Genomic DNA, 111,230 nt, shown 5'->3' with positions numbered 1-111,230 from the left:
AGCGCGGCTTCGCCGTGGCGTTGCACCGCCATCACCCAGGATTCGAACTCGTCGTCGCTCAGCCCGTAGATCTGCAGCGCTTCCTCGCGCGCGATCAGCCCCGATGCCACCCCGCGCACCACCGCGGCCTTGCGGCTGGCCACCCAGCGCCGGGTGTCCGGCGCGGGCAGATCCGCCCGGCTCATCGTCGTACCGTCCGGCAATGTAACGGTGCGCGGACCGTCCACCTTGCGTAAGTACATCGTCAGGTCCCCTCAGATATGACGCGGCGACGTTGGCCGGATTGGCTTAATTTGCGGTGAAGGGGGGCCTTGCGAGTGTCTCGCATTTTCCTATATTCCCGGCGATCCCGAACAGGAGGGCGCGATGGCGCTGGACGGACATCTGAACTCGCTGGGCCTTGCCAAGGCACCGGCCGACACCCGTGTCGTCGTGGCGATGTCCGGCGGCGTGGATTCGTCCGTCGTCGCGGCCGAGCTGGCGCGCGAGGGCTACGACGTGGTCGGCGTGACGCTTCAGCTCTATGACCACGGCGCGGCGCTGGCCAAGAAGGGCGCCTGCTGCGCCGGGATCGACATCCACGACGCGCGGCGGGTGGCCGAGGAGATGGGCTTTCCGCATTACGTGCTGGATTACGAGAACATCTTCCGCGACGCCGTGATCGACGAGTTCGCCGACAGCTACCTGGCCGGCGCCACGCCGGTGCCCTGCATCCGCTGCAACGAGCGGGTGAAGTTCAAGGATCTGCTGGAGACGGCGAAGGATCTCGACGCCGACTGCATGGCGACGGGGCATTACATCCAGCGCAAGCTGGGCGATGCCGGGGCGGAGCTGCACCGGGCGGCCGATCCGGCGCGCGACCAGAGCTACTTTCTGTTCTCCACCACGCCGGAGCAGCTGGACTTCCTGCGCTTTCCGCTGGGGCATCTGGAGTCGAAGGAGGCGACGCGGGCGCTGGCGGCGAAGCACGGGCTGGGCGTGGCGGACAAGCCCGACAGCCAGGACATCTGCTTCGTGCCGGACGGCAACTATGCCGGCGTGATCGAGAAGCTGCGGCCCGGCGCCGCCGAGCCGGGCGAGATCGTGCATGCCGACGGCCGGGTGCTGGGCGCGCATCCGGGCGTGATCCACTACACCATCGGCCAGCGCCGGGGTCTGGGCATCGGCGGGCTGGACGAGCCGCTCTACGTGGTCCGGCTCGACGTGGAGAACCGCCGCGTGGTGGTGGGCCCGCGCGAGATGCTGGCGACGCGCACGGTGCCGGTGGCGGAAGTCAACTGGCTGGGCGACGCGCCGTTCACGAGCCGGGCGGAATGGCCGCTGGCGGTCAAGCTGCGCTCGACCCGGCCGCCGCGCGAGGCGGTCGTGCGACCGCTGTCCGAGACCGAGGCCGAAGTGGAGCTTCTGACGCCCGAGGAAGGCGTGTCGCCCGGGCAGGCCTGCGTGTTCTACGCGCCGGAAGGCTCGCGGGTCTTCGGGGGCGGATGGATTCGGAAAGGCTGAGACCCGGCCGGCTGCCGGCGGAGAACCGGACGGGCCGGAAAGGCCGGCCGGCCCCGGCCGGCCTGTTCCTCCGCCGACCCCCGGGGTTCAGACGATGCCCAGCTTGGCCTCCCGCGCCGCGCGCAGCCGCGCGAAATCGTCGCCCGCGTGATAGCTCGACCGCGTCAGCGGCGTGGCCGAGACCATCAGGAACCCCTTGCCATAGGCCGATTTCTCGTAGCCCGCGAACTCGTCGGGCGTCACGAAGCGGTCGACGCGGTGATGCTTGGGCGTCGGCTGCAGGTACTGGCCGATGGTCAGGAAATCCACATCCGCCGCGCGCATGTCGTCCATCACCTGGCGGACCTCCTCGGCCCGCTCGCCCAGGCCGACCATGATGCCGGACTTGGTGAACATCGCGGGGTCCAGCTCCTTCACCCGCTGCAGCAGGCGCAGCGAATGGAAATACCGCGCCCCCGGCCGCACGCTGGGATACAGCCCCGGCACCGTCTCCAGGTTGTGGTTGAACACGTCCGGCTTCGCCGCGACCACCACCTCCAGCACCGACGGGTCGCATTTCAGGAAATCCGGCGTCAGGATCTCGATGGTCGTCCCCGGTGCCTGCTTGCGGATCGCGCGGATGGTCATCGCGAAATGCTCCGCGCCGCCGTCCTCCACATCGTCGCGGTCGACCGAGGTGATGACCACGTGGTTCAGGCCGAGCTTCTTGACGGCGTCCGCCACGCGGCCCGGCTCGAACACGTCCAGCGCCTCGGGCCGGCCGGTCGCCACGTTGCAGAAGGTGCAGCCGCGGGTGCAGATCTCGCCCATGATCATCATGGTCGCGTGGCCCTGGGACCAGCATTCGCCCACATTCGGACAGCCCGCCTCTTCGCAGACCGTCGTCAGCTTGTGGGTCCGCATGATCTCGCGGGTCTCGGAATAGCCCTTCGACGTCGGCGCCTTCACGCGGATCCAGTCGGGTTTCCGCGGCTGATCGTTGTCGGGGCGGTGCGCCTTTTCCGGGTGGCGCTGATCGGGGATCTTCAAGTCGCGCATGTCGTCTCCTCACTCCCCGGAACCCATAGCGCATTTTTCCGGAAGATCGAATGGACTTCACGTCACTTTCAGCACTCTGCATGACGGCTATGCACTCGTATCAGCCGTATCAGTTGGGGCGGGCCTTGCACAAGACGACGGCGCCCGCGCCCGGACGGCCGCCCCTTGCTACGCCATAGCCTGCCGCCCCTAGCCGATCATGTCCGCCTCGGCGCCCAGCCCCGCGTAATGCCGCTTCAGCCGTTGCAGCGCGATCTTCAGCACGATCTTGCCCGAGCGCGCCGACCAGCCCATCCGCTTCTCCGCCTGCTCCAGGCCTTCCAGGAAACAGCAGCAGCGCAGCACCACGTCGCCCAGCCCGGGCCCCAGATCGCGCAGCGCCGCGGCCACCCGGTCGCGCGCCCCCTCCGAGCCGCGGCCGCCGCCCGCTGGGTTGAACCCGCCGCGGTCGCCGCCGGTCAGGAACCGGTCCCAGTTCTGCGCCACGCGCGGCCCCAACTGCGCCAGCTCGAAATCCTCGCGCAGCCGCTCGCCGGCGCTCACCAGGTCGGGGCTCAGGAACGGCGTGCCGTCCTTGTCCTTGCGCCGCGCCAGCGCGATCACCGGGCTTTCGTTGGCGTTGTAGCGGATGCGCCGCCCGCGCCCGCCGCCGTCGGGGGCCACCGGCCGGCTGCCGTAGTCGCGGTGCTGGTCGGTGAAGGCCTGCGGCGCCTCGGCGAAACCGGCCTGGGCGGCATCCGCCTCGGCGATCAGGCGCTTCAGCGCCGACCGGCCCGCCTGGGTCAGCCGATAGCGCGCGATCCGGCCCTTGGACTGCCCCTCGATCCAGTCCTTCAGCGCGAAGGCCTCGGCGATCTCGGCATCCATCACGGCGGTGCGCACGCTGCGCCCGTCGGCCGTCTCGCGGACCACGACCGCCTTGTCCATCCCCGGTGCCACGGCCAGCACCGCGTCGGGCTCGGCCAGCCGGCGCAGGATTCGCCTGGCCTCGGCATTGATCTTGTCGTCATCGGGCCAGTCCCGTTTCTCGATGCGCCGTTCCATCTTCATATACTGGGTCTCCTCACGTGAGCTGATCGGCGTCCGAAGCGCGGCGGCTGCCAGCCGGTCGAACGCCATGTCCACGAGCGGATCGTCGCGACGGGTCTCGTTGCGCCGGATCTGGCGCAGCACGGTCGAGGCGTGGCAGCCGGCGGCGCGCGCCAGCGCCCGAATCGACTGTCCGCATTCCGTGTGCACCAGGTAGTGGCGCACATGGTCCGGTACCCATGCGGGAAATGGGTGTCCCCCGATGTCCCCAAATTGTGCCGTCATCATGAATGATGCCCCTGACGGTTCGCTCGCTTGGTCCTGGGCCCGGCGCCTGCATCTGTCCCCCGCAAACGGCCGGGCGGCCGAAGCCTTAACAACTTGTGGTGGAATTCGTTTCCATTTCGTTAATATTGCCCACAGTCATCGAAGACTGTCCCCAAGACGTGAACATATCCCTAACGGCACGGACCGGCGGCGTTCTCGCGCAACATCGCCCCGGTCGGCTGCAGTCTCTGCTCCGTCAACACGGAAAAAGAGGCCGACCATGTCCGAACTCCTGCATCTCGTCAGCGCGCTGCGCCGCCCCCGCCTCCTGCTCGCCGCGGTGCGCCACGGGCTCACGGAATACAACCGTGAGAAGACCTTGCGCCGGCTGACCGGCGGCGGCGCGCTTCCCGCACCGCGCCGCGCGGTGCAGTCGCTGCTGCTGGCCGAAGAGATGCAGGAGGCGGCCCGCCTTGCGCGCGAGGCGACCTACAGCCCGGCCCGGCATATCGAGATTCTGGTCGCGCTGATCGCCGAGGCGCGCACCCTGTCCTCGGAGGCCGCGCGCAGCGAGCGCGCGGCGACCGCCCCGCCGCCGCTGCGCGCGGCCGGGATCAGGTGAAGCTGTCCGGCATCTGCGCCTTCTTGCGCGCGATATAGTCGTTCAGCGCCTCGGCGATGCCGGGGTCGAGGTCCGGCTGCTGGTAGTCGCCCAGAAGCTTCGTCACCCGGTCCCAGGCATAGCTGCGGGTGTCGCGCGCGCCTTCCTCGACCCAGGTCTCGTAGGGCTTGTAGTCGAAGATCTCGCTGCGCCAGAAGGCGGTCTTGAAATTGCGCTGGGTGTGGCCGCAGCCCAGATAGTGGCCGCCCGGCCCCACCTCGCGCAGCGCGTCCATCGCCTGCGATTCTTCGTCGATCGGCACCCCCTGCGCCAGCTTGTGCAGCGCGCCCAGCTGGTCGGCATCCATCACGAACTTGCGGAACGAGGCGACGAGCCCGCCCTCCATCCAGCCGCAGGCGTGCAGCATGAAGTTCACGCCCGCCAAAAGCCCCATGTTCAGCGAATTGGCGGTCTCGTAGGCCGCCTGCGCATCGGCGAGCTTCGAGCCGGTGAACGACCCGGCCGAGCGGAACGGCAGCCCCAGCCGCCGCGCCAGCTGCCCCGCGCCATAAGTGATCTGCGCGGCCTCGGGCGTGCCGAAGGTCGGCGCGCCGGAATTCATGTCGATCGAGGTGACGAAGGCGCCGAAGATCACCGGCGCCCCGGGGCGCACCAGCTGCGAATAGGCCACGCCCGCCATCACCTCGGCCAGCACCTGCGTCAGCGTCCCCGCCACCGACACCGGCGCCATCGCGCCGCCCACGATGAAGGGCGAGATGATCGCCGCCTGGTTCGCCGCGGCATAGACCTCCAGCGCGCCCATCATCGTCGCGTCGAAGGTCAAGGGCGAGTTGATGTTGATGAGCGAGGTCATCACCGTGTTGTCCTGCACGAAGTCCGGCCCGAACAGGATCTCGCACATCTCCACCGAATCGCGCGCCCGGCTGGGCTCTGTCACGGAGCCCATGAACGGCTTGTCCGACAGCGTCATATGGGCGTGCAGCATGTCGAGATGCCGCTTGTTCACGGCCACATCCGTCGGCTCGCAGACGGTGCCGCCAGAATGGTGCAGCCATTTCGACATGTAGCCGAGCTTCACGAAATTTCGGAAATCCTCGATCGTGGCATAGCGGCGCACGTTGTCCAGGTCGTTGATGAAGGGCGGCCCGTAGACCGGCGCCAGCACCAGGTTCCGGCCGCCGATCTCCACCGATTTCTCGGGGTTGCGCGCCACTTGCGTGAATTGCGACGGCGCGGTGGCGCATAGCTGTCGCGCCAGCCCGCGCGGGATGTGCACCCGCTCGCCCTGCACGTCGGCGCCGGCCTCGCGCCAGCGCTCCAGCGCGGCGGGGTTCTCGACGAAGTTCACCCCGATCTCTTCCAGCACCGTCTCGGCATTGCGCTCGATGACCGCGATCGCCTCGTCGTCCAGAATCTCGTAGTTCGGGATGTTGCGCTCGATGAACCGCGCAACCTCGATCCGGGCGGAGGTCCGCTCCGCTCGCCGCGCGGCTCCGCCGCCGCCCCGTCCCCTGCGCCGTGTCGCTGCCTCTGCCATCGCGGACCTCCGATCTCTTTCCGCGGGTCATAGCGGTTCGGTGCTGACAATTTGCTACGGTTTGCGGCGTCTGAGTCGCGAAAGCGACATCTGCGATGAATGAACCGGGGCGCCGGCCGGGCAGCCTGGGCCTTGCGCCCGCCGCAGCGCTTGCCTATTGCCCACGCATGACCCGCGACCCGATCCCCGAGCATCACCAGCGCCTGCTGATCGTCGACTTCGGCAGCCAGGTGACGCAGCTCATCGCCCGCCGCCTGCGCGAGGCGAAGGTCTATTGCGAGATCCACCCCTTCCAGGCGGTGGACAACGCCTTTCTGCAGGACTTCGCCCCGCGCGCCGTGATCCTGTCGGGCGGCCCGGCCAGCGTTCTGGACGAGGGCGCGCCCCTGCCCCCGCCCGAGGTCTACGACCTGGGCGTGCCGGTCCTCGGCATCTGCTACGGCCAGCAGGCGATGATGCACCAGCTGGGCGGCCGCGTGGAAAGCGGCCATCACCGCGAATTCGGCCGCGCCTTCGTGCTGCCCGCCGGCGGGCACAGCTCCGACCGCATCTTCCGCGGCCTGTTCGACCACGGCAAGGAAGAGGTCTGGATGAGCCACGGCGACCGGGTGACGGAACTCGCCCCCGGCTTCGAGGTCATCGGCACCTCGCAGAACGCCCCCTTCGCCATCGTCTCCGACCCCGAGCGCCAGTTCTTCGCCGTCCAGTTCCACCCCGAGGTGCACCATACGCCCAACGGCCGGCTGATCCTGCAGAACTTCACCCGGCTCGCGGGGTTCAACGGCGACTGGACGATGGCCGCCTACAAGGAAGAGGCGATCGAGAAGATCCGCGCCCAGGTCGGCGACGCTAAGGTGATCTGCGGCCTCTCGGGCGGCGTCGACAGCTCGGTCGCCGCCGTGCTGATCCACGAGGCCATCGGCGACCAGCTCACCTGCGTCTTCGTCGACCACGGCCTGATGCGCCAGGGCGAGGCCGAAGAGGTCGTCACGCTGTTCCGCGACCACTACAACATCCCGCTGATCCATGCCGACGAGGCTGAGCTGTTCCTGGGCGAGCTCGAAGGCGTCAGCGACCCCGAAGAGAAGCGCAAGACCATCGGCCGGCTGTTCATCGACGTGTTCCAGAAGCACGCGGGCGAGATCGGCGGCGCCGAGTTCCTCGCCCAGGGCACGCTTTATCCCGACGTCATCGAATCGGTCAGCTTCGCCGGCGGCCCCTCGGTCACCATCAAGTCGCATCACAACGTGGGCGGCCTGCCGGAGAAGATGGGGCTGAAGCTCGTCGAGCCGCTGCGCGAGCTGTTCAAGGACGAGGTGCGCAAGCTGGGCGAGGAGCTGGGCCTCGACGAGCGCTTCATCGGCCGCCATCCGTTCCCCGGCCCCGGCCTCGCGATCCGCTGCCCGGGCGAGATCACCCGCGACAAGCTCGACATCCTGCGCCGCGCCGACGCGGTCTATATCGACCAGATCCGCCAGCACGGGCTTTACGACGAAATCTGGCAGGCCTTCGTCGCGCTCCTGCCCGTGCGCACCGTCGGCGTGATGGGCGACGGGCGCACCTACGACTATGCCTGCGCGCTGCGCGCGGTCACCTCGGTCGACGGGATGACGGCCGACTACTACCCGTTCTCCCACGAGTTCCTGGGCGAGACGGCCAACCGCATCATCAACGAGGTGACGGGGATCAACCGCGTCACCTACGACATCACCTCGAAGCCGCCGGGCACCATCGAGTGGGAATGACCCCGCTGCGCCGCATAACCCACGCGGCGAAGCTGGCCCATGCCTATCTGACGCAGCCGCGAGGCTCCGCCCCCCTCGCGCTCCACGGCATTCAGCGCAGCGGCACGAACTATGCCGACGCCTGCCTGCGCCGCATGCGCGTGCGGCCGGTGAACCAGGTCGTCCCGCTGCCACGCGACGACCCGCGCCACAAGCACTTCCGCTGGTATGCCGACAAGTCCGCGATCCCGGCCTTCCTGCGCCGGCAATTCGACAACGACCTCGTCGTGACGGATGTCGAGCATCTGAACCGCGCCGCGCGGTACAGGCCGGACTGCGCGCATGTGGTGATGCAGAAGGACCGCACGGCCTGGCTCGCCTCCGCCTGCAACTGGGGCCTGCGCATGGGCTGGTTCCCGCCCGAGCCCGAGGCGGCGCTCGCGGAACTCGGTCCGCTGGTGCGGGACTACGAGGCCTATTACGCCTTCTGGTCCGACCTCGCCGCCCGCTTTCCGGACCGCGTCGCGGTGCTGGAGCTGGACGCGCTCGCCTCCGACCTCGGGGTGCTGACGGAGGCCCTGGATCGGCTCGGGGTCCGCTACCGCCGGCCGCCCGGGTTCGACGGCCGGATCGAAGAGGTTCCGCAGTCCCCCGCCGACCGCGCCCGCCGCATCACGCCGGAGCAGGTGCGCGCGCGGCTGGAGGCCGGCTGACGACAGCCCGCGCGCCACACGCTATACTTGTGCCGAAGAACTTTAAGAATCGGAGACAAAAGCATGAAATTCCTTGCAACTGCCGCCTTCCTGCTGGCCGCCGCCGCGGTGCAGGCCCAGCCCGCCTATTACCGCGTCACCGGCGTCGCCGCCGACGACACGCTCAACGTCCGTGCCGAACCGTCGGCCAGCAGCGCCGATATCGGCGACCTGCCGCCGAATGCCGAGGGGATCGAGGTGATCGTCACCGACGCCTCGGGCGACTGGGGCCGCATCGTCTGGCAGGAGGGCAACGCCTGGATCTCCATGCATTTCCTCGCCCCGCAGGACCTGCCCGCCATCGCCGACACGGCCCTTCCCGCCGGGCTGCAATGCGGCGGGACCGAGCCGTTCTGGGGCCTCAACCTCTCGGGCACGAGCGGCGTCTATTCCGACATCTCCGGCACCAACCTGAGCCTGAACCTCACGAACGCCCGCGTGGCCGAGGGGCTGGCGCAGTTCCCCGTGGCCCTCAGCCTCAGCACCACGGGCGCCGGCGTGCTCGCCACGATCCAGCCCGCGCTGTGCGGCGACGGGATGAGCGACCGGGACTATCCCTATTCGCTGACCCTGTTTCTGGAGACCGGCCAGGGCCGCCGCTTCCTCGCCGGCTGCTGTTCGCTGCCGCTGGAGGCCGGCAGCAACTGACCGGGCGGCAGGCCCGGCTCGACCGTACAGGATTTTCCAGAAAATCCTGCGCGGCACGATTTTCTGGAAAATCGTGCTTCGCCCCGTCGCGCGTCCCGGCGGGCCTTTTCCTCGGCCGCCCGATCCCCTAATCCGGTCCGGCAGCATGGGACATCGGGAGGAGCCGTGAAGCGCATCGTCGCCGCCTGCCTGGCGCTCGCCGCCGCGCCTGCGCTTGCGCAGGAGACCTTCGTCTGTAATGGCGACGCGCCGGGCTGGACCCTGACGCTCGGCGCCGACACGGCCGCCTTCCACCTCGCCTATGCCACCGAGATGCAGGTGAGGCACGAAACCGCCGCCGAAGGCCGCGCCTGGCCCCGCGCCTTCACCCTGATCGGCGACCGCGACACCGCCATCCTTCTGATCGAGCGGGCCCCCTGCGGCGACGCGCCCTACCGCGCCCGCGTCTTCACCCAGCGCGGGCAGACGCCGATCCTGCTCGCCGGTTGCTGCGAGGCGGCGCCGTGAGCCAGAACCACCCCCTGCGCGCCGCCGTCTGGATGATCGGCGCCATCGTCTCCTTCACCTCGATGGCGATCGCCGGGCGGGAACTGTCGGCCTATCACGACACGTTCGAGATCATGGCCTACCGCTCGCTCGTCGGCCTGTTGATCGTGCTCGCGGTGGCGGCCTCCGCCGGCACGCTGCAGCAGATCACCCGGCGGTCGCTGCACATCCACCTGATCCGCAACGTCAGCCACTTCGCTGGCCAGAACCTGTGGTTCTTCGCCCTCGCCACGGCGCCGCTGGCGCAGGTCTTCGCGCTGGAGTTCACCTCGCCGCTCTGGGTGACGCTGCTGGCGCCGCTGGTCCTGGGCGAGAAACTGACCCGCACCCGCGCCCTGGCCGCCGCGCTGGGGTTCGTCGGCATCCTCTTCGTCGCTCGCCCCTTCGGCGGCGTCGATATCGGCCCCGGCCTGATCGCGGCGGCGGGCGCGGCGGTGGGCTTCGCGGGCTCGGCGATCTTCACCCGCCTGCTGACGCGCACCGAAACGATCACCTGCATCCTGTTCTACCTCACCGTGATGCAGGCCGTCTTCGGCTTCGTCTGCGCCGGCGCCGATGCCGACATCGCGCTGCCGACGCTGGCCACCCTGCCCTGGCTGGTGCTCGTCGGCTGCGCCGGGCTGCTGGCGCATTTCTGCCTGACCACCGCGCTGTCGCTGGCCCCCGCATCGGTCGTCATGCCCATCGACTTCGCCCGCCTGCCGATCATCGCCCTGGTGGGCATGGCGCTCTATGCCGAGCCGCTGCAATGGCAGGTGCTGGCCGGCGCGGCGGTGATCTTCGGCGCCAACTGGATCAACATCCGCAGCGAAACGCGGCCCCCGCCGATCCGTCATCCGTGACACAAGGGTGACGGGAAAGTAACAGTGCCGCCGCGATGACCGCCGTGCCCCCGCGTCACGGTTTGACGCAACCATGGCGCGAAAAATACCCTCCGCGCAGACGAACGGCATGAAGTTCGAGGGAGAGGACATGAAATCACTGGCCATCGCCGGCGCGCTGTCTTGCGTCACCGCCGCGGCCGCCAGCGCCGGCGGGGTCGATCGCTCCGGCCAGCCGCTGGGGGCCATCTTCACGCCCGGCAACTATGTCGAGTTCCGCTTCGCCAGCGTGAACCCGACGGTGACCGGCACCCAGGTCGGGGGCGGCCCCGGCTCCGGCGACCAGGCGCGCAGCTTCGGGACCGCGGGCGTCACGCTGAAATTCGCGGTGAGCGAGACAATCGACGTGGCGCTGATCCACGACCAGCCCTTCGGCGCCGCCATCGCCTATCCGACGGGCACCGGCTATTACGCTGCGGGCGCGCAGGCGAACCTGACGACGAACGCCCTTACGACCGTGGGGCGCTACAAGTTCGGCAACGGCTTCAGCGCCCATGCCGGCCTGCGCCACCAGACCTATTCCTCCAGCGCGGTCGTGCCGTTCGTCGCCAACTGGACCGGCACCAGCAGCCCCGACAGCGGCTTCGGCTATCTCGCCGGCGTCGCCTATGAGCGGCCCGAGATGGCGCTGCGCGTGGCGCTGACGTATTTCTCGAAGGTCACCCACGACACGCCGACGGTCGAGACCTCGACCCTGGCGCCGGGCGGCACCAGTTCGATCATGACCGTCGAGACGCCGCAGGCGGTGAACCTCGACCTCCAGACCGCCGTCGCGCCCGGCACGCTGGTCTTCGGCGGCGTCCGCTGGGTGAACTGGAGCGATTTCGACATCACCCCGGCGCATTACGCGGCCCTGACCGGCCAGTCGCTGGTGGCCTTCGACGACGACACCTTCACCTATACGCTCGGCGTCGGGCGGCAGCTGACCGAGAACTGGGCGCTCTCGCTGACCGCGGTCCACGAGCCCCAGACCGGCGGCTTCCAGTCCAACCTTCGCCCGGTCGACGGGCGCAGCTCGGTCGGGCTCGGCGTGACCTACACGCAGGACACCTTCAAGATCGAGGCCGGGATGCAGCATATCTGGCTGGGCGACGGCACCACGACGCTCGACCAGGTCAATCCCGCGGCCCAGTTCGACGGCAACACCGCCCTGGCCTTCGGGATGCGGCTGGGCTTCAACTTCTGAACCGGCGTTCACGCGACCACCCCGGCCCCGCCGCCGCGCGGGGCCTTTTTCTTGGCGCATCTTCCGGGTCGCCGCGGCCCGCCGGCGGCGGCTAGACCGGCGCCATGACCATGCAACGCAGCCTCTCCCCCCGCGCCTGGGCCGAACTGGCGCTGCTCGCCGCGATCTGGGGCGGCATCTTCCTGGCGGTGCGGCTGGCGCTGGCCGAGACCGGCGTGGCCACCGTGGTGGCGCATCGCGTGACCTGGGGCGCGCTGATCCTGTGGGGCGCGGTGGCGGCGATGCGCCTGCCGGTTCCGCGCGATCCGCGCCTCTGGGGCGCGTTCCTCATCATGGGGCTTCTGAACAACGCCCTGCCCTATGCGCTGATCGCCTGGGGCCAGCTGCATATCGAGAGCGGGCTGACCTCGATCCTCAACGCCGCCACGGCGATCTTCGGCGTGGTGGTCGCCGCGGTCCTGTTCCGCGACGAACGCCTCACCCCGCGCCGGGCGCTGGGCGTGGCGCTGGGCTTCGGCGGCGTGGTGCTGGCCATCGGGCCGGAGAACCTGGTGCAGCTCGACCTGCGCTCGCTGGCGCAGCTCGCGGTGCTGGGCGGCGCGTTCTGTTACGCGCTGGCCGGCGCCTGGGGGCGCATCGCGCTGGCCGGTCTTGCGCCGCAGGTCGCCGCGGCGGGCATGGTGACCGGCGCAGCGCTGGTGGCGGTGCCCGCCGCGCTCTGGATCGACGGGCCGCCGCGCTTCGACCTGTCGCTCACCGGCTGGGGCGCCATCGCCTATGCCGCGGGCCCCGGCACGGCGCTGGCCTACCTGCTCTACTTCCGGGTGCTGGCGATGGCCGGCAGCGGCAACCTCCTGCTGACCACGCTCCTGATCCCGCCGGTGGCCATCGCGCTGGGCGCGCTGGTCCTTGGCGAGGCGCTGGCGCCGCGGGCGCTCATCGGCTTCGGCGTGCTGGCGGCGGGGCTCTTGATCCTCGACGGGCGGCTCTTGCGCAGGCGGCCGCTTCCGAATTGAGCGCCTGCGGCGCGCGCTTTTTCGCGTTGGGTGGGGCCTGTGGGTCGCGTCTTTCCCCGTCCCCAGCGCCTGCGCCCCGTGAGACCCGGCGCGGATGCGTATTTTTCAACGAGAAGAAGAGGCTGCTGGATTTTCCCGTTCGAGTCGCGCTAGGGGACGATTCGCGGAACGGAGGGGGGCGGCGATGATCTACGAGACGGCGCAGGACTGGCTGCAGGCCGAGCGCAAGCGCGTGCTGCTCTTCGGCATGTCGGGGCTGGGCAAGACCCATGTGTCGAGCCTCCTGCGCGAGACGCTGCAATGGTATCACTACTCGATCGACTACCGCATCGGCACCCGCTACATGGGCGAGCACATCGTCGACAACTTCAAGCGCGAGGCGATGCGCGTGCCGCTCCTGCGCGAGCTGCTGATGACCGACTCGATCTATATCGGCTCGAACATCACCTTCCACAATCTCACGCCGCTGTCGGCCTATCTCGGCAAGCCGGGCGATCCGGAGAAGGGCGGCCTGCCCTTCGGCGACTACGTGGAGCGGCAGGAACAGCACCGCGTGGCCGAGATCAGCGCGCTGCTGGACACGCCGCATTTCATCGAGCGGGCGCTGGACATCTACGGCTATACCAACTTCGTCTGCGATTCCGGCGGCTCGATCTGCGAGGTCGTCGATCCCGCCGACCCGCACGACCCGGTGCTGACGACGCTGTCGGCGCATACGCTGATGGTCTGGATCGAAGGCTCCGAGGCGCATACCGAAGAGCTGGTGCGCCGCTTCGACCGGCATCCCAAGCCGATGTATTACAACCCCGAATTCCTGCTGCGCGCCTGGTCCGACTATCTCGCCGAGACCGTCCTGCCGGAGGAGAAGGTCGACCCCGACGCCTTCATCCGCTGGACCTATGCGCGGGCGCTGGCGCACCGGCAGCCGCGCTATCGGGCGATGGCCGAGAATTGGGGGATCACGGTGTCGGCCGAGGAGGTCGCCGCCGTCGAGGAGGCTGCCGACTTCGACGCGCTGATCGCGCGTGCCCTTGAGAGGCGGTGACAAAGGGCGTATCTGACAGGCACTCATGTCAGGAGTCCTTACCCATGCCGATCACGCTGCCGTCCGACCTTCCCGCCTACGAGGTTCTGAACCGCGAAGGCGTGATGGTGATGTCGGACATCCGCGCGGCCAAGCAGGACATCCGGCCGATGAAGATCGGGCTTCTGAACCTGATGCCCAAGAAGATCCAGACCGAGATCCAGTTCGCCCGGCTGGTCGGCGCCACGCCCTTGCAGATCGACCTGCACCTGATCCGGATGACCGAGCACCAGACGCGCAACACCGCCGCCGAGCACATGGAGACCTTCTATCGCCCGTTCGAGGAGATCCGCGACGAGAAGTTCGACGGGCTGATCATCACCGGCGCGCCGATCGAGCATCTGCCCTATGACGAGGTCACCTACTGGAACGAGCTGCGCGAGGTGATGGACTGGACCCAGACCAACGTGCATTCCACCTTCGGCGTCTGCTGGGGCGGGATGGCGATGCTCTGGCATTTCTGGGGGGTCGAGAAGCACCTGCTGGACGCCAAGGCGTTCGGCTGTTTCCTGCACCGCAACATGACGCCCGCCTCGCCCTATCTGCGCGGCTTTTCCGACATGTTCCTGGTGCCGGTCAGCCGCTGGACCGAGATCCGGCAGGACGAGATCGACGCGCATCCCGAACTGATCACGCTTCTCGCCTCCGACGAGGCCGGCCCCTGCCTGGTGCAGGATCCGCGGCACCGGGCGCTCTACATCTTCAACCATCTGGAATACGACAGCGGGACGCTGAAGGAGGAGTACGACCGCGACGTCGCCGCCGGCGGCGAGATCACCGTGCCGGTCAACTACTATCCCGACGACGACCCGCGAAAGACCCCCACCAACCGCTGGCGCAGCCATGCGCATCTGCTCTACGGCAACTGGATCAACGAGATCTACCAGACCACGCCGTTCGACCAGTCGGAGATCGGGGCGGTCGGCGACGGCTAGGCGGCCCGCCGGAGTGGCCAAGCCCGGCGGCGCCGCTATGTCTCGCCGGGACCGACAGGAGCCTCCGACCCGTGCGCCATGCCTCTTACACGCTTGACCGCTAGCGTTCTCGTCCTCTCCGCCCTCGTGCTGGCGGGTTGCGGCGCGGCGGTGGACCGCGCGGCCGACCGCAACGAGGCGGCGGCGGAGCGGGCCTATCCGCCGCAGGGGCGGTTCGTCGAGGTGGACGGGCGGCGCGTCCATGTCGTGGTCGAGGGGCGCGGCCCCGATCTGGTGCTGATCCACGGCGCCTCGGGCAATGCGCGCGATTTCACCTTCCGCTTCGTCGATGCCGTGAAGGACCGCTACCGCGTGCTGGCCTTCGACCGGCCGGGCCTGGGCTATACCGACCGGGTCTCCGACCGCTACGGCGGCGCCACCAACACCCGCGGCGAGAGCCCGGCCGAACAGGCCCGGCTTCTGGCCGCGGCCGCGGCGAAGCTGGGGGCGAGCAGGCCCATCGTGCTGGGCCAGTCCTATGGCGGTGCCGTGGCGCTGGCCTGGGCGCTGGAGCGTCCCACCGCCGGGCTCGTCATCGTCTCCGGCGCGACGCAGCCCTGGCCCGGCCAGCTGGCGCCGCAATACCCGATCCTCTCCTCGGCCCTGGGCGGCGCCACCGTCGCGCCGCTGGTCACCGCCATCGCGCCGAAGGACCGCGCCACCCTGTCGCTGGCCGCCGTCTTCGCGCCGCAGGCGCCGCCCGAGGGCTACGAGGAGTATATCGGCGTGGGGCTCGCCATGCGCCGCGAGACCCTGCGCGCCAACGCCCGGCAGGTCAGCGCGCTGAAGGACCACCTGCGGCGGATGTCGCAGCGCTATGGCGAGATCACCGTACCGGTGGAGATCGTCCACGGCACCGCCGACCGGATCGTCGGCTTCGACATCCATGCCCGCCCGCTGGCCGAACAGCTGCCGAACGCCCGCCTCACGCCCCTGCGCGGCATCGGCCACATGCCGCACCACGTCGCCCAGGAGGCCGTGATCGCGGTGCTCGACCGGCTCGCCCGCCGCGCCGGATTGCGTTGACCCCCGCTTTCGCCATACTGCTCCGGCAGATGTGAAAGAGGTTGACATGCCCCTGCCCTTCGACGGCGCGATCAGCGACTATTTCGAGACCGAGGCGCCGAAGGCGGTGCGCGACGAGATCCTCGACCACGAGGGCAAGACGGTGCTGGAGCCCGGCTATCCCTATGACGACCGGATGGACAAGGACGACTACGAGGACGCGCTCGACGCGCTGCAGCTCGAACTGGTCAAGCTGCAGGCCGACGTGAAGGCCACCGGCAAGCGCGTCGTGGTGGTGTTCGAGGGACGCGACGCCGCCGGCAAGGGGGGCACGATCAAGCGCTTCCGGATGAACCTGAACCCCCGCGTGGCGCGCGTCGTCGCGCTGTCGAAGCCGTCCGACCGCGAGGCCGGGCAATGGTACTTCCAGCGCTATGTCGACCACCTGCCGACCGAGGGCGAGATCGTGTTCTTCGACCGCTCCTGGTACAATCGCGGCGTGGTCGAGAAGGTCTTCGGCTTCTGCACCGACGACCAGCGCCAGAGGTTCTTTCACCAGCTGCCGGAATTCGAGGACATGCTGGTCAACGAGGGCATTCACCTGGTGAAGCTGTGGCTCAATGTCGGACGGGCGGAGCAGCTGCGCCGCTTCCTCAAGCGCGAGGCGAACCCGCTGAAGCAATGGAAACTCTCCCGCATCGACGTCGAGGGCCTGAAGAAGTGGGACGACTACACCCGCGCCATCGCCGAGACGTTCGAGCGGTCGCATACGGCCGCCGCGCCCTGGACGGTGATCCGGTCCGACGACAAGCGCCGCGCCCGGATCGCCGCGATCCGCCGGGTGCTCTGCGACATCGACTACGACGCGAAGACGCCCGAGGTCGCCTGCCGGCCCGACCCGAAGATCTGCGGAGGCCCCGACATCTGGCATGGCTAAGCGCGGCTACCATCACGGCAACCTCAAGCGCGCGCTGATCGAGGCGGCGCTGACGCTGATCTCGGACAAGGGGCCGTCGGGCTTCACCCTGTCCGAGGCCGCGAAACAGGCCGGCGTGACGCCCGCCGCGGTCTATCGCCATTTCGACGGCCGCGAGGAGCTGATCGCCGAGGCCGCGCGCGAGGGCTACGAGATCTTCGCCGACCTGATGGAATACGCCTTCGAGACCGGCCAGCCCTCGGCGCTGGCCTCCTTCGAGGCGACGGGCCGGGCCTATCTCGCCTTCGCGCGGAAATATCCCGGCCACTACATCGCGATGTTCGAAAGCGGCATCTCGGTCAACCGCAGCCCAGAGCTGGCCCATGCCGCCGGCCGCGCCTCGGCCGTGCTGGAGCGCGCCGCGGCCGAGCTGTCCGAGCATATCCCGCCCGAGAAACGCCCGCCCGCCGCGATGTTCTCGGCGCATATCTGGGCGATGTCGCATGGCGTGGTGGAGCTTTTCGCCCGCGGCGCCGCCGGCAGCCGCTCGCCGTTCCCGCCCGAGGAGCTGCTGGAGGCCGGCATCGGCATCTACCTGCGCGGCCTGGGGCTGGTGGCGCCCGACAGCTAGCGCAACGATTGTTTCCGGTCCCGCCCCGGTGAACTGACGACACGGAAAGGAGAATTCGAACCGAATTGTGATAGGATTGTTCCATCTGCAAAAGGACATTGTCGGATGAACACCCAGCTGCCAGTCGGTCGCGACCGTGACGCACCGCCCGTCGCGGCCGTTCCGGTCCGCTGGACGCTGCCGGGCTTCGCCGCGATGACGCGGCTGTCCTGCTCCTTTGCCGAGGTCCATGCCGGCGCGCTGCGGGCGCGCGACCTCGTGCGCACGCGGCACGGAGAGTTCGTGCCGATCCTCTGGGTGAAGCGCTTTCAGCTCGACGACGACTTCCTGGCCCGCCGCCCGGACGCACAGCCGATCCGCATCCGGCCGCACGCGCTGGGCCCCGGGCTGCCCGATGCCGACATCCTGCTGTCGCCCGGCCAGCGGCTCGCCCCGGTCCCGGGGCGCTTCGCCCAGCCGGTCCGCGCCGGCGACCTGCTGGATCTGCCCGGCGTGTTCCGGCAGCCCGAGACGAGCGTGTGCTACACGCTCTTCCGCCTGGGCGCGCCGGCAGAGATCCGGGCCGCCGGGCTGTACTTCCAGGTGGGCCGCGCCGTCACCGCGCATTGACCTCCGCGCCGGGCCGGGCGACGATCCGCCCCGACGCCGGGAGGACACACGCCATGCCACAGCCGCCGACGCTGGACCACGCCTGCACGCTGACGGTCGAGCTTGCCCCGATCCGCGAGATGGGCACCGGCCGGTTCGGCCAGCGCCGGATCATCCCGATCACCGGCGGGACGGTCGCAGGCCCCCTGCTGAACGGCACGATCCTGAACCTCGGCGCCGACTGGCAGACGATCCAGGCCGACGGCGCCGCGCATCTCGACACCCGCTACGCCTTCGAGACCGACGACGGCGCGCTGATCGAGATCGTCAACATCGGCAGCCGCCACGGCCCGCCCGAGGTGATCGCCGCCCTGGCCCGGGGCGAGGAGGTCGACCCGGCCAGCTACTACATGCGCACGGTCGCGCGCCTGGAATCGGGCGACCCGCGCTATCACTGGGTGAACAACATGCTGTTCGTCGGCACCGGCCGGCGCCGCGCACAGGCGGTCGAGGTCGACCTTTTCGTGATGCGCTGATCCCCGGCATTGCGCCCCGCCCTGCCCCGTCGCGCCCCGCCGCGCGGGGACGGGAGGATGCCGCCGGCCGCCGATCCGGCGCCGTCTTCTGTGCCCCGGTCCGGAATCCCTGAATTTTCATTGAACCTTTTCGGGGGGCAAAACGTTACCCATTCAAGCGACCGATTGAGAGAGACCTCGGAGATGACCGCGCAAACGATTTTCCTGACGATGGTGGGGTTCGGCATGGCCCTCATCATTCCCCTCGCCGCGGTGGCCGGCTAACGCCACCACATGCCATTCCGGGGGCCGTCCCCTGGCCCCCGATGTCCCTGTCCCTTGCCTGACCCCCCGGCCTTTTGGCCGCGGGGGTCCTTTTTGTCCGCGCGGGCGCCCGCCCCGGCACGGCCGGAGGCCTGCACTGCGACAATCTGGGTCGGTCAGTTTGACACAGATCAAAGATCGGGCGTTGCCCCCGTATCCCCCCGCGACTAAAAACGCATTCAAACGGCCCGATCCTTTGCGACTCGGGCCGTGACAACAACGATCCAAGGGAAACCCCAGGAGGCACGCATGGCCGACGCCGCCGTTCACGGCCACGACCACGAAGACACCCGAAGCTTCTTCGTGCGCTGGTTCATGTCGACCAATCACAAGGACATCGGCATCCTCTACCTCGTCGCATCCGCGGCGTTCGGGTTCGTCTCGGTGCTCTTCACCGTCTATATGCGGATGGAGCTGATGGACCCGGGCGTGCAGTTCATGTGCCAGGAGGGGGCGCGGCTCATCCCGTCGGGGGAATGTACCCCGAACGGGCACCTCTGGAACGTGCTGATCACCGGCCATGGCATCCTGATGATGTTCTTCGTGGTGATCCCGGCGCTGTTCGGCGGCTTCGGCAACTACTTCATGCCGCTGCAGATCGGCGCGCCGGACATGGCGTTCCCGCGGATGAACAACCTCAGCTTCTGGCTGTTCGTCGCCGGCACCTCGCTGGCCATCGCCAGCGTGTTCTCGCCGGGCGGCAACGGGCAGTCGGGCTCGGGCATCGGCTGGGTGCTGTACCCGCCGTTGTCGACGACCGAGGGCGGCTATTCCACCGACCTGGCGATCTTCGCGGTCCACCTGTCGGGCGCCTCGTCGATCCTCGGCGCGATCAACATGATCACGACGTTCCTGAACATGCGCGCGCCGGGCATGACGCTGTTCAAGGTGCCGCTCTTCGCTTGGTCGATCTTCGTCACCGCCTGGCTGATCCTGCTGGCCCTGCCGGTTCTGGCCGGCGCCATCACCATGCTGCTGACCGACCGGAACTTCGGCACCACCTTCTTCGACCCCGCGGGCGGCGGCGACCCGGTGCTCTACCAGCACATCCTGTGGTTCTTCGGCCATCCCGAGGTCTACATCGTGATCGTGCCGGGCTTCGGCATCATCAGCCACGTCGTGGCCACCTTCAGCCGCAAGCCGGTCTTCGGCTACCTGCCGATGGTCTGGGCGATGATCGCCATCGGTGCGCTGGGCTTCGTCGTCTGGGCGCACCACATGTACACCGTCGGCATGTCGCTGACCCAGCAGAGCTACTTCATGCTGGCCACGATGGTCATCGCGGTGCCCACCGGCATCAAGATCTTCTCGTGGATCGCGACGATGTGGGGCGGCTCGATCGAGTTCAGGACGCCGATGCTCTTCGCCATCGGCTTCATCTTCCTGTTCACCGTGGGCGGCGTCACCGGCATCGTGCTGAGCCAGGCGCCCGTGGACCGCGCCTATCACGACACCTACTACGTCGTGGCGCATTTCCACTACGTGATGTCGATCGGTGCGGTCATGGCCATCTTCGCCGGGCTCTACTTCTACATCGGCAAGATGAGCGGGCGGCAATACCCGGAATGGGCCGGCAAGCTGCACTTCTGGACCTTCTTCATCGGGGTGAACATCACCTTCTTCCCGCAGCACTTCCTGGGCCGCCAGGGCATGCCGCGCCGCTACATCGACTATCCCGAGGCCTTCGCCTACTGGAACAAGATCTCGTCGCTGGGCGCGTTCCTGTCCTTCGCCTCGTTCCTGTTCTTCATCGGGATCATCTTCTACACCCTGACCCGCGGCAAGCGCGTGACCGAGGCCAACTACTGGAACGAGCACGCCGACACGCTGGAATGGACCCTGCCCTCGCCGCCGCCGGAGCACACCTTCGAGACGCTGCCGAAGCGCGAGGACTGGGACAAGGGCCACGCGCACTAAGGCCGGCCCACCCCGGAACACGAAAGGCCCCGCCGATGCGCGGGGCCTTTTGCTTTGGCGCCCCGGGTGCCGGACGATCGGCCCCGACCGTGACCGAACCGGACGGGCGGCCCGCCCCGGCCTCAGCGCTGGCAGGTGGCGTTCTGGATATGGCTGTGCCCGCGGAACTGCAGATAGAGGTTCCGCTGGTCGGCCGCCGTGTAGACGACCGTGTAGGGCGCCACGCTGCCATTGGCGAGCCAGTACTCGCCCTGGAAATCCGCGCTCGGCGCGCCGGACTGCGGTTGCCAGGATCCGCCGCCCTGCATCGCGGTCTGGCCGGTGACGGGGTTGTAATACATCCCGCTCATCTGCCAGCTGCCGTCCGGGGCGACGTTCATCTGGTACTCCCAGAAATGCTTGTCATAGGCATTGCCGCTATAGGGCTCCATCGAATGCTGGCAGGCCCAACTGCCGAGGAACAGGTTGGCGGTCTGGGCCGTGGCGGGAAGCGCGGCGAGACAGAATGCAATGGCGGACGCAGCGGAAAAACGCATATCGAGTACTCCTGATCGACTTCAGACCGGCCTCTCCAACTCCGCCGGCCTTACGTTAGGGTAAAGCCGGCAGCGGCGCGCGCCCAAGCGTTTTCTGCGCACCGCCCGCCGGCGCGGGCTGCGGCGCCATGCCCCTCCGTCGCCGCGGCCCGGCCCCTTCCCCCTGTCGCGCAGAGGCTTATGATCCCGGCCGATGCCCTACGAATGGATCACGCCACCCCCCGACGGCAAGGCGGCCGAGCTGCACGCCTGGCCGCACCGGTCGCTGTCGCCCGAGGGGTTCGTGACCTTCTTCGGCATCACCTTCCTGCTGGTGCTCGTGCCCCTCTCGGCCGTCGTCGGATCGCCGATCCTCTGGGGCCTCTTGCCCTTCGTCCTCGGCGCCTTCTGGGCCGCCTGGGCCTTCATGAAGCGCAGCTACGCCGACGCCCGCCTGCGCGAGGACCTGTCGCTCTGGGACGACCGGATCGAGCTGATCCGCTCCAACCCCCGCGGTCCGGCCCAGAGCTGGCAGGCCAACCCCTATTGGGTGAAGCTGAAGCTGCACGAGACCGGCGGGCCGGTGGAGCAATACGTCACGCTGGAGGGCGCCGGCCGCACCGTCGAGATCGGCGCCTTCCTGTCGCCGGAGGAACGGGTGGCACTGTATCACGACCTGCAGGACCGGCTTGCACGGCTCGGCCAGCCGTCGCAGTAAGCGGCGCATGAGCCTGTGGATTCTGCTGCCCCTGACCGTCCTGGCCCTCGCCGCGCTGGCGCTCTACCTGCACCACCTGTTCGAGGGCGAATGCCTCCCGGCCGATCTCTGGCGCGAGTGGAAGCTGGCGCGCATGGATCTCGCCACGCTCGACCGCCGCTGGGAGAAGGCGGAGCGCTCGGAGATCGTGGTGACGCTGACGACGACCCCCAGCCGCATCGCCCTGCTGGAGCCGACGCTGAAGAGCCTCCTGGACCAGACCCGCCCGCCGGCCCGCATCACGCTTAACCTGCCGCGCCACAGCACCCGCGAGAACCGGGCCTACGAGATCCCCGCGCCGCTCAACCGGCTTGCCTCGCTGCAGATCCGCCGCTGCGACGATCTCGGCCCGGGCACCAAGCTGATCCCCTCGGTCCAGGCCGAGCCGCCGGACACCCCGCTCGTGGTCGTGGACGACGACCGCATCTACCCGCCCTGGCTGCTCGCGCGCTACGAGCGGGCCGCGGCGGCGCAGCCCGACCGGGCGCTGACGATGGCCGGCTGGGTCGCGCCGCCGGACCTCGTCGACCGGATGACCACGATCCGCGCCAACCTGTTCATGCGGCCGCCGGCCCCGATCCGCGCCTCGCGCCTGCGCAAGCCGCGCCGGGTCGACATCTTCCAGGGCGTCATGTCCTACCTCGTCCGGCCCCGATTTTTCGACGAAAAATCGCTGGCGGACTTCACCGGCCAGCCGCCGGAACTGCGCTTCGTCGACGACGTCCGCTCCTCGGCGCTGTGCCGCGCGGAGATCTGGGTGATCCCGGCGCCCTCGCTCTCCTTCGTGCCGCGCGCCCAGGCGGCGCTCCTGCAGCAGACCCGCCTCGGGCTGGTCAACCGCGTCCCCGGCGAGCGCCACAACCGCAACAACACCATCGCGCTCAAGCATTTCGCCGACCGCTGGCAGGTGGGAGGGCCGCGCTAGAGCCTCGATGTCGCATGTCCGGGGAGCAAACCAGACCGGCGGACCGGGCCCCGCGCGCGCGATTGCGTATTTGGAACGAGAAGAAGCAGCAGTGCGGCGCGCCGGCCGGTCAGAGCACCTCGTCCAGCGCCGCCTCCAGCCGCGCCACCGAGGCGTCGACGTCCTTCAGCTTGTCCAGCCCGAACAGCCCCAGCCGGAACGCCCGGTAGTCCGGCCCCTCGTCGACCATCAGCGGCACGCCCGCGGCCACCTGCACGCCCGCGGCCAGGAACGCCTTGCCGGTGGCGATCTCCGGGTCTGCGGTATAGCTCACCACGACGCCGGGCGCCTGAAACCCCTCGGCCGCGACCGACCGGACCCCCCGCGTCTCCAGCGCCGCGCGCACGCGCCGGCCCTGCGCCCATTGCGCCTCCTGCAGCCGGTCATAGCCGTAGGCCCGCGTCTCGACCATCGTGTCGCGGAAGCCGCGCAGCGCATCGGTCGGCATCGTCGCGTGATAGGCGTGCCCGCCGCCCTCGTAGGTCTCCATGATCGACAGCCACTTGCCCAGGTCGATGGCGAAGGAGGTCGAGACCGTGGCCTTGCACCGCGCCACCGCGTCGTCGTTCATCATCACCAGCCCGGCCGAGGGCGAGGCCGACCAGCCCTTCTGCGGCGCCGAGATCAGCACGTCGACGCCGAGCGCCTTCATGTCCGCCCAGACGCAGCCCGAGGCGATGCAGTCCAGCACGAACAGCCCGCCCGCGTCATGCGCCGCCTGCGCCACGGCGCGGATATAGTCGTCGGGCAGGATCATCCCCGAGGACGTCTCCACATGAGGGGCGAAGACGATCTCGGGCTTCTCCTCGGCGATCTTGGCTGTCACCTCCTCGACCGGCGCCGGGGCGAAGGGCGCGTCGGGTGCGTTGCCCGTGCGCCGGGCCTTCAACACCGTCTCGGCGGCCGGGATCGCCCCCATCTCCAGGATCTGGCTCCAGCGGTAGGAAAAGAAGCCGTTGCGGATCACCAGCGCCCGCTTGCCGGTCGCGAACTGCCGCGCCACGGCCTCCATCGCGTAGGTCCCGCCGCCTGGCACCACGGCGACGGCATCGGCGTTGTAGACCTCCTTCAGCATCCCCGAGATGTCGCGCATCACCTCGCAGAAGGCGGCGGACATGTGGTTCAGCGAGCGGTCGGTGAAGACCACCGAGAATTCCAGGTGGCCGTCGGGATCGACGGTATCGAGCAGCGCGGGCATGGGCAGGGTCCTCCGATCGTGTCCGGCGCCTTCATAGGCCGGGCGCGGAGGGATGTCAGCGGCAGAGTTGCGGGGGCGGTGCGGAGCGATACGTGCGAAGGGCCGTTTCGCGGGTCTCACAGCGGTCCCGGCAGCCGCTCCTCGCTCAGCATCACGTTGGCTTCCACGCTGCCCACTCCCGGCAGCGCCATGATCCGCCGTCGCAGCACCCGCTCGAAATCCGCCAGGTCGCGCGCCACCACCCGCAGCCGGTAGTCGTAGAGCCCCAGCACATGCTCCACCCGCTGCACCTCGGGGATGGCGCCCACGATCCGCTCGAAATCCTCCAGCGACACGCGCCCGCGCGCCGCCAGCTTCACCCCGAGGAACACCGTGACGCCAAAGCCCAGCTTCTCCGGGTCCAGGTCCAGCCGCCGGCCGGCCAGCGCGCCCGAGGCCCACAGCCGCTGCACCCGCCGCCACGCGGCCGGCTGGCTGAGGCCGACGGCGCGGCCCAGCTGGCTCGCCGTCTGCGCCGCGTTCTGCGACAGCGCGCGCAGGAGCGCCCGGTCGGTCTCGTCCAGCTCCACGGTCACGACGTCCTCATACCGGCAGCCACTCCTCCGCCTTCACCGTCGCCACATGCATCAGCGCCTCGATGTCGGCGATATGCGGCAGGGTCACGATCCGGTCGCGGTAGATACGCTGGTAGTCCGCCATGTCGCGGGCGATCACGTTCAGCCGCACGTCGACGCGGCCCAGGAAGGTCTGGATCTCGATCACCTCGGGCACCTCGCGGGCGGCGGCGATGAAGGCGTCGAAGGCGCGCGGGTCGGTCTTGTCCAGCGTGAAGCGCAGGGACACGGCGACCTCCCATCCCAGCGCGCGCCAGTCGATCACCCCGCGCACGCCGCGGATGATCCCCGCCTCGCGCAGCCGGTCGAGCCGCCGCATCGCCTGGCGCACGTTGATGCCGGCATGCTCGGCCAGCTCCGGCACGGCGCGTCCGGGGTCGTCCTGCATCCGGCGCAGCAGGCGCCGGTCGATGTCGTCGAGCATGAATTCTCCGGGCCACGGCGCATTCGCGAATGATCTTGCCGAAGATACCGCAAAAAACGTGCGGCACAAGTCTCGCGCAGGCGGGCCGTCCAAGTTAGGACGCTCCGGACACAACCCGGAGGACCAAGACCATGCGCGTCTATTACGACCGTGACTGCGACATCAATCTGATCAAGGACAAGAAGGTGGCCATCCTCGGCTACGGCTCCCAGGGCCACGCCCACGCGCTGAACCTGCGCGACTCGGGCGCCAAGAACGTGGCGGTCGCCCTGCGCGAGGGCTCGTCCAGTGCCAAGAAGGCCGAGGGCGAGGGCCTGCAGGTCATGGGCCTGTCCGAGGCCGCCGCCTGGTGCGACCTTCTGATGTTCACCATGCCCGACGAGCTTCAGGCCGACACCTGGAACAGCTACATCAAGGACCACATCAAGCCCGGCTCGGCCATCGCCTTCGCCCACGGCCTGAACATCCATTTCGGCCTGATCGAGGCGCCGAAGGATATCGACGTGATCATGATGGCCCCCAAGGGCCCCGGCCACACGGTGCGCGGCGAATACGTCAAGGGCGGCGGCGTGCCCTGCCTGGTGGCGGTCCACAACGACGCCTCCGGCAAGGCGCTGGAGCTCGGCCTCAGCTATTGCTCGGCCATCGGCGGCGGCCGCTCGGGGATCATCGAGACCGACTTCCAGGAAGAATGCGAAACCGACCTCTTCGGCGAGCAGGCGGTGCTCTGCGGCGGCCTGGTGGAGCTGATCCGCATGGGCTTCGAAACGCTGGTCGAGGCGGGCTACGCCCCCGAGATGGCCTATTTCGAGTGCCTGCACGAGGTGAAGCTGATCGTCGACCTGATCTACGAGGGCGGCATCGCGAACATGAACTACTCGATCTCCAACACCGCCGAGTACGGCGAGTATGTCAGCGGGCCGCGCATCCTGCCCTACGAGGAGACGAAGAAGCGGATGAAGGCCGTTCTGGACGACATCCAGCAGGGCCGTTTCGTGCGCGACTGGATGACCGAATGCGCCGTCGGCCAGCCCTCGTTCAAGGCGATCCGCCGCAACAACGACGCCCACCAGATCGAGGAGATCGGCGAGAAGCTGCGCGGCATGATGCCGTGGATCTCGGCCGGCAAGATGGTCGACAAGGAAAAGAACTGAACCGGCGCCGCCTGCCGGCGGCCGGTCTGAATGACGACGGCGGCCCGGGCGATCCGGGCCGCCGTTTTCGGTTGGAAGAACACCTGCCGCGGTCGGTGCGTGCCTGCACCCTCCGGCTCAGGTCGGCTGCCGCGGCCCGGACCGGCCGAGCGCCCCGGTCTCCCGCGCATCCGTGCACCATTCGCGGCCATTGGGCAGCCAGACGGCATCGCTCACCTCGGCGCGGACGACGATGCGGTCGGCGGAGGTTTCCACGATCTCGGAGGGCAGCAGGCTGAGAAACAGCAGCAGGGCTTCGGTGGTCAGGCACATGGGACGGCTCCTTGAGCGGCTGGTCATGATGGCTCCGGCGCCGGGACGGCCCGCCGGACCCGCGGCCCCGCCGCAACGCAGAAAAACCTGGCGTCGCCCCCCGTGCCGGTCCGGTTTCGCGGCGTTGCGCCGGTTATTCGGTCGCCGTTACCGTAGAAATATATCGTAAACGCCCCCTGAAGCCAGCGCACGCCGCGCGATTGCCTCTTACCAAAGCGGCCGATTTGTGGCGGTATGCGTCCAGACACCGCCAACCCGTTCGAGGTCCAATGCCGACACGCCCGCTCTTCGCCCTTGTCCTTCTCGCAGCGCCGGCCGCCGCGGCGGAACCCCTGCCCGAGACGCTGATCGGCGGCTGGGGCTTTACCGAAGACGCCTGCGCCGGCGGTCCCGGCGCCGAGGGCTATCTCGAGCTGACCGCGACCGAGGCGCGGTTCTACGAATCCACCGGCACGCTGCAGGGCTGGGCGCCGGAGGAGGCCGGCATCGTGGCCGATTTCGCCTTTTCCGGCGAGGGCGAGACATGGACCCGCTCGATATATCTCGAACTGGCGGAGGACGGCGCGACGCTCTATCGGATCGACCTGGGCGAGCCGCGCGGGATTCCCCTCGCCTATATCGCCTGCACCTGACAACGAAGAGGCTCCGCATGGAATTCAAGCGCGTCACCCTGCCGCCGCAGCACTACCTGTACCTTGAGCGGGAGTGCCGCATGGCCGACATCGCCGAGCATATGGGCACCGCCTTCGGCGAACTCCTCGATTTCATGGCGCGTCACGGCATCCAGCCCAGCGGCGCGCCGATGGCCGTCTATCCGAAGATGCCCAGCGGCGAGGAGATCTTCTTCGAATGCGGCATGATCGTCTCGGCCAAGGACGCGGGCAAGGCGGAACGGCTGGTCAAGTCGGCCACGCTGCCGGAGGGTCCGGCGATGACATGCACCCATGTCGGCCCCTATTCCGAGCTGAACCGCAGCCATCACGCGCTGTGGGACCATATGCGCGCGGAAGGGCTCGACGCGGGAATGCCGATCTGGGAACTCTATGTCGACGACCCGGAGAAGACCGCGCCGGAGGAGCTGCGCACCGAAATCTACCGCCACATCGCGCGGTAGCGGGCGGCGCGGCCCCCGCTACGCCGCGCCCACCTCGCGGGTCAGCGCCTCGGTGACGATGCGGTCGGCCTCGTCGGCAAGCTCGGTCAGTTCCGCCGCCAGCCCGTCGAAGCTCTCGGCGCCGGTCTGGCGCAGCAGGAAGTCCTGCCCGCCCTCGCCCAGCTCCTCGACCTTCAGAACCGCGCCGGTCAACAGCCGCGCGGCCGCCTGCACCTGCCAGAACCGGCGGTAGGCGGTGGCAAGGCGTTCGGTCTCGCCGGTGCGGAGCCAGCCGATCCCCTGCCCCGCCGCAAGCTGCGGCAGCGTCTCGTGCGCGGCATCCCCGGCCAGCAGGGCGCCGGCCTGCGCCAACAGGTCGATGTCCTGCATGCGGCCCGGGCCGCGCTTGGCCTCCCAGACGCTTTCGGCGGGCTTGGCCTCGGCCAGCCGGCGGCGCATGTCGGCCACGTCGGCCAGCGCCTGCGCCGCATCGCGGGGGGCGGCGATGATCTCCTTGCGGAAGCTCTCGATGTCGGCGCCGAGATCCGCCGCCCCGGCGACGAAGCGCGCGCGGGTCAGCGCCAGGTGCTCCCAGGTCCAGGCCTCGTCGCGCTGATAGGCCTGGAACGAGGTCCAGGACGCCGCGACCGGCCCCTGCCGGCCGGACGGGCGCAGCCGCATGTCGACCTCGTAAAGCGTCCCCTCGGCCATCGGCGCGGTCAGCGCGGTCACGAAGGCCTGCGTCAGGCGCGCGTAGTAGGGCCGCGTGCCGAGCGGGCGGCGGCCGTCGGAGCTGTCCGCGCCCTCGGCATCGTAGATCACGATGATGTCCAGGTCGGACGTCACGGTCAGCTGCCGGGCGCCGAGCGAGCCCATGCCGAAGACGGCGGCGCCGCGGCCGGGCGGGTCGCCGTGCTTGGCGGCGAACTCCGCCACCACCGGCGGCCAGAGCGCGGCCAGCACGGCCTGTGCGAGATCGGCGTATTCCTGCCCCGCCTCGGCCGCGTCGATCAGCCCGCGCAGGTGATGCACGCCGATGCGGAAGCGCCATTCCTTCTGCCAGCGGCGGGCGGCGTCGAGCTTGCGCTCGTAATCGTCCTCGGCGGCGATGACCTGCCCCAGCCGCTCGGTCAGCGCCTCGGCCCCCGGCCAGGGATCGAAGAAGGCACCGCCGATGACCGCGTCGAACACCTGGGCGTTGCGGCCGAGATACTGCGCGAGCGCCGGCGCGGTGGCGGCGATGTCGACGATCAGGTCGATGAGCTGCGGGTTCGCCTCGAACAGCGAAAAAAGCTGCACGCCGGCGGGCAGCCCCTGAAGGAAGGCGTCGAACTGCTCCAGCGCCTCCTGCGGCCGGGCGGCCTTGTTCAGCCGGCCCAGCAGGTCGGGCTTCAGACGTTCGAAGATCTCGCGGGCGCGGGAGGACCGCAGCGCGGGATAGCTGTGCCAGCGGTCGATGACGGCCTGCGTCTCCTCGCCGATGTCGGGCTCGTCCGAGGTCTCGCCGGGCGCGAAGAAGCCTTCGGTCCGCTCGTGCACGGTGGACAGCCGGTCGAGCAGTTCGGTGCGCAGGTCGTCCTCGTCGCGGTCCATGAAGGCCGCGAGGCGGGCCCAGCCCTCGGCGTCGCCCGGCAGCTCGTGGGTCTGCGCGTCGGCGATCATCTGCACCCGGTGCTCGACCTCGCGGTGAAAGCGGTAGTGGTCGGTGAGCGTGTCGGCCAATTCCTGCGGGATCCAGTCGCGCGTGGCCAGCCGGGCGAGGCTCTCGGCGGTGCCGCGGACGCGGAGCGAACGGTCGCGGCCGCCGGCGATGATCTGGCGGGTCTGGGTGAAGAACTCGATCTCGCGGATGCCGCCGCGGCCGAGCTTCATGTCGTGCCCGTCCAGCGTGATCGGCCCGCCCAGCCCCTTGTGGGCGCGGATGCGCAGGCGCATGTCGTGGGCGTCCTGGATCGCGGCGAAGTCGAGATGCTTGCGCCAGACGAACGGCGTCAGGTGGTCGAGGAACCGCTCGCCCGCCGCGACGGCGCCGGCGCAGGGCCGCGCCTTGACATAGGCCGCGCGCTCCCAGGTGCGGCCGACGCTCTCGTAATAGCTCTCGGCGGCCTCCATCGACAGGCAGACCGGCGTGACCGAGGCGTCGGGGCGCAGGCGCAGGTCGGTGCGGAAGACATAGCCCTCCGAAGTGATCTCGGACAGAAGCGCGGCCATCTTCCGGGTGGCGCGGACCAGCGCGGCGCGCGCCTCGTGATAGTCCTCGCGGTGCCGCTCGCCGTCGAACAGCACGATCAGGTCGATGTCGGACGAGTAGTTCAACTCGTGCGCGCCCATCTTGCCCATGGCCAGCGCGAAGGTGCCGGCGGCGTCCTCGGCATCGTCCTCGGTGGCGCCGGGCAGCTTGCCGCGGCGGATTTCGTGGGCGACGGAGGTCTTCAGCGCCCGGTCGGTGGCGCGGTCGGCAAAGTCGGTCAGCGCGGCGGTGGTCTCTTCCAGCGTCCAGGCGCCGGAGAGATCGGCAAGCGCGACGAGCAGCGCGGCGCGGCGCTTCTGGCGGCGCAGGCCGGCAGAGAGATCGGACGGATCCAGCGCCTCGGTATCGGCGAGAATTGCGGCGAGGCTGTCCTCGGGCGCGCGGTCGAGCGCCCCGGCCAGCCAGTCGCGTTCCTTCTCGATGAGACCGGCGAGATAGGGGCTGCATCCGCCAGTGCCGGAGAGCAGGTCGCGCAGCTCCGAGGCTGCGTCGGGGAACAGCGCGGCGGCCTCCGCGCCCCGGTCGGGGTCGAAGGGGCGCGGGCAGCGGGTGATGCGGGCGGCAAGGCTCATGGCGCGGACCGTGCGGCGGCCCGCGGCCGGGGTCAAGACGGCACGGGCCTGTCAGACCGGCGGCGGGGCGTCGGCGGCGCTGTCCTGGCTGAAGGTATTGCGCCAGGTGCCGTCGCGCTCCTCCCAGATCGAGCTGACATACATCGCCTCGGCCACGCTCGCGCCCACACGGGTGTAATCCGCGCGATAGGCCAGCAGGACCCGGCCGGGACCGAGCGGCAGGATGCGCGCGCCCGACAGGCTGAAGGCGGCGACGGTGGGCCCCTGCGACAGCTGGCCGGTGTGCTCGTCGCGCCCCGCGAACCCGGTGGAATAGACGCCGAGGAATTCCGGGGCCAGCAGCGCCGCGTCGGCGGCCGCGTCGCCATCGGCCAGCGCCTGCCAGACGCGGGTTTCGAGGTCGAGGAAAAAGGACAGATCGGCCATGCCGCATGGTTGCACCCTCTGACGCGCCGGGTAAAGCTGCGCCGCGACGACAAAGGGAGGCTGCATGAGCAAGAGCCTGAAGCGGGTGCGCGCGGCCCTGGAGGCGGCCGGGCTGACGGCCGACATCCGCGAGGTGGGCCAGGCGCGCACCGCGGCCGAGGCGGCGGACTCGGCGGGGTGCCATGTCGACCAGATCGCCAAGTCGATCATCTATCGCGGCCTGGACAGCGGCGCGGCGCTGTTGTTCCTGACCGCGGGCGGCAACCGGGTGGACGACGACCGCGCGCAGCTCGTGGCGCGCGAGCCCCTGGGCAAGGCGGATGCGGCGCTGATCCGGGCGCAGACCGGTTTCGCCATCGGCGGCGTGGCGCCGGTGGGCCATCTCACCCCGATCCGCGCCTTCTGGGATCCGCGGCTGTCGGAGTTCGACGTGATCTGGGCCGCCGCCGGCACGCCGCGGCATATCTTCCCCGTCGCACCGGCCGACCTGCTGCGCCTGACCGGGGCCGAGGTGGCCGCATTCTGCGCCTGAGTCGGGCGCGATTCACCCGCCCCGACCGGCTCTAAGGCCCTATTTCGCTCGCCGACTGCCTCATCGCAGCCTCACCGACCGATGCGCGGGACATCCGTAACCCGCTGACAAACAACGTTTTCCAAAATAAATGTAAAAAACATTCACATGAGGGCTTGATTGCGAGGCCGGAACATCCGATCTAGGCAATGTGAAAGGAATTCACATCACGATACGAAAACCGCACGAGACGAGAAAGGAAGACCAAACATGAGTTCCGTCGCCACCTGGCCTTCCCAGGCCGAAAACTGGCTGGACGCCCGGGGCAAGGGCGCCTGGATCGCCGCGATGATCCTCGGATTCATCGTCTTCTGGCCCATCGGCCTGGCCCTGCTGGCCTACATGATCTGGAGCAAGCGCATGTTCAACGGAAACTGCAAGTCCCGCGGCCATCTCCGCACGATGCGGCACGGCCTGAAACCGACCGGCAACCAGGCGTTCGACGCCTACAAGGCGGAAACGCTGCGCCGGCTGGAAGACGAGCAGGACGCTTTCGAGAAATTCCTCCAGCGGCTGCGCGAGGCCAAGGACAAGGCCGAGTTCGACCAGTTCATGGACCAGCGCGCCAACCGCCGCGACCAGGATCCGGCCGAGGACGACGGCGGCCCGGTCACCATCTGACCGCCGCCCGCCGCGTCCCGAACCGGCCCCCCATCCCCCGGGGGCCGGTTTTTCGTGCGATCAGCCGCCTCTCCCCCGAAAAAGCGAGACGCTTTGCACTTGGCGATGCCGAAACGGCGCGCTAACCTTTTCGGTAACCACCAGTTGCCGAAGCCATGCGTCACACACTTCCTATCGCGCCACAGTTCTATGTGACGGCCCCGCAGCCCTGCCCCTATCTCGAGGGGCGGATGGAGCGGAAGCTGTTCACGGCCCTTCAGGGCGACTATGCGGAACGGCTGAACGACACGCTGTCGAAGCAGGGCTTCCGTCGGTCGCAGAACGTGCTGTACCGCCCGTCCTGCGCGGAGTGCTCCGCCTGCCTGTCGGCGCGCGTGCGCGTGGCCGATTTCGAACCGTCGAAAAGCCAGCGCCGCGCGATCAAGCGCAACCGCGACCTCAGATGCGAGGCCACCTCGCCCTGGGCGACCGAGGAGCAGTACGCGCTGTTCCGCGCCTACCTCGACAGCCGGCACTCGGATGGCGGCATGGCCGACATGGACATCTTCGAGTTCGCCGCGATGATCGAGGAGACGCCGGTGCGCAGCCGGGTGATCGAGTATAACGGCACCGACGAGAACGGGAACACCAGGCTGGCGGCCGTCTGCCTGACCGATGTGCTCGATGACGGGCTGTCGATGGTCTACAGCTTCTACGATCCGGCCCGCGCCCGGTCGAGCCTGGGCACCTACGTGATCCTCGACCACATCCGAATCGCGCGGGATGCGGGCCTGCCCTATGTCTATCTCGGCTACTGGGTGCCGGGCAGCCCGAAGATGGGGTACAAGTCGAAATTCGCGGCGCTGGAGATCTACAAGAACGGCCAGTGGCAGGACATCGGCGACCCCGAGGCGCATTCCGCCGCCACGCACCCGCTCTCCACCGACCCGATCGCCGAGCAGGTCGCCCGCATCAACCTGCCCGGCTCGCGCCCCGTCAAGGGGTGACCGCCGGTGCCGGGGCGGGCCCGGATCATCGCATGTCCGCCGTCGCGGGCCTCATCTCCGCGGCCACGCGACGACCGGCTCAGCCCGCGTCGCAGGGCCAGGCGGCGAGGTCTTGGTCGACCGCCGGATGCCGCAGCTCGTCGCCCGCGTCGATCCCGAGCATCCCGGCCAGCCCGCCGTTGATTTCCAGCACGTACTGGATGTCGTCGCCGCCGAAGATCGGGGTTTCGTCCAGCGGCACCGCGTTCTCGTGGACCTTGCGCACCACGCCGTCGGCGCCGATGAAGATCATGTCCAGCGGAATCAGCGTGTTGCGCATCCAGAAATGCGTGGTCTGCGGCTGCGGATAGATGAACAGCATGCCCGCGCTCTTCGGCATCGACTCGCGATGCATCAGCCCGCGCGCGACCTCCGCCGGGTCGTCGGCGATCTCGACGGAAAACCGCGCCCGCGCCGCCGCGGCGTCCGGGTCGCGAAATTCCGCCGTCGTCATGGAACAGTCGGCCGCCCAGGCCGCCGATCCGGCCCCAGAGCCGGCCCAAGTCCCGGCCAGCACCGCAACTGCCGCCAGCAGGGCGGCCCGAATTCCGCGCATCAGTCTTCCTCGGTCTTCAGAACCTTGTCCCAGGCCGCCACCTGCGCGGCCATGCGGCCACGATGCCCCTCGACGACCCGCAGCGCAACCGCCTCGCCCGGCTGCAGGTCGGCCAGGCCCGAGCGGCGCAGCACCTCGATATGGATGAACACGTCCTCGGGCCGGCGGAACACGTTGGCAAAGCCGAAGCCCTTGGACTTGTCGAACCACTTCACGCGGGCCGGCTCGAACGGCACGTCGGCCAGGGCCGGATCGGTCTCGGGGTCCACGAACTCCGCCAGCGCCGGCCCGCCGTCGTCGCGCGGCGGCTCGATCTTCAGCACCTCGACCGCCTGGATGCCGCGCGGCGTCTCCTGCACCGTCAGCGACATGCGGGCGCCGTCGGCCACCGAGCTCTGGCCGAAATTCCGCAACACGTTGGCGTGCAACAGAATATCCGGCCCGCCCCCGTCCGGCACGACGAAGCCGAAGCCCTTGGCGGGATCGAACCATTTCACCTGGCCGCTCACCGCCTCGAAATCGTGATTACCGTCGGTCATCCCCTTCCCATCCGGACACCGGCCGTTACCTCCCGGTCCCCCACTATCGCGCCCCCATGAATTCGCATTCTCTCATGTATCCGGTGTCGTTTACCATGCAAAAAATGCGGGAACGCCAAAGACACTTCCATACAACCCGGCCGCGCGGCCGGGCGGCTACGGGTTGAGCCTGTCGATCGCCCAGGCCGAACCGGGATCCGCGCGCCGCCAGCGGAACCGGTCGTGCAGCCGGTAATCGCCGTCGGCCCAGAACTCGATCTCCACCGGCCGGATCCGGAACCCGCCCCAGAACGGCGGCCGCGCCGGGCTGGGGCCGTGGGTCACGCCGGCCTTGGCGACCTTGGCCATCAGCGAGGCGCGGCTTTTCAGCGGGCGCGACTGCTCCGACGCCCAGGCGCCGAGCCGGCTCTGCAGCGGCCGCCCGGCATAGTAGGAATCGGCAAGCGCGCCGTCCTCCTTCTCGACCAGGCCGCGCACCCGGATCTGCCGCCGGAGCGACTTCCAGTGCAGCACGAAGGCCGCCTTGCCGTTCGCCGCAAGCTCCTGGCCCTTCGCGGACCGGTAGTTCGTGTAGAAGACGAAGGCGTCCGGCTCCAGCCCGCGCAGAAGCACCATCCGCACATTGGGCAGCCCCGTCTCGTCCGCCGTGGCCAGCGCGATGGCGTCTGGATCGGACGGCTCGGTCTCGCGCGCCTCGTCCAGCCAGCGCGCCACGATGGCGAACGGATCGTCGCCGGCAAAGATGCCGGTCCGTTCGACGTTCTGGCCCGCGTGGATCGTGCGCTCCGTTACCATGATCTTACCGCCTAATGGTTAACCCCCGGGGAAACAAGCCCCGCCGGGCCCGCCGCCCCGCCGACGTCGGGGACGCACTTGATGCGCCCCGTCCGATCGCCTAAACGAGCGGCAACCGGACTTCGAGAGGCAGCCCATGAAAACGGACATAATGGCGGGAAAACGCGGCCTGATCATGGGGCTGGCCAACGACAAGTCGATCGCCTGGGGCATCGCCCGGGCGCTGGCGAATGCGGGTGCGGAGCTGGCGTTCTCCTACCAGGGCGAGGCGCTGATGAAGCGCGTGGGCCCGCTGGCGGCAGATCTCGGCTCGGACACGGTGCTGCCCTGCGACGTGGGCGACGAGGACAGCATCGACGCGCTGTTCTCCGCCCTGAAGGACAAGTGGGGCACGCTCGACTTCGTGGTCCACGCCATCGGCTTTTCCGACAAATCGGAGCTGCGCGGCCGCTACGTCGACACCAGCCGCGAGAACTTCAAGACCACGATGGACATCTCGGTCTATTCCTTCACCGCGGTCGCGCAGCGCGCCGCGGCGATGATGCCCGAGGGCGGGTCGATGCTGACGCTCACCTATTACGGGGCCGAGCGGGTCATGCCGCATTACAACGTGATGGGCGTGGCGAAGGCGGCGCTGGAGGCGTCGGTGCGCTACCTGGCCGAGGATCTGGGCAAGGACGCGATCCGGGTGAACGCCATTTCGGCGGGGCCGATCAAGACGCTGGCGGCCAGCGGCATCGGCGACTTCCGCTACATCATGAAGTGGAACGAGTACAATTCCCCGCTGCGCCGCAACGTCACCACCGACGACGTGGGCAACTCGGCGCTCTACCTGCTGAGCGACCTGGGCGCCGGCGTCACGGGCGAGACGCACCACGTCGATGCCGGCTATCACATCGTCGGCATGAAGGCCGTCGACGCGCCGGACATCACGAAGGGCTGAGCCATGGCCGACCGCCTGCCGCACGAGAAGGGGTTCCATGTCTCCTGGGACCAGATCCACCGCGACAGCCGGGCGCTGGCCTGGCGGCTGGACGGCAAGGGGCCGGATAACGGCGCCTGGCGGTCCGTGGTGGCGATCACCCGCGGCGGCATGGCGCCGGCGATGATCGTGGCGCGCGAGCTGGACATCCGCACCGTCGACACGATCAGCGTCAAGAGCTACGACCACCAGTCGCAGAAGGACGCCGTCGTGCTGAAGGCGCCGGATGCGGAGATGATGGGCGACGGCACCGGCGTTCTGATCGTCGACGATCTGGTCGACACCGGCAAGACGCTGGAACTGGTGCGCGAGATGTACCCGCACGCGCATTTCGCGACCGTCTACGCCAAGCCGCAGGGCGAGCCGATGGTGGACACCTTCATCACCGGCGTCAGCCAGGACACCTGGATCTTCTTCCCCTGGGACATGGCGATGCAGTACGTGAAGCCCTATCGCGGCACCGACTGAGCCGCGATGGCGGGGACCGGGCGCGCGGCCCGATCCCCCAAGACCCTCTACCGGGGCGTGACGTAGAAGCTGTCGAACTCCGTTGTCGTCTGCGGCAGGTCGCCGTAATCGCGGCCCCAGGTGCCGGAGAACAGCGCCGGATCGCCCGAGGCGCGCAGCACGCTCAGCGGTTCGGTGACGAGCGGGTTGTCCTGTCCGTCGCGCGGCACCCAGCCGTGGGTCTCGACCACGGCGTAGTATTCCCGCCCCCGCTTGCGCAGGACCAGGGTTCCGCCCCGCTCCTTCAGCTGCGTCGTGACGGCGCCGATGTCGTAGTCGCGCGGGCAGCAGGCGTCGTCGGCGAACAGCGCCGTGGAGCGCGACACCTCGCCGTTCACCATGGATTTCACGCGCAGCTCGATCCGGTCGTTGGAACTGCCGTCGCCCAGCAGTTCCGCCGCGACGTAATTCTGCCGATCGTCATAGAGCGCCACCTCGATGATCGAACGCCGGGTCGTGAAATCGCTCGTGAAATCGACGGCCATGTCCCAGTCGCCCTCGGGCAGGCCGCCGGCGGTCCAGCGGAACAGGTTGGTCTGGTCCTCGTGGCCGATGTAGCTGTCGTTCGAGGTGAGCACGACAAGCGTGCCGTCATCCACGATGTAGGAATCCGGGTCCGGGTTGATGACCTCCCAGTCGGGCCCGATCTCGGTCCGCTCGAACTCGTCGCGCAGAATCGGCGCTGCCGGCTCCGGCGCGGCCGCCGCGCGCAGGGCGCCGGTCAGCGCCTCGGCGTCGTTGGCGGCCAGGTAGCGCCCGCCCGTGGCCTCGGCCAGGCAGGACAGATCGGCCTGCGCCGCGTCGTCCACGTCGAACCCGATGACATGCGCGGTAAAGGCGGTTCCGGCGCGCTCCAGCGTCTCGGCCGCCGCGCAGGGGTCGGCGTTGCAGGTCTCGCGCCCGTCCGTCACCAGGATCACCGTGGCCGGCGTGTCGGTGTGGCTCAGCGCCTCGGCCGCGCGCTGGGTGGCGGCCGTCAGCGGGGTCTTGCCGCGCGGCGTGACGTCGGCGAGCACGGCATCGAAGGCGCCGCGGTTCAGCGGGCCGGGCGGCAGGATCGTCTCGATATCGTTGCAGTTGCCTTCCTCGTTGTGGCCGTAGACGGTCAGCCCGATCTCGCGGCCCTCCGGCCAGCCGTCGAGCATGTCCGAGACGGCCTGCCGTGCGATGTCGATCTTGGGGACGCCGCCGATCTGGCCCCACATGCTGCCCGAACCGTCGAGGATCAGCATGGTGCGCGGTGCGTCCTGGGCGGCGGCGGGCTGGCTGCCGGCCCCGCCGAATCCGGCCGCGACAAGGGCGGCGGCAATCGTAACTTTTCTACCTAACATATAGTAACTCCAATGGTTTCCTTCGGTGCCTCACACCCAATCAGACCCGGCCCCGCACCGCAACCCGCCCCCGGAGAGGGCGCCGGAGCCGCCCCCGAACGGCCCCGCCGCCCGCCGGATCCGCACGCGCGCCGCCGCGCGGTCTTGCCCCCCTTCCCCGTCCCCATTAGACAGCGCTGACACGCGCGGCACGAGGGAGAGGGCAGCGAGCGATGGCAAAGAAGAATACCGCATCGAGAGCCGCGGTCTGGGTGATCCTGCTGCTGCTGATCGTCGGGCTCGCCGGCTTCGGCGCCACGAATTTCGGCGGCTCGGTCAATTCCGTCGGCGCCGTCGGCGATACCGAGATCAGCGTCGACCGCTATGCCCGCGAATTGCAGAACGAGCTGAGCCGGCTGTCCGAACAGTTCGGCACCAACATCACCTTCGCGCAGGCGCAGTCCTTCGGCATCCCCAGCGCCGTGTTGCAGCGGATCATGTCGACCGTCGCGCTGGAGAACGAGGCGGACGCGCTGGGCATTTCCGCCGGCGACGAACGGGTGCGCAACCAGCTCTTGCAGATCACGGCGTTCCAGGGCGTGGACGGCGAATTCGACCGCGAGGGCTATCGCTTCGCGCTGGAGCGCGCGGGGCTGACCGAAACCGAGTTCGAGGAAAGCCTCCGCGACGACGCCGCGCGCGGGGTGCTGCGGGCCGCGGTCTCCGGCGCCGTGACGGTGCCCGACATCTACACCGACACCCTGCTGAGCTACAGCGAGGAGACGCGGGACATCACCTGGGCCGAGCTGACGCCCGAGGATCTGGAAACGCCCATCGACGATCCGACCGAGGCGGAGCTGCGCGCCTACTGGGAGGCGAACGAGGACGCCTTCATGCTGCCCGAGACCCGCGACATCACCTATGCCTGGCTGACACCCGGCATGATCGCCGGCACCATCGAGGGCGACGACGAGGTTCTGCGCACGCTCTACGAGGAGCGCGCGGACGAGTTCAACCAGCCCGAGCGGCGGCTCGTCGAGCGGCTGGTCTTCCCGACCGAGGCCGCCGCACAGGAGGCGATGGACGCCATCGCGGCCGGCGAGACGACATTCGAGGCGCTCGTCGCCGAGCGCGACCTGGATCTGGCCGATATCGACCTGGGCGACGTGACCGAGGCCGAGCTGGGCGCCGCCGGCGACGTCGTCTTCGCGCTGGACAGCCCCGGCGTCGTGGGCCCGGTCGAGACCGATCTCGGCCCCGCCCTGATGCGGATGAACGGCATCCTGGAGGCCCAGACGGTGCCATTCGAGGAGGCGCGCGAGCAGCTGCTGGTCGAATACCGCACCGACGCGGCGCGCCGGGCCATCGGCGACAAGATCAGCGGCATCGACGACCTGCTGGCGGGCGGCGCGACGATCGAGGCGCTGGGCGAAGAGACCGAGATGGAGGTCGGGCAGATCGACTACACCGCCGAGACGCGCGACGGGATCGCGGCCTATCCGGAATTCCGCGAGGCCGCCGAGGCGACCGAGGTGGGCGATTTCCCGGAGATCCTGGAAGCGTCCGACGGCGCGATCTTCGCGCTGCGCGTCAACGAGGTGGCCGAGCCGCGGGTCGAGCCCTTCGACCAGGCGCGCGACGCGGTGGAAGCCGCCTGGCGCAGCGAGCGGACGGTCGAGGCGCTGGCCGAACGGGCCGAGACCCTGGCCGACGAGATGCCGGCCGCCGGCGAAGCGGCGCCGGAGCCGGAGGACGAAGACAGCCCCGTCACCTTCCGCACCGATACCGGGGTCGGCCGCTCCGGCTTCGTGCCCGATGTGCCCGACGGCTTCCTCGACACCGTGTTCGAGATGGAGACCGGCGACACCCGCGTGATCCGCGGCGACACCAACGCCTATATCGTCCGCCTGGACGCCGTGACTCCGCCCGACCTGTCGGACCCGGAGCTCGCCGCTCGGGCCGAGCAGATGCAGCAGCAGCTGGCGCAGCGGATGGGCCAGGACATCCTGGACGCCTATGCCAGCGCGGTCCAGCAGGCGGCGGGCATCACCATCAACCAGGCGGCGCTGAACGCGGTGCACGCCCAGTTCCCGCAGTAGGACGCATGGCACAGCTGCAACCCGCCTTCGAAGACTTCGCGCGCGGCTACGAGGCGGGCGAGAACCAGATCGTGCATGCCCGGCTGGCGGCCGACCTGGACACGCCGGTGTCGCTGATGCTGAAGCTGACCGAGGCGCGGACCGACAGCTTCATGCTGGAATCCGTCACCGGCGGCGAGGTGCGCGGGCGCTATTCGATCATCGGGATGAAGCCCGACCTGATCTGGCGCTGCAACGGCGAGGCGTCGGAGATCAACCGCGCGGCCCGTTTCGACCCGGACGCCTTCGAGCCGCTCGACGGGCCGCCGCTCGACACCCTGCGCGCGGTGATCGCCGAAAGCCGGATCGCCCTGCCCGCAGACCTGCCCGCCGCCTCGGCCGGGCTGTTCGGCTATCTGGGCTACGACATGATCCGGCTGGTGGAGCATCTGCCGGAGGTGAACCCCGACCCGCTGGGCCTGCCCGATGCGGTGATGCTGCGGCCCTCGGTCGTGGCGGTGCTGGACGGCGTGAAGGGCGAGGTGACGGTGGTCTCGCCGGCCTGGGTCTCCTCGGGCCTCACGGCGCGCGCGGCCTATGCGCAGGCGGCCGAGCGGGTGATGGACGCGGTGCGCGACCTGGAACGGGTGCCGGCGGATACCAGCCGCGATCTCGGCGAGGCGGCCGAGATCGGCGAGATGCAGTCGAACTTCAGCCACGCGGCCTATCTCGCCGCCGTCGAGAAGGCCAAGGAATACATCCGCGCGGGCGACATCTTTCAGGTGGTGCCGTCGCAGCGCTGGCGGCAGGAATTCACCCTGCCCCCCTTCGCGCTCTACCGCTCGCTGAGGCGCACCAATCCGTCGCCCTTCATGTTCTTCTTCAACTTCGGCGGCTTCCAGGTGATCGGCGCCAGCCCGGAAATCCTGGTCCGGGTCTTCGGCGGCGAGGTGACGATCCGGCCGATCGCGGGCACCCGGCCGCGCGGCGCCACGCCCGACGAGGACCGCGCCTACGAGGAAGACCTGCTGGCCGACGAGAAGGAGCGCGCCGAGCATCTGATGCTGCTGGATCTCGGCCGCAACGACGTGGGCCGGGTGGCGAAGGTCGGGACGGTGCGGCCGACCGAGCAGTTCATCATCGAGCACTATTCCCACGTGATGCATATCGTGTCGAACGTGGTGGGCGAATTGTCCGACGCGCATGACGCGCTCTCGGCGCTGCTGGCCGGGCTGCCGGCGGGCACGGTCTCGGGCGCCCCGAAGGTGCGCGCGATGCAGATCATCGACGAGCTGGAACCCGAGAAACGCGGCGTCTACGGCGGCGGCGTGGGCTATTTCAGCGCCGGTGGCGACATGGACATGTGCATCGCGCTGCGGACGGCGGTGCTGAAGGGCACCGACCTCTATATCCAGGCCGGCGGCGGCGTCGTCTACGACAGCGACCCGGAGGCGGAGTTCCTGGAGACGGTGAACAAGTCCAAGGCGATCCGCGCCGCCGCGATGGATGCGGGCCGCTTCACCGGACAGGGCAACAGATAGCGGCGATACGCCCGCGGCCGCGCCCGCACCCTCGCCCGCCTCAGGGCAAGGACTGCAGGAGGGCCGAGGCCGGCGCCAGCGTCACCGTGGCCGCCCGCGTGCCCAGCACCCATTCCGTCAGCGCGGTGATCGTGTCGGGCCGCAACTCGCCCACCATGACCACGGCGCCCTCCTGCGCCGCGCGGAACGCCCCGACGTCCAGAAGCCGCTTCATCGCGCCGACCTGCGTGTCGCCCTCGTCGAAGGCGCGGAACACCGCCGTCGCCGGTACGCCGCGGCTGTCGGCCACCTGCAGGCCGGAGTTCAGCCCCCGCTCGTAGGTGATCAGCCCGTGCCCCGTCTCCGACAGGATCGCGCTGACCTGGGCCGCGCGCGGGCGGTTGGCCTGCAGCCGCGCCGCCGGCGTGTCCAGCACCGCGACCGCCTCCGGCACCGCGTCGAGGAAGGTCTGGAAGGCGACCTCCACATCCGCCGGCGCGGCGCCTTCCGGCAGCGGCGCCAGCACCGCGACCTCGTGCCCGGCGGCGCGATAGGCGGCCATCGCCTCGGCCGCCCCCGGCAGTGTCGGGTCGAGCCCGATGGTCAGCGGCACCGGAAACCCGTCCAGCGCGGCCGGGTCGCGGCGCTCCGGCCCTGGATCGAGCAGGACGACGGACATCAGCGGGTTGCCCGGCACCGTCTCGAACGGCGTCGCGTAGGCCGTCAAGGCGGGGCCGTCGGCGGCGGCCGCCGTCTCCGCGTCGTCGGGCGCGGAGGCCTCTGCGTCGCTTTCGTCGCCGATGGACGGCAGGCGGCCGGTCTCCACCTCCGGCGCCAGATCGCCGAGGCCGCTCACCGGAACGCCGATGCCCGGCCCCTCGGTGTCGCTCGGCGGCGGCGTGGGGGCTTCGGGCGGCTCCGACTCTGCGATCCGCGGGGCGTCTGCCTCGGGTGCCGGCGCCGGGAGGTCGGGGCGCGTCTCGTCGGCCGTGTCGGTGGTCTCGGAGGCGGGCGTCTCCGGCGCGCTGTCGCGGTCCGGGGCGGTCGGGTCCGGCGCGGTGACCTCGGCGGCCACGCCAGCCGGGGCGTCGGGATCGGCCGGCGCCGTGCCGTCCGGGCCCGTGGGGCCGTCGTCTGGCTCGGCAAGCTCCGGGCGCGCCTCGCCCGCCAGTCCAGCGGTCTCCGGGGCGGGCGCCTCGGGGGCGGCATCGCCATTCGGCGCGGTGGGCGCGGGCGTGGAGACTTCCGCGGTCACCTCCCCCGGGGCGTCCGGCACCCGGGCGGGTTCGGCGCCCGCGGTCTCGCCATCCGGCGCGGCAAGCTCCGGCCGCGCGCCCTCCGGCCCCCCGGCGGTCTCGGCGCCCGGCGTCTCGGGCGCGCCCTCGCCATCCGGTGCGGTGGGCGCGGGCGTGGAGACCTCGGCGGTCACCTCCTCCGGCGCGTCGGCGCCCGCCGGCTCCGCGCCCGCGGTGTCGTCCTCTGGTGCGGGCAAATCCGGCCGCGCCCCGTCCGTCTCCGCCACGCTCTCGGGCGCGGGCGTCGCGGGCGGCGCCTCGGCCGTCGCGACCGGGTCCGGGGCCGCGGGACCGTCGGTCGGCGCCTCAGGCGCCGTCACCCGCGGCGGCGCCTCCGCCTCCGGCTCGGTGGGCGGCGCGGCCTCGGGCGTCGGCTGCACCGTGTCCTCGGGCTCGGAGAGCGTCACGTCCGAGGCATCCGGGCTGTCCGGAGAGGACATCTCGGCCTCGGCGTCGGTGTCGGCATCGGGCGTCCCGGCCGGCGCCGTCTCGGGGTCCGGCGGTGCGGCCATCTCGGGCGTCGGTGCCTCGGGCGCGTCGGATTCGGCGGGCGCCGTCTCGGCGGCAGGCACCTCCGGCGCGGTGTCGGGGCGGCCCTCGGCGACCTCCGCGCCCGGCGGCGCCGCGACCTCCGCCTCGGGCGCGGGCCCGGACAGCATCACCGGTCCGGCCATGTAGGATCCCGCGGTCATCCCGACCCCCGAGATCACCGCGCCCAGTACTGCGCCCGAGAGAAATCCACGCACCGTGCCCTCGCCTCCGCGTGCCGTCGTCGTTATTCGCGCCGGGCACCTTGACCCTCGGCCCGGCCTCGGCCCATGTATAGCGCGATGCGAAACCGGGGGCACCCCCAAAGCTTTGCGAGGCGCACGTGATCCTGCTGATCGACAACTACGACAGCTTCACCTGGAATCTCGCCCATTACCTGGGCGAGCTGGGCGCCGACGTGACCGTGCGCCGGAACGACGCGCTGGACGTGCAGGAGGCGATGGCGATGCGCCCCGACGGCATCGTCCTGTCGCCGGGGCCGTGCGACCCGGACCAGGCCGGCATCTGCCTGGCGCTGACCGGCGCGGCGGCGGAGACGGGCATGCCGCTTTTGGGCGTGTGCCTGGGCCATCAGACCATCGGCCAGGCCTTCGGGGGCAAGGTCGTCCGCTGCCACGAGATCGTGCATGGCAAGATGGGCGCGGTGCGCCACGACGGCGCGGGCGTGTTCGCCGGGCTGCCCTCGCCGTTCAACGCGACGCGCTATCACTCGCTGGTGGTCGAGCGCGAGAGCCTGCCGGAGGACCTGGAGATCACGGCCGAGCTGGAGGACGGCGTCATCATGGGGCTGCGGCACCGCAGCCTGCCGATCGAGGGCGTGCAGTTCCATCCCGAATCGATCGCGACCGAGCACGGCCACCGGCTGTTGCAGAACTTCCTCGACCGGCTTCCGGTGGCGGCATGAGCGACGCCCTCAAGCCGCTGATCGGGGCCGCCGCCGAGCGCCCGCTGACCCGGGCCGAGGCCGAGACCGCCTTTCAGATCCTGTTCGAGGGCGAGGCGACGCCGAGCCAGATCGGCGGGCTGCTGATGGCGCTGCGCACCCGCGGCGAGACGGTGGAGGAATATGCCGCCGCAGCCGCGGTGATGCGCTCGAAATGCCACAAGGTCTCGGCGCCCGCCGGCGCGATGGACATCGTGGGCACCGGCGGCGACGGCAAGGGCACGCTGAACATCTCCACCGCCACGGCCTTCGTCGTGGCGGGCGCGGGTGTGCCGGTGGCCAAGCACGGCAACCGCAACCTGTCGTCGAAATCCGGCGCGGCGGATGCCCTGGGCCAGATGGGCATCAAGGTGATGATCGGCGCGCAGGCCGTTGAAAAGGCGCTGAAAGAGGTCGACATCTGTTTCATGATGGCGCCGATGCATCACCCGGCGATGGCCCATGTCGGGCCGACCCGGACCGAGCTGGGCACCCGGACGATCTTCAACATCCTCGGCCCGTTGACCAACCCCGCAGGTGTAAAGCGGCAGCTGACCGGCGCGTTTTCCGCCACCCTGCTGCGCCCGATGGCGGAGACGCTGAAGACGCTGGGCTCGGAGGCGGCGTGGCTCGTGCACGGCTCCGACGGCACGGACGAGCTGTCCATCGCGGGGCCGTCGAAGGTGGTGGCGCTGGCGTCGGGCGAGATCACCGAGTTCGAGGTCTCGCCCGAGGAGGCGGGCCTGCCGGTGCATCCCTTCGAGGCGATCCTCGGCGGCTCGCCCGAACATAACGCCGCCGCCTTCCGCGCGCTTCTGGCGGGCGAGCCCGGCGCCTACCGCGACGCGGTGCTGTTGAACGCGGCGGCGGCGCTCCTGGTGGCCGGCCGCGTGAAGACCCTGCGCGACGGCGTTGAAATGGCCCGCCAAAGCATCGACACGGGCATGGCGAAAGCGAAGGTCGAGGCGCTGGCCCTCGCGACATCGGAGGCGGCATGAGCGGCACGGTTCTGGACCGGATCAAGGCGTACAAGCTCGAAGAGGTGGCCGGGCGCAAGGCGGGCCGGCCGCTGGCGGATGTCGAGGCGACCGCCCGGGCGGCGCCGCCGGTGCGCGGCTTCGGCGACCGGCTGCGCGCGGTGACGGCCGACGGCTATGGCCTGATCGCCGAGATCAAGAAGGCCAGCCCGTCCAAGGGGCTGATCCGCGCGGATTTCGACCCGCCGGCCCTGGCGCGGGCCTATGCGGCGGGCGGCGCCACCTGCCTGTCGGTGCTGACCGACACGCCGAGCTTCCAGGGCGCCGACACCTACCTGACGGCCGCGCGCGCGGCCTGCGCCCTGCCCGTCCTGCGCAAGGACTTCATGTACGACACCTACCAGGTCGCCGAGGCGCGCGCGCTGGGGGCGGACTGCATCCTGATCATCATGGCGAGCGTGTCGGACGCGCAGGCGGCCGAGCTGGAGGCCGCGGCGGCCGACTGGGGCATGGACGTGCTGGTCGAGGTCCATGACGGCGCCGAGCTCGATCGAGCCTTGCGGCTCTCCTCGCCGCTCCTCGGGATCAACAATCGCGACCTGAAGACCTTCGAGACCTCGCTCGACGTGACGCGGACCTTGTCCGAGCGGGTGCCGGCGGACCGGCTGATGATCTCGGAATCGGGCCTGTTCACGCCGGCCGATCTGGCGGAAATGGCGGGCTGCGGCGCGCGCGCCTTCCTGATCGGCGAGAGCCTGATGCGCCAGGACGACGTGGCCGCGGCGACGCGGGCGCTGCTGGCCGATCCGGTGCCGGCCTGATGGCGGGGCTCACGCATTTCGACGCCAAGGGCGACGCGCAGATGGTCGACGTCTCCGACAAGGAGGTCACCGCCCGGACGGCCGTCGCCGAGGGGCACGTGAAGATGACGCCCGAAACCCTTGATCTGATTACCGAAGGCCGCGCCAAGAAGGGCGACGTGGCTGGCGTGGCCCGGCTGGCCGGGATCATGGGGGCGAAGCGGACCGCCGACCTGATCCCGCTGTGCCACCCGCTGCCGCTGTCGAAGGTGGCGGTGGAGATCGAACCGGACCCCGCGCTGCCCGGCCTGCAGGTCACCGCCACGGTGAAGACCACCGGCCGCACCGGCGTGGAGATGGAGGCGCTGACCGCCGTCAGCACCGCCTGCCTGACGATCTACGACATGGTGAAGGCGGCCGAGAAGGGGATGGAGATCGGCGGCATCCGCCTGCGCCTGAAGGAGGGCGGCAAGTCGGGCCGGTACGAGGCGCCATGATTTCCGTCGAGACCGCCCTGGAAAAGATCCTTGCGCTGGCCACGGTCACCGAGGTGGAAACCGCGCCCCTGGCCGACGCGGCCGGGCGCGTTCTGGCGCAGGACGTGGCCGCGCGCCGCGATCAGCCGCCCTTCCCCTCCTCCGCCATGGACGGCTATGCCCTGCGCGCCGCCGAGGCCGCGGTCGGCGCCCGCTTCGACGTGGTCGGAACCTCGGCCGCCGGGCACGGTTTCGCCGGCACGGTCGGGCCGGGCCAGGCGGTGCGGATATTCACCGGCGCCCCGGTGCCGGACGGCGCGGACCGGGTCGTCATCCAGGAGGACGTGACCCGCGACGGCGACCGGATCACCCTGTCCGACACGCTGGGGGGCGGTCCGCATGTGCGGCCGCTGGGCGTGGATTTCCGGACCGGCGACACCGTGGCCGCGCCGCGGCTGCTGCGGCCGGAGGACGTGGCGCTGCTGGCCGCGATGAACATCCCCGAGATCCCGGTGCGGCGGCGGCCGGTCGTGGCGCTGATCGCCACCGGGGACGAGCTGGTGATGCCCGGCGAAACCCCGGCCCCCGACCAGATCATCGCCTCGAACAGCTTCGGGCTGAAGGCGATGCTGGAGGCGGCGGGCGCCGAGGCGCGGCTGCTGCCGATCGCGCGGGACAACGCGGCCTCGCTGAAGACGGCCTTCGCGCTGGCCGAGGAGGCCGACCTGATCGTGACCATCGGCGGCGCGTCGGTGGGCGACCACGACCTGGTGGCGCCGGTGGCCGAAGAGCTGGGGCTGGAGCGCGCCTTCTACAAGGTCGCGATGCGGCCGGGCAAGCCGCTGATGGCCGGGCGCCTCGGCGGCGCCGCCATGCTGGGGCTGCCGGGAAATCCCGTCTCGGCCATGGTTTGCGGGCAACTCTTCATGTTGCCGCTGGTGCGCGCCATGATGGGTCTGCCGCACAGCCCCGCGCCGCGCCGCAGCCGCCCGCTGGAGGCCGATATCGGCCCGAACGGCCCGCGCGAGCATTACATGCGCGCCCGGCTGACCGAGACCGGCATCGCCGCCTTCGACAGCCAGGATTCGTCGCTGTTGACGGTGCTGGCCGAGGCCGACGCGCTTCTGGTCCGCCCGCCCGGGGACGGCGCGCGCAAGGCGGGCACATTGGTCGACTACATCGCGTTGTGATTCGCGAATGCATTGACACATATAGAGAACGGGCTTAGAACATTCCCTGAACGCGGTGGTGACCATATCGAACGGCCGCGAGGCAGGGGCGAGGCAATGCTGACCAGGAAGCAACTGGAACTTCTGGATTTCATCAACAGGCGGATGCAGCGCGACGGCGTGCCGCCCTCCTTCGACGAGATGAAGGAGGCGCTGGACCTGCGGTCGAAATCGGGCATCCACCGATTGATCACGGCGCTGGAAGAGCGTGGCTTCATCCGGCGGCTGGCGCATCGGGCGCGGGCCATCGAGATCGTCAAGCTGCCGGAGTCGATGGAGAAGGCCGCGGGCTTCAAGCCGCGCGTCATCGAGGGCAGCCGGAGCGCGCCGCCGGCGCGGGCGCTGGGCGTGGCGACCGGCGCCGCCGCCGAACTGCCGCTGATGGGCCGGATCGCGGCCGGCGTGCCGATCGAGGCGATCAGCCATGTCGAGCGGCAGGTGTCGGTGCCGGGCGGCATGGTGTCGGGCACGGCGAACCACTATGCGCTGGAAGTGCGCGGCGACTCGATGATCGACGCCGGGATCAACGACGGCGACATCGTCGTCATCCGCGAGGCGGCGACGGCCGACAACGGCGACATCGTCGTGGCGCTGGTCGAGGGCCAGGAGGCCACGCTGAAGCGCTTCCGCCGCAAGGGCGGGGCCATCGCGCTGGAGGCGGCGAACCCGGCCTACGAGACCCGCGTGTTCCGCGACGATCAGGTCAAGGTGCAGGGCAAGCTGGTCGGGCTGATCCGCACCTACTGAGACCACAGCCGCCGCGCGCCGGTCTTCGCGCCGACGAAACGCAGCCGGTCCGCTTCGGGAAAGACCGCCAGCGATCCGGTCTCGCGCAGCTTTGCCTCGTCGACCAGGATGCAGGGGCCGGCCGCGCCCGTATCGGCGCCGGCCTCGACCGAAGTGATCACCAGCGAGGCGGTGCGACAGCTCTCGGCGACCCGCTCCGTCGCGCCGCGGCCGGTGATGTGGACCACGCTGCGCCCGTCGAGGTCGAAGCGCCCCGCGGCGAGGCCCGGACGCGCGAACGCCCCGGCCTGGTCCGCCGCGTCGCCGTCGTTCTCCAGCCAGCTCAGCGCGACGAACCCCTCGCCCCTCGGCTTCGACAGGGCGCGCCCCGTCTCCGTCATCAGCCCGACGAGGCCGCCGGTGTCGGAGACCAGCACCGGCGGCCGCTTTGCCTGCGCCCACAGCGCGATGGCCAGGGCCGCCGGGGCAAGCCCCGCGAGCCGTCCCCGGCCCTGCCAGAGGATCAGCCAGAGCAGGCCGAGGCCCAGGATCGGCAGAACCCAGGGGCCCGGCGCGACCACCGGCGTGATCGCCCCGTCGAGGCCGGAGACCCAATGCGCCACGCCCAGGATCCACTCGATGGCCGGCCGCATGATCGCCAGCGCCAGGTGCGACAGGCCCGCGGGCCAGAGGAGTGCCGCCAGCACCGCCGCCGGCATCACGATGGTGCCCATCAGCGGCACCGCGGCCAGGTTGGCGATCAGGCCGTAATCGGCGATGCGGTTGAAATGCGCCGCGGCAACCGGCGCCGTGGCCGCGCCCGCGACGGCGGAGGAGACGACGACGGCAAGGATCGGACGGGCCCATCGCGGCACGGTCCAGCCCTCGCGGTCGCGCAGCGCCCCGAACACCGCCACGAGCGCGGTGGTGGCGGCGAAGGACATCTGGAAGCCGGGCTCGGTCAGCGTCTCGGGCCGGAAGCTCAATACGAGGATCGCGGCGATCGCCACCGCGCGCAGCGTGATCGCCCGGCGGTCGAGCATGACGGCGATCAGCATCACGGCGATCATGATCATCGCCCGCTCGGTCGCGACGTTGCCGCCGGACAGAAGATAGTAGAAGAACGCTGCGCAAAGCGCGAAAAAGGCGGCGATTTTCTTGATCGGCCAGGTCAGGGAGAGCTTCGGGACGGCGGCCATCCCGAACCGCAGGGCCGCGAAGACGAAGCCGGCCAGCAGCCCCATATGCAGCCCCGAGATCGCCAGAAGATGCGCGAGGTTGGAGGCCCGGAGCGCCTCCAGCGTGCCGCGCCCCATGCCGGACCGGTCGCCGGTGGTGATCGCGGCGGCGAAGGCTCCCGCCTCGCCCGGCAGGGCGGCCTGCACGGCGGTGGAAATCGCCATCCGCAGCCGGTGCAGGCGCACCCCGGCGATCCCCTCGGCGGCCGGCGCCACGGCCAGCACCGGGGTCCGCGTGTATCCCACCGCGCCCAGCCGGTCGAACCAGGCCATGCGGCGGAAGTCGAAGCCGCCTGGCTCGGTCGGCCCCGAGGGCGGCGCGAGGTGCGCCGTCGTCATCACGCGCAGCCCCGGCACCGGAACGATGTAGCCCTGCGCGCCGTGCAGCGACACGCGCACCCGCGCGGGTGTCCGGTGCGGCGCCGTGCGTTCCAGGACCACCCGGTCCAGCGTCAGCCGCGGCGCGTCCGAGGCGGAGCGGTCGATCTCGACGATGCGCCCCTCGACCGCGCCGTAGTAGCGGAAGTCCAGAACCGGCCCTGCCACCAGATGCGCGCGCAGCCCGGCAAGGCACAGCCCCGCCAGCACCAGCGCCGGGACCAGCAGAAAGGGCGACAGCCGCGGCCCGAGCCGCGCCGCCAGCCAGCCGAGCCCGCCGACCAGCGCCGCACAGCCGGCATAGACCGGGAGGCCCGGCTCCCACGGCAGCGCGAAGTAGGTGCCGATCCCGACGGCGAGCGCCACGGGAACCCACGCAAACAGATGGCCGCGCTGCGCCTCGACCCGGTTCGCGATCCAGCGGAGGGGTTCCACACTTGTTCTCCCGACCCCGATTGACTAGACCGCGACAAACGCTAGAGACCCATCCTTTCCAAAAGGTTAATGCCGCCCATGACCGACGCCCCCGTGGTCACCCGTTTCGCTCCTTCGCCGACCGGCTACCTGCATATCGGCGGCGCCCGGACCGCCCTGTTCAACTGGCTCTACGCGCGCGGCCGCGGCGGGAAATTCCTGCTGCGAATCGAGGATACCGACCGCGCCCGCTCCACCCCCGAGGCGACGCAGGCGATCTTTCGCGGGCTGACCTGGCTGGGCCTCGACTGGGACGGCGACGCCGTCAGCCAGGCCGAGCGGCACGGCCGCCACGCCGAGGTCGCCCGCGAGCTGCTGGCGCGAGGACAGGCCTACAAGTGCTTCTCGACGCAGGACGAGATCACCGCGGCCCGCGAGCAGGCGAAGGCCGAGGGCCGCTCGACCCAGTTCCGCTCGCCCTGGCGCGACGCCGACCCGGCCGACCATCCCGATGCGCCCTACGTCATCCGCATCAGGGCGCCGCTGGAGGGCACGACGGTCGTCGCCGACCGCGTGCAGGGCGACGTGAGCGTGCGCAACGATCAGCTCGACGACATGATCCTGTTACGCTCGGACGGCACACCGACCTACATGCTGGCCGTGGTGGTGGACGACCACGACATGGGCGTGACGCATGTGATCCGGGGGGACGACCACCTGAACAACGCCGCGCGGCAGATGCTGGTCTACGAGGCGATGGGCTGGGACGTGCCGGTCTGGGCGCATATCCCGCTGATTCACGGCCCCGACGGCAAGAAACTGTCCAAGCGCCACGGCGCGCTCGGGGTCGACGAGTACCAGGCGATGGGCTTTCCCGCCGCGGCGGTGCGCAACTACCTGGCGCGGCTGGGCTGGAGCCACGGCGACGACGAGTTCTTCACCGACGCGCAGGCCAAGGCGTGGTTCGACCTGGACGGAATCGGCAAGGCGGCGGCGCGGTTCGACATGAAGAAACTCGAACATCTCTCGGGCCAGCATATCGCCGTGGCCGACGATGCTGCACTGATAGCGGAAATCGAGAGCTATCTGGCCGCTTCGGGCCAGCCGGCGCTGTCCGAAGACCAGATCGACGGGCTGCAGCGGGCCATGTTCTGCCTGAAGGATCGCGCGAAGACCTTCGGGCAAATCCTTGAAAAGGCGCATTTTGTCCTGGCCGAGCGGCCGCTGCGGCCGGACGAGAAGGCGGCGAAGGCGCTGGATGATGTATCCCGTGGTATACTGGCCGAATTGACGCCGCAGTTGCAAAATGCTAGCTGGAACCGTCACACGCTGGAAGAGGTCGTGACCCAGGTGGCAGAGGCGAACGACACCAAGCTCGGCAAGGTGGCGCAGCCGCTCCGGGCCGCCCTGGCCGGACGCACGGTGTCCCCCAGCGTTTTCGACATGATGCTGGTGATCGGCCGCGACGAGACCTTGGCGCGGCTTGGGGATGTAACCGCGTGACGTCCGTGTCGCGCCCGAGTTGACCTGCCCCGGCCGGGGCGCTTTTTCTAGGAAGGGGATGAGATGGCTGACACCAACAAGACGGCGGTCCTGACGTTCGACGACAAGGAACTGACCCTGCCGATGTACAGCCCGACCGCGGGCCCGGATGTCATCGACATCGGCAAGCTCTATGCCCAGGGCGGCGTCTTCACGTTCGATCCGGGCTACACCTCGACCGCGTCCTGCGAGTCGACCATCACCTTCATCGACGGCGAAAAGGGCGAGCTGCTGCACCGCGGCTACCCGATCGACCAGTTGGCGGAGAAATCCCACTTCCTGGAGGTCTGCTACCTGCTGCTCTACGGCGACCTGCCGACGCCCGCGCAGCTGGAGGATTTCGAGTTCCGTGTGACCAACCACACGATGCTGCACGAGCAGATGACCTATTTCTTCCGCGGCTTCCGGCGCGACGCGCACCCGATGGCGATCATGGTCGGGGTCGTGGGCGCGATGTCGGCCTTCTACCACGACTCGACCGACATCACCGACCCGTGGCAGCGCGAGGTCGCCTCGATCCGGCTGATCGCCAAGATGCCGACCATCGCGGCCTGGGCCTACAAGTACCATATCGGCCAGCCCTTCGTGTATCCGCGCAACGACCTGGACTATGCCGCGAACTTCCTGCGCATGTGCTTTGCCGTGCCGGCCGAGGAATACGAGGTGAACCCGATCCTGTCGCGCGCGATGGACCGGATCTTCACGCTGCACGCCGATCACGAGCAGAACGCCTCGACCTCGACCGTGCGGCTCGCCTCCTCCTCGGGCGCCAACCCGTTCGCCTGCATCGCCGCCGGCATCGCCTGTCTCTGGGGGCCGGCCCATGGCGGCGCCAACCAGGCCTGCCTGGAGATGCTGCGCGAGATCGGCACGCCCGACCAGATCCCCGAATATATCGAGCGCGCCAAGGACAAGGACGATCCGTTCCGCCTGATGGGCTTCGGGCACCGGGTCTACAAGAACTTCGACCCGCGCGCGAAGGTGATGAAGCAGTCGGCCGACGAGGTGCTGGAGCTTCTGGGGATCGAGGACAACCCGACCCTGCAGACCGCCAAGGAACTGGAGCGGATCGCGCTGGAGGACGACTACTTCGTCGACAAGAAGCTCTATCCCAACGTCGACTTCTACTCGGGCATCATCCTGGACGCGATGGGCTTTCCGACCTCGATGTTCACGCCGATCTTCGCGCTGGCGCGCACCGTCGGCTGGATCTCGCAGTGGAAGGAGCAGCTGTCCGATCCGGCGCACAAGATCGGCCGGCCGCGGCAGCTCTACTGTGGCGCGACCCGCCGCGACTACGTCGAGGTCGAGAACCGCTAGCGCGACGCCGTTCCTGTCAGACCCCGAACGCCCCGCCGGAACCGGCGGGGCGTTTTGCTTTGGCGGTCTTCGCCCGCCGATGCCGCGCGCGCGCCGCCGGATGCCGCCGACCGGCTTTTAACTGCGCCCCACATCAGTATGCTGCGCCGCAATCCAACAACGCGAGGCAGCATGGACCCCCTGGTGATCTTCACCCCCTCCGGCAAGCGCGGCCGGTTCCCCAAAGGCACGCCCATCCTGACCGTGGCGCGGCAGCTGGGCGTCGACCTCGATTCCGTCTGCGGCGGGCGCGGCATCTGCTCGAAATGCCAGGTCAGCCCGAGCTATGGCGAGTTCTCCAAGCACGGCGTGACGGTGAAGCCCGACGCGCTGTCGGAGTGGAACGATGTCGAGGCACGGTACGACCGGGTCCGCGGCCTGAAGGAGGGCCGCCGGCTGGGTTGTCAGGCGACGGTGCAGGGCGACGTCGTCATCGACGTGCCGCCGGAAAGCCAGGTGCACAAGCAGGTCGTCCGCAAGGCCGCCGCCGTCCGCGCCATCACCATGGACCCGGCCACGCGGCTCTACTACGTCGAGGTGGCCGAGCCCGACATGCACGAGCCCTCCGGCGACCTGGAGCGGCTGAAACGCGCGCTGGCCGAGCAATGGGAGATCGGGACCGACGGGCTGTCCGTCCCCCTGCCCGTCCTGTCCAAACTGCAGCCGGCGCTGCGCAAGGGCGACTGGGCGGTGACCGTGGCGCTCTACAAGGGCCACGGCGACGCGAACGAGCGGGTGCTGGACGTCTGGCCCGGCTTCTGGGAGGAGCGGCTCTACGGCCTGGCCATCGACCTCGGCTCGACCACCATCGCGGCGCATCTGTGCGACCTGCGCAACGGCGAGGTGGTGGCCAGCGCCGGCGTGATGAACCCGCAGATCCGCTTCGGCGAGGACCTGATGAGCCGGGTGTCCTATTCGATGATGAACGAGGGCGGCGCGGGCGAGATGACCACGGCCGTCCGCGGCGCGCTGAACACCCTGGCCGAGGAGATCGCCGGCGAGGCGGGCATCGAGCCCGCGCAGATCATGGAGACGGTGTTCGTCTGCAATCCGGTGATGCACCACCTCCTGCTGGGGATCGACCCGGTGGAGCTGGGTCAGGCGCCCTTCGCGCTGGCCACCTCCGACTCGCTGTCGCTGGCGGCGGACGAGCTCGACCTGCGCGCGGTGAATCCGGCCGCGCGGGCCTATGTCCTGCCCTGCATCGCCGGCCATGTCGGCGCCGACGCCGCGGCCGTCGCGCTGTCCGAAGAGCCGTACCTGTCCGACGACCTGGTGCTGATCGTGGACGTGGGCACCAACGCCGAGATCCAGCTGGGCGACAAGCGCCGGGTGCTGGCCTGTTCCTCGCCCACCGGCCCGGCCTTCGAGGGGGCGCAGATCAGTTCCGGCCAGCGCGCGGCGCCCGGCGCGATCGAGCGGGTGGAGATCGACCCCGCCACCAAGGAGCCCCGCTTCAAGGTGATCGGCTGCGACCTGTGGTCGGACGAGGACGGCTTCGCCGAAGCGGCGGCGGCCACCGGGATCAGCGGCATCTGCGGCTCCGGCATCATAGAGGCGGTGGCCGAGATGCGCTCGGCTGGCGTCATGGACGCCAAGGGGCTGATCGGCTCGGCGGCGCAGACCGGCACCGAGCGCTGCATCGCCGAGGGGCGGACCCATGCCTATGCGATCCATGACGGCCGGGCCGATGGCGGGCCGCTGATCACGGTCACGCAGGGCGACATCCGGGCGATCCAGCTGGCCAAATCGGCGCTCTACGCGGGGGCGCGGCTTCTGATGGACGAGATCGACACCGACACCGTGGACCGCGTCGTGCTGGCCGGGGCCTTCGGCGCGCATATCTCGCCCAAGCACGCGATGGTGCTGGGGATGATCCCGGACTGCCCGCTGGACAAGGTCACCTCGGCCGGCAACGCCGCCGGCACCGGCGCGCGCATCGCCCTGTGCAACCGCGCGGCGCGAGGCGAGATCGAGCGGCGGGTCCACGAGATCCACAAGGTCGAAACCGCGATCGAGCCGCGCTTCCAGGAGCACTTCGTCGCCGCCAACGCGATCCCGCACGCCACCGCGCCGTTCCCGGAGCTGCGCAAGGTGGTGGATCTGCCGGACGTGGCCTTCAACACCGGCGGCGAGGACGGCCCCAAACGCCGCCGCCGCCGCGCGTGACGTCTTGACGCGCCGCGACACGCGCAGTATCTGAACCGGCACGGCGGGTGTAGCTCAATGGTAGAGCAGGAGCTTCCCAAGCTTAAGACGAGGGTTCGATTCCCTTCACCCGCTCCATCCATTCCCTGTACAGCCCGGCGACATGGCGAACGGCGTGTCCCTAAGACATGGGTGACATCGTCGGGCCGAACGATCTGCCACCTGTGTCTCAGGACGGGCGAAAGGCGCGCGGCGCCATGGAAGTTACCGCGCGGCCAACAGGCGATCGGGCGCAAGCCAGAAGGGCGCCAGGCAGAGCGGCGTGTTCGACAAGGGCAGGATGCAGGGCTTGAGCTCGACCCCGATTTCGGTGGCCACGAAAGCCCGCCGCGCTTCGATCCGGGCCCAGACATCGGGGTGACGCGCGGCGAGGTCGTCGCGCAGCGCCGCGTCGGCGAAGACGACAGTATCCTCGCAGTTCAGCGCCTCACCCGGGGTCATCGGGACGGGGATGACGTCGACCTGGATCATCATCCCGGATTTCAGGGTCTCGGTCGCGCCGGGGCGCACCGGTGTCTGGCTCCATTCGTCATAGGAGGTCAAGTGCCCCGGGTTCAGCGCCGCGTCGAGACCGCCGGCCCGCAATGCCTCGACCGTCGCCGCGTGTAGCACGCCGCCCTCGGTGCCCAGATCGGCCGTGTCGTACCACCGGACGAGCGCGCGGAAATAGGCGCTGGCGTGGTCGAGGAAGGCCTCGTCCGCCGCGTCGGTCAGCAGGCCGGCACGGGCGGACAGCCCGCCCCAGAAGCCGATACCGCAGGTGATCCCGTCGCCCTTGTTCAGGATCCGCCCCGAGGGGCTGGCAAGACCGACAACGTTGCCGTCGCGGCCCGACGAGGACAGCATGACATGCGCCGTCAGCGGCTCGCCGGCATAGCCGAGTGCGCGCGCCGCTTCGAGTTCCGCCTGCCCCGGCCGCGTGCCCGACACCACGCGCCAGACGGCCTCGGACGCCCGGGCCGCGCCCCAATCGAACGCGGCGATCTGGTCGGCGTCGACGGTCAGGCGCTGCCCGGTGGCCGGATGCAGCAGCACCTCGGTCCGCTCGACAAGCCCCTCCTCGCCCCCCACGGCGGCCGCGAGCGCCCGAATCTGCGCGTGAGGGACGTAGAAGCCGCGCGTCTCCGGATCGCCTTCCTCGTCGTATTTCCAGCCGACCACGCCGACGGTGTCGCCCTTCTTGACCCCCGCGGCACCCAGCAGGGCCTTGAGGTCCGGTGCCCGGCTGCGATCCTGTCCGGGCAGGCTGAAGCATTGCGCCAGCACCGGCTCGAGGTCGGGCAGACCGGCCCGGACCGCGTAGTCGATGCTTTCGTTTCCGACGAAGAGCACGCGCCGGGTTCGGCCCAGAAGCAGCGCCGCCTCCTCGAAGCGCGGCTCGAACCCGGTGAGGTGCATGATGTTGGCCAGGTGCTCGCGGTCGGCGTAGACATAGAGCCAGTCGGTGCCGGCCGCGGCGAACGCCGCATCGCACCGGGCCGCGTAGGTCTCGGCCGGAATCGGCGGCGCCGCGAGCGGGCTGCCGAAGTCGGGGATCTGGATGGAACGAAGTCCGGCCATCGGGGATACTCCATTGCGGTGGGTTGGTTTCATGGGGTCGGCGCCGCCGAGTGTCACCACCCGTCATGGCGCGGGCGCGGCGTGACGCAAGCGGTCGGCTTCGGACGAGGGGAAGGGGTCGGGCCGGGCGCAGGCGCTTTCGATGTCCACGAACCGCCCCGCCTCGCCCGAGCGCGGAAGGGCCGAGAGGACTTCGAGGCAATGGAACGCCAGCTCGCCGCTGCATCGGTGCGGCCGGTCCTCGCGGATCGCCCGCGCCATGTCGGCAAGGCCGGCGCCGCGATAGTTCGCACGCCCCTCGACCGCCGGATCGTTGGGACGCCCGAACGGGTGCGGCGCGGCCGGCAGAGCGGCATCGTCCGCTGTGCCCGCCACGATCACGTCGCCGGCGAAGAAGTCGGGATCGGGCAGGAAGAGACTGCCATGCGTGCCGTAAAGCTCGATAGGCCGGTGGCCATGGGCGCGGACGTCCCAACTCAGCGACAGGGTGATGACCGCGCCGCGGGCGAAATCCAGAAGCGCGCTGATCGTCGTCGGTGTCCGGACTTCGATCACGTCCCCGCGCCGGGCCGCCGCGCCGATCATGCGCCTGTCGGCCCCTTTCCCGGTCATCGCCGCGACCCGCTTCACCGGCCCGAGCAGGGCGATCAGCGTCGTGACGTAATACGGACCGACATCGAGCCCCGGTCCGCCGCCGGGCTGGAAGAAGAACCATGGGTTCGGGTGCGTCTGCTCCATCCCCGCGTTGAGGAAATGGCAGGTTCCCGAGACGACGCGCCCGATGCGGCCCGTCTCGATGGCGCCGCGCGCCGCCTGACAGGCGCCGCCGAGGATCGTGTCGGGCGCGCAGCCGATCCGCAGGTTCGCCGACTGCGCCAAGTCGAGAAGCGCGCGCGCCGCGTCGGTCGTGGTGGCCAGCGGCTTCTCGGAATAGACGTGCTTGCCCGCCGCCAGGGCCGCGCGCGTCACCTCCGCGTGGGCGGCCGGCGGCGTGAGGTTGAGGATCGCGTCGATATCGTCGGCCGCCAGAAGCGCCTCGGGCGAGGCGGCGCGCAGCCCGAATTCGGCAGCGCGCGCTTGCGCCGGCCCCGGCGAACGGCTGGCGACGGCGCGAATCTCGAAATCCGGAAAGAGCGGCGCCAGACGGAGATAGGTGGCGGAGATGTCGCCGCAGCCGATCAGGCCGACCCCGAGCGGTGTCATGGCCTCGCTCCGCTGCTGGACGCCGTGCCGCGCCTCATTTCCCCGCCCCGCCGAGCAGACCGCGAACGAACGCCTTCTGGAACAGCAGGAAAGCCGCCATCACCGGCAGGATCGACACCAGCGTGCCCGCCATCAGCGGCCCGTATTCCACCTGGAGACTGCTGGCATATCCGGCGATCGAGACCGTTACCGGGCGGGCGTTGTCGCTGGAAGTGATGGTGATGGCGAACAGAAGGTCGTTCCAGATCGCACGGGTCTGGATGATCGCCAGCGCCGACAGCCCCGAGGTGGAGGCCGGCAGCAGGAGCTTCCAGAAATAGCGCGCGGGGCCACAGCCCTCGATCTGCGCCGCCTCGTACATCGAGCGCGGCACCGAGGCGAAGAAATTCCGCATGAAGAAGGTGCAGAACGGAATGCCATAGGCCGTGTGGACAAGCCACATGCCCGGGACCGTATCGTAGAGCCCGAGCCCCTGGATCATGAAGAAGAGCGGGATCTGCACGATCTGGAACGGCACCAGCATGCCGGTGAGCAGCAGGAAGTAGATCGCCTTGCCCCCTGCCCCGCGCATGTAGGCCAGAGGATACCCCGCCACCGCCCCGATCAGGATGGAGAAGGCGACCGCGGGAACGGTGATGGCGATCGAGTTGAAGAAGCTGCGCCCCATCCGGTCGAAGGCCGCGGCATAGTTCTGCCACCAGAGATCCGTCGGCAGGCTGAGCACGCGGGTGATCTCGGCCGGCGATTTCAGCGAGGTGAGCGCGGCGACGATCAACGGCGCGATGAAGACGATGGCGGCGCAGACCAGGACCAGCCGGGTCAGGATCGTCTGTCGGCGTTTGAGCGGATCGGCCATCATTCGACCTCCGCGTCCTGGACGCGGCGGGTCATGTACCAGATGTAGGGCATGATCACGACGGCCGAGAGCACCAGCAGGCTCACCGCGACGGCCGAGGCGCGGCCCATCTGGAAGCGCCCGAAGGCCAGGTCGTACATCTGTACCGCCAGCACCTCCGAGGCATAGGCCGGGCCGCCCTTGGTCGTGGCCCAGATCACGTCGAACAGGCGCATGGCGTCGATGGCGGAGATGCCGAGCACGATGATCGTCGAGGGCCACAGCAGCGGGAAGGAGACCTTCCAGAAGATCTGCCAGTCGCTGCCGCCCTCGATACGCGCGGCTTCGATGCATTCCTCGGGGATGTTCCGGAGACCGGCGAAGAAGACGAGGAAGGCAAAGCCTGTCGTCCACCACGCGACCGCGCCCATCAGCGCGAAGGTGACGATGTCCGGATCACCCAGCCAGTTCTGCGCCAGCCCGCCCAGCCCGACCAGCTCCAGCGTGGTCGTCAGGAGGCCGTTCGACGGTTCGTACATCCAGCGCCAGATCGCGCCGACCGACACGGCGGGAATCGTGAACGGCAGGAAGAAGATGATGCGGAACATCGTTTCGCCGCGAATGCCGCGGTCCAGGATCGCCGCCAGCGCCAGACCGATGCCCGTGGGGACCGTCAGCATGAACGCCACCCAGGCGAGGTTGTTCAGCACCGCATTGATGAACCGCGGCTGCCCCCAGAGCGCCGCATAGTTGCGCAGCCCGACGAATCTCTGATCCGGCGAGAAACCGTTCCAGTCGTGCAGCGACAGGCGCACGCTCGCCGCGATCGGATAGATGTAGAATGCGCCGAACAGCAGGATCGGAACCGCGAGGAAGAGAATATGCGCGCGGGCCGTGCGGCTTCTGGGAATAAGCGACATCTGGGGCATCCGTTTCGTGCCGGCGCCCCGCCTGAAGGCAGGGCGCCAAATCGTTGCAGGGCAAGGGCAGTCTGCCCTGTCCCTACCAGTTCAGGAAGGCGTCCTCTTCCAGGGCCGACTGGCGCATCGCCTCGAGGGTCGAGATCACCTCTTCCTTGGTCTCGTCGCTGGGGTCGATGGCGAACCGCTCGATCTGGACGCCCAGTTCCGTGCCCACATCCGTCGGCAGAAGGAAGAACAGGTTGGGCAGAACCTTGCCCGCCTCGGACGCGGCCGAGAACTGCTCGGAGAACGAGGCGCCCGCGTAGCCGTAGACCGACGGGTCCACATTCACGTTGGGCGCCAGCGAGCCCTTGGGCACCGCGAAGGCCGCCTGCCCCTCGGTCGAGGCGGCTGCCTCGATGAAGACCTCCGCGGCCGCGATGGCGTCGTCGGGCCCGTTCGGGACCGCCAGAACGTCCATCTGGAAGATCGCCGCATCGGCCGTGCCGGGCGCCGGGAACATGTCGAAATCCTCGCCCGCCATGAAGCCCGCCTGCTCGAAATAGGCGGCGACCCAGATCCCCATCATGAACATGCCGGTGTCGCCGTTGACCACGTCGTCGGCCGTCTGGGTCCAGGTCTTGCCGCTCCAGTTGTCGGCGTAGCACGGCACCATATGCTCGGCATAAAGGTCGAGGGCCGTGGAGAACTCTTCGCTGTCGAACCCGAGCTCGCCCGAGGCCAGGTCGTAGTAGCCGTCGACGCCGACGACCGAGACCAGGGGCGCGTAGAAGTTGTAGAGGCTCCAGAACGGCCCGCCGGCATTGCCGAGCGGCTCATAACCCGCCTCGGACAGCGCCGCGCAGGTCGCATCGAATTCGTCCCAGTCCGTGGGCGCGTCGAGTTCCAGTTCCTCGAAGATCTCCTTGTTGTAGAAGATGTTGTTGATCAGCGACAGGTCGTAGGGCACGCCGTAGGGCACACCGTCGATCTTCACCACGCGCTGCACGCCCTCGGGGAAGATCTCGTCGCCGTTGACCGTGTTCCAGACGTCGGTCAGCGGATGCAGCTGGCCGCTGTCCACGAAGGTGCGCAGCTCGAACGCCATCGAGCTCTGATAGGCCGCCGGCGGCTGACCGCCGAGCATCGCACTCTGAAGCTGGCGGCGCAGTTCGACGACGTTGCCGGGGATGATCACACCTTCGAAAACCGCGTCGTCGGAGGCGGCGTTGCCGTTCTCGATCATCGCATTCATGCCGGCGAGTTCGGAGCCGGCGGCATAGTAGTGCCAGATCTCGTACGTCTCCTGGGCGCCAGCAGGGGCGCCAGCGAACGCGGCGCCCGCGATGAGCGCAAGTGTCGCTGTCCTGTTCATGGTATTCTCCTGTCACAGCCGCGTCGAATTTATTCTATCGACAAGATCAAAAAGACAGCGAAGGCAGGCGCCATGTCAACCGGAAACGCGCGCCGAAAACGGGATCGACACAGCGAAAGCCGTCCGAATCCATTTTTCTCATTATACCCCAGCACGTTAGAAAAACTGCCCATTATCGTGGCGGAACCGCTGCGGAAGGGCTATTGACCGTTCTCCAGCGCTGTGCATAGTTTTAATTCTCGCAAGTAGAGAAAGTGGCCTCTTGGAAAACCTGTTCACACGTCGATCCAACGCCAGCGACATCTTCCATGCAATTCGCAAGGCTCCGGGCATCTCGCAACGCGAGATCGTCCTGCAGACCGGATTCGACAAATCCACGGTGTCCAGCATCATCGGCGCCTTCCACGACGCCGACCTTGTCGAAGAGGTCGAACGCCCCGCGCAGAACCGCCGCGGCCGCCCGTCCAAGGGGCTTCGGGTGTCGCAGGCATCCGGGATTCTCGTCGGCGTGCGGATCGAGGCGGACGAGGTGCGGTTCGTCGGCAGCGCGCTCGACGGGAAGCCGCGGTTTCGCCGGGCGTGCCGCTTCGACGGCAGCGTCGACGACATGCAGCGGATCTTCGTCAGGGAGATCGACGCCATCGCGTCCGACCCCGCCGCCGGGTCGCCGCTTCTTGCCGTGGGGGTCTCGGTTCCGGGCCTGCTGCGCGCGGACGGCGTGCTCGTCCACTTGCCGGTCCTCGGCTGGCGCGACGTTGCACTGCTCGACCGGCTGGCCTCGGCGGTGAAGGCCCCGGTCTTCGTCGGCAACGACGGCAAGGCCGGCGCCATGGCCGAGCGGATGTTCGGCGCCGGAAAGGACGGCGGGGACTTCATCTATCTCTTCTCGGGTTCCGGTGTCGGGGGCGCGATGGTTCTCGACGGCCAGGTCTATGCCGGCGCCGACGGCCTGGCCGGCGAACTGGGGCACATCAAGATCGTGCCCCAGGGCCGCTTCTGTTCCTGCGGCGCGTCGGGCTGTCTGTCCGCCTACCTCTCCGAACCGGCGCTCTGCGAGGAGATCGGGCGCCTGAGCGGCGACAGGCCGGAGGACTTCGCCACTCTCCGCGCCCGGGCCGAGGCCGGCGATCCGTCGACGCTGACCGTTCTGGAAAGCGCGGGCGACGTTCTGGGCACGGCGGTGTCGAGCCTGATGAACATCTTCAACCCGAACATGGTGCTTCTCGGCGGCGATCTATCGCTGGCGCGCCCCTGGATCGAGGCGCCGATGATGCGCGCGCTGCAGCGCCTCGCGCATCCGGCGATGGCCGAACGGACCGGCATCCGCTTTTCGGAGCTGTCGGCGCAGTCGCCCTTTCTCGGCGGCGTGGCGCTGGCGCTCGACGGGGTCACCGGGCGCACCGCCACCAACGAAACCGCCAGGATGGCAGGCGAAGCGGACAACGAGGAAGCGTGATGCGCATTGCGATTGCCGGGCTGTCGATAGAAATGATGCTGTCGTCTCCCTTGAAGACGGACATCGACGCCCTTCAGGAGTATTCGGGCCACGAGATGCGCGAGGGCAACCTCTGGATGATCCGGGGCATCCTGGACCGGCTGTCGCGCGAGGATGACGTCGAAGCCGTCCCGCTCTGCTGGGCGACGGCCCTGCCCGGCGGCCCGATGACCGAGGCCGCCTATCGCCGTGTCCTCGACCGGACACTCGCGATGCTGGTCGCGCAGGGGCCGTTCGACGGTGTCCTGCTGGTCAATCACGGCGCTCTGGAAGTCGACGGGCTCGGCACCGATGCCGACGGCGATTTCGTCTCTGCGATACGCCGCTCGGTGGGGCCCGACGTGCCGATCGGACTCGCGCTCGATCTGCATGGCGACATGACGCCCGAGCTGCTGTCCTCGGTCGAGGTCGTCTCGGTCCTGCGCACGGCCCCGCACCGCGACGATGCCGAGGTGGGAGAGCGGGTGGCCGGCCAGCTGCTTCGCGTGCTGCGCGAAGACCTGTCCCCCGCGCGGGCCGCGGTGCGCATTCCGCTTCTGGTTCCGGGCGAAACCGCCGTCACGGCCCATCCCCCGGCGGATGACCTCTACGGCTCGCTCGCGGCGCTCGACGGGCGCGACGGGCTGATGGAAGCCAACCTGCTGCTCGGTTTTGCCTGGAACGACCGGCCCTGGACCTCGGTGACGGCGGTCGCGGTCTCGGATGGCGACATGGCGCGGGCACGCGAGGCCGCCACCGATCTGGCAAGGCGGGTCTGGCAGTCCCGCCGCGACTTCGTCGTGCGGATGGATGTCGCCTCGGTCGAGGACGGGTTGCGACGAGCCCTGGCGATGGATGCGGCGCCGGTCTTCCTGTCGGATTCGGGCGACAACACCACGGCCGGCGCGCCGGGCGATCTGACGCATGTCCTGTCTGCCGCCATCGACACGACCAACGACACGACCAACGACAGGGGCGGCGACGTGGTGGTGGCCGGCATCACGGCGCCGGCCCTGGTCGCGCGACTGCTGGAGGCAGGGCCCGGCGCAGACCTGGAGATCACGCTGGGCGAAGAGCATGTCTCGCGCCCGCCGACCGAGCGCCGGGTGACGGCGCGCGTGATGGATGGCGGTCCGCATCTCGAACTCGACGGCTTTCAGCCCTACCGCTCGCGCGAGGCCGCCTGGGCGCGCGTCCAGATCGGCAGCGTCACCGCAACGTTCCACGCCCAGCCCATCGGCATCACGACACCCACGCATTTCCGGGCGATGGGGATCGACCCGTTCGCGCACAAGGTGCTGGTGGTCAAGCTCGGCTATCTGCATCCCCAGCTGGAGGACTTCGCGGCGGCGCATATCCTGCTGTCCAGCGAGGGATGCGCCGAGCTCGATCTCGGCCATCTGGAGTGGCGACGCATCCCGCGGCCCATGTGGCCGCTCGACACCGGCTTCGACTGGGATCCCGAAGCCAACACCTACGAGGCGCAGGGCCGGCGCGCCGCGGTCCTGTCGGGAGACGCCTGATGTCGGTCGTCACGCTCAAGTCGATCAAGAAGAGCTTCGGCACGACGCAGACCGTCCACGGCATCGACCTCGACATCGCCGACGGAGAGTTCATCGTGCTCGTCGGACCGTCGGGCTGCGGCAAATCCACAACCCTCAGGATGATCGCCGGGCTCGAGTCGATCACCGAGGGCGACCTGCTGATCGACGGCCGCAAGGTGAACGAGCTGGAGCCGGGAGACCGGGATGTCGCCATGGTCTTCCAGAACTACGCGCTCTATCCCCACCTGAACGTCGCCGACAACATCACCTTCGGCCTGCGCCTGCGCAAGGTCCCGAAGCCCGAGGTCGCCGAACGGCTGGACCACACCGCCGCGATCCTGGGGCTTCAGCCGTATCTCTATCGCAAGCCGCGCCAGCTGTCGGGCGGCCAGCGCCAGCGCGTGGCCATGGGCCGGGCGATCATCCGCAACCCGTCGGTATTTCTGTTCGACGAACCGCTGTCGAACCTCGACGCCGAATTGCGCTCGCAGATGCGCGCCGAGATCAAGCATCTCCACGCGAAACTGCCGACGACCACGATCTACGTCACCCACGACCAGGTGGAGGCGATGACGCTCGCCGACCGCGTGGTGGTCATGAACGATGGCCGGATCGAGCAGATCGCCGACCCCGAAACGCTCTATCTGCATCCCGATTCGCGTTTCGTCGCGGGCTTCATCGGCTCGCCGGGGATGAACTTCTTCGACGCAACCGTCGAGCCGTCCGGTGACGGCGCGCGGCTGAGATTCCGCGACGGCCAGACCCTGGAGGTGGCGGCGCGCGCGCCCTTTTCGACGAATGCGGGGCGCGACCTGGTCGTCGGCATCCGCCCCGAGCATGTATCGCTGAACGACGCGGAAGCCGCCGATGCCCTGCACGCGGAGATCACGCTGGTGGAGCCTCTGGGTATGGAGACGCTGGTGCATCTTCGGCTGGGCGACGCCGAGATGCTGGCCCGGATCGAGCCGCAGCGCGGGCTCAAGGCCGGTCAACAGGTCCCGGTGGCGGTGAACCCGGACAAGCTGCACCTTTTCGATCGCGAGACCGGCGCGGCCATCGTCCGATGACGGACGGCGCGTTGCTGCGGCGGGTGATCGACGCCATCGCGCCGGACCCGCGGATCGGCGCCCTCGCGGCAGGGGCGCATCGCTACGTCGCCGAACGGCTGGACCGCGACCCGGCCGCGGGCGAGGTGCGCGCCGGGCTCGACACCCTGGCCGGCGATGCCGCGCAAGCCGACCTTGCCGCGCGCCTGGCCGATGTCGAAGACACGCCGTGGTTTCGGCATCTCTGCCGCTGGGTGGCGGAAGGGCTCTATGCCGATCCCGGCCAGGGCGGCAACCGCGGCGGGATGGTCTGGGACGCGCTCGGCTATCGCCACGGCCTGCCCGAAGGTCCCGACGGGCCGCCGTGGCGCACGCCGCCGCCCGCCCAGCGCCCCCCCGCGGACGAAGGCTGGGACGCAGTCGTCGTCGGAGCGGGCGCGGGCGGCATCGTGGCCGCGACCGAAATGGCCGAGCGCGGCTTTCGCGTCCTGCTGGTCGAGAAGGGCCGGCACCTGAGCTATCGGGACAGCGGACGGCGCGATCATCTCAGAAACCACCGTAACGCCGTCTACGGCACGAACACCGGCCCGCCGGCCGAGCGCGACAGGCGCGTGGCGGCGGACGGCGACGGCGCGGCGGCCCTCGTCCGGCCGCACGAGGCGGGCTATGCCGACAATGCCCCCTGCGTCGGGGCGGGCACCTTCCTCTATGGCGGTCTCGCCTGGCGCTTTCACCCCGACGATTTCCGCATGGCCTCGCGCTACGGCGTGCCCGAGGGGTCTTCGCTGGCGGACTGGCCGGTCGACTACGACACGCTCGAGCCGTGGTACGGACGCATCGAGCAGGCGGTCGGGATTGCCGGTCCACGTGGCGCCCTGCCCCACGAGCCGTACCGGAGCACCGACCTGCCGCTACCGCCCGTGCCCCGCTATAGGTCCGCGCGCGTGCTCGACGCCGGCGCGGCCGCGCTCGGCATCGAGACGTTCACGCCGCCGCTTGCGGTCAACACCCGCCGGCGTGACGGCCGGGCCGCCTGCATCGAGTGCGGAAGCTGCGTCGGCTTCCCCTGCCCGGTGGATGCCAAGAACGGCACCCAGAACACGCTGCTGCCCAAGGCGCTCGCCACAGGCAACCTGACCCTTTGCACCGAAACCACGGCGGAGCGGGTGGAAACCGACGACACGGGGCGCGTCACGGGCGTCCGGCTGGCCTGGCTGGACGACGGGGCCCTGCATCGGCGAACGGTCGCGTCCGGCATCGTCGTGCTCTGCGCCGGCGCGATCGAGACGGCGCGCCTTTTGCTGCTCTCGGCCTCATCGCGCGAGCCGGACGGCCTGGGCAACGGCACCGATCTCGTCGGCCGCAACCTTCAGGGCCACACCTACCCGCTGGCCTTCGGCCGGTTCGAGGAGGACGTGGCGACCTCCCGCGGCCCCGGCCCCAGCATCGCGACCACGGCCTGGGTCCACGGCAATCCGGGGATCATCGGCGGGGCGATGCTGGCGGACGATTTCGTCATGCCGCCTGTCATGTTCTGGGACACGGCCCTGCCAGACGATCTGCCGCGATGGGGCGCACCGCCGCATCGCTTCATGGCCGAATGCTATCGCAAGGTCGCCCATCTGCGCGGGCCGGTCCAGGAGATCCCGACCCCGGTCTGCCGTGTCACGCTGGAGCACGCATATCGCGACCATCTGGGCCGCCCCGTCGCCCGGCTCCAGGGCGTGGTGCATCCCGAGACGCAACGCACGGCGGCCTTTGTATGCGAGCGGGCCAAGGACTGGCTTCGTGCTGCGGGCGCCGGCGATGTCTGGGGCAGCCCCCAGGCGCCGCGTCTATCGGCGCATCAGCACCAGGCCGGCACGTGCCGCTTCGGCACCGACCCGCAATCGTCCGTCGCCGATCCCTATGGCCGGGTGTGGGACCATGAGAACCTTTTCGTGGCCGATGGCAGCCTGCACCCGACCAACGGTGCGTTCAATCCGGTGCTGACGATCATGGCGCTTGCCCTGAGGACCGCAGACCATATCGCACGCCGTTTCGACGGCGGTATGCGGGTGCGAGACGCCTGACGCCCGGAGATATTCCCAACAGAGGAGCCGAACCGCCCCGCCGCCGCGCGGGTCTACCCGGCCGCGCTGCGCAGCCAGTCGACGAGCCGGCGGGTGGAGCCGTCCTTGTCGTCGGCCGGCGCCTCGCCCGCGACGATCGGGCCGAGCGCCGTGGCCAGTTCCTTGCCGAGCTCCACGCCCCACTGGTCGAACGAGTTGATGCCGAGGATCACCCCCTCCACAAAGACCCGGTGCTCGTAGAGCGCCACGATCTGGCCCAGCATCCGCGGCGTGAGCAGCGGATAGACCAGCGTCGTCGACGGCCGGTTGCCCGAAAACACCCGGTGGCGGGCCTGGCGCTCCAGCTCGGCGCCCTCGAACTTGCCCGCGAGCCTGTCCCTGGCCTCGTCCAGCGAGCGGCCGCGCATCAGCGCCTCGGACTGCGCGAGACAATTGGCCATCAGCAGCCGGTGCTGATGCGCCAGATCCGGCTCGTGCCCCCGCGCAGCGACCATGAACTCGCAGGGAACGACCCGCGTGCCCTGATGGATCAGCTGGTAGAAGGCGTGCTGGCCGTTCGTGCCCGGTTCGCCCCAGACGACGGGGCCGGAGTCGTAGGGCAGATCGGCGCCGTCCATCGCCACCGACTTGCCGTTCGATTCCATCTCCAGCTGCTGCAGATAGGCCGGCAGCCGCGCCAGCCGCTGGTCGTAGGGCAGCACCGCGCGGGTCGCGTGGCCGCAGACCTGGTTGTGCCACAGCCCCACCAGCGCCAGCATCAGCGGCATGTTGTCGGCGCCCTCGGCCGCGCGGAAATGCGCGTCCATCGCCGCGCCGCCGTCCAGGAACGCGCGGAACCGCTCCGGCCCGATGGCGAGCATCAGCGACAGGCCGATCGGCCCCCACATCGAGTAGCGCCCGCCGACCCAGTCCTCGAAGCCGAAGACGCGGGCCGGGTCGATGCCGAACTCGGCCGTCTTCTCCAGGTTCGACGACAGCGCCGCGAAATGCCCGCCGGCCTGCTCGTTGCCCACCTTCGCCGCCACCCAGTCGCGGGCGGTCTCGGCGTTGGTCATCGTCTCGATGGTGGTGAAGGTCTTGGAGGCCACGATGAACAGCGTGGCCGCCGGGTTCAGCCCCGCCAGCACGTCGTGGATATGCGCGCCGTCCACGTTCGACACGAAGTGACAGCGCGGCCCATCGGCATAGGGCGTCAGCGCCTGCACGGCCATCGCGGGGCCCAGATCCGACCCGCCGATCCCGATATTGACCACGTCGGTGAACGCCGCGCCGCCCGGCGCATGGAACGCGCCCGACCGGATGCCGCTGGCAAAGGTCTCCATCCGGTGCAGCGTTTCGCGCACGCCCTGCATCACGTCGCAGCCGTCGACCAGCACCGCGGTGTCCAGATTGCGCAGCGCCGTGTGCAGAACCGCGCGGCCCTCGGTCTCGTTGATCCTCGCGCCCGCGAACATCTCCTCGCGCCGCTCGGCCACGCCGCGTTCCTCGGCCAGCGCGAGCAGCATGTCGCGCGCCCGCGCGTCGATATTCGTCTTGGAATAGTCGAACAGCATGTCCAGCGTCGAGACCGAGAACGCCTCGGCCCGCCCGGTGTCTTCGAACAGCGACAGGATCGGCCGGTCGGCGACGCCGTCCCGGTAGGACTTCAGCTCTTCGAACATCTCTCTCACTCCGCCCAGTGGACCGTGGCCTCGCCCAGCACCGAGATCACCGGCGCCTTCACCGGGTCGCCCTCGCGCCGCGCCCGCTCCAGCGCCTCGCGCTTCTTCGGCCCGGTGATCAGGATATGGGTCGACATGGCCTGTTTCATGACCGGCGCCGTCAGGGTGATCCGCGCCTCGGGCACGTCGGCGCTGCGCACCGGCAGAAGCGGTGGCGCGTCGTCCGCGAGCGCCGCCTCCAGCCCCTCGGCGAAGGGAAACAGCGAGGCGACATGCATGTCGTCGCCCATGCCCAGAAGCAGAACGGTCAGCGGCAGCACGCCCTGCACCTGCGCCGTCAGATGCTCCAGCGCGTCCTCCGGCTCGGGCGTGTCGGCGTAAAGCGGCACATAGGTCGCCGCCGCGGCCCGGTCGACCAGCAGACGCTGGCGCAGGAGCCGCGTGTTGGAGCGCGCATCCTCCACCGGCACCCAGCGCTCGTCGGTCAGAAGGATGCGCACGCTGGACCAATCGAGCGTCGCGGCGCTCAGCGCGTCGAAGGCCGGTCCCGGCGTGGTCCCGCCCGGCACGGCCAGGGTGGCGGCCTCGTGGCGCTGGACGTGGCTGTTCAGCTCGCCGGCGATCTTGTTCGCCAGGTCGATCATCATCAGGTCGCGGTCGGGATACTCGACGAAGTTCATGCCTGTATGTCCCTCCACCTTCGGCCTTCGCGGTAGAGCAGCATCAGCGACTCCTCGGGGCCGGTCGAGCCCGGATCGTACAGCTTGGGCCGGTCGCCCTGCTCTTCCCACTGCGCGATGATCGGGTCGGTCCAGGCCCAGGCCGCCTCGGCCTCGTCGCCGCGCATGAACAGGGTCTGGTTACCACGGATCACGTCCATGATCAGCCGTTCATATGCGTCGGGCACGTCGGCCGCCTCGGGCCCCAGCGCCTCGGCGAAGGACATGTCCAGCGGCACCTCGATCAGCCGCATGCCGCCCGGCCCCGGCTCCTTGATCGTCACCCGCAGGTTCATGCCCTCGTTGGGCTGCAGGCGGATGACCAGGACGTTGCCGCGCCGGTCGTTCGTCTTCTGGCCGAACACCGAATGCGGCGGATGCTTGAACACCACCGCGATCTCCGAGGCGCGGGCCTTCAGCCGCTTGCCGGTGCGCACGTAGATCGGCGTGCCCTTCCAGCGCCAGTTCGAGATGTGCAGCTTCATCGCGATGAAGCTTTCGGTCAGCGAGGCCTCGTCCTCGACATCGGTGAAATAGCTCTCGATCCCCTCGGCCCCGGCATATTGCCCGCGCACGATATCCTCGGGCGGCACCGGGTCCAGCGCGCGGATCACCTTGAGCTTCTCGTCGCGCACCGCGTCGGGGTCGAAGTGATAGGGCGGCTCCATCGCGATCAGGCAGAGAAGCTGCATCATGTGGTTCTGCACCATGTCCCGCATCGCGCCCGAGCGGTCGTAATAGGCGCCGCGCCCGCCGACGCCCACGGTTTCGGCCACGGTGATCTGGATGTGATCGACATAGAGCGCGTTCCACAGCGGCTCGAACAGAACGTTGCCGAAGCGCACGGCCATCAGGTTCTGCACCGTCTCCTTGCCCAGGTAATGGTCGATCCGGTAGATCTGCTCTTCGCTGAAGTAGCAGCGCAGCGTCCGGTTCAGGTCGCGCGCCGATTCGAGATCGTGGCCGAAGGGTTTCTCGACGACGATCCGCGTCTCCTTGCCGGCCATCTTGTGCTTGTGCAGCCGCTCGGCGAGGTCGCCGAACAGGCTGGGGCCGACCGAGAAGTAATAGGCCTGGATCAGGTCGGGGCGGATCTTTTCGGCCAGCTCGCTCCAGCCGGCCTCGCCGGTCGCGTCCACCGCGACGAAGCTGACGAGGCTCAGGAAGCCGTCGATGCGGGCGGCATCGTCGCGCCCCTCGATTGCGAATTCCTCGATCGCCGCGCGGACCATGGCGCGGTACTCCTCGTCGGGCATCTCGTGGCGCGACGCCCCGACGATGCGGGCGTCGTCGGGCAGCTGGCCCGCCCAGTAGCGCCGGTAGAGGCCGGGCAGGATCTTGCGCCGGGCCAGGTCGCCGGTGCCGCCGAAGATGACCAGGTCGAACGGGTCGACGGGGATGACGCGGGAAACCATATGCGGACCTCTCACGGGCTGTGGTTAGCGCTAACGGGCCCTGACTAGCCCCCAGCCGGCGCAAAGTCTAGCGTGCTGCACGTGCATCACAACCGCGTCATGGGGCGAATGACGGGTTTTCGATGCTTAAGGCGCAGGCTAGCTCTGCGGACCGTGGGACCGGGTGAGGACGAATGAAGGACCAGATCGTCGAGGCGAATGCGGGCAAGTTCCGCGATCCGGAGGTCACGGCCAAGGGCGAGCCGCGGGCGAAGGTCTCGCTGAGCGACCCGCAGACGCTGTGGTTCAATACCGGCACGCTGTGCAACATCGCCTGCCTGAACTGCTATATCGAGAGCTCGCCCGAGAACGATGCGCTGGTCTATATCCGGGCCGCCGAGGTCCGCGACTATCTGGACCAGCTGGAGGAGCGGCGCTGGGGCGTGCGCGAGATCGGGTTCACCGGCGGCGAGCCCTTCATGAACCCCGAGATGATCGAGATGGCGCGGGCCTGCCTGGAGCGGGGCTACGAGGTGCTGATCCTGACCAACGCGATGCGGCCGATGATGCGGCCCCGTGTGCAGGAGGGTCTTCGCGACCTGGTCGAGACCTGGGGCGACCGGCTGACCCTGCGGATATCGGTGGATCACTGGAAGGCCGCCCGCCACGACGAGGAGCGCGGGGCCGGCAGTTTCGCGCAGACCGTCGCCGGGATGACCTGGCTGCGCGACATCGGCGCGCGGATGGCCGTCGCCGGGCGCAGCCTGTGGGGCGAGACCGAGGCGGAGGCGCGGCTCGGATACGATGCCTTCTATCGGCAGAACAGCTTCGCGATCGACGCCTTCGATCCGGGCGAGACGGTCCTGTTCCCGGAAATGGACACCAGCGTCGAGGTGCCGGAGATCACCACCGCCTGCTGGGGCATCCTGGGCAAGCGCCCGGCCGACGTGATGTGCGCGTCGAGCCGGATGGTGGTGAAGCGGAAAGGGGCCGAGAGGCCCGTCGTCATGGCCTGCACCCTGCTGGCCTACGACCCCCGGTTCGAGCTGGGCGAGAGCCTGGCGGAGGCCGAGGGCGAGGTGGCGCTGAACCATCCCCATTGTGCGAAGTTCTGCGTGCTGGGCGGGGCGAGTTGCTCGGGGTGAGGGCTGGGCGTCCAAGGTTGGACGGTATATCAAGTCTTTGATTTTGTTATAGCTAGCGCTAACGGGTAAGCCCGGGCGCGTACTATGCGACACTACTTCTCAGGCCTTGCCGATTAGTGCTCCCGCTCGAGCGGAACGCCGTGCAGCGCCGACCCGCCGGGGCGCGGTCGAGCCTTGCGATGCCGGAGACATAAGCATGAATGTCGGGCACTTGGCACCGTCCTCGCCAGAAGCGCCGCCCCGGGGGGGCGGGGCGGCGCTGCACGGCGTTCCGCCGCGCGACGCAGGTGGAAATGTCCCACGGCTGGTCCAATGTCGTATAGGATGGCCCGGACGGTGCTGCACGGTACGAGTTCTTCGGGCTTTGCCGGATAGCGCCCCCGCGCCCCGGACCAACGTCATCGCTCTTCCGTGATGAAGTGGCGCACCCGAAAGGATTCGAACCTTTGGCCTCTGCCTTCGGAGGGCAGCGCTCTATCCAGCTGAGCTACGGGTGCCTCGGCGCTCCTATATCGGCCCGCGCGTCGGCGTGCAATGACAATCCGTCCCGCTTGCGGCTCCGGCGCGGACGGGACAGGTTATGTGCGACCATAACCAAGGAGACACAGATGGCCCTGGCAACCGAAGCGCACGAGATCTCGGACATCGCGTTCGGATTCATGGGATCGAAGGCGCTGTTCGCCGCGCTGGAGTTCGGCCTGTTCGACCACCTCGCCGAGGGTGCGCTGACCGCCGACGCGCTGGGTGCGAAGGCCGGGCTGCATGCCGAGCGCTGCCGGACCCTGCTGACCGCGCTGGCGGGGCTGGGGCTGGTGTCGGTCGAGGACGGCCGCTTCGCGAATTCTCCGGCCGCGGCGGCGTTCCTTGTCACGGGCCAGAAATACGACTTCAGCGACTACCTGCAGCTTCAGGTCGGCCGGCAGATGTACAAGCTGATGGATCAGCTGGTGCCCGCCCTGAAGGACGAGCTGCCCGAGGAGGCGACCGGCTCCTACGCCGACTGGTTCTCGGACCCGGCCGAGGCGCGGCTTTATTCCGACAGCCAGCACGCGGGCTCGCTGGGCCCGGCGCGGGCGCTGACGCGGCGGCTGGACCTGTCCGGGGCGCGGCGGATGCTCGATGTGGGCGGCGGCACCGGCGCTTTCTCGATCACCTTCTGCCAGGCCTTTCCCGAGCTGACGGCCACCATCGTCGACTTTCCCAACGTCGTCGCGGTGGGGCGCGAGAAGGTGGCCGAGGCGGGGCTGGCGGACCGGATCGCCTATGTCGAAGCCGACGCCACCGGCTTCGACTGGCCGGGCGAGCAGGACGTGGTGCTGATGTCCTATCTCCTGTCGGGCGTGCCGGCGGAGATGCACGCGCCGATGTTCAAGGCGGCCTTCGACGCGCTCTCCCCCGGCGGACGCATCCTGGTCCACGATTTCATCGTGGCGGGCGACCGGAGCGGGCCGCACCTGACGGCGCTCTGGCAGCTGCAGCACACGGCGTTCACGCCGCACGCGGCCTCTCTGGACGCGGACACGCTGGCCACCGCGCTCACCGAAACGGGGTTCGAGGCCGCCGAGGTCGCGCCGATGATCCCCGAGATGACCATGCTGGGCGAGGCGCGCAAGCCGGGCTGAGCCGGGTCACTGCAGCCATTCCGCGACGAGCGTCAGCGTGGCGCGGTAGACGACCGTGCCCGCCTCGTCGCGGACGTTCACGCGGAAGGTACGCTTGTCGCTGTCCGGCAGCGCATCCTTTGCCAGTTCCGGCAGGACCGAGATCGCCGACCACCGGATGTCCTCGCTCCGGGCCAGCTCCTGGCCGGTGGAGTCCCGTGTCTCGACCTCGCCGTCGTCGATGTCGAAGAAATAAAGTGACATGGCTCTCCTTCCCAGCCGCGCCGGTTATCGAGGTGCGAGCCGTCCTAGGATCGCCCCAGATGCAGATAGTCGCCCTCGAACTCGGCGAAGGTTTCCAGCGAATCGAGTTTCGGAATGCTGATCCGGCCGTCCTGGAATTGCACCATCCCGGACTGGCGCAGCGATTGCAGCACGCGCAGCGCATGGACCGGCGTGATGCCCAGCGTGTCGGCCAGCTCCTCCTGCGTCATCGGCAGGGCGAAGCTGTTCGAGCCGACCTCGTCGATCATGTCCATGCGGTGATAGATCTCGCAGAAGAAATGCGCCATCTGCCGGTCGGCGCGCCGCCGCCCCATGCTGACCAGCCATTCCCGCGTGATGCTCTGGTCGACCATGTCGATCCACCGCATGCCTCTTGCGATATTGGGAAACGCGCCCATCATCCCGTCGATGTCGGATTGCGAGGTCTCGACCACCTCGCTTTCGGCCAGGGTCATCACCGAATGATCCATGTGTCCGAGAACGCCGACATGCAGATCGCAGAAATCGCCGGGCAGCAGCAGCGCCATGATCGACCGCCGCCCGTCCGGCAGCAGCTTGTAGCGCGCTGACAGCCCGCTGATCATCAGCCGCACGCAGCTCACCGTCTCGCCCCGCTGGATCAGGTCGGTCCCCGCCGGCACGCGGCGAACGGGGTGCAGAAATCGGTCGAGCCGCGCAAGATCCTCGCGGTTCAGCGCCGCGCCGTGACCAAGTCTTTTGGCCGTTGCATTTTTCAAGTAACCTCCTGTCCTCTGGACGGAAACCGGACGACGACGGAGGTTCCGCCGCGGTCCCGCTCCTGGACCGAAAGCGCGCCGTCCATGCTGGCGGCCAGGGCATGCATCAGCGACTGTCCGAGCGTGCCGCCCGTCTGGCGGATCCCGACACCGTCGTCGGCCACCTCCAGCGCGCTATGGCCATCGCCGTCCGCGCGCATACTGATGACAATTAGCCCGGTTCGGCCGTCAGGGAATGCGTGTTCGATACAATTCGTCACCGCCTCGTGCGTCAGGAGCGCGAGCGAGGTCGCGTTGCGCTCCGGCAGGGCGGCGCGGCTGCCGCAGAGGAACCGCACCTCGATCCCGTAATCGGCGCAGGCGCTGCGCCAGTATTCGGTGACGTCGCGGAACGCCGATTGCAGGTCGACGCCGCGGTTCAGCGCATCGTTCAGCCGCATCAGCATCAGGATGTTGTCGTCCAGATATTTCAGGCGCCGGCGCGCCTCGTCGCCCTGGGCCGCGCGCATTTCGCGCCTGGTCAGGATTTCAACGGTTTGCAGGGCGTTTTTCAGCCGGTGCCAGGATTCGCGGTATTGCAGCCCCTGATCCATCGCGGCGGTGTCTCCATCGGGCATGAACTCCCTCCGGTAAGGCCTGCGCCGGACCGCCCGGCGGTTCGTGTCCTTGCCCCGTTCACGCTAGACAACCACCGCGTGCGGCGCGCCAACAATTGTTTCGCTGCGTAAGTTTTCTAGGCGAAGAGGTCGTGGCAGAGTTCCAGCGCGTCGACCAGCACGTCGATCTCCTCGGTCGTGTTGTAGAGCCCCATCGAGGCCCGGCAGGTCGCCGTCAGCCCGAGATGATCCATCAGCGGCCCGGCGCAGTGGTGGCCCGCGCGCACCGCCACGCCCTTCTTGTCGAGGATGGTCGAGATGTCATGCGCATGCGCCGCCCCGTCCAGCGTGAACGAGAAGATCGCCGCCTTGTCCGGCACCGTCCCCTGCAGGTGCAGCCAGTTCAGCCCCGACAGCTTCTCGACCGCATAGTCGCGCAGATGCGCCTCGTGGGCGGCGATGTTCTCCATCCCCAGATCCATCATGTAGTCGAGCGCGGCGCCCAGCCCGATCATCTGCACGATGCCCGGGGTGCCCGCCTCGAACTTCATCGGCGGGTCGTTGTAGATCACCTCGTCCTTGGAGACTTCCTTGATCATGTCGCCGCCGCCCATGAAGGGGCGCATCTCGGCCATCCGGTCGCGGCGGACATAGATCGCGCCCGAGGCGGAGGGGCCGTAGAGCTTGTGGCCGGTGATCGCGTAGAAGTCGCAGCCGATCTCCTGCACGTCCACCGGCATGTGCACCGCGGCCTGGCTGCCGTCGATCAGCACCGGCACGCCCTTGGCATGGGCGCCCTCGACGATGGCCTTCACGTCGACCACGGTGCCCAGCACGTTGGACAGATGCGTGATCGCCACCAGCTTGGTCTTCGGCCCGATGGCGTCGATCACCTTCTGCGGGTCGAGCCAGCCGGTGGCGTCGGTGTCGACCCATTTGAGCTCTGTGCCGTGCCGCTCGCGCATGAAATGCCAGGGCACGATGTTGGCGTGATGCTCCATCACCGACAGGACGATCTCGGAGTCTTCGTCCCTGAACATCTTCGAGGCCCAGCCGTAGAGGACCATGTTGATCCCCTCGGTCGTGCCGGTGTTCATCACGATCTCGTCCTCGTGGGCGGCGTTCAGGAACCGCGCGATCTTGCCGCGCACGCCCTCGTACTTCTCGGTGGCGAGGTTCGACAGGAAGTGCAGCCCGCGATGGACATTGGAATATTCCTCCGCATAGGCCCGGGTCACGGCGTCGATGACGGCCTGGGGCTTCTGCGCGGAGGCGCCGTTGTCGAAATAGACCAGCGGCCGGCCATTCACCTCGCGCGAGAGGATCGGGAAGTCGCGGCGGATTTCGGTGACGTCATACATTGCCTGGCGCTCCCGGCACGGTGATGCCGATGAGGGTGAGGATCAGGGACAGGGCGAAGACGATCCCGAGGATCGACACGATCACCATCAGGAAGACCTGCCCCAGCGATTGAAAGCCGTGCAGCTCGGCCACGAAATTGGTCAGGAGCCAGAAGAACAGCCCCACGCCCGCCAGCCCGATCAGACCGGCCAGCGGCGGGAAGACCAGCATCACGGCGGTCTGCACCACCTGCAGGCACAGCAGACAGAACTGCAGCCAGGCCACCAGCAGGATCGCGTCGCCGAAGCCGCCGGTGCCGCCCATGGCGCGGCCGATCCAGAAGACCGCGAAGACCGAGATCACCAGGATCGACATCTGGATGATCGCCGTGGTCCAGGGATATTGCAAAAGCGGCGCCATCATGCCGGCCTCGGGGCCCGGGCCGATGAGCCAGACGATGCTGATATGCGCCGCGATGACCGACAGCGCCACCACCAGCAGCAGCACCTCCCACCGCGCCAGCCGCGGCATGTCGAAGCTCATGACCCAGCGCGCCGCCTCGCGCGGCTGCGTGACGCTGGCCCAGGCCTGCGCGATCAGCGTCTTCAGATCCGGCATCATGCCAACAGGCCCGTCCGCTCCGTTTCCCATAGGCTCAGCCCCCAGAACAGAAGAAACACGCCGAACGCAAGAGCCCCCGTCAGGCTCAGCGCCGGGCCGGGGCCGACGAACCCCGCCACGAGCCCCGTCAGCAGCCAGGCCGGCACCGCCGCCAAGAGCGACCAGAACAGAGCGAGCCGCGCCGTGAACCATGTCCCCTGCCCGCCCAGCACGCGCGCCACGATCCGCGTGAGCGCCGCCAGCGCGTAGAGGATCAGCGGCGCCAGGAACAGCCAGGCCAGGAGCGCCCCGCCGATCAGCGCCTGCAGCGGCACCTCGGGGTCGAGATACGCCTCGCGCGACAGTCGCGGCCACTGCGCCACGAAGATCAGCCCGCAGGACAGCATCAGGTAGAGCAGCGCCCGGTCCTCGCGCTGGCCCATGGACAGAAGCCGGCGGACCACCGCCCGCGGGCGGACATACATGCCCGCGATGTCGGTGGTCACCGCCATCAGTCCTTGCGCCGCCGCGCCAGCCAGGCCTCCAGCCGGACGCGGATGTCCTCGGCGATGGCCGGGTCGTCGATCTCCTCGATCGCCTCGGCCAGGAAGGCCAGCACCAGCAGATCCTGCGCCTCGCTCTCCGGCAGCCCGCGCGAGCGCAGGTAGAACAGCGCCGTCTCGTCGATGGCGCCCGAGGTGGAGCCGTGCGAGCACTGCACGTCGTCGGCGTAGATCTCCAGTTCCGGCTTGGCGTAGAACTGGCTGTCCTCGTCCAGCAGCAGCGACTGGCTGATCTGGTAGCCGTCGGTGCGCTGCGCCTCGGGCTTCACCAGGATCTTGCCCTGGAACACGCCGGTGGCGCCGTTGCGCAGCACCTTCTTGAACACCTGCCGGCTTTCGCAATTCACCGCGTCATGGGTGACGAAGACCGTGTCGTCGTGGTGAAAGTCGCCGTCGCCCATGCAGGCGCCCGCGACATGCGCGGTGGCGTCGTCGCCGGTCAGCTCGATCACGCTCTCGTTGCGGGTCATCACGCCGTTCGCCGTCATGGTGAAGGACTTGAACGTGCTCTCCCTGCCCAGCCGGGCGAAGGTATGGGTGACCGCCTGCCGCTCGTGGTCGCGGCCCTGGGCGCGGACGTGGTGGAAGGCGGCGCCGTCGGCGACCTCGACCTCCAGCACCTTGTTGAACCGCGCGGCGGCGGGGCCGTTCTCCAGAAGCGTCAGCTCGGCGCCGGGCTCGACCTTCACAACGTGGTGCAGGATCGCGTCGGAGGTCTCTGATTCATGGAGATAAATCAGCGATACGGGCCGCTCCGCCTTGCCGGTCGCCCGGATCAGCACGCCGTCCGTCGCGAAGGCGGTGTTCAGCGCCGCCAGCGGCCGCTGCACCGGGACCTGGCCCCGCGCCTCCAGCACGCCGTAGACCTCCTTGGCCCAGTGGATGTCGGCGCGGCTGGCGTCCTGCAGCCGCTCGATCTCGACGCCGGCGAGGGTCGGGTCGTCGGACCGGTCCGGGTCGAACACGCCGTCCACGAAGACCAGCCGCACCCGGTCGATCTCGGAGAACAGCGGCTGCTCGTCGCCCGAGAACAGCGCCGCGGGCGCCGGTTCGGGCGCGGTCAGGCCGTCGGGCCGGGTGTATTTCCAGTACTCGTCGCGCCGGTGCGGCAGCCCCATCTCGCGAACCCGGGCCAGCGCCGCGTCGCGCGCCGTGCTCGCCCAGGCCGCGCCCTCGGGGCGCGTCAGCGCCGCGAGCCGGGCCTCGGTCGTGTCCTGTTTCGCCTGCGGCAGAGCCATCACACCACCTCGCCGGTTTCGTTCTGCGCGTCCAGGATGTCGGAATAGCCGTTCTCCTCGACCTCCATCGCCAGCTCCTTGCCGCCGGTCTTCACGATCTTGCCGTTGGCCATGATGTGAACGACGTCCGGCACGATGTGGTTCAGCAAGCGCTGGTAGTGGGTGATCACCAGGAACGACCGCCCCTCCGAGCGCAGCGCGTTCACGCCGTCGGCCACCAGCTTCATCGCGTCCACGTCGAGCCCGCTGTCGGTCTCGTCGAGCACGCACATCTTCGGCTCCAGCACGGCCATCTGCAGGATCTCGTTGCGCTTCTTCTCGCCGCCCGAGAAGCCGACATTGACCGGCCGCTTCAGCATCTCGCTGCCGATCTTCAGCTCTTTCGCGCGCTCGCGGATCAGCTTCAGGAAGTCGGCGGCGCTGATCTCCTCCTGCCCGCGCGCCTTGCGCTGCGCGTTCAGTGCGGTGCGCAGGAAGGTCATGTTGCCGACGCCGGGAATTTCGACGGGGTACTGGAACGCCAGGAACAGGCCGGCCGCGGCGCGCTCCTCCGGCTCCATCTCCAGCATGTCGGCGCCGTCCAGCGCGATGCTGCCGTCGGTCACCTCATAGCCGTCGCGGCCGGACATGACATAGGACAGGGTCGACTTGCCCGACCCGTTGGGCCCCATGATCGCATGCACCTCGCCGGCGCCGACCGACAGGTCGACCCCTTTCAGGATCTGCTTGTCCTCTTCTTCAAGTTTGACGTGCAGGTTCTTGATTTCCAGCATGTTCTTCCTCATCTCGTCGCGGGCCGCCGTGGCGGCCGGTTTGCATTCTCAGCCGATGGTCGCATCCGCTTGGGGGCGCCGGGCGCCGGGCGGGGTGGTCACGATCATCGCCATCGCCTCATTGCTGCCGGTTGAACAGGATCAGCACCTGCGCCAGGTCCTGCGGCGGGATCTGCCAGGGCTCCACCTCGAACCGCGCCATGCGGCCGCGCGTCTCGGCCGGCGCGATCCAGCGTTCGACCGCGTGATAGGGCTTGCGCCCGACATAGTCGTCGAACAGCACGGTCACCGGCCGCGCGGTCCGGATCATCGTGGCCACCAGGCACGCCGCGCGGAACCGCCCGTCGATCAGCACCAGGTCCGGCTGGCGGAAATCCTTGCGGTCCCAGACGGTTACGGGGTACTTGTGATAGTTGCGCCAGCCGTTCTCGTTGCGCGGCGAGCCCCATTTGCCGGTCGGCCCGATATTCACCGGATGCAGGTGCACGGCGCCCTCGGGCGGATGCGCGTCGAAATAGCCGGCCATCATCGCCGCCCAGTCCCGGTCGCTTTCCACCGAGAAGACCGTCTTGCCCAGCTCGGCCGCGATCACCGTCGAGCCGCCGCTGCCGTATTCCAGGATCACGCCCGCCGCGGCATAGCGCTCCTGCAGCCAGGCCGCCTCGGCGGGCGGCAGGGTCAGCGCGGGGCGCTCGATCTGCGGGGTCTCGGGCGCGTTCATCGGCTAGAGCTCCTCGCCCTCGAAATACTCGCGCGCGTCCTCGCGGCGGCCGACATGCTTCAGATGCGCCGCCATGAAGCTGTCGCCCGGCGCGATGGCCAGCGCGGCGAACTTGCCGCTGTCGGGATACTCCATGATGTCGGGATCGTTCAGCGTCGAGATCCCGAGATATTTCAGCGGCCTGTCGCCCGTGTTTATCAGCTGGTGCGCCGCTTCCGGCCCGCCCCGCGGGGCCGAGCACACATCGCCCGCGCGCACCTCGTATTCCTGCTCGCCGAAGCGGTAGGTTCCCTCGCCCTCCAGCACGACGAACATCTCGTCGTTGCCCAGGTGATTGTGGAAGGGAAAGGCGCGCCGTCCCGGCTCGACCGTGACGTACATCGCTCCCAGTCCGCGCATCCCCAGCGCGTCCGTCAGGGGCGCGATCGTCGCGCCGAAACGGTCGCTGCCCTCGGGACCGCTGGGAAAGCCTTCGGCATCGTGGACGTTGACGACAGGAATGGTCATTTGCCGGTCTCCTTCATGCGCGCCAGGGCCAGATCGGCCGCCGCCGTCTCGGCCCGGCGCTGTGCCTCCAACTCGGCCCCCCGCCGGGCCTCTGCCTGCGCCGCGACCCGGCGCCCCAGGGTCCAGGCGACCCCGATGCAGACCAGCAGCCCGAATGCGAGCGCGCCAACGAAGGCAAGCCCGGGGATCCACGCCCAGGCACCCCACCCGGCCAGCAGGCCCGCCACCAGCGCCGCCAGCGCCACGATGCGCGCCGGGTCCGAATGCGACGGGTGCCGGAGCTGCTGCAGCACGCCTTCTTCCGCGGAATTCCCAACCATCGGATCGCCTCGCGCCGCGCGTCAGGGCCGCCCGGCGCCCGCCGGCGCCACCGCGCAGCCGCAAGGGGCGGGATATCCGGCCACAGGGCGCGTCACCCCACCGAGCCTTCCAGCGAGATCGCCACCAGCTGCTGCGCTTCCATCGCGAACTCCATCGGCAGTGCCTGCAGCACGTCCTTGCAGAACCCGTTGACGACCAGCGCCACGGCCTCTTCCTCGTCCATGCCGCGCTGGCGGCAGTAGAACAGCTGATCCTCGTCGACCTTCGAGGTGGTCGCCTCGTGCTCGCAGCGCGAGGAGTTGTTCTTCACCTCGATATACGGAACCGTATGCGCGCCGCACTTGTCGCCGATCAGCAGCGAGTCGCATTGCGTGAAGTTCCGCGCGTTCGTGGCCTTGGGATGCACCGAGACCAGCCCGCGATAGGTGTTCTGCGCCTGGCCGGCGCTGATCCCCTTCGACACGATGCGCGAGCGCGTGTCCTTGCCGAGATGGATCATCTTGGTGCCGGTATCGGCCTGCTGCCAGTTGTTGGTGATCGCGATGGAGTAGAACTCGCCCTGCGATTCATTGCCCCGCAGGATGCAGGACGGGTATTTCCACGTCACCGCGCTGCCGGTCTCCACCTGGGTCCACATCACCTTGGACCGGTCGCCCCGGCAATCGGCGCGCTTGGTGACGAAGTTGTAGATGCCGCCCCGGCCTTCCTCGTCGCCGGGGAACCAGTTCTGCACCGTCGAATACTTGATCTCGGCGTCTTCCAGCGCGACCAGCTCGACCACCGCCGCGTGCAGCTGGGTGGTGTCGCGCTGCGGCGCGGTGCAGCCTTCGAGGTAGCTCACGTAAGAGCCCTTGTCGGCGATGATCAGCGTGCGCTCGAACTGGCCGGTATTCTCGGCGTTGATCCGGAAATAGGTCGACAGCTCCATCGGGCAGCGCACGCCCGGCGGCACGTAGACGAAGGAGCCGTCCGAGAACACCGCGCTGTTCAGCGTGGCGAAGTAGTTGTCGCTGACCGGCACGACCGAGCCGAGATACTTCTGCACCAGCTCGGGATGCTCGCGGATCGCCTCGGAGATCGAGCAGAAGATGACGCCCGCCTTCTCCAGCTCCTTCTTGAAGGTCGTGCCCACCGAGACCGAGTCGAACACCGCGTCCACGGCGACCTTGCGATCCGCCTCGCGGCCCTCGGCGGGGGCGTTCTCGGCCCCCTCGACGCCGGCCAGGATCATCTGCTCCTTCAGCGGGATGCCCAGCTTCTCGTAGGTCTCCAGGAGCTTCGGATCCACCTCGTCCAGCGACTTGGGCTTCTCCTGCATCGACTTGGGCTTGGCGTAGTAATACTGCTCTTGGTAGTCGATCCGCGGATATTCGACCATCGCCCAGTTCGGCTCTTCCTTCTCCAGCCAGCGGCGATAGGCGCCCAGACGCCACTCGGTCATCCACTCCGGCTCGCCGTTCTTTTCCGAGATCAGGCGGACGATGTCCTCGTCGATGCCCTTCGGGGCATAGTCCATCTCGATGTCGGTTTCCCAGCCGTACTTGTACTTGCCGGCCATCGAGCGGACGGCGTCCACCGTCTCCTGGTCCACGCCTTCCTTGACCTGGCTGTCCTTGACTTGAGTGTCCTGCACGTCTGCCATTCTCGGCCTTTCCTTTCCCTCACGCCGCGCGGGCCCGGAACTTCCGGTATTGCGCGGTCCAGGCGTCGATGAAACGCCCGATGTCATTCTCCGTCGTGGCCGGTCCCAGCGAGACCCGGATCGCCGAGGACGCCACCGTGTCGTCGTATCCCATGGCGCGCAGCACGCGGCTGGCCCGGACCTTGCCGCTGGAACAGGCCGAACCCGCCGATATGGCGAAGCCGGACAGGTCCATCTGCATCACCTGCGTCTCGCCCTTCCAGCCCGGAATCGCGAAGCAGCAGGTATTCGGCAGCCGCGATGCATCTTTTCCGGCAAAGATAACCTCTGGCGCGGCAGCCTCAATCCCGTTCTCTAGAATATTTCTAAACTTTTCCACCCGCGCCCAGACGCCGTCGGCCAGATCGCGCGCCGCCGCCTCCGCCGCGGCGCCGAACCCGGCGATGCCGGCGACGTTCTCGGTGCCGGCGCGCCGGCCCATCTCCTGGCCGCCGCCTTTCAGCCGGGCCTCCAGGTCGGTGCCGCGCCTGACGATCAGCGCGCCCACGCCCTTCGGCCCCCCCAGCTTGTGCGCCGAGGCGAGCGCCATCTCGCAGCCCATCCAATTGAACGCGACGGGAAGCTTGCCCCAGGCCTGCGTCGCGTCGCACAGCGCCAGACCCTCGGGCAGGTCCTGCACGACGCCGGTCTCGGAATTCGCCGCCTGCAGAACGCTTTGCGCGGCGTCCTTCACGTGAACGCGGCCCGATGCGTCCACCGGCAGCACCGGGTCGATCCACGCCGCCACCGCGTCATGCTCCACATCCGCACCGATCAGCCCGCGGCCCGCGAGCCCCAGCGCCGCCGCCTCGGTCGCGCCGGAGGTGAACACGATATCCGCCCCTTCCGCCCCGAAGGCCGCCGCCACCTGCCCGCGCGCCCGCTCGACGATCGCCTTGGCCGCCCGCCCCTCGGCATGGACCGAGGACGGATTGCCCGCGACGTCCAGCGCCGCGCAGACCGCCTCGCGCGCCTCGGGCCGCAAAGGCGCCGTCGCGTTCCAGTCGAGATACACGCGGTCGGTCAACTCAAGCTCCCAGGCTTCTTCTCGTTCCAAATACGCGCGCCGCAGGCACGCGCCGCAGGCGCGTTCACGCCTCTTCCGCCTCCGACGCCTCGTCCACGACCGAGAACAGCGTCGGCACCGCCGGGCACGGCGCCAGGTCGTTCTCGACCACATCGGACAGCCGCGTCTGGTGCAGGAACACGTAGACATGCGCCGACAGGCCTTCCCACAGGCGGTTGGTCAGCGACTGCGCCTTGGTCCCCGACAGCCCGCCCGAGGCGCCGGCGCCGGTATGCATCGCGCTCACCGTCTCGTCCACGGCGCCCAGCACATCCGCCACCCGGATCTCGGAGGCCGGCCGCGCCAGGCGATAGCCGCCGCCCGGCCCGCGCACCGACTCCACCAGCCCGGCGCGGCGCAGCTTGACGAACAGCTGCTCCAGATACGGCAAGGAGATCCGCTGCCGCTTCGACAGGTCCCCGAGCGAGGACAGCCGCTCCGGCCCCTCCAGCGCCAGATCAGCCAGCGCGACCATTGCATACCGGCCCTTCGTCGACAGTTTCACGGCGCACCCTCCATTGACCTATTGCCGCGCGGTCATTAACTGCACTCTGACCCAGTGCGGCCCGCTGCTGCAACACCGGATTAGAATTGTTCTAAGGTGTCTGACGAAAACAGTCAAGAAAGGAAGCGGTCGGAGCCGATGATAAGAGGAAAAGAATGCCCGAGGTAATCTTCCCAGGCCCTGAGGGCCGGCTCGAAGGCCGCTATCATCCCCAGAAAACCAAGGACTCGCCCGTCGCCATCATCCTGCACCCGCATCCGCAATTCGGGGGCACGATGAACAACCGCGTCGTCTACAACCTGCATTACGCTTTCTTCAACATGGGGTTCACGGTGCTGCGGTTCAACTTCCGCGGCGTCGGGCGCAGCCAGGGCGAATACGATCAGGGCGTGGGCGAATTGTCCGACGCCGCCTCGGCGCTCGACTACCTGCAGTCGATGAACCAGAACGCCAAGCATTGCTGGGTCGCCGGGTTCTCCTTCGGCGCGTGGATCGGGATGCAGCTTCTGATGCGGCGGCCGGAGATCACCGGCTTCATCTCGGTCTCGCCGCCGGCGAACATGTACGACTTCTCGTTCCTCGCCCCCTGCCCGTCTTCGGGCCTCATCGTCAACGGCTCGGCCGACCGCGTGGCGCCGCCGCGCGACACCTATGCGCTGGTCGACAAGCTGCACGAGCAGAAGGGCATCACCGTCACCCACCGAGAGGTGGAAGGCGCGGGCCACTTCTTCGAGGACCCGCATATGGAGCAGATGATCGGCGTCGTCGACGATTACGTGCGCCGGCGGCTGACGGAATCGACGCGCTGACCGCCGCGACGTCCGGGTAAGAATGGACCGGCCCCGTGACGGGCCGGCCCTTCGCGAGGCCCGCTCCGGTCAGGCCGGGCGATGCTCCGGCACCCTGGCGATGATCCAGACGGCATGCACGATGCCCGGGATATAGCCCAGCAGTGTCAGCAGGATGTTCAGCCAGAAATGCTTGCCCAGCCCTACCTGCAGAAACACGCCGAGCGGGGGCAGGATGATGGCAAGGATGATGCGGATCAGGTCCATGGGGTCGTCTCCTTTCGCGGCTTTCGCGACCTCAACGCCGCCTGACCGGTCAGGTTCCGCGGTTGCCCCCTGCTGCACTCAAAGACGCTGTCATCACTCCGGCCAGAACGGCTCTAGCGTTTTCGGCCGGTAGCTTCTGTCCTCATTCAGCCGCAAGGTCGTGAACTCGGCAAGGACGCCTCGGTGGTCCGGCGGATCGCGGTCCGCCGAGGACCACCGCAGAACCCGCCCCAGCCACGATGGTGGCTCTGTCGACCCCCGGACATCCCCGAATGCGTCCGCAGGTTCCGTCAACTCGTCCAGCATGGCCGTATTGAATCGCAGACCCTGCCTCGTCGCGCCCTCGGCCACCCATTCCAGCGTCTTCGCAGAAAACGCCTTGTTGTCGCCGCCGCCCCCGATCGCCGAATGATCGCCCGGGAACCAGAGCTGCTGATAGTCCCGCGCCACGCCCTCTCTGTCGCCGTTCAGGTCGTCGAGGTTGTCCCACAACGCCGGCATGAAGTTCTTGCGTCGTTCATCCACCGCGACGGCGTGCCTGGCCGAAGCGACGCTGCGGGACAGATTGAGGTTGTGAAACTGGTACTTGCGGTTCCAGTGCTTGCTGATCATGAGCTGATTTGGCACGCCAAGGGAGCCCACCGTATCCCAGACGCCAAGATAGGCGAGTTCCAGTTGGATCGCCGCGCCGAACCCTTCCTCCTCGCGGTAGTCGACGTCACGCTTGCTGGTCGCCACCCTGGGAGAGAACTCCGCCCGAAATTTCAGCGAGCCCGGCGCATCGGGATGGTTCTCCGGCCCACGTGCTTCGTAGGACCTCATCGCTTCGGGAATCCGCTGGATGTTCTCCACGGGCGGAATGCCGCAGGACCGGATCAACCCCGCCAGCGACCGCGCCGTGAAGGCCCCCCGCGAGAAGCCGAACAGGAATATCTCGTCGTTCGGTTCGTAGTTGAACGCCAGGTGCCAATAGGCCTCCTCGATGTTCTGGGCCAAGCCCCAGCCGAAGGCGCCGCCCGTCAGCTTGTCCAGCCATCGAGACGCGCGCGAGGTACCCCGGCCGGTCCCGACGCCCGCCACATAGATCACCTGTTGCGTTATCCCGTCCTCCTCCGTTCGCAAAACGGCGCGGGACAGTTCCATTACGTTCGTACGAAATCTGGCATCTGCGCGGTTCCAGGTTCCGTCGCAGAAGATGGCAATACGTTTCATGAGCAAACACCTCTAACCAGTACTGTCCGGACAATACCACAGGCGCCTTGAGCGGCCCAACTTAAAGGCGAACCGCATTCCGTATACCGTGGCATACCGCCTTCCCCGGGGCAGCCGTTTCCGCTAAGACGCCTGCAAGCCGCGATTCAGACATGCCCGGAGGCCCCATGACCAAGATCAAGGTGGACAACCCCGTCGTCGAGCTCGACGGGGACGAGATGACCCGCATCATGTGGGACTTCATCAAGAAGAAGCTGATCGAGCCCTATCTGGACATCGACCTGCTCTATTACGACCTGTCGATCCAGGAGCGCGACCGCACCGACGACCAGATCACGGTCGATGCCGCCGAGAAGATCAGGGAGATCGGCGTCGGCGTGAAATGCGCCACCATCACCCCCGACGAGGGGCGGGTCGAGGAATTCGGGCTGAAAAAGATGTGGCGCAGCCCCAATGGCACGATCCGCAACATCCTGGGCGGCGTCGTGTTCCGTCAGCCGATCATCTGCCGCAACGTGCCGCGCCTGGTGCCCGGCTGGACCCAGCCCATCGTCGTCGGCCGCCACGCCTTCGGCGACCAGTACAAGGCGACCGATTTCCACTTTCCCGGCGCCGGCAAGCTGACCATGAAATGGGAGGGCGCCGACGGCGAGGTGATCGAGAAGGACGTCTACGACGCCCCCGATGCCGGCGTCTACATGGGCATGTACAACCAGGACGAGTCGATCCGCGACTTTGCCCGCGCCTCGTTCAACTACGGGCTCAACCTCGGCTGGCCGGTGTATCTGTCGACCAAGAACACCATCCTCAAGGCCTATGACGGCCGCTTCAAGGACCTGTTCCAGGAGATCTTCGACGCCGAGTTCGCCGACAGGTTCAAGGAGGCCGGCATCTGGTACGAGCACCGGCTGATCGACGACATGGTCGCCTGCGCGCTGAAATGGAACGGGAAATTCGTCTGGGCCTGCAAGAACTACGACGGCGACGTGCAGTCCGACACTGTGGCGCAAGGCTTCGGCTCGCTGGGCCTGATGTCGTCGCAGCTGATGACGCCCGACGGCAAGATCGTCGAGGCCGAGGCCGCGCATGGCACGGTCACCCGCCACTACCGCCAGCACCAGGAGGGCAAGCAGACCTCGACCAACTCCATCGCCTCGATCTACGCCTGGACCGGCGGGCTGAAGCACCGCGCCAAGCTCGACGAGAACATCGCGTTGATGTCGTTCGCCCAGACGCTGGAGCGCGTGGTGGTCCAGACGGTCGAGGACGGGCACATGACCAAGGACCTCGCGCTGCTGGTGGGGCCCGACCAGGGCTGGCTGACCACCATGGGGTTCCTGGAAAAGATCGACGCGAATCTGAACAAGGCGCTGTCGGGCTGATCGGCCTGCCCCGGACGGCACGGGAGGCGGGCTCGGAGTCGTCGCGCCGCTGGTGCAGGACACCACCGGCTTCCGCGCCGGCTATGTCCAGCTGATCGCCGACGCCGTCATCTTCGCCGCGGGCTTTCTGCTGTTCCCGGTGCCGGTCGTGCTGTGGTCGCTTTTGGGCGCGGTGGTGCTGAACCTGGTGATCGCCTTCAACCACCGCCGCGACCGCTACATCGCGCCTGAGCCTCACCCCGCATCGGCCGCGCGGGTATCGGCCCGCTGCGCCAGCCAGCCGCGCAGCGCCCCGGCCGCCAGCCGCGCCAGGTTGTCGCCCATATAGCCGGCCACGACCGCGTCGGTGAACATCCCCGGCGCCAGCCGCGGATCGGGCGGGACGCCGGCGCGCAGCGTGTCGAACATCGCCCGGAAGCCGCCGAAGTTCCACGCCATCCGCCCATAGGGCGCATCCGAGGCGCAGGCGATCCGCGCCGCCGCCTCGGGGCCGGCGGCGGTATAGGCGATCAGGTCGCTCTCGATATGCGTGTCGCGCTTGGCCGACAGGATGTAGAAGATGTTCGGCACCTCCAACCCGTATTGCCGCGCCTTGGCATAGGTCTCGTCCGCGTCCGGATAGGCGGCCCCGCCGCCGCCCATATGCACGCCGATGACCGGCACCTGGGGAAACGCCTCGGCCAGCGCGCGCAGATCCTCGGCCGGGGTATAGGGCGTGTCGGCGCCGAAATGGAACGCCGGCACCGCGCCGCGCGCAACGATATGCTCGACCACGCGCATCACCGGCTCCGAGGCCATGCGGAAGGCGTTCTGCGCCGGGTTCATCTTGACGATGGCCATGCCCATCTCGCCGGTCAGCCGGTCGACAAGGTCGCAGGCGTGCTGCAGCCCCAGCGCCTTCGGGTCGGTCCAGCCCGCCGGGATGAAGCGGTCGGGATAGCGCGCCGCGGCCTCGGCGATATAGCGGTTGGCCTCCAGCAGCGCATGGTAATTCGCGCAGGGATCATTGCCGTAGGTCGTGGCCGCCGGATTCTGCCAGACCAGCGCCATGTCGACCCCGGCCGCGTCCATCTCGGCGACCGCGTCCTCGGCCGAGATCGTGCGCCCGTGGAAATAGTTCGGATCCTCGGCGCGGCGCCGCTCCTGCCAGTCGGGCAGCGCGGCCGGGTCGCTGATATGCACGTCCCCGTCGATCACCAGCCCGCCGCGCTCCAGCCGCGCCAGCAGGGCTTCTGCGCGCTTTTCCGAATCCTGCATGCGGTCCTCCTTCTTTCCCGCCAGACTACACGAGCGGCGAGGCGAGTGAATTCCCTTTCCCCCTGCGAATTCAGCGGCTACGCCCCCGTCAAAGGAGCGCGCCATGACCTACCTGTATCTCGTCCTCGCCGTCGCCGCCGAGACCATCGGCACGACGGCGCTGCAGGCCAGCCAGCAGTTCACCCGCCTCGTGCCGTCGGTCGTGGTGGCCGTGGCCTATGCGGTCGCCTTCTACCTGCTGGCCCTGGCGCTGCGCACGATACCGGTCGGCGTGGCCTATGCCATCTGGTCGGGGCTCGGCATCGTGTTCATCGCGATCATCGGCTATGTTGCTTTCGGCCAGCGGCTCGACCTGCCCGCGATCCTCGGCATCGCGATGATCCTGGGCGGTATCCTGGTGATCCACCTGTTCTCGGCGACCGCGCCGCACTGACCCCGGGAAAGAGCGCGCGGGCCCGCGCCGTGTCGCGGTAGGGGCTGGCCACCGGCCCGGACAGCAGGTATCAGCCGCGCAACTCCCCACAAGAGACGACCTCAATGGACCTGCGCAATATCGCGATCATCGCCCATGTCGACCACGGCAAGACCACGCTCGTCGACGAACTTCTGAAACAGTCCGGTGCCTTTCGCCAGGGCCAGGCCGTGGCCGAGCGTGCCATGGACTCGAACGACCTGGAACGCGAGCGCGGCATCACCATCCTGGCGAAATGTACCTCGCTGGAATGGAAGGGCACCCGCATCAATATCGTCGACACCCCCGGCCACGCCGATTTCGGCGGCGAGGTGGAGCGCATCCTGTCGATGGTCGACGGCGTCGTGCTGCTGGTGGATGCCGCCGAGGGCCCGATGCCGCAGACCAAGTTCGTCACCTCCAAGGCGCTCGCCCTGGGCCTGCGCCCCATCGTCGTGCTGAACAAGGTCGACAAGCCCGACGCCGAGCCCGACCGCGCGCTCGACGAATGCTTCGACCTCTTCGCGGCGCTCGATGCCGACGAGGACCAGCTCGATTTCCCGCACATGTACGCCTCCGGCCGCTCCGGCTGGGCGGATGCGGACCTCGACGGGCCGCGCAAGGATCTCTCGGCGCTGTTCCAGCTGATCGTCAACCACGTCCCCGCGCCCAAGCAGATCCACCACCGGGACGAGGATTTCCGGATGCTCGCCACCACGCTCTCCGCCGACCCCTTCGTCGGCCGGATGCTGACCGGCCGGATCGAGAGCGGCCATGTGAAGGTGGGCCAGACGGTGCAGGCGATCTCGCGCATCGGCCAGAAGATCGAGCAGTTCCGCGTCGCCAAGGTGCGCGCCTTCCGCGGCCTCGGCCACCAGGACATCGACGAGGGCGAGGCCGGCGACATCGTCTCCATCGCCGGCATGTCCAAGGCCACCGTCGCCGACACGATCTGCGCGCTGGCGGTGGACGAGCCGATCGACGCCCAGCCCATCGACCCGCCGACGATCACCGTCACCTTCGGCATCAATGACAGCCCGCTCGCCGGGCGCGACGGCAAGAAGGTGCAGTCCCGCGTCATCCGCGAACGGCTGATGAAGGAGGCGGAGTCGAACGTCGCCATCAAGATCAAGGACACGCCGGGCGGCGAGGCCTTCGAGGTCTCGGGCCGCGGCGAGCTGCAGATGGGTGTGCTGATCGAGAACATGCGCCGCGAGGGGTTCGAGCTGTCGATCTCGCGCCCGCAGGTCATCCTGCGCGAGCTGGACGGCCAGACGGTCGAACCCATCGAGGAAGTCACCATCGACGTGGACGACGACTATTCCGGCGCCGTCATCGAAAAGCTCACCGGCCCCCGCAAGGGCGACCTGGTCGAGATGAAACCCGCCGGCACCGGCAAGACCCGGATCGTCGCCCATGTGCCGTCGCGCGGGCTGATCGGCTATCACGGCGAGTTTCTCACCGACACGCGCGGCACCGGGGTGCTGAACCGCGTGTTCCAGGGCTGGGCGCCGCACAAGGGGCCGATTCCCGGCCGCCGCGCCGGCGTGCTGATCTCGATGGAGGCGGGCGAGGCCGTGGCCTATGCGCTCTGGAACCTGGAAGAGCGGGGCCACATGTTCATCGGCGCCCAGGAAAAGGTCTATCAGGGCATGATCATCGGCGAGCACAGCCGCGAGAACGACCTGGAGGTGAACCCGCTCAAGGGCAAGAAGCTGACCAACGTGCGCGCCTCGGGCTCGGACGAGGCGGTGCGCCTGACCCCGCCGGTGCAGCTCAGCCTGGAAGGGGCCATCGCCTATATCGACGACGACGAGCTGGTCGAGGTGACGCCCAACGCGATCCGGCTGCGCAAGCGGTTCCTGGACCCGCACGAGCGCAAGCGGCAGGCCCGCGCGGCGGAGTAGCTCCGGACAAACAAGAAGCGCGGGCTGATCAGGCCCGCGCTCGTCCGGCGACAGAAAGACGCCGGAAGACAGATGCGCCGGTGGGGATGTCACCGGCGCCGGTCAGGTCATCAGCACTTGGGGCAGCCGCAGCTGACTTCCTTCATGACCCAGTAGCCCTTCGAGGCCAGGGTCTTGATTTCCCGATAAACCGGGGCGTAGTGGACCAGCTCGATGCGGCCGTTCTTGTGCTCGTAGCGCTCTTTCGCCGGCTTCACGAGAACCTTGTCGGTGGCATAGGTGGCCGGCACCCACACCTTGTCGAAGCAGGCGACAGTCCGGCCTTCCCAGGCCATCGCGGAACCAGCGGTGAGAACAACAGCGGCAGCTGCAGCGGTCAGGATCGATTTCATTGTTAGAACCTCCGTTACCCAAAAAGTGAGTCAGATTTACCATGCTGGATTTCATCTGACCTAGTACCCGCGGTTACCGGATTCGTGGATTGGCATGGAAAACGTGAATTTTCTCGGGAATCGCACCGGATTTGTGTTCATCGCGCATCACTTCCGCGCGCAGGGCCGGAGGCCGCGATTCATAAATTGGCTATCCGGGCGAAACAAACGGCCTAAGCCTTTGCGATTGTTCCGACTTTGAGGGCCTATCGGCGGCCGATGGTTGGGGATAAGACGAATCAAACACGCAGATCAACCGGTTGACCGGGTTCAACCCCAGATTGGGCCCGGATCGGACCCAGATCAGACGCGGCGAACGGGCGCGCCCGTGGCGACCGGGCCGGGCTGCAACACCTCGGCGCACCAGCCGCCATGTCCGCGCATCGCGTTATACCCGCCCGGGCCGAGCGCCTCTTCCATCCGCGAACAGGGCGCGCAGGGAACCGTGATCCGCACCACGGCCCCATCCAGGGCCAGCGCCACGCCGCGCAGCGCCGAGAGGTTCAGCCCGGATATCATCAGGTTCCGCCGCAACAGCTCCGGCGGCACCGCCCCGCGCCCGAGAAAGCCCGCGACCGCGGCCAGATGCTCTGCCTGAAACAGCGTCAGCGCCCGCTTTCCGGCCCGCGCGTGGTCGCCCGCCAGCCCGTCCGGGCGCAGCTCCGCCGCGCTCACGGGCCGCATCGCGCCGCGCCGCTCCGGCCGCAGCCCGATCCAGTCGATTCGCCCCGCCTGCGCGTCGGTCGCGGTCAGCTCGGCAAGGGTCCTCAGACCTCCTCCACCACCATCAGGTCGCGTTCGGCGGCGACCTTCGCGAATTCCAGCGCCTCCTGGTAGCGCGGCGAGTTGTAGCACGCCACCGCCGCCTCCATGCTGGGGAACCGCGCCACCACGTTGCGCGGCCGGTCCTTGCCCTCCAGCACCTGATACCGCCCGCCGCGCGCCAGGAACACGCCGCCGTGTTCCGCGATCGCCTCGGTCGCGATCTTGGCGTATTTCGCGTAGCTGTCCTCGTCGCTCACCGTCACATGCGCGATCCAGAGTGCGCCCATCTCAGCCTCCCAGAACCTTTTCCGCCGCCGCGATGGCGGCCTCTGCATTGCCGGCGTCCTTGCCGCCGCCCTGGGCCAGGTCGGGCCGGCCGCCGCCGCCCTTGCCGCCCAGTTCGGCCACCGCCGCCTTGACCATGTCCACCGCGCTGACCGAGCCCGTCAGGTCCTCAGTCACGCCCGCGGCCACCGCCGCCTTGCCGCCCGCATCCGCGATCAGCAGGATCGCGCCCGAGCCCAGCCGCGCCTTGTGCTCGTCGATCAGCGACGGCAGGTCGCGGCCTGACACGCCCTGCAGCACCTGCGCCAGGAACTTTCGGCCGCCGACCTCCTTCGCGGCCGGCCCGCCGTCACTCGCGCCGCCCGACATCGCCAGGTCGCGGCGCAACTGCGACACCTCGTTGGTCAGCGCCTTGCGTTCGTCCAGCAGCGCCTTTACCCGCGCCACCGCATCCGGGCCGTAGCTCTTGACCAGATCCTCGATCTCGCCCAGCACCGCGTCGCGCCCGCGCAGCTCGCTCAGCGCGGCGTCGCCGGTCAGCGCCTCGATCCGCCGCACCCCGGCCGACGACGCCGTCTCGGAGGTCAGCGCGAAGGCGCCGATGTCGCCGGTCCGCGTCACATGCGTGCCGCCGCAGAGCTCGATCGAGTAGGTCTCCTTGTCGAGCCCCTTGCCCGTGGGCGCCCGGCCCATGGACACCACGCGCACCTCGTCGCCGTATTTCTCGCCGAACAGCGCCTGCGCCCCGATCTCGCGCGCGTCGTCGGGCGTCATGATCCGCGTCTCGACGGCCGTGTTCTGCCGGATGAACTGGTTCACCTCGCGCTCCACCCGCGAGATCTCGTCCGGGCTCAGCGCCTTGGCATGGCTGAAATCGAAGCGCAGCCGGTCCGGCGCGTTCAGCGAGCCGCGCTGCGCCACGTGGTCCCCCAGCGCCTGCCTGAGCGCCTCGTGCAGCAGGTGCGTCGCCGAGTGGTTCGCCCGGATCAGCGAGCGCCGGGTGTGGTCGACCTTCAGCGCCACCGGCTCGCCTTTCTCCAGCGCGCCCTTCGAGGCCTTGACGAAATGGCCCAGGATCGCGCCGCCGCCGAAGCGCTGCGTGTCCGTGACCTTGCCCTCGACGTCGTGGTCGTTCAGCGAGCGGATCGTGCCGGTGTCGCCCACCTGCCCGCCGGCCTCGCCGTAGAACGGCGTCTGGTTCACGATGATCCAGCCGGCCTCGCCCTCGGGCAGCGAGTCGGTCAGCTTGCCGTCGTTGATGATCGCCAGGATCTGCCCTTCGGCCGTCTCGGTGTCGTAGCCCAGGAACTCGGTCGCGCCGTGTTCTTCGGCCAGGTCGAACCAGATGGCGAGATCCTTCGACTCGCCCGAGCCCGCCCAGGCCGCGCGCGCCTTGGCCTTCTGCTCGGCCATCGCCGCCTCGAAGCCGGCCACGTCGACCGACCGCCCCATCTCGCGCAGCGCGTCCTGCGTCAGGTCCAGCGGGAAGCCGTAGGTGTCGTAGAGCTTGAAGGCCGCGGCACCCGGCAGGTCGGCGCCCTCGGGGATCTTGCCGAGTTCCTCGTCCAGCAGCCGCAGGCCGCGGTCGAGCGTCTGCTTGAACCGCGTCTCCTCCAGCTCCAGCGTCTCCTGGATCAGCGCCTGCGCCCGGCCGAGTTCCGAATAGGCCTGGCCCATCTGCGCCACCAGCGCCGGGACCAGCCGGTGCATCACCGGGTCGGCATTGCCCAGCAGATGCGCGTGCCGCATCGCCCGCCGCATGATCCGCCGCAGGACATAGCCGCGCCCCTCGTTCGACGGCATCACCCCGTCGGCGATCAGGAACGACGTCGAGCGCAGGTGATCCGCGATCACCCGGTGATGCACGTTGCCGTCGCCGTCGGGGTCGGTGTTGGATGCATTCGCCGACGCCTCGATCAGCGCGCGCATCGTGTCGGTGTCGTAATTGTCGTGCTTGCCCTGCAACAGCGCGCCGATCCGCTCCAGCCCCATGCCGGTGTCGATCGACTGCATGTCGAGCGCGCGCATCGAGCCGTCCTCGAACTGCTCGTTCTGCATGAAGACGATGTTCCAGATCTCGATGAACCGGTCGCCGTCTTCCTCGGCGCTGCCCGGCGGGCCGCCCCAGATATGGTCGCCGTGGTCATAGAAGATCTCGGTGCACGGCCCGCAGGGGCCGGTCGGCCCCATCTGCCAGAAGTTGTCCGAGGTATCGATCCGGATGATCCGGTCCTCCGGCACGCCGACCTTCTTCCAGATCTCGAAGGCCTCGTCGTCGGTGTGATAGATCGTGGTCAGCAGGCGTTTCTTGTCGATCCCGAAATCCCGGGTCAGCAGCTCCCAGGCAAACGGGATCGCCTCGGTCTTGAAATAGTCGCCGAAGCTGAAATTCCCCAGCATCTCGAAGAACGTGTGGTGCCGGGCAGTGTAGCCCACATTGTCCAGGTCGTTATGCTTGCCGCCCGCGCGGACGCATTTCTGCGAGGTGGTCGCGCGGGTGTAGTCGCGGTGCTCGACCCCGGTGAACAGGTTCTTGAACTGCACCATCCCCGAGTTGACGAACATCAGCGTCGGGTCGTTGCGCGGCACCAGCGGCGAGGAGGACACGACCTCGTGCCCCTGCCGCCGGAAATAGTCGAGGAAGGTGGATCGGATGTCGTTCAGGCTGGCCATCTGGCGTGCGGTCCGGGCTTGAGAGATAGGCGTCGGCCCCCTTTATCCCCGCGCCTTCCGCGTGTCCACTGCGCTCGCGCGCTCACGCGGCACAGCAGCGCCCCGCCGGCCGCGCCGGACAGGGAAACGGGATGATTTCGGCGCTCGGCCGTGCTGGATTCGGCGCAAAGCGGCCCCGGCCGGTCACGTAATCGCGAATCTCGTCCCGCGTGATCCCGATGTCGCGCAGCACCTCCGCCGGGTATCCGCGCAACGCCCGGATCGCCCGGCGCCGCTCGCGCGCCGCCCTTACCCGCTCGATCAGGGTCCGCATCTTGCCATCCTCCGTTTTCGTGTCGTTCGAGGATAGCGAACGTATATACAAAAAACGGGGACGGCAACCGCCGCCCCCGCATGTCCGATATGCACCCTGCGCGCGGAGGCCTATTCGTCGACCAACGCGTCATCCTCGCTGCCCGCGCCCATGTCGAAATCCAGCCCGTGGGCGGCGCGGATCTTGTCCTCGATGTCCAGCGCCATGTCCGGATGCTCCTTCAGGAAGGTCTTGGCGTTCTCGCGCCCCTGCCCGATTCGCTCGTCGCCATAGGAGAACCACGCGCCCGACTTCTCGACCACGCCGGCCTTCACGCCAAGGTCCAGAAGCTCGCCGGTCTTCGAGATGCCCTCGCCATACATGATGTCGAACTCGACCTGCTTGAACGGCGGCGAGACCTTGTTCTTCACCACCTTCACCCGGGTCTGGTTGCCGACCACCTCGTCGCGGTCCTTGATCGCGCCGATCCGGCGGATGTCCAGCCGGACCGAGGAGTAGAATTTCAGCGCGTTGCCGCCCGTCGTCGTCTCGGGCGAGCCGAACATCACGCCGATCTTCATGCGGATCTGGTTGATGAAGATGACGGTGCATTTCGAGCGGGCAATCGACCCGGTCAGCTTGCGCATCGCCTGGCTCATCAGCCGGGCATGCACGCCGACCGAGCTATCGCCCATGTCGCCTTCCAGCTCCGACTTCGGCGTCAGCGCGGCGACCGAGTCGACCACCACCATGTTGACGGCGCCCGAGCGCACCAGCGTGTCGGTGATCTCCAGCGCCTGCTCGCCGGTGTCGGGCTGCGAGATCAGCAGCTCGTCCAGGTTCACGCCCAGCTTCTTGGCGTATTGCGGGTCCAGCGCGTGTTCGGCGTCGACGAAGGCGCAGACGCCGCCCTTCTTCTGTTCCTCGGCGACGCAATGCAGGGTCAGCGTGGTCTTGCCCGAGCTTTCGGGGCCGTAGATCTCGACGATCCGCCCTTTCGGGATGCCGCCGATGCCGAGCGCGATGTCGAGCCCCAGCGAGCCGGTCGAGGTCGATTCGATGTCCTGCAGCGGGTTGTCGGCGCCGAGCTTCATGATCGAACCCTTGCCGAACTGCCGTTCGATCTGCGCCAGCGCCGAGTCCAGCGCCTTCTGCTTGTCGCTGTCCTTCTTGTCCATCATGTTCAGGAGTTCTGCCGTAGCCATGGATTCCGGTCCCTTATTTCACAGCGCATGCCCCGCGGCAATGACTGCCGATGTTCGCCTCATGTTCCGTTCGCGACAATGCGAACAAAACGTGGACATTTCAAGCCAAATTTTCCTGGTCCCCAGCTTGGCATCCCAGGTCTTAACGAAGGGTTGAGATGCGGAGGAAAATGACCCGCGAGGCGCAAATATCCGAAATCGCCCGGAAATCCGCCACCGGCTCACACCTGGCTCTGCACCGTCTCGGTCAGCTGCGCCAGCGAGAACGGCTTCGGCAGGAACACGGAATTCGGAATCTTCGCGCGGTTGTGCGAGATCGAATCCTCGGCATAGCCCGACACGAAGACGACGCGGGTGTCGGGGCGCGCCTTCAGCGCCTGCGCCACCCAGGTCGGCCCGTCCATTCCCGGCATGACCACGTCGGTCACGAAGACGTCGACCTCCAGGTCCGGATCCTCCAAGAGCTTCAGCGCCGCCTCGGCGCTGTCGGCCTCCAGCACGGTATGCCCGCGCAGCCGCAGCGCCCGGCCGGCAAAGGCCCGCACCGGCGCCTCGTCCTCGACTAGCAGCACGACACCGCCATTCGGCCGCGCCGCGGGCCGCGCGACCGCGTCGCCCGACGCCACCGCCGGCAGGGCGCCGCCGCGATGCGCCGGGAAATACATCGAGAACACGGTCCCCTGCCCCGGGACGCTGTCGGCAAAGATGAACCCGCCGGTCTGCTTGACAATGCCATAGGCCATCGACAGGCCCAGCCCGGTCCCCTCGCCGGTGCGCTTGGTCGAATAGAACGGCTCGAAGATCTTCGCCAGGCGGTCCGCGGCGATGCCGCAGCCCTCGTCCTCGACGGTGACCACGACATAGTCGCCCGCCGGAACCTCGGCGCGGTCGCGATGCAGCGGCTCGGCCAGCCGGACGGCGCGGGTGGCGATCCGGATCTGGCCGCCCTCCGGCATCGCGTCGCGCGCGTTGACGACGAGGTTCATCAGCACCTGCTCCAGCTGGCGCTTGTCGGCGCGGAGCCGCGGCAGGTCGTTGTCGTGGGTCCAGTCGAGCCGGATCTTCTCGCCGACCAGGCGGTTGAGCAGATGCGTCAGGTCGCCGAGCGCGTCGCGCATGTCGATCAGCTCGGGCTGCATGTTCTGCTTGCGCGAGAAGGCCAGCAGCTGGCCGACGAGCGCGGCGGCCCGGTTGGCGTTCTGGTTGATCTGCACGAGGTCGCCGTAATCCGGATCCCCGGCCTCGTGGCGCAGCAGCAGCAGGTCGCAATGCCCTGAAATCGCTGTCAGAAGATTGTTGAAGTCATGCGCCACGCCACCGGCGAGCTGGCCCACCGCCTGCATCTTCTGGCTCTGGACGAACTGCGCCTCCAGCGTCTTCAGCTCGGTCGCGTCGATCAGCACCGCCAAAAGCGAGGTGCCGCCGCCATCCACCATCCGCCCCAGCGCGACCTGCAGATACACGTCCTTCTGCGGCCGGGTGGCGCGCACGACCTCGGCCTGGGTGGTGCCGCGGCCGTCCGAGACGTCGCGCAGCCACTCCTCCACCGGCCGGCCCAGCCCCTCGACCATCGCCGAAAATTCGAGCCCGTCCTCGTCCGGCAGCTCCAGCAGGGTGCGCGCGCGGCGGTTGGCCATCAGGATGCGGCCCTCCGGCGCGATCTTCATGATCGGCACGGGAATCGCGTCGGCATGGGTCAGGTGCCGGTCGGGCGACTCGCTGGGCCAGACATAGACCTGCGTCAGCCCGCCCGGTTCCTCCAGCATCGCCAGATGCGCGGCGAGCTGTCCTTTCGCCGTGTCGAGGTGATGCAGCTGGCCCTTGCGCAGCGGCGGGTCGCTGACGATGCGGTCGATGCTGGCCGGGCGGCCGCCCAGCAGCGCCGCCATGGCCTGGTTCATTTCCACGATGCTGCCGGTCTTGGACAGGCGCAGCATCGGCATCTCGATCTCGGCCGCCGAGGCGGTGCCATGATCGTCCAGCCGCCAGATATGCCCGCACGGCTCCGCCTGCGTCACCGACAGGCGCAGCGCGCCCTTGGCCGTCGCCACATCCTCGGCCGCCGCGCCCTGGGCATCGGCGCGCAGCCGCATCCGGCGCAGGACATGGGCCGGGGCCGCGAAATGATCGCCGATGGCGGCGGCAAGCGTCTGGTCCGGCCGGCCGGGATAGCGCGCCGACGCGGCGGCGTTGCGATAGGTGACGCGGCCGCTTTCGTCGGTCAGAAAGCTGGGCACCGCGTCGCGGCCGATCAGCGCGGCGACCGCGGCCGTCACCCGGCCCTGCCGTGCGCGGTGACGGTGCACCAGCCAGGAGATCGAAAGACCCAGCGCGATCAGCGTGGCGCCGGCCACCAGAAACAGGCTGCCCGCGAAGCCGCCCCGGAAGAAGAGCGCCAGCCCCAGGAAACCGACCGCCGGCGCCAGAACGCGCGGCCAGCGCGGCGCGACGGCCAGCGCGATCCGCGTCAGCGATCCGGGCGGTTCGGCCACGTCCGACAAGCACAGCGCTCCTTTACGATCCGTGCGCCACCCTTCCACGAAAAAAGTTAACGCGGCCTTAAGGCGGATCGGTTTCGTCGCGCATCAGCTGGGCCAGGTAGAATCCGTCGCCGCCGTCGCGCGGGGTCCAGCGGCGCTGGTCCACCAGCCGCCAGGCCGGCGCCGCGGCGCGGAATGCCGCCACGGTCCGGTCGTTCTCGGCCGCCAGCAGCGAACAGGTCGCATAGGCCAGCGTGCCGCCCGGCGCGACCAGATCACATGAACGCAGCAATATATCCATCTGGATTTCCTGCAATTCCCGAAGTCGCGCAGGCGTCAGCCTCCACTTCGCCTCGGGGCTCCGCCGCCAGGCGCCGCTGCCCGAGCACGGTGCATCGCAGAGCACCAGGTCGAAGCGTCCCGCCGACGGCAAAGCCTCCGTCGCGACCGTCTCGATCCGCACCCCGGCCCGCCGCGCCCGCTCCGGCAGGTCGCGCATCCGCCGCGGGTCGGCATCGTGTGCCACCACCTCCGCGCCGCGCGCGGCCAGCGCCAGCGCCTTGCCGCCGCCGCCCGCGCAATAGTCCAGCACCCGCGTCCCCGGCCCCGCCGGCAAGGCGGCGCAGACCGCCTGACTCGCGGCGTCCTGCAACTCGACGAGCCCCTCGCGATAGGCGCGCGTGCCCTGCACCCGGCGCGGGTTCTCGGTGACCTCCAGCGCCGTCTCCGCCAACGGATGCGGCCGGGTCGACACGCCCTCTTCGGCCAGCGCGGCGCGGGCCTCGGCCACCTCCGCCTTCGCCGCATTCACGCGCAGGAAAACCGGCGCCCGGCGACGCAGCGCTTCCAGCACCGGGGTGCAATCGTCCCCGAGGCTCTCGGCCATCGGCGGCATCAGCCAGTCCGGCATGTCCAGCCGCACCGCCTCGGGCGCGTCCTCCAGCGACTCGCCGCCCTCGTCCGCGCCCACCGGCGCCGGCGCGAAGCGCGCGCCGGTGAACATCTCCTCCGGCGCTCCCCCCGCCAGCCGCACCGCACCCAGCATCAGCCCACGGCCGGTGTCGGCCCCGCCGACCCAGGCGCAGGAGCGCCGGCAGCGCAGCGCGTCGAAGACATGGTCGCGGATCGCCGCACGGTCGCCGGAGCCGGCGAACCGGTGCCCTCGTGCCCAGCCGGTCAGCACCTTCTCGGCCGCCTCGCCGGCCAGCACGGCGTCGAGTACCTCGATCGCCGCCGCGATCCGCGCCGCGGGCGTCACCTGAAGATCACCGCGTAATCGGCTGACATATCACATCATCCGGTAGTTCGGACTCTCCCGGGTGATCTGCACGTCATGCACGTGGCTTTCCTTCAGCCCGGCGCCCGTGATCCGCACGAAGGAGCAGTTCCGCCGCATCTCCTCGACGGTGGCGCAGCCGGTATAGCCCATCGCCGCGCGCAGCCCGCCGACCAGTTGGTGGATCACCGCGCCGGCCGAACCCTTGTAGGGCACCTGCCCCTCGATCCCCTCGGGCACCAGCTTGTCGCTGGCGGCGTCCTTCTGGAAATACCGATCGGCCGAGCCGCGCGCCATGGCGCCCATCGAGCCCATGCCGCGATACGACTTGAACGACCGCCCCTGGTACAGGATCACCTCGCCGGGCGACTCGTCGGTCCCGGCGATCATCGAGCCCACCATCGCGCAGGACGCCCCCGCCGCGATGGCCTTGGCGAAATCGCCCGAGAACTTGATGCCGCCGTCGGCGATCACCGGCACGTCGCCGGCCGCCTCGACGCAGTCCATGATTGCCGTCAGCTGCGGCATGCCGACCCCGGCGACCATCCGCGTGGTGCAGATCGAGCCCGGGCCGATCCCGACCTTCACGGCATCCGCGCCCGCGTCGATCAGCGCGCGCGTCGCCGCGGCCGTGGCCACGTTGCCGGCGATCACCTGCAACTCGTTCGACAGCCGCTTGGCCCGGCTCACCGCCTCCAGCACGCCGGCGGAATGCCCATGCGCGGTGTCGACCACCACGATGTCGACCCCGGCATCGACCAGCGCCTCGGTCCGCTCGAACCCGGCATCGCCCACCGAGGTCGCCGCCGCCACGCGCAGCCGGCCCAGCCGGTCCTTGCTGGCCGTCGGGTTCACCACGGCCTTCTCGGTATCCTTCAGCGTCAGAAGACCGGTCAGCTTGCCCTGCGCGTCCGTCACCAGCAGCTTCTCGATCCGCCGCGCCTTCATCAGGCTGATCGCCTCCTCGCGGTCGGCGGGCTCCTGCAGGATGGCGAGGTTGTCCGAGGTCATCATCACCCGCACCGGCGTGTCGTCCGCATCGGCGAAGCGCATGTCGCGATTGGTGACGATGCCCACGACGCGGCCCTGGTCGTCCACCACCGGGAAGCCGGTGAAATTGTACCGCTCGATCAGCGCCTTGGCGTCGCCCAGCGTCTGATCGGGGCGCAGCGTGACGGGGTTGTAGACGATGCCCGACTCGAACCGCTTGACCCGCCGCACCTCGCGCGACTGGGTCTCGACGTCCAGGTTCTTGTGGATCACCCCGATGCCGCCGGCCTGCGCCATGGTGATCGCCATCCGGCTTTCGGTGACGGTGTCCATCGCAGAGGACAGAAGCGGAATGTTCAGCGCGATGTCCTTCGTCACCCGCGTCGACGTGTCCGCCGTCGAGGGCAGAACGGCCGAGGCGGCCGGAACGAGCAGGACGTCATCGAAGGTAAGTGCCTCGCGAATCACCATCTGGGTCTCCATCGGGGGATATCGGTTGGCGCCTCCCTATTGCATGGGTTGGCATCGGGGGAAAGAGGCGACATCCATGGAATCGAAAGAAGGCGCCCCTGGCCTTCGCGCGAATCGATTAAGGAGCCCCCGCGATGACCGACGCGCCGCTGTCCGGTGTCACCATCCTCGACCTGACCCATGTTCTGGCCGGACCCTACTGCACGATGATCCTGTCGGATCTCGGCGCGAAGGTGATCAAGGTGGAACGCCCCGGCGCCGGCGACGACACCCGCGAGTTCCCGCCCTTCGTCGACGGGATGAGCGCCTATTTCGCCACCATCAACCACGGCAAGCAGTCCATCGCGCTGGACCTGCGGCAGGAGGACGACCGCAAGGTCTTCGACCGCCTGCTGGCGCGCGCCGACATAGTGGTGGAGAACTACCGCCCCGGCGTGATGGAGCGGCTCGGCTACGGCTGGGAGGCGCTGCACGCGACATACCCGCGGCTCATCTACGGCGCCGTTTCGGGCTTCGGCCATACCGGGCCGGAGGCCGGCAAACCCGCCTATGACATGGTCGTGCAGGCGCGCGGCGGCGTGATGTCGATCACCGGCGAGAAGGATCGCGAGCCGGTGCGCGTCGGCGCCTCGGTCGGCGACATCGTGGCGGGCATGTTCCTGGTGCAGGGGCTGATGGCGGCGCTGATCGCGCGCGAGAAGACCGGCGAAGGGCAGAAGATCGACGTGGCGATGCTGGATTCGCAGATCGCCATCCTCGAACACGCCGTCGCGCTGACCTCGGCGACGGGGCAGATCCCCGGCCCCTCGGGCGCCCGCCACCCCACGATCACCCCGTTCGAGACCTACCACGCCAAGGATGGCCTGTTCGTCATCGCCGCCGGCAACGACGTGCTGTTCCGCCGCCTCTGCGAGGCGCTGGGCATGGACCTTGCCGACGATCCGCGCTTTGCCACCAACCGGGCGCGCTGCGACAACGTGAAGGTGCTGAAGCGGCTGATCGAGACGATCACGCTGGAAAAGCCCAAGCAGCACTGGATCGACCTGCTGCAGCAGGCCGGCATCCCCACCGGCGCCATCCAGAACGTGGCCGAGGCGCTGAAGGATCCGCAGCTTCTGGCCCGCTCCATGGTGGTCGACGTGCCCAGCCGGTCGGGCCATGTCTTCACCGCCGCCGGCAACCCGATCAAGATGTCGGCGCTGCCCGACACCACCACGCGCGGGCCGGTGCCGGAACTGGACGGCGACCGGCAGGCGATCCTCGACTGGCTGGACGAGGGGCGGGCGGCGGAGTAGCTGCCGGTTTCGGACCGCTGCGCGGTCCGACCGTGGTGGGGGGCCAGCCCCCGCCGTCCATCGGGCTTGAACCGATGGCGCACGATGAACGGCCCCCCGGGATATTTCAGACCAGAAGAAGGTGCGGAGATCGGGCGAGCGGAGAGCCCTGTCTTTATTATCAGATGTTTGCGCGTCTCTCTTCACGCAACGGCGCTGTTCGTCTTCACCGCCAGCGCACCCTTGGCCCACATCTGCAGCACCTTGGCGGCGATCCAGGGCAAGAGCAACGTCGCGAGGACCAGAAGCACGCCGCCGGTCACCCGGAACGGCGCCGCGACCGGGCTCAGGAGCAGCAACAGCCCGGCGAAGGCCGCCAGCGGGAAGGTGAACGCGCCCCAGAGCGGGCTGAACCCCGCCGCGCGCAGCGGCACGTTCCAGACGACCAGCGCCACGAACAGCACCGCCGCCCCCGCGCAGAAGGCCAGCGCCACGCCGGTGAGCCCCAGCAGCACCCCTGCCGTGCCGAACAGCGCCATGGGCGCGAGGTGGATCGCCAGGAGCGGCCGGAGCGGCGCCGGCGGGGGGCGGGTGGCGAACTGTACCGCGCTCACCGCGAAGATCAGCGCCGCCACCGGCAGCGTGCCGTAGAAGGCCGCCCAGGCCACACCCGGCAGCCCCAGCGGCACGGCGGCGAGCGGCGCCACGATGAAGCCGACGAAGGTCAGGTGCCAGGCGGGCGTCACCATCCGCCCCTCCGGCGGGCTCGCCACCAGCACGTAGATGACAAGCGCCGCCAGCATCCCGTGCAGCCCCAGCCCGCAGACCAGGACCACCCGCGCCGCGCCCGGCGCAAAGGGCACGAGCCCGGCGGCCAATAGCATCACCGACATCGACAGCGCCGCGAGGCCCAGCCGCCCCGGCAGCACCCGCAAGTCCTCGATCACGGCCCCCGGCCGCCGCATCGCCTTCGCCGCATAGGCCGCCAGGGCCCCCAGGAACAGCAATGTCACCGCGCCCAGCAGCAGGTCGCTGACCCAGCCCAGCCGGTCGAACGCCTCGCTCGCGCGCCGCCAGGCCAGCGCCAGCCCGAACAGCCCCATGAGCGGCGGAAACACCGCCGGCGGGGTCCGCCGCCAGAAGGCCACGCGCTGTACCGGATCCTGTCTCATCGCCCCCTCGCATTCCGCTTGCCGAATGCGACCAGTTACGCGCCCGCCCGCTCCCGTGCCAAGCGCCCATTCGCCGCAGACGAGCCTTGCACCCTGCCCCGCTCTGCGCAACCGTGCGGCCATGACCGGACATGGATACGATAGCGGCCGCCTCGACCTGCCCTTCGTCGGGCTGCCCAGCTTCGGAAAGCGCCCCGTCGAGGCCGACTGGTCGCGGATCGACGCCGACGCCGCGATCCTAGGCGCCCCCTTCGACGGCGGGACGCAGTACCGCCCCGGCGCCCGCTTCGGCCCCCGCGCGGTGCGCGAGGCGTCGACCCTGTTCTCCTTCGGCCATGCCGGCGCCTACGACCACGAGGACGACGTCACCTATCTCGGCCCCGATGTGCGCCTCGTCGATATCGGCGATGCCGACATTGTCCATACCGACACCGCACAAAGCCACGCAAATATTCGCAAGGGCGTCGAGGCGATCCTGGCCGCCGGGGCCCTGCCGGTGGTGATCGGCGGCGACCACTCGGTCAACATCCCCTGCATCGACGCTTTCGAAAAATCCGGCGATTTCCACGTCCTGCAGATCGACGCTCACCTGGATTTCGTCGACGAACGCCACGGCGTGCGCTATGGCCACGGCAACCCGATGCGCCGCGCCGCCGAGAAGCCCTATGTCACCGGCCTGACCCAGATCGGCATCCGCAACGTCTCCTCCACCGCGCGCGAGGGCTACGAGGATGCCCGCGCCATGGGCTCGACGATCCTGTCGGTGCGCCAGGCCCGCCGGCTCGGCCCCGCCGCCGCGCTCGACAGCATCCCCGCGGGCGCACCGCTTTACGTCACCATCGACATCGACGGCTTCTGCCCGTCCATTGCGCCGGGGACCGGCACGCCCAGCCATGGCGGCTTTCTCTATTACGAGGGGCTGGAGCTGCTGCAAGAGGCCGCCAACCGCCACCGCATCGTCGGCATCGACCTGGTCGAGGTGGCGCCGGACTACGACCCCTCGGGGTCCACCCAGATCCTCGCCGCGCAGCTTCTGCTGAACTTTCTGGGCTTCGTGTTCCACGCGCGGACCGGGCAATGAAGGTTCTCGTCGCCGGCGCCGGCCCCACGGGCCTGACCGCCGCGCTGGAGCTCGCCCGGCGCGGCGCCGAGCTGCGCATCGTCGAGAAACGCCCCGATCCCTCGCCCTTCTCCCGCGCGGTCGGCATCACCCGCGGCTCGATGGAGATCCTGCGCCCCTCCGGCGTGGCCGAGGCGCTGATGGCCGAGGCGGTCACCTTCTCGGCCATCGCGTTCCATGTCGGCGCGCGCCCGATCGCGCATCTGCCGATGGATTTCGACGACCGCTCGCGCATCTGGGGCCTGCCGCAGGACCGGACCGAAGCGCATCTCGCCCAGGCGCTGCGGCGCCACGGCGTCGAGGTCGAGTACGGCACGCCGGTGACGAAGGTCGCGCAGGACGAACGTGGCGTCACCGTCCGAACCGCGTCGGACGAGGACCGCGCCGACCTGCTGATCGGGGCCGACGGCGTCGGCAGCACGGTGCGCGAGGCGCTCGGCCTCGACTTCCCGGGCTACGAGCTGCCCGAGACCTGGTCCATCGCGGATGTCGAAAGCGCCGCCTGGCCCGATCCCACCGCCTTTCACGGCTATCTTCTGCCGCAGGGCGCCGTCTGTGTCGTGGTGCCCCTCGGCCCCAGCCGCTTTCGCATCATCGCCTCGCAGCCCGACGCGCTGGCCGCGCTGCCGGTGCCGATGCAGGTCGACGCGACGCATCGCGCGGGCACGTTCCACATCTCGGTCCGCCAGGTGCGCGACTATGCGCAGGGCCGCGTGTTCCTGGCCGGCGACGCCGCGCATTGCCATTCGCCCGTCGGCGGGCGCGGCATGAATCTCGGGATCGCCGACGCCGCCGACCTTGCCGCGCGCATCGTCGAGGGTCGCACCGACGGCTACGCCGCCGCCCGCCATGCCGCCTCCGCGCGGATCATGACGGCCACCGAACGCGCCCGGCGCCTGCTGCAGGGCGGCCCGCTTCGCCGCGGCCTGGCGACCTCGGTGCTGCGCCTTGCGGCAGCCGTTCCGCCCGTCGGCCGCGCCTTCGTCCACCGCTTCGTCGGCGGCTGAGCCCGCCGCGGACGGGTCAGCCCGCGGCCAGGTCCGCCCCGAGACGCAGGTTTCTCAGCTTCTTCCAGGTGACCTCGGGGTCGATCTTGCCGAAGCCCGCGAAGGTTCCGAAGCCGCAATCGGTGCTGGCGATCACCCGGTCGGCGCCGACGATGTCGATGAACCGCTGCAACCGCTGCGCGACGAGCTGCGGGTGCTCGACATAGTTCGAACAGGTGTCGATGACGCCCGGCGCCAGGATCTTGTCGTCGGGGATCTCGGCGTCGCGCCAGACGACCCATTCGTGCTCGTGGCAGGGATTGGCGCTTTCGAACAGGATGGTATTCGGCCGCGCCGACAGCACCACGTCGATCACCTTTTCCAGCGCGATGTCGTGGTCGTGCGGGCCCTCGTAATTGCCCCAGCACAGGTGCATCCGCATCCGGTCGGCCGGCAGCCCCTCGGTCGCGGCGTTCAGCGCCTCGACGTTCAGCGCGGCGATCTTGACGAACTCCTCCTCGGACAGGTCCTGATAGCCGGTATGCGCCGACATCGCCAGGTCGGGGCAGTCGAACTGGATATCCAGCCCGGCGTCGAGGATGGCCTCGTATTCCGGGCGCATCGCCGCGACCAGCGCGTCGAGATAGGCTTCGTGGCTGGGGTAGTACTTGTTGACCTGAAACGCCGTGATCAGCCCCGGCGAGGCCGCATTCATGAAGGCGCGCGTGCCGTCGCCCTCGGCCTCCAGCGCGCTCTTGAACCGGCGGATATCGTCGAGCGCCGGCTGCAGGTCGATCAGCTTGACCTCGTCGACGCAGGAGGCGCGGGTGAATTCCTGGCTGCCCATGATCGCGCCGAGCTTCTTGGCGAGATCCGGATGCGCGGCGAGGTCCTTTGCCGGTTTCCGCTCGATATGGCCGCCGAAGCCGCTCAGGCGTTCCTGCATGTAGGTCGAATAGCCGACCTTCCCCAGCTCGCCATCCGACACGATGGTGACGCCGGCCTCGCGCTGGTGCCGGACCGCGTCGTTGATCGCGGCCTGGACCGTCCGTTCGAATTCCGCGCGGTCGTAGGGCTCGCCCTTGTCCTTGGCCAGCAGCAAGGCCGAGAGACGGTCGCCGCGCGGCAGGCTTCCGACATGGGTCGTCGCGATGGTCATGATCTGTGCTCGTCGATGTCCGGGCTGTTGCGGGCGTATCAGACCACCCCGCCGCCGGAATGACAACCGGGACGGCCCGAGGGGGCGCCGGAACCAGGGCATCCGGGGACACCGCTTTTCGCTCGACATGTATAGTTGTCTAGTTGTAGGCATCGAACAGCCCCCTGCCGACTACGCGAGGCGCCCATGTCCGACTGTCCCGCCATCGACCCGCCGCGCCTCGGAGAGCCCTATCTGCTCACCCCCGGCCCGCTGACGACGTCTTACGCGGTCAAGCAGGCGATGCTGCGCGACTGGGGCAGCTGGGACGGCGATTTCCGGGCGATGACGGCCGAGATGCGCGAGCGGCTGGTGGCGATGCTGGGCGACGGTCACGAGGCCTTCACCTGCGTGCCGATGCAGGGCTCCGGCTCGTTCTCGGTCGAGGCGATGCTGGGCAGTTTCGTGCCACGCGACGGCAAGGCGCTGGTGCTGGCCAACGGCGCCTACGGGCAGCGGGCGGCGCAGGCGCTGGCCTATATCGGGCGGGCCTTCGACGCGCTGGACAAGGGCGACTACCTGCCGCCGCGCGGGCCCGAAGTGGCGGCGAGGCTGGCGGCGGACCCGGCCGTCACCCATGTGGTCGCGATCCATTGCGAGACCTCGTCGGGCATCCTGAACCCGCTGGCCGAGATCGCCGAGGCGGTGGCGGCGGCGGGCCGCACGCTTCTGGTCGATGCGATGTCGGCCTTCGGCGCGCTGCCCCTGCCCCCGGCCGAGGTGCCCTATGCGGCGCTGGTCTCCTCGGCGAACAAGTGCATCGAGGGCGTGCCGGGCTTCGGCTTCGTGCTGGCGCGGCGCGAGGCGGTCGTGGCCGCCGAGGGCAACGCGCATTCGCTCTGCCTGGACGTGCACGCGCAATGGGCGGCGATGGAGGCGACGGGCCAGTGGCGCTATACGCCGCCGACCCACGCCGTCGCGGCCTTCCTGGAGGCGCTGCGCGCGCACGCGGCCGAGGGCGGCGTGGCGGCGCGCGGGGCGCGCTATGCCGAGAACCGCGACGTTCTGGTGGCGGGGATGCGCGCGCTGGGATTCGAGACGCTGCTGGCCGACCGCTGGCTGTCGCCGATCATCACCACCTTCTTCTGCCCGGCCGATCCGGCCTTCTCGTTCGACGCGTTCTACGACGGGATGAAGGCGCGCGGCTTCATCATCTATCCCGGCAAGCTGACGGTCGCGGAGTCGTTCCGGCTGGGCCATATCGGCCAGGTGGACGCCGACGTGATGCGGCAGGCCGTGGCGGCGGTGGAGGCGACCCTGCGGGCGCTGGGCGTGACGGACCCGGCACCGCCCGCGGCCGCCCTGGCGGAACGCGCGAAACTGGGAGAGGCGGCATGAGCCGGTTCAAGGCGGTGGTGTTCGACTGGGCCGGCACGATGGTGGATTTCGGCTCCTTCGCGCCGATGGGCGTGTTCGTGAAGGCGTTCGAGCAGTTCGGCATCCCGGTGACGATCGCGCAGGCGCGCGCGCCGATGGGCGCGGCGAAGTGGGACCATATCCGGGCGATGATGGACATGCCGGAGATCGCGGCCGCCTGGGCCGAGAAGTACGGGGCGGCACCGACCGACGCCGACGTGGACAGGGTCTATGCGGTCTTCGTGCCGATGAACGAGGAGGTGGTGGCCGAGTATGCCGATCTGGTGCCCGGTGCGCTGGAGACGCTGGCCTATCTGCGCGGGCGCGGCATGAAGATCGGCTCGACCACGGGCTACACCCGCTCGATCATGGAGCGGGTGCTGCCGGTGGCGGCCGAGCAGGGCTACGCGCCCGACAACCTGGTATGCTCGGACGACCTGCCCGAGGGGCGGCCGGGGCCGCTGGGGATGTACCAGTGCTTCGTTGACCTCGCCGTGTATCCGCCCGAGGCCGTCATCAAGGTGGACGACACCGCGCCGGGGATCGCCGAGGGCGTGGCCGCTGGCTGCGTGACCGTGGGGCTGACGCTGTCGGGCAACCATGTGGGCAAGACCCCGGAGGAGCTGGCGGCCTGTTCGGAGGCCGAGCTGCAGGGCTTCCGCGAGTCGGCCGGCGCGGCGCTGCGGGCGGCGGGGGCCGATTACGTGATCGACACGGTGGCGGAGTTGCCGGCGTTGATCGAGGGGTTGGAGGCGGCGGAGTAATCCGTCGCGGACCCTGAGCGCGGCCGCGGGTGGGGGGCGTTTGGCGCATTCGCTCTGAACGGTGCCTCGCGCGGAACAAGGCGAAGCCGCCGCGCAAGCGCCGCCTCTCGGCGATTGCTCTGCAATCGCCTGTCGGCAGGGCATTGCATAGCAATGCCCGAGA

Annotated in this window: 107 protein-coding genes, 2 tRNA genes and 1 pseudogene (1 of these 110 running past the window's edge); 56 read left to right on the top strand and 54 right to left on the bottom strand. The window is 69.1% G+C overall.

Annotated features, from left to right (window positions below; translation table 11 throughout):
* Positions 1–242 carry the 5' portion of a CtrA inhibitor SciP gene (gene sciP, locus P1J78_RS02175; protein ID WP_275565671.1) on the bottom strand. 31 nt of this gene lie to the left of the window's left edge, so the window shows 242 of its 273 coding nt (coding positions 1–242); its start codon is at positions 240–242; its stop codon lies beyond the left edge, outside the window.
* Between the two features lie 124 nt (positions 243–366).
* On the opposite strand from sciP, the gene mnmA reads away from it, so the two are divergent.
* Positions 367–1,503, top strand: coding sequence for a tRNA 2-thiouridine(34) synthase MnmA (gene mnmA, locus P1J78_RS02170; protein WP_275565670.1), 1,137 nt, complete (start codon positions 367–369; stop codon positions 1,501–1,503).
* An 87-nt stretch (positions 1,504–1,590) separates the two neighbouring features.
* On the opposite strand, the gene lipA is transcribed toward mnmA, so the two are convergent.
* The gene (lipA, locus tag P1J78_RS02165) at positions 1,591–2,541 is read right to left on the bottom strand and encodes a lipoyl synthase (RefSeq protein WP_275565669.1); all 951 of its coding nucleotides are present in this window, start codon (positions 2,539–2,541) and stop codon (positions 1,591–1,593) included.
* A gap of 189 nt (positions 2,542–2,730) precedes the next feature.
* Positions 2,731–3,855: a DUF6456 domain-containing protein gene (locus P1J78_RS02160; RefSeq protein ID WP_275565668.1), complete on the bottom strand. Its 1,125-nt coding sequence runs from the start codon at positions 3,853–3,855 to the stop codon at positions 2,731–2,733.
* Positions 3,856–4,117: 262 nt separating this feature from the next.
* On the opposite strand from P1J78_RS02160, the gene P1J78_RS02155 reads away from it, so the two are divergent.
* Positions 4,118–4,459 (top strand): DUF6477 family protein, encoded by a 342-nt coding sequence (locus P1J78_RS02155; RefSeq protein WP_275565667.1) that lies wholly within the window; start codon positions 4,118–4,120, stop codon positions 4,457–4,459.
* On the opposite strand, the gene P1J78_RS02150 is transcribed toward P1J78_RS02155, so the two are convergent.
* Positions 4,452–5,996 carry a trimethylamine methyltransferase family protein gene (locus P1J78_RS02150; protein ID WP_275565666.1) on the bottom strand — a complete coding sequence of 515 codons (1,545 nt, stop codon included), beginning with the start codon at positions 5,994–5,996 and terminating at the stop codon, positions 4,452–4,454. The genes P1J78_RS02155 and P1J78_RS02150 overlap by 8 nt on opposite strands.
* Positions 5,997–6,163: 167 nt before the next feature.
* Here P1J78_RS02150 and guaA point away from each other — a divergent pair, with 167 nt between their 5' ends.
* From guaA to ctaD, 16 genes are all read left to right on the top strand, one after another.
* Complete coding sequence (gene guaA, locus P1J78_RS02145) at positions 6,164–7,741, top strand: glutamine-hydrolyzing GMP synthase (RefSeq protein ID WP_275565665.1); 1,578 nt, start codon at positions 6,164–6,166, stop codon at positions 7,739–7,741.
* On the top strand, positions 7,738–8,433 hold the full coding sequence (locus tag P1J78_RS02140) for a hypothetical protein (protein WP_275565664.1): 696 nt from the start codon (positions 7,738–7,740) through the stop codon (positions 8,431–8,433). The genes guaA and P1J78_RS02140 overlap by 4 nt, the downstream gene beginning before the upstream one ends.
* A gap of 63 nt (positions 8,434–8,496) precedes the next feature.
* Positions 8,497–9,120 carry a COG3650 family protein gene (locus P1J78_RS02135; RefSeq protein WP_275565663.1) on the top strand — a complete coding sequence of 208 codons (624 nt, stop codon included), beginning with the start codon at positions 8,497–8,499 and terminating at the stop codon, positions 9,118–9,120.
* Between the two features lie 165 nt (positions 9,121–9,285).
* On the top strand, positions 9,286–9,627 hold the full coding sequence (locus tag P1J78_RS02130; RefSeq protein ID WP_275565662.1) for a hypothetical protein: 342 nt from the start codon (positions 9,286–9,288) through the stop codon (positions 9,625–9,627).
* Positions 9,628–9,659: 32 nt separating this feature from the next.
* On the top strand, positions 9,660–10,508 hold the full coding sequence (locus tag P1J78_RS02125) for a DMT family transporter (protein ID WP_275565704.1): 849 nt from the start codon (positions 9,660–9,662) through the stop codon (positions 10,506–10,508).
* Positions 10,509–10,581: 73 nt separating this feature from the next.
* Entirely contained in the window at positions 10,582–11,733 is a 1,152-nt protein-coding gene (locus tag P1J78_RS02120; RefSeq protein WP_275565661.1) for an OmpP1/FadL family transporter, read from the top strand.
* A 104-nt stretch (positions 11,734–11,837) separates the two neighbouring features.
* Complete coding sequence (locus P1J78_RS02115) at positions 11,838–12,749, top strand: DMT family transporter (protein WP_275565660.1); 912 nt, start codon at positions 11,838–11,840, stop codon at positions 12,747–12,749.
* A gap of 184 nt (positions 12,750–12,933) precedes the next feature.
* Positions 12,934–13,794: an ATPase gene (locus P1J78_RS02110; protein WP_275565659.1), complete on the top strand. Its 861-nt coding sequence runs from the start codon at positions 12,934–12,936 to the stop codon at positions 13,792–13,794.
* Between the two features lie 44 nt (positions 13,795–13,838).
* Entirely contained in the window at positions 13,839–14,768 is a 930-nt protein-coding gene (gene metA, locus P1J78_RS02105; protein ID WP_275565658.1) for a homoserine O-acetyltransferase MetA, read from the top strand.
* Between the two features lie 93 nt (positions 14,769–14,861).
* Positions 14,862–15,833: an alpha/beta fold hydrolase gene (locus P1J78_RS02100; protein ID WP_275565657.1), complete on the top strand. Its 972-nt coding sequence runs from the start codon at positions 14,862–14,864 to the stop codon at positions 15,831–15,833.
* 46 nt (positions 15,834–15,879) lie between these two features.
* A complete protein-coding gene (ppk2, locus tag P1J78_RS02095) occupies positions 15,880–16,749 on the top strand; it encodes a polyphosphate kinase 2 (protein WP_275565656.1) in 870 nt (289 codons plus the stop codon).
* Positions 16,742–17,359: a TetR/AcrR family transcriptional regulator gene (locus P1J78_RS02090; RefSeq protein WP_275565655.1), complete on the top strand. Its 618-nt coding sequence runs from the start codon at positions 16,742–16,744 to the stop codon at positions 17,357–17,359. The genes ppk2 and P1J78_RS02090 overlap by 8 nt, the downstream gene beginning before the upstream one ends.
* 105 nt (positions 17,360–17,464) lie before the next feature.
* Positions 17,465–17,968, top strand: coding sequence for a Hint domain-containing protein (locus P1J78_RS02085; RefSeq protein WP_275565654.1), 504 nt, complete (start codon positions 17,465–17,467; stop codon positions 17,966–17,968).
* 53 nt (positions 17,969–18,021) lie between these two features.
* Positions 18,022–18,483 (top strand): DUF3237 domain-containing protein, encoded by a 462-nt coding sequence (locus P1J78_RS02080; RefSeq protein WP_275565653.1) that lies wholly within the window; start codon positions 18,022–18,024, stop codon positions 18,481–18,483.
* Between the two features lie 57 nt (positions 18,484–18,540).
* The gene (locus P1J78_RS02075; protein ID WP_275565652.1) at positions 18,541–18,747 is read left to right on the top strand and encodes a hypothetical protein; all 207 of its coding nucleotides are present in this window, start codon (positions 18,541–18,543) and stop codon (positions 18,745–18,747) included.
* Between the two features lie 288 nt (positions 18,748–19,035).
* Positions 19,036–20,703, top strand: coding sequence for a cytochrome c oxidase subunit I (ctaD, locus tag P1J78_RS02070; RefSeq protein WP_275565651.1), 1,668 nt, complete (start codon positions 19,036–19,038; stop codon positions 20,701–20,703).
* Positions 20,704–20,825: 122 nt separating this feature from the next.
* On the opposite strand, the gene P1J78_RS02065 is transcribed toward ctaD, so the two are convergent.
* Positions 20,826–21,239, bottom strand: a complete 414-nt coding sequence (locus tag P1J78_RS02065; RefSeq protein ID WP_275565650.1) for a hypothetical protein — start codon at positions 21,237–21,239, stop codon at positions 20,826–20,828.
* Between the two features lie 193 nt (positions 21,240–21,432).
* On the opposite strand from P1J78_RS02065, the gene P1J78_RS02060 reads away from it, so the two are divergent.
* Positions 21,433–21,936: a DUF2244 domain-containing protein gene (locus tag P1J78_RS02060; RefSeq protein ID WP_275565649.1), complete on the top strand. Its 504-nt coding sequence runs from the start codon at positions 21,433–21,435 to the stop codon at positions 21,934–21,936.
* Between the two features lie 7 nt (positions 21,937–21,943).
* Complete coding sequence (locus tag P1J78_RS02055; protein ID WP_275565648.1) at positions 21,944–22,900, top strand: hypothetical protein; 957 nt, start codon at positions 21,944–21,946, stop codon at positions 22,898–22,900.
* Between the two features lie 109 nt (positions 22,901–23,009).
* Here P1J78_RS02055 and P1J78_RS02050 read toward each other — a convergent pair whose 3' ends face one another.
* The 3 genes from P1J78_RS02050 to P1J78_RS02040 all read right to left on the bottom strand — a co-directional run bounded on the left by P1J78_RS02050 (position 23,010) and on the right by P1J78_RS02040 (position 25,175).
* A complete protein-coding gene (locus P1J78_RS02050) occupies positions 23,010–24,137 on the bottom strand; it encodes an aminotransferase class V-fold PLP-dependent enzyme (RefSeq protein ID WP_275565647.1) in 1,128 nt (375 codons plus the stop codon).
* Positions 24,138–24,253: 116 nt separating this feature from the next.
* A complete protein-coding gene (locus P1J78_RS02045) occupies positions 24,254–24,712 on the bottom strand; it encodes an Lrp/AsnC family transcriptional regulator (protein ID WP_374213138.1) in 459 nt (152 codons plus the stop codon).
* A 7-nt stretch (positions 24,713–24,719) separates the two neighbouring features.
* Entirely contained in the window at positions 24,720–25,175 is a 456-nt protein-coding gene (locus tag P1J78_RS02040) for an Lrp/AsnC family transcriptional regulator (RefSeq protein ID WP_275565646.1), read from the bottom strand.
* 131 nt (positions 25,176–25,306) lie between these two features.
* Between P1J78_RS02040 and ilvC the strand changes: the two genes are divergently transcribed.
* Complete coding sequence (gene ilvC / locus P1J78_RS02035; protein WP_275565645.1) at positions 25,307–26,329, top strand: ketol-acid reductoisomerase; 1,023 nt, start codon at positions 25,307–25,309, stop codon at positions 26,327–26,329.
* Between the two features lie 117 nt (positions 26,330–26,446).
* On the opposite strand, the gene P1J78_RS02030 is transcribed toward ilvC, so the two are convergent.
* On the bottom strand, positions 26,447–26,641 hold the full coding sequence (locus tag P1J78_RS02030) for a hypothetical protein (protein ID WP_275565644.1): 195 nt from the start codon (positions 26,639–26,641) through the stop codon (positions 26,447–26,449).
* A 269-nt stretch (positions 26,642–26,910) separates the two neighbouring features.
* On the opposite strand from P1J78_RS02030, the gene P1J78_RS02025 reads away from it, so the two are divergent.
* Together P1J78_RS02025 and P1J78_RS02020 are read left to right on the top strand one after the other, a co-directional pair.
* A complete protein-coding gene (locus tag P1J78_RS02025) occupies positions 26,911–27,273 on the top strand; it encodes a hypothetical protein (protein WP_275565643.1) in 363 nt (120 codons plus the stop codon).
* 17 nt (positions 27,274–27,290) lie between these two features.
* Entirely contained in the window at positions 27,291–27,755 is a 465-nt protein-coding gene (locus P1J78_RS02020; protein ID WP_275565642.1) for a GyrI-like domain-containing protein, read from the top strand.
* A gap of 18 nt (positions 27,756–27,773) precedes the next feature.
* On the opposite strand, the gene P1J78_RS02015 is transcribed toward P1J78_RS02020, so the two are convergent.
* Both P1J78_RS02015 and P1J78_RS02010 read right to left on the bottom strand, forming a co-directional pair.
* A complete protein-coding gene (locus P1J78_RS02015) occupies positions 27,774–30,557 on the bottom strand; it encodes a [protein-PII] uridylyltransferase family protein (protein WP_275565641.1) in 2,784 nt (927 codons plus the stop codon).
* 51 nt (positions 30,558–30,608) lie between these two features.
* Positions 30,609–30,983 (bottom strand): DUF4440 domain-containing protein, encoded by a 375-nt coding sequence (locus P1J78_RS02010; protein ID WP_275565640.1) that lies wholly within the window; start codon positions 30,981–30,983, stop codon positions 30,609–30,611.
* A gap of 64 nt (positions 30,984–31,047) precedes the next feature.
* Between P1J78_RS02010 and P1J78_RS02005 the strand changes: the two genes are divergently transcribed.
* From P1J78_RS02005 to P1J78_RS01995, 3 genes are all read left to right on the top strand, one after another.
* Positions 31,048–31,515: a YbaK/EbsC family protein gene (locus tag P1J78_RS02005; RefSeq protein WP_275565639.1), complete on the top strand. Its 468-nt coding sequence runs from the start codon at positions 31,048–31,050 to the stop codon at positions 31,513–31,515.
* A 249-nt stretch (positions 31,516–31,764) separates the two neighbouring features.
* Positions 31,765–32,175 (top strand): DUF2852 domain-containing protein, encoded by a 411-nt coding sequence (locus P1J78_RS02000; RefSeq protein ID WP_275565638.1) that lies wholly within the window; start codon positions 31,765–31,767, stop codon positions 32,173–32,175.
* Between the two features lie 155 nt (positions 32,176–32,330).
* Positions 32,331–33,161, top strand: a complete 831-nt coding sequence (locus P1J78_RS01995; RefSeq protein WP_275565637.1) for an arginyltransferase — start codon at positions 32,331–32,333, stop codon at positions 33,159–33,161.
* 79 nt (positions 33,162–33,240) lie between these two features.
* On the opposite strand, the gene P1J78_RS01990 is transcribed toward P1J78_RS01995, so the two are convergent.
* The 3 genes from P1J78_RS01990 to pdxH all read right to left on the bottom strand — a co-directional run bounded on the left by P1J78_RS01990 (position 33,241) and on the right by pdxH (position 35,090).
* Positions 33,241–33,756 carry a DUF192 domain-containing protein gene (locus P1J78_RS01990; protein WP_374213136.1) on the bottom strand — a complete coding sequence of 172 codons (516 nt, stop codon included), beginning with the start codon at positions 33,754–33,756 and terminating at the stop codon, positions 33,241–33,243.
* On the bottom strand, positions 33,756–34,295 hold the full coding sequence (locus P1J78_RS01985; protein WP_275565636.1) for a cold-shock protein: 540 nt from the start codon (positions 34,293–34,295) through the stop codon (positions 33,756–33,758). Before P1J78_RS01985 ends, P1J78_RS01990 begins: the two co-directional genes overlap by 1 nt.
* A 156-nt stretch (positions 34,296–34,451) precedes the next feature.
* Complete coding sequence (gene pdxH / locus P1J78_RS01980) at positions 34,452–35,090, bottom strand: pyridoxamine 5'-phosphate oxidase (RefSeq protein WP_275565635.1); 639 nt, start codon at positions 35,088–35,090, stop codon at positions 34,452–34,454.
* 136 nt (positions 35,091–35,226) lie between these two features.
* On the opposite strand from pdxH, the gene fabI reads away from it, so the two are divergent.
* Entirely contained in the window at positions 35,227–36,033 is an 807-nt protein-coding gene (fabI, locus tag P1J78_RS01975; RefSeq protein ID WP_275565634.1) for an enoyl-ACP reductase FabI, read from the top strand.
* 3 nt (positions 36,034–36,036) lie between these two features.
* The gene (gene gpt / locus P1J78_RS01970) at positions 36,037–36,540 is read left to right on the top strand and encodes a xanthine phosphoribosyltransferase (protein WP_275565633.1); all 504 of its coding nucleotides are present in this window, start codon (positions 36,037–36,039) and stop codon (positions 36,538–36,540) included.
* A gap of 47 nt (positions 36,541–36,587) precedes the next feature.
* Here gpt and P1J78_RS01965 read toward each other — a convergent pair whose 3' ends face one another.
* Positions 36,588–37,910: a vWA domain-containing protein gene (locus P1J78_RS01965; RefSeq protein WP_275565632.1), complete on the bottom strand. Its 1,323-nt coding sequence runs from the start codon at positions 37,908–37,910 to the stop codon at positions 36,588–36,590.
* Between the two features lie 212 nt (positions 37,911–38,122).
* Between P1J78_RS01965 and P1J78_RS01960 the strand changes: the two genes are divergently transcribed.
* Both P1J78_RS01960 and trpE read left to right on the top strand, forming a co-directional pair.
* Complete coding sequence (locus tag P1J78_RS01960; protein WP_275565631.1) at positions 38,123–39,988, top strand: peptidyl-prolyl cis-trans isomerase; 1,866 nt, start codon at positions 38,123–38,125, stop codon at positions 39,986–39,988.
* A 5-nt stretch (positions 39,989–39,993) separates the two neighbouring features.
* Positions 39,994–41,508: an anthranilate synthase component I gene (trpE, locus tag P1J78_RS01955; RefSeq protein WP_275565630.1), complete on the top strand. Its 1,515-nt coding sequence runs from the start codon at positions 39,994–39,996 to the stop codon at positions 41,506–41,508.
* 40 nt (positions 41,509–41,548) lie between these two features.
* Here the strand turns inward: trpE and P1J78_RS01950 are convergent, their stop codons facing one another.
* Entirely contained in the window at positions 41,549–43,528 is a 1,980-nt protein-coding gene (locus P1J78_RS01950) for a divergent polysaccharide deacteylase family protein (protein WP_275565629.1), read from the bottom strand.
* Between the two features lie 125 nt (positions 43,529–43,653).
* Here P1J78_RS01950 and P1J78_RS01945 point away from each other — a divergent pair, with 125 nt between their 5' ends.
* From P1J78_RS01945 to lexA, 6 genes are all read left to right on the top strand, one after another.
* Positions 43,654–44,235, top strand: coding sequence for an anthranilate synthase component II (locus tag P1J78_RS01945; RefSeq protein WP_275565628.1), 582 nt, complete (start codon positions 43,654–43,656; stop codon positions 44,233–44,235).
* Entirely contained in the window at positions 44,232–45,251 is a 1,020-nt protein-coding gene (gene trpD / locus P1J78_RS01940; protein WP_275565627.1) for an anthranilate phosphoribosyltransferase, read from the top strand. The genes P1J78_RS01945 and trpD overlap by 4 nt, the downstream gene beginning before the upstream one ends.
* Entirely contained in the window at positions 45,248–46,051 is an 804-nt protein-coding gene (gene trpC, locus P1J78_RS01935; protein WP_275565626.1) for an indole-3-glycerol phosphate synthase TrpC, read from the top strand. Before trpD ends, trpC begins: the two co-directional genes overlap by 4 nt.
* Positions 46,051–46,527 carry a cyclic pyranopterin monophosphate synthase MoaC gene (moaC, locus tag P1J78_RS01930; protein ID WP_275565625.1) on the top strand — a complete coding sequence of 159 codons (477 nt, stop codon included), beginning with the start codon at positions 46,051–46,053 and terminating at the stop codon, positions 46,525–46,527. The genes trpC and moaC overlap by 1 nt, the downstream gene beginning before the upstream one ends.
* Positions 46,524–47,696, top strand: a complete 1,173-nt coding sequence (locus P1J78_RS01925) for a molybdopterin molybdotransferase MoeA (protein ID WP_275565624.1) — start codon at positions 46,524–46,526, stop codon at positions 47,694–47,696. The genes moaC and P1J78_RS01925 overlap by 4 nt, the downstream gene beginning before the upstream one ends.
* Positions 47,697–47,792: 96 nt before the next feature.
* Positions 47,793–48,482 (top strand): transcriptional repressor LexA, encoded by a 690-nt coding sequence (gene lexA, locus P1J78_RS01920; RefSeq protein WP_275565623.1) that lies wholly within the window; start codon positions 47,793–47,795, stop codon positions 48,480–48,482.
* On the opposite strand, the gene P1J78_RS01915 is transcribed toward lexA, so the two are convergent.
* Positions 48,476–50,512 carry a ComEC/Rec2 family competence protein gene (locus tag P1J78_RS01915; protein WP_275565622.1) on the bottom strand — a complete coding sequence of 679 codons (2,037 nt, stop codon included), beginning with the start codon at positions 50,510–50,512 and terminating at the stop codon, positions 48,476–48,478. The two genes, lexA and P1J78_RS01915, sit on opposite strands and share 7 nt — an antisense overlap.
* A gap of 78 nt (positions 50,513–50,590) precedes the next feature.
* On the opposite strand from P1J78_RS01915, the gene gltX reads away from it, so the two are divergent.
* The 4 genes from gltX to P1J78_RS01895 all read left to right on the top strand — a co-directional run bounded on the left by gltX (position 50,591) and on the right by P1J78_RS01895 (position 55,678).
* Positions 50,591–51,994 carry a glutamate--tRNA ligase gene (gene gltX, locus P1J78_RS01910; RefSeq protein WP_275565621.1) on the top strand — a complete coding sequence of 468 codons (1,404 nt, stop codon included), beginning with the start codon at positions 50,591–50,593 and terminating at the stop codon, positions 51,992–51,994.
* A 63-nt stretch (positions 51,995–52,057) separates the two neighbouring features.
* Positions 52,058–53,353, top strand: coding sequence for a citrate synthase (gene gltA, locus P1J78_RS01905; protein ID WP_275565620.1), 1,296 nt, complete (start codon positions 52,058–52,060; stop codon positions 53,351–53,353).
* 171 nt (positions 53,354–53,524) lie between these two features.
* Positions 53,525–55,561 (top strand): ASKHA domain-containing protein, encoded by a 2,037-nt coding sequence (locus P1J78_RS01900; protein WP_275565619.1) that lies wholly within the window; start codon positions 53,525–53,527, stop codon positions 55,559–55,561.
* A 43-nt stretch (positions 55,562–55,604) separates the two neighbouring features.
* Positions 55,605–55,678 (top strand) — tRNA-Gly (locus P1J78_RS01895).
* 126 nt (positions 55,679–55,804) lie between these two features.
* On the opposite strand, the gene P1J78_RS01890 is transcribed toward P1J78_RS01895, so the two are convergent.
* From P1J78_RS01890 to P1J78_RS01870, 5 genes are all read right to left on the bottom strand, one after another.
* A complete protein-coding gene (locus P1J78_RS01890) occupies positions 55,805–57,160 on the bottom strand; it encodes a M24 family metallopeptidase (RefSeq protein WP_275565618.1) in 1,356 nt (451 codons plus the stop codon).
* Positions 57,161–57,223: 63 nt separating this feature from the next.
* Entirely contained in the window at positions 57,224–58,363 is a 1,140-nt protein-coding gene (locus P1J78_RS01885; protein ID WP_275565617.1) for a Gfo/Idh/MocA family protein, read from the bottom strand.
* Between the two features lie 34 nt (positions 58,364–58,397).
* Positions 58,398–59,219 carry a carbohydrate ABC transporter permease gene (locus tag P1J78_RS01880; RefSeq protein ID WP_275565616.1) on the bottom strand — a complete coding sequence of 274 codons (822 nt, stop codon included), beginning with the start codon at positions 59,217–59,219 and terminating at the stop codon, positions 58,398–58,400.
* A complete protein-coding gene (locus P1J78_RS01875; protein ID WP_275565615.1) occupies positions 59,219–60,118 on the bottom strand; it encodes a carbohydrate ABC transporter permease in 900 nt (299 codons plus the stop codon). The genes P1J78_RS01880 and P1J78_RS01875 overlap by 1 nt, the downstream gene beginning before the upstream one ends.
* An 82-nt stretch (positions 60,119–60,200) precedes the next feature.
* Positions 60,201–61,475, bottom strand: a complete 1,275-nt coding sequence (locus P1J78_RS01870) for an ABC transporter substrate-binding protein (RefSeq protein ID WP_275565614.1) — start codon at positions 61,473–61,475, stop codon at positions 60,201–60,203.
* Positions 61,476–61,737: 262 nt separating this feature from the next.
* Here P1J78_RS01870 and P1J78_RS01865 point away from each other — a divergent pair, with 262 nt between their 5' ends.
* Genes P1J78_RS01865 through P1J78_RS01850 form a run of 4 tightly spaced genes read left to right on the top strand, consistent with a single transcriptional unit; the run spans position 61,738 to position 67,611 of the window.
* Positions 61,738–62,931, top strand: coding sequence for an ROK family transcriptional regulator (locus tag P1J78_RS01865; protein WP_275565613.1), 1,194 nt, complete (start codon positions 61,738–61,740; stop codon positions 62,929–62,931).
* Positions 62,931–64,472 (top strand): M81 family metallopeptidase, encoded by a 1,542-nt coding sequence (locus P1J78_RS01860; protein ID WP_275565612.1) that lies wholly within the window; start codon positions 62,931–62,933, stop codon positions 64,470–64,472. The genes P1J78_RS01865 and P1J78_RS01860 overlap by 1 nt, the downstream gene beginning before the upstream one ends.
* A complete protein-coding gene (locus tag P1J78_RS01855) occupies positions 64,472–65,560 on the top strand; it encodes an ABC transporter ATP-binding protein (protein WP_275565611.1) in 1,089 nt (362 codons plus the stop codon). The genes P1J78_RS01860 and P1J78_RS01855 overlap by 1 nt, the downstream gene beginning before the upstream one ends.
* Positions 65,557–67,611 carry a GMC oxidoreductase gene (locus P1J78_RS01850; RefSeq protein WP_275565610.1) on the top strand — a complete coding sequence of 685 codons (2,055 nt, stop codon included), beginning with the start codon at positions 65,557–65,559 and terminating at the stop codon, positions 67,609–67,611. The genes P1J78_RS01855 and P1J78_RS01850 overlap by 4 nt, the downstream gene beginning before the upstream one ends.
* A 53-nt stretch (positions 67,612–67,664) precedes the next feature.
* Here P1J78_RS01850 and pgi read toward each other — a convergent pair whose 3' ends face one another.
* The 3 genes from pgi to zwf are packed head-to-tail and all read right to left on the bottom strand — an operon-like array spanning position 67,665 to position 71,406.
* The gene (gene pgi / locus P1J78_RS01845) at positions 67,665–69,281 is read right to left on the bottom strand and encodes a glucose-6-phosphate isomerase (RefSeq protein WP_275565609.1); all 1,617 of its coding nucleotides are present in this window, start codon (positions 69,279–69,281) and stop codon (positions 67,665–67,667) included.
* Entirely contained in the window at positions 69,278–69,952 is a 675-nt protein-coding gene (gene pgl, locus P1J78_RS01840; RefSeq protein WP_275565608.1) for a 6-phosphogluconolactonase, read from the bottom strand. Before pgl ends, pgi begins: the two co-directional genes overlap by 4 nt.
* Positions 69,949–71,406, bottom strand: a complete 1,458-nt coding sequence (zwf, locus tag P1J78_RS01835) for a glucose-6-phosphate dehydrogenase (protein WP_275565607.1) — start codon at positions 71,404–71,406, stop codon at positions 69,949–69,951. Before zwf ends, pgl begins: the two co-directional genes overlap by 4 nt.
* A gap of 173 nt (positions 71,407–71,579) precedes the next feature.
* On the opposite strand from zwf, the gene P1J78_RS01830 reads away from it, so the two are divergent.
* A complete protein-coding gene (locus P1J78_RS01830) occupies positions 71,580–72,530 on the top strand; it encodes a radical SAM protein (protein WP_275565606.1) in 951 nt (316 codons plus the stop codon).
* Positions 72,531–72,950: 420 nt separating this feature from the next.
* Here P1J78_RS01830 and P1J78_RS01825 read toward each other — a convergent pair.
* Positions 72,951–73,027: transfer RNA gene (locus tag P1J78_RS01825), tRNA-Arg, on the bottom strand.
* Between the two features lie 111 nt (positions 73,028–73,138).
* Between P1J78_RS01825 and P1J78_RS01820 the strand changes: the two genes are divergently transcribed.
* Positions 73,139–74,152, top strand: a complete 1,014-nt coding sequence (locus tag P1J78_RS01820; protein ID WP_275565605.1) for a methyltransferase — start codon at positions 73,139–73,141, stop codon at positions 74,150–74,152.
* Between the two features lie 6 nt (positions 74,153–74,158).
* Here P1J78_RS01820 and P1J78_RS01815 read toward each other — a convergent pair whose 3' ends face one another.
* The 14 genes from P1J78_RS01815 to iscR all read right to left on the bottom strand — a co-directional run bounded on the left by P1J78_RS01815 (position 74,159) and on the right by iscR (position 85,065).
* Positions 74,159–74,395 (bottom strand): DUF6894 family protein, encoded by a 237-nt coding sequence (locus P1J78_RS01815; protein ID WP_275565604.1) that lies wholly within the window; start codon positions 74,393–74,395, stop codon positions 74,159–74,161.
* Between the two features lie 44 nt (positions 74,396–74,439).
* On the bottom strand, positions 74,440–75,153 hold the full coding sequence (locus tag P1J78_RS01810) for a Crp/Fnr family transcriptional regulator (RefSeq protein WP_275565603.1): 714 nt from the start codon (positions 75,151–75,153) through the stop codon (positions 74,440–74,442).
* The gene (locus P1J78_RS01805; protein WP_275565602.1) at positions 75,150–75,770 is read right to left on the bottom strand and encodes a sensor histidine kinase; all 621 of its coding nucleotides are present in this window, start codon (positions 75,768–75,770) and stop codon (positions 75,150–75,152) included. The genes P1J78_RS01810 and P1J78_RS01805 overlap by 4 nt, the downstream gene beginning before the upstream one ends.
* Positions 75,771–75,886: 116 nt before the next feature.
* Complete coding sequence (locus P1J78_RS01800; protein WP_275565601.1) at positions 75,887–77,110, bottom strand: cysteine desulfurase; 1,224 nt, start codon at positions 77,108–77,110, stop codon at positions 75,887–75,889.
* On the bottom strand, positions 77,103–77,708 hold the full coding sequence (locus P1J78_RS01795) for a Yip1 family protein (protein WP_275565600.1): 606 nt from the start codon (positions 77,706–77,708) through the stop codon (positions 77,103–77,105). Before P1J78_RS01795 ends, P1J78_RS01800 begins: the two co-directional genes overlap by 8 nt.
* Positions 77,708–78,202 carry a YIP1 family protein gene (locus tag P1J78_RS01790; RefSeq protein WP_275565599.1) on the bottom strand — a complete coding sequence of 165 codons (495 nt, stop codon included), beginning with the start codon at positions 78,200–78,202 and terminating at the stop codon, positions 77,708–77,710. The genes P1J78_RS01795 and P1J78_RS01790 overlap by 1 nt, the downstream gene beginning before the upstream one ends.
* Positions 78,202–79,491, bottom strand: a complete 1,290-nt coding sequence (sufD, locus tag P1J78_RS01785; protein ID WP_275565598.1) for a Fe-S cluster assembly protein SufD — start codon at positions 79,489–79,491, stop codon at positions 78,202–78,204. The genes P1J78_RS01790 and sufD overlap by 1 nt, the downstream gene beginning before the upstream one ends.
* Positions 79,491–80,264, bottom strand: coding sequence for a Fe-S cluster assembly ATPase SufC (gene sufC / locus P1J78_RS01780; RefSeq protein WP_275565597.1), 774 nt, complete (start codon positions 80,262–80,264; stop codon positions 79,491–79,493). Before sufC ends, sufD begins: the two co-directional genes overlap by 1 nt.
* 118 nt (positions 80,265–80,382) lie before the next feature.
* The gene (locus P1J78_RS01775) at positions 80,383–80,985 is read right to left on the bottom strand and encodes a hypothetical protein (protein ID WP_275565596.1); all 603 of its coding nucleotides are present in this window, start codon (positions 80,983–80,985) and stop codon (positions 80,383–80,385) included.
* Between the two features lie 3 nt (positions 80,986–80,988).
* Positions 80,989–81,492, bottom strand: coding sequence for a cupin domain-containing protein (locus P1J78_RS01770; protein ID WP_275565595.1), 504 nt, complete (start codon positions 81,490–81,492; stop codon positions 80,989–80,991).
* On the bottom strand, positions 81,489–81,812 hold the full coding sequence (locus tag P1J78_RS01765) for a hypothetical protein (RefSeq protein ID WP_275565594.1): 324 nt from the start codon (positions 81,810–81,812) through the stop codon (positions 81,489–81,491). Before P1J78_RS01765 ends, P1J78_RS01770 begins: the two co-directional genes overlap by 4 nt.
* Before the next feature lie 92 nt (positions 81,813–81,904).
* Positions 81,905–83,455: a Fe-S cluster assembly protein SufB gene (sufB, locus tag P1J78_RS01760; protein WP_275565593.1), complete on the bottom strand. Its 1,551-nt coding sequence runs from the start codon at positions 83,453–83,455 to the stop codon at positions 81,905–81,907.
* 19 nt (positions 83,456–83,474) lie between these two features.
* A complete protein-coding gene (locus tag P1J78_RS01755) occupies positions 83,475–84,521 on the bottom strand; it encodes a cysteine desulfurase family protein (RefSeq protein WP_275565592.1) in 1,047 nt (348 codons plus the stop codon).
* Positions 84,522–84,585: 64 nt separating this feature from the next.
* Complete coding sequence (gene iscR, locus P1J78_RS01750; protein WP_275565591.1) at positions 84,586–85,065, bottom strand: Fe-S cluster assembly transcriptional regulator IscR; 480 nt, start codon at positions 85,063–85,065, stop codon at positions 84,586–84,588.
* 155 nt (positions 85,066–85,220) lie between these two features.
* Here iscR and P1J78_RS01745 point away from each other — a divergent pair, with 155 nt between their 5' ends.
* Complete coding sequence (locus tag P1J78_RS01745; protein ID WP_275565590.1) at positions 85,221–85,874, top strand: alpha/beta hydrolase; 654 nt, start codon at positions 85,221–85,223, stop codon at positions 85,872–85,874.
* 69 nt (positions 85,875–85,943) lie between these two features.
* Here the strand turns inward: P1J78_RS01745 and P1J78_RS01740 are convergent, their stop codons facing one another.
* Both P1J78_RS01740 and P1J78_RS01735 read right to left on the bottom strand, forming a co-directional pair.
* Positions 85,944–86,120 carry a YqaE/Pmp3 family membrane protein gene (locus tag P1J78_RS01740; protein WP_275565589.1) on the bottom strand — a complete coding sequence of 59 codons (177 nt, stop codon included), beginning with the start codon at positions 86,118–86,120 and terminating at the stop codon, positions 85,944–85,946.
* A gap of 93 nt (positions 86,121–86,213) precedes the next feature.
* Complete coding sequence (locus tag P1J78_RS01735) at positions 86,214–87,332, bottom strand: T6SS phospholipase effector Tle1-like catalytic domain-containing protein (protein ID WP_275565588.1); 1,119 nt, start codon at positions 87,330–87,332, stop codon at positions 86,214–86,216.
* 167 nt (positions 87,333–87,499) lie between these two features.
* Between P1J78_RS01735 and P1J78_RS01730 the strand changes: the two genes are divergently transcribed.
* Together P1J78_RS01730 and P1J78_RS25420 are read left to right on the top strand one after the other, a co-directional pair.
* Positions 87,500–88,714, top strand: coding sequence for an NADP-dependent isocitrate dehydrogenase (locus tag P1J78_RS01730; protein ID WP_275565587.1), 1,215 nt, complete (start codon positions 87,500–87,502; stop codon positions 88,712–88,714).
* A 16-nt stretch (positions 88,715–88,730) separates the two neighbouring features.
* Positions 88,731–88,940 (top strand): annotated as a pseudogene (locus P1J78_RS25420) (YitT family protein); the annotation flags it as partial.
* Between the two features lie 8 nt (positions 88,941–88,948).
* On the opposite strand, the gene P1J78_RS01720 reads toward P1J78_RS25420, so the two are convergent.
* Complete coding sequence (locus P1J78_RS01720; protein WP_275565586.1) at positions 88,949–89,971, bottom strand: amidohydrolase family protein; 1,023 nt, start codon at positions 89,969–89,971, stop codon at positions 88,949–88,951.
* A 103-nt stretch (positions 89,972–90,074) separates the two neighbouring features.
* On the opposite strand from P1J78_RS01720, the gene P1J78_RS01715 reads away from it, so the two are divergent.
* Positions 90,075–90,404, top strand: a complete 330-nt coding sequence (locus P1J78_RS01715) for an SMR family transporter (protein WP_275565585.1) — start codon at positions 90,075–90,077, stop codon at positions 90,402–90,404.
* A gap of 104 nt (positions 90,405–90,508) precedes the next feature.
* Positions 90,509–92,329 carry a translational GTPase TypA gene (gene typA, locus P1J78_RS01710; RefSeq protein ID WP_275565584.1) on the top strand — a complete coding sequence of 607 codons (1,821 nt, stop codon included), beginning with the start codon at positions 90,509–90,511 and terminating at the stop codon, positions 92,327–92,329.
* Between the two features lie 110 nt (positions 92,330–92,439).
* On the opposite strand, the gene P1J78_RS01705 is transcribed toward typA, so the two are convergent.
* The 9 genes from P1J78_RS01705 to guaB form a co-directional block, all read right to left on the bottom strand.
* Positions 92,440–92,721: a hypothetical protein gene (locus P1J78_RS01705; protein ID WP_275565583.1), complete on the bottom strand. Its 282-nt coding sequence runs from the start codon at positions 92,719–92,721 to the stop codon at positions 92,440–92,442.
* A gap of 342 nt (positions 92,722–93,063) precedes the next feature.
* Positions 93,064–93,444, bottom strand: a complete 381-nt coding sequence (locus P1J78_RS01700; protein ID WP_309568076.1) for an MOSC domain-containing protein — start codon at positions 93,442–93,444, stop codon at positions 93,064–93,066.
* A gap of 83 nt (positions 93,445–93,527) precedes the next feature.
* Complete coding sequence (locus P1J78_RS01695; RefSeq protein ID WP_275565582.1) at positions 93,528–93,812, bottom strand: DUF1330 domain-containing protein; 285 nt, start codon at positions 93,810–93,812, stop codon at positions 93,528–93,530.
* 1 nt (position 93,813) lies between these two features.
* The gene (alaS, locus tag P1J78_RS01690) at positions 93,814–96,483 is read right to left on the bottom strand and encodes an alanine--tRNA ligase (protein WP_275565581.1); all 2,670 of its coding nucleotides are present in this window, start codon (positions 96,481–96,483) and stop codon (positions 93,814–93,816) included.
* A gap of 82 nt (positions 96,484–96,565) precedes the next feature.
* Positions 96,566–96,796, bottom strand: a complete 231-nt coding sequence (locus P1J78_RS01685; protein WP_275565580.1) for a YjiS-like domain-containing protein — start codon at positions 96,794–96,796, stop codon at positions 96,566–96,568.
* A 110-nt stretch (positions 96,797–96,906) separates the two neighbouring features.
* Positions 96,907–97,980, bottom strand: coding sequence for a recombinase RecA (gene recA / locus P1J78_RS01680; protein WP_275565579.1), 1,074 nt, complete (start codon positions 97,978–97,980; stop codon positions 96,907–96,909).
* Between the two features lie 221 nt (positions 97,981–98,201).
* Positions 98,202–100,472 carry a hybrid sensor histidine kinase/response regulator gene (locus tag P1J78_RS01675; protein WP_275565700.1) on the bottom strand — a complete coding sequence of 757 codons (2,271 nt, stop codon included), beginning with the start codon at positions 100,470–100,472 and terminating at the stop codon, positions 98,202–98,204.
* A 67-nt stretch (positions 100,473–100,539) separates the two neighbouring features.
* Positions 100,540–101,718 carry an RsmB/NOP family class I SAM-dependent RNA methyltransferase gene (locus tag P1J78_RS01670; protein WP_275565578.1) on the bottom strand — a complete coding sequence of 393 codons (1,179 nt, stop codon included), beginning with the start codon at positions 101,716–101,718 and terminating at the stop codon, positions 100,540–100,542.
* Between the two features lie 30 nt (positions 101,719–101,748).
* On the bottom strand, positions 101,749–103,197 hold the full coding sequence (gene guaB, locus P1J78_RS01665) for an IMP dehydrogenase (RefSeq protein WP_275565699.1): 1,449 nt from the start codon (positions 103,195–103,197) through the stop codon (positions 101,749–101,751).
* Between the two features lie 134 nt (positions 103,198–103,331).
* On the opposite strand from guaB, the gene P1J78_RS01660 reads away from it, so the two are divergent.
* Entirely contained in the window at positions 103,332–104,492 is a 1,161-nt protein-coding gene (locus P1J78_RS01660; RefSeq protein ID WP_275565577.1) for a CaiB/BaiF CoA transferase family protein, read from the top strand.
* A gap of 182 nt (positions 104,493–104,674) precedes the next feature.
* Here P1J78_RS01660 and P1J78_RS01655 read toward each other — a convergent pair whose 3' ends face one another.
* Positions 104,675–105,643 (bottom strand): TDT family transporter, encoded by a 969-nt coding sequence (locus P1J78_RS01655; RefSeq protein ID WP_275565576.1) that lies wholly within the window; start codon positions 105,641–105,643, stop codon positions 104,675–104,677.
* 121 nt (positions 105,644–105,764) lie between these two features.
* Between P1J78_RS01655 and speB the strand changes: the two genes are divergently transcribed.
* On the top strand, positions 105,765–106,724 hold the full coding sequence (gene speB, locus P1J78_RS01650) for an agmatinase (RefSeq protein ID WP_275565575.1): 960 nt from the start codon (positions 105,765–105,767) through the stop codon (positions 106,722–106,724).
* Positions 106,721–107,770, top strand: coding sequence for an FAD-dependent oxidoreductase (locus P1J78_RS01645; protein ID WP_275565574.1), 1,050 nt, complete (start codon positions 106,721–106,723; stop codon positions 107,768–107,770). The genes speB and P1J78_RS01645 overlap by 4 nt, the downstream gene beginning before the upstream one ends.
* Before the next feature lie 16 nt (positions 107,771–107,786).
* Here the strand turns inward: P1J78_RS01645 and P1J78_RS01640 are convergent, their stop codons facing one another.
* On the bottom strand, positions 107,787–108,908 hold the full coding sequence (locus tag P1J78_RS01640; protein ID WP_275565573.1) for a cobalamin-independent methionine synthase II family protein: 1,122 nt from the start codon (positions 108,906–108,908) through the stop codon (positions 107,787–107,789).
* A gap of 186 nt (positions 108,909–109,094) precedes the next feature.
* Here P1J78_RS01640 and P1J78_RS01635 point away from each other — a divergent pair, with 186 nt between their 5' ends.
* Entirely contained in the window at positions 109,095–110,285 is a 1,191-nt protein-coding gene (locus tag P1J78_RS01635) for a 2-aminoethylphosphonate--pyruvate transaminase (RefSeq protein ID WP_275565572.1), read from the top strand.
* Positions 110,282–111,067: a phosphonoacetaldehyde hydrolase gene (gene phnX, locus P1J78_RS01630; protein ID WP_275565571.1), complete on the top strand. Its 786-nt coding sequence runs from the start codon at positions 110,282–110,284 to the stop codon at positions 111,065–111,067. The genes P1J78_RS01635 and phnX overlap by 4 nt, the downstream gene beginning before the upstream one ends.
* The last annotated feature ends 163 nt before the right edge of the window (positions 111,068–111,230 follow it).

Origin of the sequence: Psychromarinibacter sediminicola, assembly GCF_029168335.1 — a bacterium.
Lineage (GTDB): Bacteria > Pseudomonadota > Alphaproteobacteria > Rhodobacterales > Rhodobacteraceae > Psychromarinibacter > Psychromarinibacter sediminicola.
The sequence above is the reverse complement of the archived record's forward strand: the minus strand, read 5'-3'. Positions and strand labels throughout refer to the sequence as shown.

Excerpts from the sequence above, each read along its gene's own strand:
- P1J78_RS01775 (WP_275565596.1), bottom strand. The coding sequence starts at position 80,985 with ATGAACGCGCCCGAGACCCCGCAGATCGAGCGCCCCGCGCTGACCCTG.
- P1J78_RS01770 (WP_275565595.1), bottom strand. The coding sequence starts at position 81,492 with ATGACCATTCCTGTCGTCAACGTCCACGATGCCGAAGGCTTTCCCAGC.
- fabI (WP_275565634.1), top strand. The coding sequence starts at position 35,227 with ATGAAAACGGACATAATGGCGGGAAAACGCGGCCTGATCATGGGGCTG.
- recA (WP_275565579.1), bottom strand. The coding sequence starts at position 97,980 with ATGGCTACGGCAGAACTCCTGAACATGATGGACAAGAAGGACAGCGAC.
- P1J78_RS02150 (WP_275565666.1), bottom strand. The coding sequence starts at position 5,996 with ATGGCAGAGGCAGCGACACGGCGCAGGGGACGGGGCGGCGGCGGAGCC.
- trpD (WP_275565627.1), top strand. The coding sequence starts at position 44,232 with ATGAGCGACGCCCTCAAGCCGCTGATCGGGGCCGCCGCCGAGCGCCCG.
- P1J78_RS01995 (WP_275565637.1), top strand. The coding sequence starts at position 32,331 with ATGCGTCACACACTTCCTATCGCGCCACAGTTCTATGTGACGGCCCCG.
- P1J78_RS02075 (WP_275565652.1), top strand. The coding sequence starts at position 18,541 with ATGCCGCCGGCCGCCGATCCGGCGCCGTCTTCTGTGCCCCGGTCCGGA.
- lexA (WP_275565623.1), top strand. The coding sequence starts at position 47,793 with ATGCTGACCAGGAAGCAACTGGAACTTCTGGATTTCATCAACAGGCGG.
- guaA (WP_275565665.1), top strand. The coding sequence starts at position 6,164 with ATGACCCGCGACCCGATCCCCGAGCATCACCAGCGCCTGCTGATCGTC.
- P1J78_RS02005 (WP_275565639.1), top strand. The coding sequence starts at position 31,048 with ATGAGCAAGAGCCTGAAGCGGGTGCGCGCGGCCCTGGAGGCGGCCGGG.
- P1J78_RS01735 (WP_275565588.1), bottom strand. The coding sequence starts at position 87,332 with ATGAAACGTATTGCCATCTTCTGCGACGGAACCTGGAACCGCGCAGAT.
- guaB (WP_275565699.1), bottom strand. The coding sequence starts at position 103,197 with ATGGTGATTCGCGAGGCACTTACCTTCGATGACGTCCTGCTCGTTCCG.
- P1J78_RS02065 (WP_275565650.1), bottom strand. The coding sequence starts at position 21,239 with ATGCGTTTTTCCGCTGCGTCCGCCATTGCATTCTGTCTCGCCGCGCTT.
- sufB (WP_275565593.1), bottom strand. The coding sequence starts at position 83,455 with ATGGCAGACGTGCAGGACACTCAAGTCAAGGACAGCCAGGTCAAGGAA.
- P1J78_RS01990 (WP_374213136.1), bottom strand. The coding sequence starts at position 33,756 with ATGCGCGGAATTCGGGCCGCCCTGCTGGCGGCAGTTGCGGTGCTGGCC.
- zwf (WP_275565607.1), bottom strand. The coding sequence starts at position 71,406 with ATGGTTTCCCGCGTCATCCCCGTCGACCCGTTCGACCTGGTCATCTTC.
- P1J78_RS01800 (WP_275565601.1), bottom strand. The coding sequence starts at position 77,110 with ATGTATGACGTCACCGAAATCCGCCGCGACTTCCCGATCCTCTCGCGC.
- speB (WP_275565575.1), top strand. The coding sequence starts at position 105,765 with ATGACCGGACATGGATACGATAGCGGCCGCCTCGACCTGCCCTTCGTC.
- P1J78_RS02115 (WP_275565660.1), top strand. The coding sequence starts at position 11,838 with ATGACCATGCAACGCAGCCTCTCCCCCCGCGCCTGGGCCGAACTGGCG.
- P1J78_RS01655 (WP_275565576.1), bottom strand. The coding sequence starts at position 105,643 with ATGAGACAGGATCCGGTACAGCGCGTGGCCTTCTGGCGGCGGACCCCG.
- P1J78_RS02125 (WP_275565704.1), top strand. The coding sequence starts at position 9,660 with ATGATCGGCGCCATCGTCTCCTTCACCTCGATGGCGATCGCCGGGCGG.
- P1J78_RS01985 (WP_275565636.1), bottom strand. The coding sequence starts at position 34,295 with ATGACCGACGGTAATCACGATTTCGAGGCGGTGAGCGGCCAGGTGAAA.
- P1J78_RS01645 (WP_275565574.1), top strand. The coding sequence starts at position 106,721 with ATGAAGGTTCTCGTCGCCGGCGCCGGCCCCACGGGCCTGACCGCCGCG.
- P1J78_RS01660 (WP_275565577.1), top strand. The coding sequence starts at position 103,332 with ATGACCGACGCGCCGCTGTCCGGTGTCACCATCCTCGACCTGACCCAT.
- P1J78_RS01635 (WP_275565572.1), top strand. The coding sequence starts at position 109,095 with ATGTCCGACTGTCCCGCCATCGACCCGCCGCGCCTCGGAGAGCCCTAT.
- P1J78_RS02000 (WP_275565638.1), top strand. The coding sequence starts at position 31,765 with ATGAGTTCCGTCGCCACCTGGCCTTCCCAGGCCGAAAACTGGCTGGAC.
- P1J78_RS01795 (WP_275565600.1), bottom strand. The coding sequence starts at position 77,708 with ATGCCGGATCTGAAGACGCTGATCGCGCAGGCCTGGGCCAGCGTCACG.
- trpC (WP_275565626.1), top strand. The coding sequence starts at position 45,248 with ATGAGCGGCACGGTTCTGGACCGGATCAAGGCGTACAAGCTCGAAGAG.
- P1J78_RS02135 (WP_275565663.1), top strand. The coding sequence starts at position 8,497 with ATGAAATTCCTTGCAACTGCCGCCTTCCTGCTGGCCGCCGCCGCGGTG.
- P1J78_RS01855 (WP_275565611.1), top strand. The coding sequence starts at position 64,472 with ATGTCGGTCGTCACGCTCAAGTCGATCAAGAAGAGCTTCGGCACGACG.
- gltX (WP_275565621.1), top strand. The coding sequence starts at position 50,591 with ATGACCGACGCCCCCGTGGTCACCCGTTTCGCTCCTTCGCCGACCGGC.
- ppk2 (WP_275565656.1), top strand. The coding sequence starts at position 15,880 with ATGCCCCTGCCCTTCGACGGCGCGATCAGCGACTATTTCGAGACCGAG.
- P1J78_RS02120 (WP_275565661.1), top strand. The coding sequence starts at position 10,582 with ATGGCGCGAAAAATACCCTCCGCGCAGACGAACGGCATGAAGTTCGAG.
- typA (WP_275565584.1), top strand. The coding sequence starts at position 90,509 with ATGGACCTGCGCAATATCGCGATCATCGCCCATGTCGACCACGGCAAG.
- P1J78_RS02030 (WP_275565644.1), bottom strand. The coding sequence starts at position 26,641 with ATGTGCCTGACCACCGAAGCCCTGCTGCTGTTTCTCAGCCTGCTGCCC.
- P1J78_RS01875 (WP_275565615.1), bottom strand. The coding sequence starts at position 60,118 with ATGTCGCTTATTCCCAGAAGCCGCACGGCCCGCGCGCATATTCTCTTC.
- P1J78_RS01850 (WP_275565610.1), top strand. The coding sequence starts at position 65,557 with ATGACGGACGGCGCGTTGCTGCGGCGGGTGATCGACGCCATCGCGCCG.
- P1J78_RS01695 (WP_275565582.1), bottom strand. The coding sequence starts at position 93,812 with ATGGGCGCACTCTGGATCGCGCATGTGACGGTGAGCGACGAGGACAGC.
- P1J78_RS02110 (WP_275565659.1), top strand. The coding sequence starts at position 12,934 with ATGATCTACGAGACGGCGCAGGACTGGCTGCAGGCCGAGCGCAAGCGC.
- P1J78_RS01745 (WP_275565590.1), top strand. The coding sequence starts at position 85,221 with ATGCCCGAGGTAATCTTCCCAGGCCCTGAGGGCCGGCTCGAAGGCCGC.
- P1J78_RS01730 (WP_275565587.1), top strand. The coding sequence starts at position 87,500 with ATGACCAAGATCAAGGTGGACAACCCCGTCGTCGAGCTCGACGGGGAC.
- P1J78_RS02015 (WP_275565641.1), bottom strand. The coding sequence starts at position 30,557 with ATGAGCCTTGCCGCCCGCATCACCCGCTGCCCGCGCCCCTTCGACCCC.
- P1J78_RS01640 (WP_275565573.1), bottom strand. The coding sequence starts at position 108,908 with ATGACCATCGCGACGACCCATGTCGGAAGCCTGCCGCGCGGCGACCGT.
- P1J78_RS02140 (WP_275565664.1), top strand. The coding sequence starts at position 7,738 with ATGACCCCGCTGCGCCGCATAACCCACGCGGCGAAGCTGGCCCATGCC.
- P1J78_RS01860 (WP_275565612.1), top strand. The coding sequence starts at position 62,931 with ATGCGCATTGCGATTGCCGGGCTGTCGATAGAAATGATGCTGTCGTCT.
- P1J78_RS02025 (WP_275565643.1), top strand. The coding sequence starts at position 26,911 with ATGCCGACACGCCCGCTCTTCGCCCTTGTCCTTCTCGCAGCGCCGGCC.
- sufC (WP_275565597.1), bottom strand. The coding sequence starts at position 80,264 with ATGCTGGAAATCAAGAACCTGCACGTCAAACTTGAAGAAGAGGACAAG.
- P1J78_RS02155 (WP_275565667.1), top strand. The coding sequence starts at position 4,118 with ATGTCCGAACTCCTGCATCTCGTCAGCGCGCTGCGCCGCCCCCGCCTC.
- metA (WP_275565658.1), top strand. The coding sequence starts at position 13,839 with ATGCCGATCACGCTGCCGTCCGACCTTCCCGCCTACGAGGTTCTGAAC.
- P1J78_RS02060 (WP_275565649.1), top strand. The coding sequence starts at position 21,433 with ATGCCCTACGAATGGATCACGCCACCCCCCGACGGCAAGGCGGCCGAG.
- P1J78_RS01740 (WP_275565589.1), bottom strand. The coding sequence starts at position 86,120 with ATGGACCTGATCCGCATCATCCTTGCCATCATCCTGCCCCCGCTCGGC.
- P1J78_RS01870 (WP_275565614.1), bottom strand. The coding sequence starts at position 61,475 with ATGAACAGGACAGCGACACTTGCGCTCATCGCGGGCGCCGCGTTCGCT.
- P1J78_RS02020 (WP_275565642.1), top strand. The coding sequence starts at position 27,291 with ATGGAATTCAAGCGCGTCACCCTGCCGCCGCAGCACTACCTGTACCTT.
- P1J78_RS01885 (WP_275565617.1), bottom strand. The coding sequence starts at position 58,363 with ATGACACCGCTCGGGGTCGGCCTGATCGGCTGCGGCGACATCTCCGCC.
- P1J78_RS01890 (WP_275565618.1), bottom strand. The coding sequence starts at position 57,160 with ATGGCCGGACTTCGTTCCATCCAGATCCCCGACTTCGGCAGCCCGCTC.
- P1J78_RS01715 (WP_275565585.1), top strand. The coding sequence starts at position 90,075 with ATGACCTACCTGTATCTCGTCCTCGCCGTCGCCGCCGAGACCATCGGC.
- ilvC (WP_275565645.1), top strand. The coding sequence starts at position 25,307 with ATGCGCGTCTATTACGACCGTGACTGCGACATCAATCTGATCAAGGAC.
- P1J78_RS02160 (WP_275565668.1), bottom strand. The coding sequence starts at position 3,855 with ATGACGGCACAATTTGGGGACATCGGGGGACACCCATTTCCCGCATGG.
- P1J78_RS01705 (WP_275565583.1), bottom strand. The coding sequence starts at position 92,721 with ATGAAATCGATCCTGACCGCTGCAGCTGCCGCTGTTGTTCTCACCGCT.
- P1J78_RS01700 (WP_309568076.1), bottom strand. The coding sequence starts at position 93,444 with ATGCGGCCCGTGAGCGCGGCGGAGCTGCGCCCGGACGGGCTGGCGGGC.
- P1J78_RS02080 (WP_275565653.1), top strand. The coding sequence starts at position 18,022 with ATGCCACAGCCGCCGACGCTGGACCACGCCTGCACGCTGACGGTCGAG.
- sufD (WP_275565598.1), bottom strand. The coding sequence starts at position 79,491 with ATGGCTCTGCCGCAGGCGAAACAGGACACGACCGAGGCCCGGCTCGCG.
- P1J78_RS02055 (WP_275565648.1), top strand. The coding sequence starts at position 21,944 with ATGAGCCTGTGGATTCTGCTGCCCCTGACCGTCCTGGCCCTCGCCGCG.
- moaC (WP_275565625.1), top strand. The coding sequence starts at position 46,051 with ATGGCGGGGCTCACGCATTTCGACGCCAAGGGCGACGCGCAGATGGTC.
- phnX (WP_275565571.1), top strand. The coding sequence starts at position 110,282 with ATGAGCCGGTTCAAGGCGGTGGTGTTCGACTGGGCCGGCACGATGGTG.
- alaS (WP_275565581.1), bottom strand. The coding sequence starts at position 96,483 with ATGGCCAGCCTGAACGACATCCGATCCACCTTCCTCGACTATTTCCGG.
- pgl (WP_275565608.1), bottom strand. The coding sequence starts at position 69,952 with ATGAACTTCGTCGAGTATCCCGACCGCGACCTGATGATGATCGACCTG.
- P1J78_RS02010 (WP_275565640.1), bottom strand. The coding sequence starts at position 30,983 with ATGGCCGATCTGTCCTTTTTCCTCGACCTCGAAACCCGCGTCTGGCAG.
- P1J78_RS01960 (WP_275565631.1), top strand. The coding sequence starts at position 38,123 with ATGGCAAAGAAGAATACCGCATCGAGAGCCGCGGTCTGGGTGATCCTG.
- P1J78_RS02050 (WP_275565647.1), bottom strand. The coding sequence starts at position 24,137 with ATGCCCGCGCTGCTCGATACCGTCGATCCCGACGGCCACCTGGAATTC.
- lipA (WP_275565669.1), bottom strand. The coding sequence starts at position 2,541 with ATGCGCGACTTGAAGATCCCCGATCAGCGCCACCCGGAAAAGGCGCAC.
- P1J78_RS01965 (WP_275565632.1), bottom strand. The coding sequence starts at position 37,910 with ATGTTAGGTAGAAAAGTTACGATTGCCGCCGCCCTTGTCGCGGCCGGA.
- P1J78_RS01880 (WP_275565616.1), bottom strand. The coding sequence starts at position 59,219 with ATGGCCGATCCGCTCAAACGCCGACAGACGATCCTGACCCGGCTGGTC.
- P1J78_RS01720 (WP_275565586.1), bottom strand. The coding sequence starts at position 89,971 with ATGCAGGATTCGGAAAAGCGCGCAGAAGCCCTGCTGGCGCGGCTGGAG.
- P1J78_RS02085 (WP_275565654.1), top strand. The coding sequence starts at position 17,465 with ATGAACACCCAGCTGCCAGTCGGTCGCGACCGTGACGCACCGCCCGTC.
- P1J78_RS01685 (WP_275565580.1), bottom strand. The coding sequence starts at position 96,796 with ATGCGGACCCTGATCGAGCGGGTAAGGGCGGCGCGCGAGCGGCGCCGG.
- P1J78_RS02040 (WP_275565646.1), bottom strand. The coding sequence starts at position 25,175 with ATGCTCGACGACATCGACCGGCGCCTGCTGCGCCGGATGCAGGACGAC.
- P1J78_RS01925 (WP_275565624.1), top strand. The coding sequence starts at position 46,524 with ATGATTTCCGTCGAGACCGCCCTGGAAAAGATCCTTGCGCTGGCCACG.
- P1J78_RS01765 (WP_275565594.1), bottom strand. The coding sequence starts at position 81,812 with ATGGTTGGGAATTCCGCGGAAGAAGGCGTGCTGCAGCAGCTCCGGCAC.
- mnmA (WP_275565670.1), top strand. The coding sequence starts at position 367 with ATGGCGCTGGACGGACATCTGAACTCGCTGGGCCTTGCCAAGGCACCG.
- ctaD (WP_275565651.1), top strand. The coding sequence starts at position 19,036 with ATGGCCGACGCCGCCGTTCACGGCCACGACCACGAAGACACCCGAAGC.
- gpt (WP_275565633.1), top strand. The coding sequence starts at position 36,037 with ATGGCCGACCGCCTGCCGCACGAGAAGGGGTTCCATGTCTCCTGGGAC.
- P1J78_RS01805 (WP_275565602.1), bottom strand. The coding sequence starts at position 75,770 with ATGCCCGATGGAGACACCGCCGCGATGGATCAGGGGCTGCAATACCGC.
- gltA (WP_275565620.1), top strand. The coding sequence starts at position 52,058 with ATGGCTGACACCAACAAGACGGCGGTCCTGACGTTCGACGACAAGGAA.
- trpE (WP_275565630.1), top strand. The coding sequence starts at position 39,994 with ATGGCACAGCTGCAACCCGCCTTCGAAGACTTCGCGCGCGGCTACGAG.
- P1J78_RS01820 (WP_275565605.1), top strand. The coding sequence starts at position 73,139 with ATGGCCCTGGCAACCGAAGCGCACGAGATCTCGGACATCGCGTTCGGA.
- P1J78_RS01790 (WP_275565599.1), bottom strand. The coding sequence starts at position 78,202 with ATGGCGGTGACCACCGACATCGCGGGCATGTATGTCCGCCCGCGGGCG.
- P1J78_RS01830 (WP_275565606.1), top strand. The coding sequence starts at position 71,580 with ATGAAGGACCAGATCGTCGAGGCGAATGCGGGCAAGTTCCGCGATCCG.
- P1J78_RS02090 (WP_275565655.1), top strand. The coding sequence starts at position 16,742 with ATGGCTAAGCGCGGCTACCATCACGGCAACCTCAAGCGCGCGCTGATC.
- pdxH (WP_275565635.1), bottom strand. The coding sequence starts at position 35,090 with ATGGTAACGGAGCGCACGATCCACGCGGGCCAGAACGTCGAACGGACC.
- P1J78_RS01900 (WP_275565619.1), top strand. The coding sequence starts at position 53,525 with ATGGACCCCCTGGTGATCTTCACCCCCTCCGGCAAGCGCGGCCGGTTC.
- P1J78_RS01815 (WP_275565604.1), bottom strand. The coding sequence starts at position 74,395 with ATGTCACTTTATTTCTTCGACATCGACGACGGCGAGGTCGAGACACGG.